Origin of the sequence: Burkholderia sp. Bp8998, assembly GCF_003854235.1 — a bacterium.
GTDB lineage: Bacteria > Pseudomonadota > Gammaproteobacteria > Burkholderiales > Burkholderiaceae > Burkholderia.
Genome location: NZ_QTQF01000020.1, coordinates 1 through 114725, shown reverse-complemented (window position 1 = coordinate 114725; position 114725 = coordinate 1). Strand labels below are relative to the sequence as shown.

Here is a 114725-nt window from a genome sequence, read left to right as displayed (position 1 = left end):
ATGTCGGGTGCATTCGCGGTGCTCTGCGCGCTGCTGATCGGCGCCGGCGCATTCACGATGACCGTCGGCGCCGCGAAGGGCGGCCCGATGAAGCATGCGATCGCCGGCCTGCTGCACCTCGCGTTCCACCCGCGTCAGGAGCGGTTCGCGGCCACCCGCGATGCGTTCACGGGTAACGGCACGGCCACGCCGCCGACCGCGCTGAAGCTGCCGGACATCGAGCACGAGGAGTATGGCGTCGCGAAGCCGGTCGAGTTCCGCTGGAACCAGCTGCTGAGCTTCGACGCGTGCGTGCAGTGCGGCAAGTGCGAAGCCGCGTGCCCCGCGTTCGCATCGGGCCAGCCGCTGAACCCGAAGAAACTGATCCAGGATCTCGTCGTCGGGATGGCGGGCGGCACCGATGCCGCCTATGCCGGCAGCCCGACGCCGGGCCTCGCGGTCGGCCAGCATCGCGGCGAGCCGAACGGCCCGATCGTGTCCGGCCTGATCGAGGAGCAGACGCTGTGGTCGTGCACCACCTGCCGCGCGTGCGTGCAGGAGTGCCCGATGCTGATCGAGCATGTCGACGCGATCGTCGACATGCGCCGCAACCGCACGCTGGTGCACGGCACGGTGCCGGGCAAGGGCCAGGAAGTGCTCGCGAACCTGCGCGAGACCGGCACGATGGGCGGCTACGACACGGCTGCGCGCTACGACTGGTCGGTCGACCTGAACGCCCCCGTCGCGCATCCGGCCAAGCCGGTCGACGTGCTGTTCGTCGCGGGTGAAGGCGCGTTCGACATGCGCTACCAGCGCACGCTGCGCGCGTTCGTGAAGGTGCTGAACAAGGCGGGCGTCGACTATGCGGTGCTCGGCGGAACCGAAACCGACACCGGCGACGTCGCACGCCGCCTCGGCGACGAAGCGACGTTCCAGCAGATGGCGAAGCGCCTGATCGGCACGCTCGGCTCGCTGTCGTACAAGCAGATCGTGACGGCCGACCCGCACGTGATGCACAGCCTGCGCAACGAATACCGCGCGCTCGGGCTGCGCGTGACGGTCAAGCACCACACGACCTACCTGGCGGAACTGGCCGACAGCGGCAAGATCGCGCCGAAGGCTGTCGAGGCGCTGCGCGAGAAGCGCACCACGTATCACGATCCGTGCTACCTCGGCCGCTACAACGGCGAGACGGAATCGCCCCGCAAGCTGCTGAAGACGATCGGTATCCAGGTCGTCGAGATGGAGCGCAACGGCATGCGCGGCCGCTGCTGCGGCGGTGGCGGCGGCGCGCCGCTGACCGATATCCCGGGCAAGCAGCGTATTCCCGACATTCGCATCGAAGACGCGCGCGCGATCGGCGCGGACGTGGTCGCGGTCGGTTGCCCGAACTGCACGGCGATGCTCGAAGGCGTCGTGGGCCCGCGCCCCGACGTGCTCGACGTGGCCGAACTCGTTGCCGCCTCGCTGGAGTGAATCGATGAACACGATCAAACGAATCGATCCGCGCCGGCCGTTCATCATCACGGCCGCGGGCCTGAAGCGCATCACGCTCGGCGAGGAAGGCAGCGCCGATGCAAGCGCCGCGCAGTGGTCCGCGCACGGTCATGGCGCCGCGGCCGCGAAGCCGCGCCGCGCGGTGCAGGACCCGAAGCACGTGATGCTGGTGGTGGCGCATACCGAGCGCGGCGCGCTCGATGACCATTCGCGCCAGGCGATTGCCGCCGCCGCGGTGCTGGCCGACGCGCAGACGGAAGTCGCGCTGCTGGCATTCGGCGAACTGAAGGATGACGCCGCCGAACTCGGCGTCGACAAGCTGATCGAGCTGGCCGACTTCGAGCGTCGCGCCTTCTCGCCCGAAAGCGAACTGCAAGCCTTGCAGGCATGCGCCGCGGCGCTCGCGCCGAAGCACGTGTTCGTGCCCGACAACGCGACCGGCGACGGCGATCTCGGCCGGCGTTACGCGGCGGCCGCCGGCGCGAGCGTCGCGACCCACGTGGTCGAGATCGACGCGAAGCATGTCGGCGCGTATGCGCAGGCCGGCCGCGCGTTCGCGACGCGCGGCTTGCCCGACGTGATCCTGCTCGCGCAGAACGCGGTCGAGGCAAAACTGCCGTTCGTCGGTGCGGGCGAGCGCCTGGCCGCCGACTTCATCCGCCCGGCCGGCGACGCGGCGCAGCCGTACCGCGATCTCGGCCTCGACGAAATCGATGCGGCGCAAGTCGCGCTGGAGGAAGCCGATTTCATCGTGTCGGCCGGCAACGGCGTGTCCGACATCGGCGCGTTCGAACGGCTGGCCGGCGCATTCGGCGCGGCGATCGGCGCGAGCCGCGTCGCGGTCGACAACGGTCACTTCACGCGCGACAAGCAGGTGGGCGCCACCGGCAAGACGGTCGAGGCCAGCGTGTACATCGCGTTCGGCATCTCGGGCGCGGTGCAGCACCTGCAGGGGATCAAGGACTGCCGCCACGTGATCGCGGTGAACCTCGACGGCAGCGCGCCGATCGCGAAGCGCGCGAACCTGACGGTGGTGGGTGACGCGCAGGCGACGATCGCCGCGCTGATCGAACAGGTGCAGGCCGCGCGCGCGTCGCGCGGACAATCGTCGACCGCGGTCGGCTCGCGTGAAACCGAAGGAGTCGCAGCATGAACGCCCCCCGCCAGTTGCAACGCATCGCGGTGCTCGTGTCCGTGGGCCGGCACCCGGTCAGCGGCACCGCGCGCTACAGCCGCAACGACGCGGCCGCGCTCGAGGTCGGCCGCCAGCTCGCGGAGCGGCATCGCGCGCAGCTCGACGTGATCCATGCGGGCGACCCCGCGAATGAAGCGCTTGCTGAATACCTCGCGCTCGGCGCACGGCAGGTCGAGGTGCTGGCCTGCCACGACGGCGACGATGCCGCACAGGCGCTCGCCGCGCGCATCGAAGGCTACGACCTCGTGCTGACCGGCACCCGCGCCGAAGGTGCGTACGACACCGGCATGCTGCCGTATCGCGTCGCCGCGGCGCTCGGCTATCCGCTCGTCGGCTCGGCCGTCGACGTGACGGTCGACGGCGGCCGCGCGGCGGTCCGGCAATTCTTGCCGAAAGGGTTGCGGCGGCGCGTCGACGCGGCGCTGCCGGCCGTCGTCGCGGTCCATCCGCTCGCCAACGTGGCGCCGCGCTACGCGTACGCGCGGCTGCGTGCCGGTGCGATCCGCCCGGCGCTCACGTCGACCGGCGCGGACGCCGATGCAGCCGCCTGGAAGATCGGCCCGATCGAGCGTAAACCCGTAAAGCTGGTCGCTGCCGAGAAGCGCTCCGGGCATGCCCGGATGCTGTCCGCGACGACGACCGAAAGCCGCGGCGGCAACGTCGTAAATGAAGGGAGTTCAGTCGAAAAAGCACAAGTGATCCTCGCGTATTTGCGCGAGCATCAGCTCATCGACTACTGATTTTGATGCCTGTCGGCAACCACACTGGGACGCAAGGAATCCGGAGCAAACGATGAAAGTATCGGCAGACATTCGCGCACTGATCGAGCGACGCAAGGAAGGTTACAGCCTCGAGGCGCCGTTCTACACGAGCGAGGACATCTTCGCCCTCGACATGGAGGCGATTTTCCGCCAGCACTGGATCCAGGTCGCGGTCGAACCGGACATTCCCGAGCCGGGCGACTACGTGACCGTGGAACTGGGCAGCGACTCGATCCTGATCGTGCGCGACGACGACATGGAAATTCGCGCGTTCCACAACGTGTGCCGCCACCGCGGCGCGCGCCTGTGCAACGAGGATAAAGGCTCGGTGGGCAACATCGTGTGCCCGTACCACAGCTGGACCTACAACCTGACCGGCCAGCTGATGTTCGCCGAGCACATGGGCGAGCAGTTCGACCGCTGCAAGCACAGCCTGAAGTCGGTGCACGTGCAGAACCTCGCGGGCCTGATCTTCGTCTGCCTCGCCGAGGAGCCGCCGGTCGATTTCGCGCAGCTGCGCGCCGAGATGGAGCCGTACCTGCTGCCGCACGATCTGCCGAACGCGAAGATCGCCGCGCAGGTCGACATCATCGAGGAAGGCAACTGGAAGCTCACGATGGAGAACAACCGCGAGTGCTATCACTGCGTCGCGAACCATCCTGAGCTGACGATCTCGCTGTACGAATACGGCTTCGGCTACCAGCGCTCCGACGCGAACGCCGAAGGCATGGATGCATTCGCGGAAACCTGCGTGCGCCGCGGCAAGGAGTGGGCCGAAATGGGCCTGCCGTCCGCCGAGATCGAGAAGCTGAGCGACGTGACGGGCTTCCGCACGCAGCGCCTGCCGCTCGACCGCCACGGCGAATCGCAGACGCTCGACGCGAAGGTCGCATCGAAGAAGCTGCTCGGCCAGTTCGAGCAGGCCGACCTCGGCGGCCTGTCGTTCTGGACGCAGCCGAACTCGTGGCACCACTTCATGAGCGATCACATCGTGACGTTCTCGGTGATTCCGCTGTCGGCCGGCAAGACGCTCGTGCGTACGAAGTGGCTCGTGCACAAGGACGCGAAGGAAGGCATCGACTACGACGTGAAGAACCTCACGGCCGTGTGGAACGCGACCAACGACCAGGATCGCGCGCTCGTCGAGTTCTCGCAGCGCGGCGCGACCAGCAGCGCGTACGAGCCGGGTCCGTACTCGCCGTACACGGAAGGTCTCGTCGAAAAGTTCTCGGCCTGGTACATCGGCCGGCTCGCCGAACAAATCGGCGCGTAAGTCGTCAGCAGATAGCAAGCGGAGTTAATGATGAAACAACCCCCACGCTCACTTTGTTCGCTGCCCCCCGAGGGGGCGGTCAACCTCCTTGGGGCGGCCCGGCGGAGGTTGGCATGATGCGAGATGCGGCCCATTTCGAGCCGGCGGACAGCCGGGTTACGCACCCGGCGTTCTGGAGCGCGCTGCCGGAGCGCTGGACGAGCGACGTCGAGGAAACGCTGGTGTGCTGCCACGTTCGGCAGGAAACCCACGACGTGAAGAGCTTCTTCTTCCGTTCGCCGCAAGGCCGTGCGTTCTCGTTCGAGCCCGGGCAGTTCATCACGCTCGAACTCGACATCGAAGGCGAGACGATCAACCGGTGCTACACGATCTCGTCGTCGCCGGCGCGGCCGCACACGATCTCGATCACGGTGAAGCGCGTGCCGGGCGGCAAGGTGTCGAACTGGCTGCACGACAACCTGCAGCCGGGCGCGTCGGTTCGCGTGCTCGGCCCGGCCGGCGAGTTCACGTGCGCGCGGCATCCGGCGCGCAAGTACCTGTTCCTGTCGGCCGGTTCGGGTGTCACGCCGCTGATGTCGATGAGCCGCGCGCACCATGATCTCGCCGAGGATCGCGACATCCTGTTCGTGCACAGCGCACGCACGCCGGACGACATCATCTTCGCGCGCGAGCTCGACCTGATCGCGTCGAACCATACGAACTTCCGCACGTCGTTCGTCGTCGAGCGCGTCGGTGCGCGCACCAACTGGCCGGGTGTCACGGGCTTCCTGACGCTGCCGCTGCTGAAGCTGATCGCACCGGACTTCATGGAACGCGAAATCTTCACGTGCGGCCCCGCGCCATACATGAAGGCCGTGCGCGACCTGCTCGACGAAGCCGGTTTCGACCGCAAGCAGTATCACGAGGAAAGCTTCTCGTTCGAAACGCTCGCGCAGACCGCGAGCGACGACGTGCTCGCCGAACTCGTGCCGGCGGCCAACGACGGTGGCGTCGAGACGAAGCAGTACACGGTCAGCTTCGCCAAGAGCAACCGCGAGATCACGTGCGGTTCCGAGCAGCACGTGCTCGACGCGGCGCGCCAGTCGGGCGTGCGGCTGCCGGCGTCGTGCACGCAGGGCATGTGCGGCACCTGCAAGGTGAAGCTCGTGTCGGGGCAGGTGGAGATGAAGCACAACGGCGGTATCCGCCAGCGCGAGATCGATCAGGGGATGGTGCTGCTGTGCTGCAGCAAGCCGCTGTCGGATCTCGTGATCGACAAGTAGTCGAAAGCAGTCGAAACCAGCCATCGGCTGTTCGGGCGCGTCGCGCCCGGACAAGCATCCGTCGGAAAACAACGATACCGCGGATTTGTGGTTGAAGAACCTAGAGAGGCAACGCGCACGGTGCGCATATCAAGGAGATCGACCATGAAGCTGTTCGGAAAACTGATTTGGACCGGCGCACTGTCGGCAATGGTGGCGCTGAGCGCGTCGGCGCTTGCGGATACGAAGCCGACGCTGAAGATCGGCTACGTCGAAGGCTGGGACGACAGCGTCGCGACGTCGAACGTCGCGGCCCGCGTGATCGAGAAGAAACTCGGCTACCAGGTCCAGCTCGTACCGGTGGCTGCCGGGATCATGTGGCAGGGCGTGGCGCGCGGCGACCTCGACGCGACGTTGTCCGCGTGGCTGCCCGTCACGCACGGCTCCTACTGGAGCGAATACAAGACGAAGGTCGTCGATCTCGGCGCGAACTTTCCCGACGCGAAGATCGGCCTGATCGTTCCCGACTACGTGAAGGCGAAGAGCATCGAGGATCTGAACGCCGAGAAAAGCAGCTTCGGCGGCCGGATCGTCGGCATCGACGCGGGCGCGGGCGTGATGCGCAAGACCGACGAAGCGATCAAGAACTACGGCCTCAGCTACACGCTGATGCCGAGTTCGGGCAGCGCGATGACGGCCGAGTTGTCGCGCTCCGTCGGCGCGAACAAGCCGGTGATCGTGACCGGCTGGGCGCCGCACTGGATGTTCGCGAAGTGGAAGCTGCGCTTCCTCGAGGATCCGAAGAAGGTGTTCGGCGGCGCGGAGCACGTCGACAGCGTCGTGAACCCGCAGCTCGAAACGAAGGCCAAGCCGGTCGTCGCGTTCCTGAAGAAATTCCAGTGGAAACCGGGCGAGATCGACAGCGTGATGCTCGCGATCCAGAACGGCTCGAAGCCGGAAGCGGCTGCGGATGCATGGATTGCCGCGCATGCGGACCGCGTGAATTCGTGGACTGAAGGCGTGCAGTAACACTGCGGCGATTCGCCGCGATAAATAGATGAAGAGACAGTCCGGGAAAGGTAGGTAGTGATGCGAAATAATCGCACTGCGACACGGCCTTCTCCCGGAATTATTTTTTTGATTCTGCAGAAAAGCCCGTAAGTTGTTACACTACGGCGCTTGTGCGGAGTCATCTGCTTTGCATCGGACCAGAATAAGCGCTAAAGCGCCAACTCTGCTCGAGAGGAGGAATTGGATGAGTCAGGCAGGACTGCGTGCGAACCGCACCAGTGATGTTGAGGCAACCATCTCACATGATTCGACGGGCCACACGCTGCATCGTGGCCTGACTTGGAAAGACGCATTCTGGGTAACGAGCGGCGTGCCGGCAGGCGTGCTGTTCACGATCGGCGGCGTATGCGCGACGATCGGCCAGCCCGCGTGGGCGATCTGGATCGCCGCGATCACGATGGGGCTGATTCAAAGCGCGACTTATGCGGAAATATCAGGGCTATTCCCCCATAAATCGGGCGGCGCGTCGGTGTATGGCGCGATCGGCTGGGTTCGTTACAGCAAGCTGATTGCCCCGGTTTCCGTGTGGTGCAACTGGCTCGCGTGGTCGCCGATGCTCGCGCTCGGCTGCGGCCTCGCGGCGAGCTATGCGCTCACGAGTCTCTTTCCCGCCGATGCGGCGGTGCTGCACTGGCAGCTCAAGATTGCGGATCTCGGTTTCATCAAGCCAGGTCTGTCCCTGCGAATCAACGCGACGTTCATCATCGCGACGATTCTGCTTCTCATCACGTTCAAGCTTCAGCACAGCGGCGCGTCGAAGGCTGCGCGTACGCAGCGCATTCTCGGCATCGCATCGCTCACGCCGCTGCTGATCGTCGGGATCGTGCCGTTCATCACCGGCGACGTGCCGATGTCGAACCTGTTGCCGCTGCTGCCGCTCGGTCACGACGCGCACGGCAACCTCACGACCGCGACGTTCGGCTCGTGGAACGGGCAGGGCGTGACGATGGCGCTCGGCGCGATGTTCATGGCCGGCTGGGCGTCGTACGGCTTCGAGACGGCCGTCTGCTACACGCGCGAATTCCGCGATCCGCGCCGCGACACCGCGAAGGCGATCTTCTGGTCGGGCGCGTTGTGCCTCGTCGTGATGACGCTCGTGCCGATGGCGTTCCAGGGCGCGCTCGGCACGCAGGCGATGCTCGATCCGGCGATCGGCGACGGCACCGGCGTCGCGGCCGCGATGGCGAAGATCGTCGGTGGCGGCGCGTGGGTCGCGAATGCGGTCGTCGTGATGCTGATGCTGTCGATCCTGCTGATCGTGATGACGTCGATGATGGGCTCGTCGCGCACGCTGTACCAGGCATCGGTCGACGGCTGGCTACCGAAGTATCTGTCGCACGTGAACGAGCACGGCTCGCCCACGCGCGCGATGTGGACCGATCTCGGCTTCAACCTCGTGTTGCTGATGATGTCGGACTACATGACGGTGCTGTCGATCTCGAACGTCTGCTACATGCTGTTCGTATTCCTGAACCTTCAGTCGGGCTGGATCCACCGGATGGATCGCGGCAACTGGGATCGGCCGTTCCGCTGCCCGACCTGGCTGCTCGTCGCCGGTTCGATCTGCGGCTACGCGAACCTCGTCTATGTCGGCGCGGGCGCGAACCTGCAGGGCGAAGGCACGCTGCGCAACGGGCTGATCGCGATGCTGCTGATCGTGCCGGTGTTTCTCTATCGTCACTACTGGCAGGATCGCGGCCGTTTCCCCGCGCAGATGCAGCGCGACATGGAACTCGAAGTGCCGAAGCGTGCGATGTGGCTGAACCTGATGCCGTATGCGGCGCTGGTCGGCGCGGCGCTCACTATCTGGCTGTCGTACTACTTCGCGTGGGTGAAGTAGGCGCCTGACCGCGGCACGCGCCGCGCGCGACGAATCCGGACACCGCACCCGGGGCCGTCGCGCGAAGCGTCGAACGCCATGCTCAAAAAAACCGACCGGCATCTGCCGGTCGGTTTTTTGTTGGCGGCTCGCCGAACGTATGCGCTTACGGAAACACCACCGTCCGGTCGCCGTTCAGGAACACGCGGCGCTCGATGAATGCCTTGACCGCGCGAGCGAGCGTGATGCACTCGACGTCGCGGCCGACCGCGAGCAGTTGCTCGGGACGCAGCGCGTGATCGACGCGCTCGACCACCTGCTCGATGATCGGACCTTCGTCGAGATCGTCGGTCACGAAGTGCGCGGTCGCGCCGATCAGCTTCACGCCGCGCGCATGCGCCTGGTGATACGGCTTCGCGCCCTTGAAGCCGGGCAGGAACGAATGATGGATGTTGATCGCGCGGTGCGCGAGCTTCGCGCTGGTTTCCTGCGACAGCACCTGCATGTAGCGCGCGAGGATCACGAGTTCGGCGCCGCTCGACTCGAAGAAGTCGAGCCACTGCGCTTCCTGCTGCGCCTTGGTGTTGGCCGTGATCGGGAAGTGGCGGAACGGCAGCCCATGCTGCACGGCGAGCGGCTCGAAGTCCGGATGATTCGACACGATGCCGACGATGTCCATCTTCAGCTCGCCCATCCGCCAGCGGAACAGCAGGTCCGCGAGGCAGTGCTCGAGCTTCGACACCATGATCAGCACCTTCGGGCGCGCGTTCACGTCGTGGATCGCCCATTGCGTGTCGCCATCACCGTCGCCGCCGAGCGCGGCGGCGATCGGCCCGAACTCCTGGCGCAGCGCGTCGATCTGCAGCGTCTCATCCGTCGGATGAAACACGCAGCGCACGAAGAAGTGATTGCTGAGATCGTCGTCGAACACGTTCAGCGCATCGACATAGCAGCGATGGCGTTCGAGAAAGCCGACGACGGCGGCGACCTGGCCGGCCGCGCTCGGGCACGACAGCGTCAGGACGAATTGATCGGGGCGTGAGTCGGCGGTCATGAGATTCCTCGGATGTCATGGGGCGCGAACCCGCACGGCGGCGCACCGGGGCGCCAGATTATGCGGGTAGCGTGAGGCTCAAGTAAATCAGGACGATTTTGGCGCGGATAGAACCAACCCGCCGTGTGGCTGGTATCGGCGCGCCAGCGCGGCCGGGCTGGGGCTGGGGGTCGGACGGCCGGTCCGAGGGCGTCGGGCGCGTAACCGGCCGGCATTCGGCGGGCCGTCAGGCCGCCGGCCAGCAGGCGTTCAGGCCGGTGCGCACGCGTCGAGCAGCCAGCGCCGGAACAGGTGGGTCGCGTCCGGCTCGGGCCGCTGCGGCGGCCGCACGAGGAAGTAGCCGCGCGACGTGACGACGGGTGCGTCGACGAGCTTCACGAGCTGCCCGGACGCGACCAGCTCGTCGACGAGCGGCGACCAGCCGAGCGCGACGCCCTCGCCGAGCAGCGCCGCATGGATCACCAGCGCATAGCTGTTGAAGGTCACGCCGCGCGCGTCGGCCGGCGCGTCGAGGCCGTGTGCGTCGAACCAGCCGGCCCACGACAGCCAGCGCTCGGGGCGCGTCGGCTGCACGTGCAGCAGCGGCAGCGTGTGCAGATGCTCGGGCCGCGTGACTTGCGGGTGCGCGGCGCGGAACGCGGGCGAGCACACGGGCGTGACGGATTCCGGAAAGAGCCGCGCAGCCGTGCACGACGGCCAGTGGCCGTCGCCGAACAGGATCGCGATGTCGGCGTGGTCGCGCTGCGCGTCGTAATCCTGTGACGTGACGACCCGCACGTCGACGTCCGGCATCACGCGCTTCAGCCCCGCGAGGCGCGGCATCAGCCAGTAGGTCGCGAAACCGAAATCCGTGACGATCGTGAGCGCGCCGTGCTCGCGGCGCGCGCGCAGTGTCGCGGTGGCGCCGCGCAGTGTGTCGAGGCTCACCCGCACGGCTTCGTACAGGCACTGGCCGTCGCGCGTCAGCGTGACGCCGCGCGGGCTGCGCTCGAACAGCGGCACGCCGAGCTCCGCCTCGAGCTGGAACACCTGCTGGCTCACGGCCGGCTGCGTCGAGCCGAGCTCGCGCGCGGCGGCGGTGAAGCTCTGGAGACGGGCGGCCGATTCGAACGCGCGCAGCGCCTGCATCGACGGTAACGGTTCGGGTTTCGACATAAGTCTCTCTAATGGGCCCATAAGAGCCGGACGCCTTCCCGCGCGAATTCGGGCGGGGGATAGTGCTTCGGACGGCACGGCACCGCGCCAGGCCTTCCGCGATTCTGCCAGTCGCGGCCGGTGCGCGCGGCACTTTCTGCAGGCCGCGTCCGTCATGCCGGCTGCGTCGCTGCACGAGCGCCGCGCCGTTCCGTTCGAACACCGATTTCCCCACGACCGCGATGACGAACCCGACTCCCAACATCCTGATCCTGATGGCCGACCAGCTGACGCCGTTCGCGTTGCCGGCCTACGGCAACCGCGTCGCCCGCACGCCGACGCTCGACCGCCTCGCCGCGCAAGGCGTGGTGTTCGATGCCGCGTATTGCGCGAGCCCGCTGTGCGCGCCGTCGCGTTTCTCGCTGCTGACCGGCAAGCTGCCGTCGGGTATCGGCGCCTACGATAACGCCGCCGAATTGCCGGCGCAAACGCTGACCTTCGCGCACTACCTGCGCGCGGGCGGCTACCGCACGATGCTGTCCGGCAAGATGCATTTCTGCGGCCCCGACCAGCTGCACGGCTTCGAGGAGCGGCTCACGACCGACATCTATCCGGCCGACTTCGGCTGGGTGCCCGACTGGGACGCCCCGACCGAGCGGCCGAGCTGGTATCACAACATGAGCTCGGTGCTCGAGGCCGGCCCGTGCGTGCGCACGAACCAGCTCGACTTCGACGACGAGGTCACGTTCGCGGCGAAGCAGAAGCTGTACGACGTCGCGCGCGAGCGGGCGGCCGGACACGATGCGCGGCCGTTCTGCATGGTCGTGTCGCTCACGCATCCGCACGATCCGTACGCGATCACGCGCGAGTACTGGGATCTGTACAGCGACGACGAGATCGACATGCCGGCCGTGCGGCTCGACGCGGAAGAGAGTGATCCACATTCGCAGCGGCTGCGCTTCGTCTGCGAAAACGACCGCACGCCGCCGACCGACGCGCAGATCCGCGCCGCACGCCGCGCGTACTACGGTGCGACGTCCTACGTCGACGCGCAGTTCGGCAGCGTGCTCGCCGCGCTCGAGCAATGCGGGTTCGCCGACGACACGATCGTGATCGTCACGTCCGACCACGGCGACATGCTCGGCGAGCGCGGGCTCTGGTACAAGATGACGTTCTTCGAAGGCGGCTGCCGCGTGCCGCTGATCGTGCACGCGCCGGGCCGCTTCGACGCCGCGCGCGTGCGCGGGCCCGTGTCGCACGTCGACCTGCTGCCGACGCTCGTCGAGCTGGCCGGCGCGGCGCCCGCCGGCGGCTGGCCGGACCCGGTCGACGGCGCGAGCCTCGTGCCGCATCTGCACGGCGCACCCGCGCACGACGTCGCGCTGGGCGAGTACCTCGCCGAAGGGGCGGTCGCGCCGGTCGTGATGATCCGCCGCGGCGACTGGAAGTACGTGCATTGCCCGGCCGACCCCGACCAGCTCTACAACCTCCCCGACGATCCGCGCGAGCGCACGAACCTGGCCGGCCTGCCCGAAGCCGCCGACGTGCTCGCCGCGTTCCGCGCGGAAGCCGCGCGGCGCTGGAACCTGCCGGCGCTCGACGCGCAGGTACGCGCGAGCCAGCGGCGCCGGCGGTTCCATTACGCGGCGACGACGCAGGGCCGCATCCAGGCGTGGGACTGGCAACCGTTCACCGACGCGAGCCAGCGCTACATGCGCAATCACATCGAACTCGATACGCTCGAAGCGATGGCGCGCTTTCCGCGCGTCGGGCGCTGAACGGTCCGCATCGCGGTCATTGACGAACGACGGAGGAAACGAACCATGAAACAACGGCAATCCGATGCAGCAATCCGGAGGCTCGGCACGGCACTCGCCGCAGCCGCATGCGTGGCGGCGATGCAGCCGGCGCACGCCGCCGATCCGCAGACATGCCGTGACGTGAAGATGGCGGCGCCCGGCTGGACCGACATCGACGCGACGAACGCGATGGCCGGTGTCGTGCTGAAGGCGCTCGGCTACCGGCAGGATGTCGCGAACCTGTCGGTGCCGATCACGTACCAGGGCTTGAAGAAAGGGCAGGTCGACGTGTTCCTCGGCAACTGGATGCCCGCGCAGGCGCCGCTCGTGAAGCCGTTCGTCGACGAGAAGTCGATCGACGTGCTGCACGCGAACCTGAGCGGCGCGAAGTTCACGCTGGCCGTGCCCGACTACGTCGCGGCGGCCGGCGTGCACACGTTCGCCGATCTGGCGCGCTACGCGGACCGCTTCGGCGACAAGATCTACGGGATCGAGCCCGGCGCGCCCGCGAACCAGAACATCAAGCGGATGCTGTCCGACCATGCGCTCGGCGCGGCGAACTGGTCGCTCGTCGAATCGAGCGAGACGGGGATGCTCACGCAGGTCGAGCGCGCGGTGCGCGACAAGCGCTGGATCGTCTTTCTCGCGTGGGAGCCGCACCTGATGAACACCAAGTTCCACCTGACCTACCTGTCGGGCGGCGATGCGTATTTCGGCCCGAACTATGGCGGCGCGACGGTCAACACGGTGACGCGTCCGGGTTTTGCCGGCCAGTGCGCGAACCTCGCGCGGCTGTTCAGGCAGATGACCTTCTCCGTCGACGTCGAGAACCGGATGATCGCCGACATGCTCGACAACAAGACGTCGCCCGCGCTCGCGGCGCAGCACGTGCTGAAGGCCGACCCGGCGCTCGTCCAGGGCTGGCTGGACGGCGTGACGACCGCATCCGGCACGCCGGCGCTGCCGGCCGTGCGCGCGGCGCTCGACGCCCGCTGACCTGCCTCCGGGCGGCCGGTTTTGGCCGCGCCGCCCGCCTCCGTGTTTTCCCGAACAGTCGCATCAAGACCATTTGGTGTCGCCTTCAGACGGGTGGCCGGAAATATGGGTTTGTATTTTTCGCCAATGGCTGCGTTATTGCGAAAAACGAAATACCGAAGCCAGTAGACGTACCGAATTCGAATCAGCCGGCGTATTGCGGCGCGCGCCAGGCAACGGTTCTTTCCATCGAACGGTTCAGGGAGGGTGGTCGACAATGAAGCAAAAGAAAGTTGCCGTAGCCGCCGCGCTCGCATGCGCGGCCTGTATTCCCGTCATCGGCCACGCGCAGAGCAGCGTGACGCTGTACGGGATCATCGACGCGGGCATCACGTACGTGAACAACACGGGCGGTTCGCATGTGGTCAAGTTCGACGACGGCGTCGCGTACGGCAACCGCTTCGGCCTGAAGGGCACTGAAGATCTCGGCGGCGGCCTGAAGGCGGTGTTCACGCTCGAGAGCGGTTTCCACCTCGGCAACGGGCAGCTCGGCTTCGGCGGGGCGGAGTTCGGCCGCCAGGCTTATGTCGGTTTGCAGAACGACTGGGGCACACTGTCGTTCGGTAACCAGCTGGACATCACCAACGAGCTGGTTTCGATCTACAACATCTCGGCATGGGGTAGCGGTTACGCGATCCACCAGGGCGACTTCGACCGCTTCAACGGCGACCGCCTGCCGAACTCGGTGAAGTTCCTGTCGAACGACCTGAACGGCTTCAAGTTCGGCGCGATGTATTCGTTCGGCAACGTCGCCGGCAACTTCCACCGCAACAGCGCATGGAGCGCGGGCGCGAGCTTCACGAAGGGCGACTTCTCGATCGGTGCGGCGTACACGCGCCTGAACAACCCGAACGGCATCTATGCGTTCGACCCGTACGCGATGATCGGCACGCATACGTTCCTCGGCCAGCAGACCGTCACCGTCGATCCGGCGACCGGCGCGCGCACCGACCTGTTCGCGAACACCGCGATGGACGTCGACAGCCAGGGCACGTTCGGCATCGGCACGAGCTACACGATCGGCAAGCTGTCGCTCGACGCGAACTTCTCGTACACGACGATCAAGGGCTTCGGCCAGTCGTCGCACATGCAGGTGTACGAAGGCGGCGGCATGTACCAGTTCACGCCGGCGCTGAGCCTCATCGCGGGTTACCAGCACACGCGCTTCGAAGGCCACCACTGGAACCAGGGCACGGCCGGCCTGCACTACCTGCTGTCGAAGCGCACCGACGTGTACATCTCCGGCGATTACCTGCGTGCTTCGCAGGGTGTCGATGCGGTGGTCGGCTACAGCTTCACGCCGTCGACCACGCAGACGCAGGCCGACGTGCGGATCGGGATGCGGCATTCTTTCTGAGCGGGGTGGGGTAGATCTTTCGACGTCTTCAGCGAGGTCTCTCTTTGGCGCGAACCGTGGTTCGCGCTTTTTTTTTTGTAGTGCCGCGCGTGACGGGCGCGCGAGCAAGGTGCCAGCGGTTGGCGATATCATCGCGATCTGGCGCGCCCCGCACTCCGCCGATCGGCCGCCCCCGACGCCTCCCCTCCGATGACCACCCCGTTACCCGAATCCAGTTTACCGTCGCCGTTACCCGCCAACCTGTTCCGCCACGCACCATTCCAGCGCTTCTGGGGCACGCGCGTGATGTCGTCGCTCGCGTTCCAGATCCTGTCGGTCGCGATCGGCTGGTACGTCTATGCGCTCACGCACAGCGCGTTCGCGCTCGGCCTCGTCGGGCTCGCCCAATTCGTGCCGATGTTCGCGCTGACGCTCGTCGTCGGGCAGGTGGCCGACCGCTACGACCGCCGGCGCATCGCGACGATCTGCCAGGGTGTCGAGGCGCTGGCCGCCGGCGTGTTTCTGTTCGGCGCGGCGCAAGGCGGGCTCACCGCACCGGGCGTGTATGCGCTCGCGGCGATCGTCGGCACCGCGCGCGCGTTCGAATCGCCGTCGGTGTCGTCGCTGCTGCCGGCCGTCGTGCCGCGCAGCGACCTGCCGCGCGCGACCGCGCTGTCGACGTCCGCGAACCAGGCCGCGCAGATTCTCGGGCCGGCGTTCGGCGGGCTGTTGTATGGCATCGGTGCGCCCGCTGCGTTCGGCACGAGCGTCGTCGCATTCGCGATCGCGGCGCTGCTGAGCGGCACGATTCCGCTGCGCAGCGCGCCGCCGGCACGCGAGCCGGTCACGCTGCGTTCGGTATTCTCGGGCATCGCGTTCATCCGGCGCGAGCCGGCGATCCTCGGCGCGTTGTCGCTCGACCTGTTCGCGGTGCTGTTCGGCGGCGCGACCGCGCTGCTGCCGATCTACGCACGCGACATCCTGCAGGTCGGGCCGTGGGGGCTCGGTGCATTGCGCGCGGCGCCGGCGGTCGGCGCGCTCGCGGGCACGCTGTGGCTCACGCGTTTTCCGTTGAAGGGGCGGCCCGGCCGCGCGATGTTCGGCGGCGTGATCGCGTTCGGGATCGCGACGATCGTGTTCGGGCTGTCGAGGAATTTTGCGTTGTCGCTGATCGCGCTGGCGGCGTTGGGTGCTTCGGACGTGGTGAGCGTCGTCGTGCGCCTGTCGCTCGTGCAGTTGCGCACGCCCGACGAGATGCTCGGGCGCGTGAGCGCGGTCAACTCGCTGTTCATCGGCACGTCGAACCAGCTCGGCGAATTCGAGTCGGGCGTGACGGCCGCATGGTGGGGCGCGCCGGCGGCGATCGTGGTCGGCGGCGCGGCGACGATCGCCGTTGCGCTCACGTGGATGCGGTTGTTCCCGACCTTGCGGAACATGAAATCGCTGGAGCGCGATCATTGAGTCGACGGTGAAACGGGGTGCTGACGTATTTCAAAATGCTTTCGTGTTTCAATCAAATGCCAAACGGAATTCGGCTCCCATAATCATCAGATCAATTCATTTGGCCGCTCGCATTTCCATCGAATCGAGACATTGGCTGTGAAACGAGGAGACGGGCGAGACCGGAAAAGCTAAAAAGGGGCGATCCTTCAATGCCTTGCCGTACAAGCCTTCGGGCAAGCATGTGTCGGACGAAGCTTCTGCATCAAATTACAGAATCCATTCTCATAAATACATTATTCTTTCTGTAATTTTTCGAAACATCTCGATTTTGTATGACAAATCGGTTATCAATTGAAACAATCAGAAATATCTGGAATGATATCGATTCTCATTTTCATGACCGCTGCGGCAACTGCGCTGCCGGTCACTCGTCAACCGTAGCCAGCTAGTGTCGTCGTCGGTCTGATCGTCGGCAGCCAGCAAGCCAACGCATCCGTGCCTCGTGCGCGCGCATCGCCGCGCGTTCCACGCGGGGCGGCTTCATTCCGACTGGATTTCCATGCCGAACAGGACCCCGTTCGCGAGCGCGCTCGCGCTGGCCTTTGCTTTGCCTATTGCTTCGCCCGCACTCGCCCAGAGCACGGGCGCCGAATCGTCGCCCGCCGCCACCGCGAAACCGGGCGCTGCGTCGCCGGCCGCCGGCGCGACCGCACGCGACACGCTGCCGACGATCAGCGTGTCGGGGCAGGCCGTGCAACAGGACTTCCAGGCCGGGCGCTCGACCGTCGGCGCGAAAACCCCCACCGCGCTGCGCGACATCCCGCAGTCGGTCACGGTGATCAACAAGGCGCTGATGGAATCGCAGGGGCTCACGTCGTTCCAGGACGCGCTGCGCAATGCGCCGGGCATCACGATCGGCGGTGCGGAAGGCGGGCAGATCGGCAACAACATCAACCTGCGCGGCTTCACCGCGCAGAACGACATCTATCTCGACGGCTTCCGCGACCGTAACCAGTACTACCGCGACACGTTCGATCTCGATTCGGTCGAGGTGCTGTACGGCCCGTCGTCGATGCTGTTCGGGCGCGGCTCGACGGGCGGCGTGATCAACCAGGTGTCGAAGAGGGCGAACCTGAAGCCGTCCGCAGAGGTGTCGACGACGATCGGTACCGACGACCACTACCGCACCAGTGTCGACCTGAACCGGCCGCTCGGCGCGACGTCCGCGTTCCGCGTCAACGCGTTCGGCCAGTCGCTCGGCTCGACGCGCGACGTGATGAAGAACAAGGACTACGGGATCGCGCCGGAGCTGCGCTTCGGCATCGGCACGCCGACCGAGGTGACGCTGTCCGCACTGATCCAGCACAACTACGACATGCCGGACTACGGCGTGCTCGCGGTCAACGGCCATCCGGCGCCGGTGTCGAAGAACACGTTCTATGGCCTCACCGACGACCGCACGATCCAGGACGTGCAGACGGTGTCCGCGCGCATCGATCATCGCGTCAACGATGCGCTGACGATCAGCAACCGCACGTCGTTCTCGCACTCGATGACGGATGCGCGCGAGACGGCCGCGAACGCGGTGCTGACCGGGCCGCTGGCGTCGAGCACCGCGCTGACGAACGGCAACTACACGTCGTTGCCGATGTCCGCGCTGTACGTGAAGCTCGCGAGCCACGATCGCGTGATCGAAAACCATTCGGTCGACAACGACACGATGGCGCATTTCAAGTTCGACACGGGCTTCGTGAAGCACGACCTGATCGCGGGCGCCGAGGTCGGCCACGACAGCTATACGAACCAGGCGTACACGCGCAGCGGCCTGCCGATCCTGTCGCTGATCGATCCGGCCTACCTGTCGTCGACCGCGGCCAACGCGACGCAGACGCCGGCCAACCACGCGGAATCGGGTGCGACGACGCTCGCCGCCTACATGAACGACACGGTGTCGATCGGCCGCGACTGGAAATTCGTCGGCGGGCTGCGCTGGGATCGCTTCCAGGCGCATCTCGCGAACACGGTGAGCGCGCCCCGCCATGCGTCGCAGACGAACTATTTCACGAGCGTGCGGGCCGGCCTGATCTACCAGCCGACCGAATCGCAGTCGTACTACTTCTCGTACGGCACGTCGTTCAACCCGTCGCTCGAGGCGCTGACGGTCACGAACAACACGCAGAACCTGTCGCCCGAACACACGAAGTCGTACGAGGTTGGCGGCAAGTGGGATCTGCTGAACGACAACCTGTCGGTCACGTCGGCGCTGTTCCAGCAGGAGAAGAGCAACGCGCGCACGCTGACGTCGACGGGTGAATACCTGCTCGAGGGCGACATTCGCGTGCGCGGCTTCCAGGCGAGCGTGACGGGCCACATCACGCCGAAGTGGCAGGTGTTCGGCAGCTATACGTACATGAACGGCGCGATCCTGAGCGCGCTCGACGGCACACAGGGCAAGACGCTCGCGAATACGCCGCGCAACACGTTCACGCTGTGGACCACGTATGTGTTCACGCCGCACTGGGAAATCGGCGGCGGTCCGACCTACATGTCGGGGCGCTACGCGGCGAATACGAACTACGTGCAGGTGGGCGGCTACACGCGCTGGGATGCGACGGCCGCGTATCACGCGAAGCAATGGGACCTGCGCGTGAACCTGCTGAACCTGACCAACAAGTTCTATTACGATGCGCTGATCCAGTCGGATGGCGGCCGCGCGGTGCCGGGCATCGGGCGCACGTTTCTCGCGACGCTCGACTACCGGTTCTGAGCGGCGTGCTCGCTGCCGCGTGATTCGATGAAAGAGGTGGAACGATGCTTGTACACATCCCGAACGTTCTGACGCCCGAACAGGTGCGCATGGTGCGTGACCGGCTCGACCTGGCGGGCGACGCGTGGGTCGACGGCCGCGCGACGGCCGGCTACACGGGCGCGCCGGTCAAGCGCAACCAGCAGATCGCCGAGCATTCGCCGATTGCGCGCGAGCTCGGCGACGTGATCCTGGCCGCGGTCGAGCGCAATCCGCTGTTCATCAGCGCGGCGCTGCCGAACCAGGTCTATCCGCCGCTGTTCAACCGCTACGAGGGCGGGATGACGTTCGGCAGTCACGTCGACGGCGCGGTGCGTGTGTTGCCGAACGGCGTGAAGCTGCGCACCGACGTGTCGGTCACGCTGTTCCTGTCCGCGCCCGACGAATACGACGGCGGTGAACTCGTGATCGAGGACGCGTATGGCGTACAGCAGGTCAAGCTGCCGGCCGGCGACATGGTCGTCTATCCGGCGACGAGCCTGCACCAGGTCACGCCGGTCACGCGGGGTGCACGTGTCGCGAGTTTCTTCTGGGTGCAGAGCCTCGTGCGCAGCGATGCGCAGCGCGCGCTGCTGTTCGACATGGACACGGCAATCCAGCGGCTCAACGCCAGCGGCGCGGATACGCAGGCGTGCCGCAGCCTGGTTGGCTGTTATCACAATCTGTTGAGAATCTGGAGCGAGATTTGAGCGTTGCCGATCCGATCGAAATCGACGCGGCATCCGCGTCCCGCATCGCACCGGGCGTACGCCCGGCCGGTTCAGGCGGCACGCGATCGCGCCGCGGTACGTTCATCAAGTGGCTGCGAAAAGTGCATGGCTGGGTCGGCCTGTGGGGCGCGGCGCTCGGCCTGCTGTTCGGCACGACGGGATTCGTGCTGAATCATCGTGCGCCGCTGCTGCGAATCCAGACCGGCGCGCCGCATGTCGAGACGTTGCGGCTCAATGTACCCGACCCGGAACCCGCGTCGCCGCGCGAGTTGGCGCAATGGTTGCGTGCGCAACCTGATCTGCATCTGCCGGAACGCATGGGCCGCGTGCAGAAGGAACCCGAGCATCCCGTCGCATGGGGCGACCGCGAGACCGTGCAGCCCGAGCACTGGCAGCTCGTGTTCGCGTCGCCGCATGAAAGCGTCGCGGTCGACTACTGGGTCGGCAGCGGCACGATGACGCTCAAGCGCACCGACAACGGCACGCTCGCATGGCTGACGAACCTGCACAAGGGCGTCGGGATGAGCATCGGCTGGGTGCTGCTCGTCGATACGCTCGCCGGCGCACTGATCCTGCTGTCGCTCACGGGCGTGCTGTTGTGGACGGAGTTGAACAAGCGCAAGACGATCGGCGCGGTGCTCGTGATTGGCTCGATCGTCGCGATCGTATGTGCGGCCGGCGCGTAACGGGTGGCGGTCAGGCGGCGGCGTCGCGTGTGACCTGAACGGCCGTGCCGTAGCAGATGACTTCCGTGATGCCCGACCCGATCTCGGTCGAGTCGTAGTGCATCGCGACGATCGCATTCGCGCCGAGCTTGCGCGCATCGGCGAGCATCTTGTCGAACGCCTGCTGGCGTGCCTTCTCGCACAGCGACGTATAGAGCGTGATGTTGCCGCCGAAGAGGGTTTGCAGCGCCGCGCCGAACGAGCCGACGATCGAGCGCGAACGCACGATGATGCCTTGTGCGACGCCGAGCGAGCGGACCGTCGTATGGCCGGCGAGGTCGAACGCGGTCGTGACACGCTCGGGCGTGAGATCGCTGATTGGGCGGGAGAATTCGGTCATGGCGGTGCACCGGGGTGCGGAAGTGATCGAACGACGATTCTATCCGGAACGGGAAACGCGCTCGAGCCGCATCGGATGCGCATGACGCGCGCGCCCGGTGCGGCTCGAGCCGGCCGAGGCCTGGTCAGTGCCTGACGGTCGCACCGCCGTTGCCGCCGAGATCGACCGCATAGGCGAGCGCCAGCTTGCCGAACTTCAGCGCGTGGTTTGGAATCGTCGATCTCGACGACATGCACGGTCTCGCGGCGCCCGGCGCCGTCGGCCGCCCTGCCGGCGTCGACTGTCGTGCCGCCCGGCGCGGCGCTCGGGCGGGTCAATGTCAGAGTAGGCATGTTCGATCCCGTGAGGGTAGCGATGTCGAGGAAGAGGGCGCGCCGCAGGTCGTGCGACGCCCCTTCGCCTGCTGCGGAATCAGGACTTCTGCGGCACGGTCACGCCGTAGGTGCAGCTCTTGTTGTACGCATCGCCGATCGCCGTGAGCTGCGCGTTGCTGTAGCCGAGCGCGGCGGCCGCCGTCAGCACCGCTTGCGCGGCGGCCTTCTGGTTCGTCGAGCCGTTGGTCATCGACAGCCCCTTCAGGAACGCCTTGTCCATCGCCTGCGCGCCGATCGCGTCGCGCGCGACGAGGTTGCACGACGCCCAGTACTGGCCGGCGGTGTGGATCTCCGCGCCGCGTGCCTGCGCGTACGTGCGCCCGACGTTCCAGTTCGTCACGCGGCCGCCCCAGTATTCGTTGTGGCCGTCCCAGTTGTAGACCCAGTGATACTGCGCGTCCGACGGGCTCCACTGGTTGAAGTCGCGGCTGTATGCGGCGGCGAGATAGTCGCCCGTGCCTTCCGACAGGCCTTCCTGTTGCGACAGGCCGCCGTTGGTGACCCAGTCGTGGATGCCGTGGCCGAGTTCGTGGATCACGACGTCCGCATCTTCCGCATCGTCGACGCCGCCCTGACCGAAGGTCAGCCGGCCGCTGCTCGACGAGTACGACGAGTTGTCGTCGCCCGATTCGCCGTGCGGGTCGTACTGCACGCCGCCCGTGTACTGGTACGGCAGCGCCTTGATGCCGAGTGTCTGGTTCACGTAACGGAGGAACGTGTCGATGTGGTAGTACACGTTTACCGCCTCGAAATACAGGTTGCCGCGCGTGAACTCGAACGTCGGCGTCGCCTGTGCCGGGCACGCGTTGTCGCGCGGCGCATCGAAATCGACGCACGACGCATACGGGCCCGACAGCACGTAGCGCGCGTTCGACTGCGCGAGCTCCTTCAGCGTCACGCGCACGCGCGCGGCCGTGAGTTGCGTGGAATCGGCGTCGTTGTTGTCCTTGTAGCCCGTGCTGCCGTAGCTGCTCTTCGTCGGCGACAGCGGATCCGGCCGGAACACGAAACCGGTGCCGTCGGTCGCATAGAACGCCTTGTCCTCGGCACGCAGCACTTCGCCGCTACCCGCGTCGATCAACAGTTCCCAGTCGCCCTTCGGGCCGTCCTGCGGGCGGCCGCGCACCTTCCAGGCGGTATGCGTGCCGGCCTTGTCGACGAACGCGACGAGCTGTGCGTCGAGGTTCGTGAAGCCGCCAACGCCGAGATACGAGCGGGCACGGTCGAGCGCCTGCTGCTGGTCGACGGCCTGCGACTTGCGCGTGGTGGCAACCACGCCGTTGATCGTATTGCTCGCGACGTACAGGATGCGGCCGTCGTTCGCGACCGTCACCGCGATGTCGCTGCCGTACACGGGCAGCCCGGCCGCCTGCTGCTGGAAGCGCACGACGGTGAAGTCGGCGTCGTTGCGCTCCGACGTCACCGCGAGGCTCGCGAGCGCGGCCGGGTCGAGCCCGAGTTGCGTCGCCTGCGACGCGACGAAATCGCGCGCGGTGGCCGCGGGTGTGGCGGCGGCCTTCTTCGCGCGATACGCGGGGTAGTACAGCGTGACGGCGACGCCGTCGGCGCGGAATTGTCCCGCGGCGGTATCGGCCTTGGCCGCGGCCGGTGCCACGCCGCGCGTCAGGCTTTCGCGCAGGCTCGACGCCTGCGGGTTCGCGACCTTGGTATCGGCCGCGCTGCCGCCGACGATGCCGAAACCTAGCGCGAGACCCAGGGCGAGCGGCAATGCTTTGCGTGATGTCTGCATACGTGATCCTCATCTCAACGGTTGGACACGCCCGCGCGCTTGTGGCGAGCAGGCACGACACGGCCCGCGCGCCGGCTCGATGGAACCGGTGCGGCGAAGCGGTGCTGGGAGACTCGACTGACTGAGGACGACTAAGCGTCAGGTCGAAACGAATCGGGAAGGAAAGGTGGCGGGGAAGCGAACGGCAGGCAGGTGCGGCGACGGCGAAGCGAGCATCGTCATGTCATACCCCTCGGATCGGCATTGATATCGATTTGGCAGCCTGCGTGGCGCGACGTGCGTCGGGCCGGGGCTCTCATCTCCTTAGGGCTGCCTATCTAATTGCGAGGTATGTTACAGAATATTTTCGGTTACTTTGCAATTTATTTTCGAAGGCCGCTTCGGTCCGTCGATCAATCAGCGGCATTGTTGAACGCATGGCGGGAAACACTGCCGGAGCGCGCAATGGCGCGCCGGATTGTACGCAAAAGCGGTGCCGCTCAGTGCGTCGCGCGGCGGTCGCTGCGCGGGCTCACGCCGAAACGCGAGCGATACGTGCGCGAGAAATGCGACGGCGATTCGAAGCCGCACGCGACGCACACTCCCGTGATGCTCATGTCGGTCTGCTGCAGCAGCTCGCGCGCACGATCGAGACGCAGGTTCAGGTAGAAGCGCGTCGGCGTGTCGTTCAACGTCGCGCTGAACAGACGTTCGAGCTGACGCCGCGTGATCGATACCTCCTGCGCGAGTGCGTCGGAGCCGAGCGGGGTCTCCATGTGCCGCTGCATCGTGCCGATCACCTGGATCAGCTTGCGGTTGTGCACGCCGTAGCGCGCGGCGATCTCGAGCCGCTGGCTGTCCGAACGCTGCCGGATGCGGCTGACGACGAACTGCTCGGAGATCGCCGCCGCGAGATCGGCGCCGTGCCGCCGGCCGATCAGGTCGAGCATCATGTCGATCGACGCGGTGCCGCCCGCGCAGGTGATGCGCCGGTCGTCGATCTCGAACAGTTCCTGCGTCGCGTTCAGGCCCGGGTAGCGTTCGCGGAACGCGGCGAGCGCCTCCCAGTGCAGCGTGAGCGTTTGCGATGCGTCGAACAGCCCGGCTTCCGCGAGCACGAAGCTGCCGGTGTCGATGCCGCCGAGCGTCGCGCCGTGCCGGTTCTGGCGGCGCAGCCAGTCGCCGAGCGCGCGGTCGTAGCACACGAGCGGATCGAAGCCGGCGACGACGAACACGGTCTCGACCTGCGCGACGTCCGCGCACGCGGCTTCGGCCGCGACCGGGATGCCGTTGCTTGCGGCGACCGGCGCGCCGTCCGCGCTGATTACGTGCCAGCGGTACAACTCGGTGCGAAAGCGGTTCGCGACGCGCAACGGTTCGACCGCCGACATGAAGCCGAGTGCGGAGAAACCGGGCAGCAACAGGAAGTGGAAATCCTCTGGCATCGGGGCGTGAGGTGGAATCGGGTAGTCGTCACGTACGGCGCGACGCGAAGCGGCGCGGCGAGCGGGCCGGCACGCGCACACCGCGTCCGGCTCGCTCGGCGCCGAACGTTCAACCACGGATTATGGCGGGTTTTGCCGGCGCTCAGCGCGTTTTTGCGCTGCGCACCGTCCGGCGCGCCGTCGCCGAAGGCAGTTCGCCGAACTGGGCCTTGTACGCGTTCGCGAAATGCCCGAGGTGGAGGAAGCCCCAGCGCGCGGCCGCCTCGCTGCGATACGAGCCGGGACCGATCTGGTCGTCACGCTGATCCGAGCCGCGCAGCGCCTCGGCATGCCGGTCTGCGTCGTCGAACATCTGATGAAACACGAGCACGGCGTCCCCGGCGGCTGGTATTCGGGGCGGCGCGCAGCGGCCTGCCGATCGGGATTACTGAATTGGCAGCGCGCCATTTCCGCGTTACGCTCGTTTTCGTTGGCCGACACCGGCGTCGAATGGATCGTGGGAGGCTCAAATGGCGATCGAATACTTTGCAGAGCGCAATCCGGTCACTCGAAACCTGCCCCGATCCTTGGCGACCCAAGCCGGCGATCTGGTGTTCGTATCCGGTCAGGTGGCGAGAAGCGAGGACGGTAGCCTCGTCGCAGGCGGGATCGAGGCGCAGACGCGTCAGACATTGAAGAACGTCGCCCACGTACTCTCGCTGGCGGGATGCACACTCGGCGACGTGGTGAAAACCACCGTCTGGCTCGAGGACGCGCGCGACTTCGCGGAATTCAATCGTGTCTATGCGGAGTTCTTCCCGGGGAACAAGCCGTCACGATCGACCTTGCAGGCGACGAACATGGTGGGTACCAGGATCGAGATCGAGGCGATTGCCTGCAGGCCTTGAGCGCGGGCAGGCGTAACGTGCGCCGGGCGGCGCGTGGTCGGCGTGTCCGAACTCGCCGAAACGGAAATGCAGCCGCGTGTCGAGCCACTCGCGGCTGACCACGCTGAACGACAGGAAGGCACGATGTTCGATCATGGTGTGCGTCCGGGCGCGCGCGGGCAGCGGGCGCCGAAACGATCGTCGAAGACCGCCTCCGCGCCCGGTGCGTCCGCGCTCCGTTCAGACCTGCTGCTGGCCGCCGTCGACGAACAGTTCGATGCCGTTCACGAAGCTCGCGTCGTCCGACGCGAGGAACAGTGCCGCCCCCGCGATCTCGTCCGGCTCTCCCAGGCGTCCCATCGGAATCTGCGCAGCCAGGTAGTCGGCGAGACCTTGTCGCTGCGCGGCGTCCTGGCCGGCGAGGTCGAGCAGGCCCGGCGTGCGGGTCGCGCCCGGGCTGATCGTATTCACGCGGATGCGGCGCTCCTTGAGATCGAGAATCCAGCTGCGTGCGAATGCACGCACCGCGGCCTTCGAAGCCGAATACACGCTGAATGCGGCGGTGCCGGCGCTGCCTGCCGTCGAACCGGTGAGTATCACGGATGCACCCTCGGCGAGCAGCGGCAACGCCTTTTGCACCGTGAACAACACGCCCTTCACGTTGCGATCGAACGTGTCATCGAAGTGTTCTTCCGTGATGCTGCCGAACGGCAGCATCGAACCGCCGCCCGCATTCGCGAACAGCACGTCGAGGTGCCCGTGTTCCTCGCTGATTTGGGCATACAGCGCGTCGAGTTGGTCGAGTTTCGTGGAGTCGACGCGCACGCCTGTCGCGCTGCCGCCGTTTTCGCGGATCGCCGCGACCGCGGCATCGAGTTCGGCCTGGCGCCGCCCGGTGACGTAGACGTGCGCGCCTTCAGCTGAGAAGCGGCGGGCGGTGGCGAGGCCGATGCCGCTGGTTGCGCCGGTAACCAGTGCGATCTTGTTGTCGAGTTTGCGTGCCATGGTATTTCTCCTTTCGTTCGATACATGGAAGACTGCGTTCGGTGCTGCGTGCTGCGATGTAAGGAGAATATCGACGCCCCTTTCGTTTCGAAATAGAATTGATTGCAAGATAACGTTGCATAAATGAAAAGATGAGGCGAAATGGCCAGGCTGCCTGATTTCGAAGGGCTCGCGATGTTTGCAAAGGTCGCGGAGGAGGGGTCGTTCGCGGCCGCGGCGCGCTCGATGGGGGTGTCCGTCGCGACAGTCTCGCGCGGCGTGGCCCGCCTGGAAGACCGCCTGGGAGGGCGGCTGTTCAACCGTACCTCGCGCCAGCTGGCGCTCACCGAGTTCGGCCGGACGATCTGCGAAAAGGCCGGCGAGGTGTATCGCCACGCCGAAGAGGCGGAGAGCACCGCGCGCGAGATGGCCGTGCAGCCGCGCGGGCTGGTGCGGCTGGCCGTGCCGATGTCGTTCGGGTTGCGTTGGGTCGCGCCGCTGCTGCCCGGCTTCTTTCGAGCGTATCCGGAAGTGTCGGTCGACCTGCATCTGTCGGATGCGACCGTCGACCTGATCGCCGACGGATTCGACGCCGCGTTACGTATCGCGGCGCTGCCGGATTCGTCGCTGGTGGCGCGACGGTTATGTGCGGTAACGCAATACGTGGTGGCGTCGCCGGCGTATCTGAAGCGCGAAGGGCGGCCCGCGCATCCCCGCGAGCTGATGGAGCGGCCGTGCCTGTCGTACGCGTATCGGGCGCATAGTGATGTGTGGTGCTTCTCGAACGCCGCGGGCGAGGAAGAGCCCGTCATGCCGACCGGTCCGCTGCGCGTGACGAATGCCGATGCGTTGCTGCCGACGCTGCTCGATGGGCAGGCAATCGCCGAACTGCCCGAGTTCATCGCCGGCGAATATCTGGCGGATGGCCGTCTCGAAGCGATCCTGACCGATTGGTCGCTGACGAAGGGCGGCCTCTATTTCGTCACGCCATCGGCGCGCGCGCGTCCGGCGAAGGTCGCCGCATTGTCCGACTACTTTGCCGAACACCTGGCCGATCCGTCTTGGCGATGGCCGCGGTGAACCGTTGACCAACCGAATCGACGAGTCGGAAGGGCGCACTCCTCGACCTTCGTACGGCGTCGGGTTGCCACGCGCGCGAGTTGCTCACCCGGTTGCCAACTGCGCTGAACGCGGCACGGACTTTGTTTGCCGTCTGCTCGGGCGCCTGCAGATGCCGAAAGTGGCCGAGTCCAGGGAGAATCGAAAGCGTCACAAGGCGGCCGCCGCCCGGCATCGCCCGGCAACCGCCCGGATTCGCGGTGCACCATGCAATCACCGAAATTCCCAACCGGTAGACAGCTTTCGTTAGAATCGGTCGTCATCCAGGCAAGATGCAGGCTTGCCTCGGCGCAGCGGTATCCACTCGCGAATACCGCTTGCGCCCATCCCATGCTTCATCCTTTACCGGAGGCGAACGTGCCAGGATTACTTCCCGATGTCGACCGCGACGGGCTCCTCGAATATTCGGTGGTGTACACCGACCGGTCGATCAATCACATGTCGCAGCGCTTCCAGGGCGTCATGCGCGATATTTCCGCGGCGCTGAAGAAGGTCTACAACGCGAAGGCGGCCGTCATCGTCCCGGGCAGCGGAACGTTCGGCATGGAAGCCGTGGCCCGGCAGTTCGCGACGAACAAGAAGTGTCTGGTCATCCGCAACGGCTGGTTCAGCTTCCGCTGGTCGCAGATTTTCGACATGGGCAGCATTCCGTCCGAATCGATCGTGTTGAAGGCGCGTCCGGTCGAATCAGGCAGGCAGGCGGCGTTTGCGCCGGCCCCGATCGAGGAAGTCGTCGCCGCGATCCAGGAACACAAGCCGGACCTGGTCTTCGCTCCGCACGTCGAGACCGCCTCCGGGATGCTGCTGCCCGATACCTATCTGCGCGCGGTGGCCGACGCCGTGCATGCGGCCGGCGGCATGTTCGTGCTGGATTGCATCGCATCCGGCACGATCTGGGTCGATATGGAAAAGAGCGGGGTCGACGTGCTGATCAGCGCGCCGCAAAAGGGCTGGAGCGCGTCGCCGGGTTGTGCGCTGGTGATGCTCGGCCCGCTGGCTCGCGAGCGCATCGATGCGACGACCAGCACCAGTTTTGCCTGCGATCTGCGCAAGTGGCTGCAAATCATGGAAGCCTACGAGAACGGCGGCTTCGCGTACCACGCGACGATGCCCACGGACAGCCTTGCGACGCTGCGCGACGTCATCAAGGAAACGGAAGCATACGGCTTCGACAAGGTGAGGGCGGAACAGCTCGAACTCGGCACGCGGATTCGTGCGTTGCTGGCCGAGAAGGGCTTCAGGAGCGTTGCCGCCGAAGGCTTCGAGGCGCCGGGCGTCGTGGTCAGCTACACCGACGATGACGATATCCGGTCCGGCAAGAAGTTCGCCGATGTCGGCGTGCAGATCGCGGCCGGCGTGCCGCTGCAATGCGACGAGCCGGCGGATTTCAAGACCTTCCGCATCGGCTTGTTCGGTCTCGACAAGCTGCATGACGTTGACGCGGCGGTCGCGCGATTTGCGAGCGCGCTGGAACGGGTTCTGTAGAGCGTTGTTTGGTCTTAGGGCGCACGTGATGGCGAGATCGAATCGATCGAGGCCGTTGATGGACTGAGCGACCTGAACGATCGGTAGAAGTCGGAGTCCGCCATACCGGAACGGCGGCTTCCGGCCCGACGCTGCCGTTCGGCATCTCGCGGATCCTGCCCCCTGGACGGGACAAAGGAGCACGCCGGCCGTTTACATGCTCGGCATTGGCGTGCGCTCTCGAAGGACCTGTTTCAGAGACGAATCCAATGCGCCGCGACGGCAACATTCACGGCGACACCGATCAGTGCGAGACTCGAAAGCAGGGCACTGATACGCGCCAGGCGTTGAGCATGCCGGTTCGCGTCATTGAACCTGTTCGCGCTCGCATTCGCCGCGCTCTCGGCCTTGGCGAGCTGCGCCTGCATCTCGTGCGCCTGTCCTTTGTAGCGCTCGAGTTCCGTGTCGAGGTGTGCCAACGTGTCCGCTTGAATGCGAATACGCGTCTCGTTCGCCTCGATTCCGGCGCCCATGATCTGCTGGCGCGCTGCCAGTCCGTCGATCGCGAGTTGCGTCGCCTGCTGCGTCTCCGTGTGCCGCACGTCAGTCGCTTCGAGACGCGACATGATTTCCGTGTTTTGCGTCTGTGCGTGGTTGATATGTCCTGCCAGCGCCGCACCGATTTCATCGACACGCGTGGCACCATGGGCCAGTGCAGTTTCGAGGCGGTCTGTCAGGGCCTCGACGTCCTGGCTCAATTGCGCGCTCTTTTCCGAGACTGACGCGTCGAGCGAGGCGACGGCACGCTTCACGAATTGTTCGAGCGCGTCCTGCTCCTCGCGCAGCCCCTCGACGGTCGCCTGCACCGAGCCAATCAGTTCGTCGCGCGTACTCTTCACCTCGGCCGCGATGGCGATGAGCTTTTTCGCACCTTCCTGGGTCAGGCCGCGCAGCTCGAAGTAGTCGTTGATCAGATTTTTCAGTTCGACGGCCTGCAGATGCAGCTTCTGCTGCTGCTGGTCGAGCTGCACCGTATGTGATTCGAGTCGCTCGGTCTGACGCTTGAGCTCGCGCTGCTGCGAGCCGATCTGATCCTGCTGGCGCGCGAGCCGCTGCGACTGCATCATGCTGATGACCATCAGCTGTGCGAGGCTTTTCGAGAACTCGGCCTGCAATTCCTGGGCATCGAGTTGCGCGTCCTTGAGCTTGTCGCTGTGCCACCAGCGCATCAGGACGTTGCGTTGCTCGTGCTCGTTGCGCGCGCGCTTCAGGTCGCCGAGCCGCTTGAAGTTGTTGCGAAACTTCGAGAGTACGTCGTTCATGTCGATCTGGTCGAGCAGATCGTGGGGCACTTCTATCTGGGCAATATCCTGGATGAGGTCGTTCATGGCTTCAAGGTTTGGTGCAATAGTCAGTGAGCAGGCGCTCGAGTTCGTCATCCATCTGCTTCATCTGTGCGAGACCGCCGACGAGCGTCGCGTGCGTGCTCGCGCGAAGCTCGACGGTTGCGGCCGCGGTTTCCACTGTGGCTTGCAAGTGGTGCTCGGCTTTGCGCAGGTCTGTTGCCATGGCGTCGTAGCAGGCAAGCATTTCCTCGTAACGCCGAGAGTGCTGATACTGCTGCTCGATGAAGGTGGCGAGTCGTTCGACCAGCACGGCGTCGTTTTCGAGGGCGTCGATCTGCGCTGCAAGGTGTTCGGTGCCGGTTTGTGAGAGCCAGTCGAACAGCCGGTCGATGACGTAGACGGTCAAGGCGGTCATTAGGCCGGTCAGGATGCCGGTGATGACTGGCGCCACGTATGCGGCCAGCGGCGCGAGAAATGGAATGGTCAGCAGGAAGCCCTTGATCGACTGCTCGAACATGAGCCCGACGCTGGTCGCGATCACGCCGGCAATGATCTTCGTGGCCTGGCGCGCGACCTCTATCCCGGAGAGTCCTTTCGGCGGAAAGCAAATAATTTTGATGGCCTGCCAGAGTCCCTTGATGCCTTCTCGGATGACCGTGACTATCTTGGCGGAAGTCGTGACGACGCTGTTGATGATGAAGGTGAGCAGGTTGCTGATCGCACCGTGGACGCCACCCTCGATGAGGGCTCCGAAGGCGTGCTCGAGTTTCGCGGTGACGCGATTGGTCGTTCGCATGAGCGCATCGGTCACACGGTCGACGAGATTCTCCGTGGTTGCCGGCGAGCGCATGATGGCTGCGACTTCCACGTAGCTGCTGTTGACGAACTCATGCAGCAGCACGCCCATCGCCTGACGCAGGGCGTTCTTGCCGGCCTCCGTGGCACAGGTCGAGGCAAGCTCGGCGCCCTGTTTTTTTGCCTGGGCCTTGAGCGTTTCGATCTTGCGATGGCGATCCGCAGCCTGCTGCGTCTTGTCGAGCCGTGCCATGTCGACGCCGAAGGATTCGGCGTTGGTCTGGCCGGGCGTTTTCTTGCGCTCGGACGTGGCCCAAGCGCGCTTGTCCTTGTCCTGCATGGACTGGTTGATGGCCTGCTCGGCGGGCACCAGATTCTCGGGCGCGTTCGCCATCTCGACGCGCTGCGCTTCGGTCATGAAGAGATTGGCGCCGCTGTCGATCTCGATGCTTTTTACCGAGTTCACATGATCGAGATGCATGCGTCCGTCGCGCGGCAATTCATTCCCCGTGTACGCGCTGACGATGGGGTCGTCCTGCTTGAACATCGCCTTGCGCTTGGCGGGAAGGTCCTTGTCGTAGGCCGTGCGGTCAATGGGGTTCGACTGCTTGTCCTGCCATTCCGAGTAGGCGGTGGCGTCGTCGTGCGTTGCCGTGACACCCTTTTCGAAATTGCGCAAGGTCGTGACGTTGCCGCCGGCCTTGTCGTCGAACATGGCCGGCGTGAGGCCGAACGGACCGATGATTTGTTGCAGGGTCTGCTGCCTGCAGCTCTCCAGCAGTTCGTCGAGGCGCCGCTCGCGCAATTCGCGAGGACTCGGTGCAGATGTCTCGGTCGAGAGTATTGCGCGGCTCGATGCGGCCGCAACGGGTTCTAACGTGGTCATGTTCGGAGCGCAATCCGGGGCGAATAGGAGAGGGTTTCGGCGCGCGGCGATTCAGGCGGTCCGTGGTCGCTGTCGTCAAGGTGCGGCATGAGGGATTTCATCGGCGATCCCCGGACGCCATCGCGGCCTCTTGTTCGCTGTTCCACCACGCCCAGTTTTCATATTTGAATGCGTGCCCGATTTGCGTTGTCGTGACCGATTCGACGCCGAGACTACGCGACTCCCCAGTTGAATAGCAAAGTACCTTCGCTATATCGGCATGCACGTCGATATTCTTTAGAAGAATGTGAAGCGACGACGAAATACAGGATCGCCGTCGTGTACGAGAGTACGGCGGCTAATGGCAGTGGACTTTCGAAAAAGTCTTTGATGGTAGAGATTGGCGCCGGATTTAAAGGCCAGAGTGCCTCGCGGTCCGGCAGCATACCGATCATCCGATGATCCTCGACGAGTGCATGGAAGACATTCGCGTGCTGATACGCGGCTGTCAGGATCGTGCGATGGATGTCGTCAATCTGAAGGTGAGCCGCGTCGGCGGGCTGACGAAGGCCAGGCAATGCCGCGATCTGGCCGTGACGTTGGGCATTTCACTCACCATCGAAGACTCGTGGGGCGGGGAGATCGCGATGGCCGCGCTTTGCCATCTCGCGCATGCGACGCCGTCGGGTTTTCACTTCCAGTCGTCGGCGTTCCATGAGTATCACGGTCTCACGATCGCGTCGGGCGGACCGGCACTGAAGGACGGTTATATGTCGGTATCGGATCAACCGGGGCTTGGCGTCAAGCCGAGGATGGAGGTGCTCGGCGAGCCTGTCGCGGTGGTCGGTCGGGCGGAGTGATCGGGGCTGCAGGGGCGCACGCGTTTATCCGGTGGAATCGCGTGCCGGTTTTCGGGTGACCCCGTGTGCCAGAACGCAGGCGGTGCGCACCTCAAGAACGCGGGTAGTGCGCACCTCGACCTGCTGGTAGCGGCGGCGGCGGCGAACGCGGCGCGCGGCCACGTCGCCACCATGCTACCGGCGCTCACTTACACGGCCGCGTTGCGATTCGCCTCGATCACCGTCAACGCCGTCATGTTCACGATCCGCCGCACGGTCGCGCTCGAAGTGAGAATATTCACCGGCCCATTCACGCCCAACAGGAACGGCCCCACCGCAACGTTGCTGCCGGCTTCGGTCTTGAGCAGGTTATACGCAATATTCCCCGCATCGACGTTCGGACACACGAGCAGGTTCGCCGCGCCCTTCAGCGGCGACATCGGCAGCAGCCGCGCCCGCAGCGCTTCATCGAGCGCACAGTCGCCGTGCATCTCGCCATCCGCCTCGATATCCGGCGCCTGCGCGCGAATGATCTCCAGCGCCCGGCGCATCTTCACGCCCGACGTCGCGCTCCCCGACCCGAAGTTCGACCGCGACAGCAGGGCAGCCTTCGGCGTCAGATTCAGCCACTCCATCTGCCGCGCGGCCGCGATCGTGAATTCCGCGATCTGCTCCGCATCGGGGTTGTCGTTGACGTGCGTGTCCACCAGCGCGACCGTCCGCTGATTGAGCAGCAGGATATTCATCGCCGCGTAGGTCGATGCATCGGGCTTCCTGCCGATCACTTCGTCCACGAACCGCAGGTGATTGTGATACTCGCCGACCGTTCCGCAGATCATCCCGTCCGCATCGCCGAGCCGCACCATCATCGCGCCGATCAGCGTCAGGCGGCGCCGCATTTCGACGCGCGCCATTTCCTTCGAGATGCCGTCGCGGCAGCGCAGTTCCCAATACGTCGTCCAGTACTGCGGGAAGCGCTCGTCGTATTCGGGATTGGTCACCTCGACGTCCTGGCCGAGACGCAGGCGCAGGCCGAACCGCTCGATCCGCGCCAGCAGCACCTCCGGACGGCCGACCAGGATCGGACGCGCGAGCTTCTCGTCGACGATGACCTGCACCGCACGGAGCACGCGCTCGTCTTCGCCTTCGGTGAACACGATGCGCGCCTTGCCGCCGTCACGCACGAGCTGGCGCGCGGTCGCGAACAGCGGCTTCATGAACGCGCCCGAGTGATAGACGAACTGCTGCAGCTGCTCGACATACGCATCGAGATCCGCGAGCGGGCGCGTCGCCACGCCGCCTTCGATCGCCGCCTTGGCCACGGCCGGTGCGATACGCACGATCAGGCGCGGATCGAACGGCTTCGGAATCAGGTATTGCGGGCCGAAGGACACCTCGTCCCCGCCATAGGCCGCCGCGACGATGTCGTTCTGCTCTTCCTGCGCGAGGCCGGCGATCGCGTGAACCGCGGCAATTTCCATTTCGCGGGTGATGGTCGTTGCGCCCACATCCAGCGCGCCGCGGAAAATGTACGGGAAGCACAGGACGTTGTTGACCTGGTTCGGGAAGTCCGAGCGGCCGGTCGCGATCACGACGTCGTCGCGCGTCGCATGCGCGAGTTCCGGGAAGATCTCCGGCGTCGGATTGGCGAGCGCGAGAATCAGCGGACGCGCGGCCATCGCCTTCAGCATTTCCGGCTTCAGAATGCCGCCGACCGACAGGCCGAGGAACACATCGGCGCCGCCGATCACTTCAGCGAGCGTGCGCGCATCGGTTTCCTGCGCGAATCGTTCCTTGGCCGGATCCATCAGCGTGGTGCGGCCGCGATAGACGACGCCTTCGATATCGGTCGCCCAGACGTTCTCGATCGGCAGCCCGAGGTCGACGAGCAAGTCGAGGCAGGCGAGCGCCGCGGCGCCGGCGCCCGACGTCACGACCTTCACTTCCTTGATCGACTTCCCGACCACCTTCAAGCCGTTGATGAACGCGGCGGCGACGGTGATGGCGGTGCCATGCTGGTCGTCGTGGAAGACGGGGATCTTCATGCGCTCGCGCAGCTTGCGCTCGACGGTGAAGCACTCCGGCGCCTTGATGTCCTCGAGGTTGATCCCGCCGAAGGTGGGTTCGAGGCCGGCGATGATGTCGACGAGCTTGTCCGGATCGGTCTCGTTGATCTCGATGTCGAACACGTCGATCCCGGCGAACTTCTTGAACAGCACGGCCTTGCCTTCCATGACCGGCTTCGACGCGAGCGCGCCGATGTTGCCCAGACCCAGCACGGCGGTGCCGTTGGTGATCACGCCCACCAGATTTCCGCGGCTCGTGAAGCGGTGCGCGTTCAGCGGCTCGGCGGCGATCGACTCGCACACGCTGGCGACGCCGGGCGTGTAGGCGAGCGCGAGATCGCGCTGCGTCACGAGGGGCTTGCTGGCGACGACGGAGATCTTCCCCGGGGTCGGAAACTCGTGATAGTCGTACGCGGCCTGCTGCTGGGTCTCTGTCTGTTTCATGTTCTTGGGTCCGGGCATGCGCGCCAGGCCAGTCCCGACGCGATCCATGGAGGTGATTCTAGGGATCGGCCATAAGGAGATGATTCTGTTTTAATATCGGTCCATCACTTTTTCATGATGGCGTGGCGGTCCGGCAATGACATTCGACGCGAACGACGTGGTCAGGCGCCTTGGCGCGCGCCTGAAGATGCGGCACCTGATGCTGTTGCTGCAGATCCAGCAGCACGGGTCGCTGACGCGCGTCGCGGAGCACATGGCCAGCAGCCAGCCCGCCGTGACGAACGCGCTGTCCGAACTGGAGAGCATGTTCGGCACGCCGCTGTTCGAGCGCACGTCGCGCGGGATGCGGCCGACCGCGCTCGGTTCGGTCGTGCTCGAGCGGGCCCGGGCGATGCTGAAGGATCTCGACCATCTCGCCCGCGAGATGGAGGCGGTCGCGGCCGGCCATGCGGCGCATCTGCATATCGGCGTGATTCCGTTTATTTCGGGCCAGATGCTGTCGGCGGCGCTCAAGCGCCTGCAGTCGCGGATGGAACGGCGCCTGACCGTGACGATCCACGAAGGCACCAGCGACCAGCTGCTGCTGCAGCTCAAGGACCACAGCGTCGACCTCGTGATCGGGCGGGCGTCGTCGGCGGTCGATCTGGGGCAGGTCTCCTTCGAAGTGCTGTACCAGCAGCAGCCCCGGATGATCGCGAGCCGGCGCCTCGCCGCGAAACTGGCGCGCACGAAGCTCGACTGGGAGAAGCTGCACGCGCTGGACTGGATTCTCGGCGCGCCGCATACGCCGATGCGGGAGCAGGTGACCGACCTGTTCCTGTCGGCGGGCATCGCGCCGCCCGTGCCGATCGTCGAAAGCTACTCGTCGAAGCTGATCGGCGAAATGATCGCGTCGAGCGACGACGCGGTGTCGATCGTGCCGGCCGATATCGCCGAAGAAATGGTGCGCATCGCCGGCGTCGCGATCGTGCCTTACTCGCTGGTCTGGACGCTGCCGCCGATCGCGCTGTTTACCCGCGCCGGCGAATCGCATGCGCCGACGCGGGATCTGCTGGTGCAGGCGCTGCGCGAGATCTGCAGGGAAACGTACGTCGACGTGCAGCGATAGCGCGTCGGGCGCCGGCCCGCACCCGCGGGGCCGGAAGTGGCACCACGCCCGCTCCAGTGTCGCCGCCGAAGCACGCCCCGTCGACATCCATCACGCCGCATCCGGGCAAACCCCTCTCCGCCAGAATTCGACCAAAACCCCCGCCGCACAAGCCACCGCCCACGCATAGTGGTTTCCACCCATAGTCGCAAATAGTCAAGAACAGGTCGCCGCCGGTCGTCTTGCGACCAATATGGCTCGTTACTTTTACACCCACGATGCAGGCCGGGACGCACTCCGCGAACCTGTCGGACATCGGTCCAACCGGGAGAAACCATGAAGTCGACAAAGATCGCCGCGTTCGTCGCGGCCGTGCTGGCGACCGGCGCATTCGCGACCGCGGCGCAGGCCGAAACGGATGCCGCGACCTGCCGCAACGTACGCTTCGCGGACATCGGCTGGACCGATATCACGTCCACCACGGCGCTCGCGTCGACGGTGTTCGAAGGGCTCGGCTACAAGCCCACGACGACGATCGCATCGGTGCCGATCTCGTTCGCCGGCCTGAAGAGCAAGCAGCTCGACATCTCGCTCGGCTACTGGTGGCCGGTGCAGCAGAAGCAACTCCAGCCGTTCCTCGACAGCAAGTCGATCAACGTGGTCGAACCGCCGAACCTGTCGGGCGCGAAGGCGACGCTCGCGGTGCCGAGCTACGAATACCAGGCCGGCCTGAAGACCTTCGAGGACATCGCGAAACACCGCGCGGAACTCGACGGCAAGATCTACGGGATCGAGCCGGGCAGCAGCGCGAACGCGACGATCCAGAAGATGATCGACACGAACCAGTACGGCCTTGGCGGCTTCAAGCTGGTCGAATCGAGCGAGGCGGGGATGCTCGTCACGGTCGAGCGCGCGATCCGCGAGAAGAAGTGGGTCGTGTTCCTCGGCTGGGAACCGCATCCGATGAACATCCAGATCAGCATGAACTACCTGTCCGGCGGCGATGCGTCGTTCGGCCCGAACTACGGCGAAGCGCGCGTGTACACGCTGACGGCGCCCGATTTCATCTCGCGCTGCCCGAACGCGGGCAAGCTCGTCGAGAACCTGCGCTTCACGACGCAGCTCGAGAACCAGCTGATGCAGTCGGTGATGAACAAGACAAAGCCGTCCGACGCCGCGAAGGCGTACCTGAAGAAGAATCCGCAGGTGCTCGATGCCTGGCTCGCCGGCGTCAAGACGTTCGACGGCAAGGACGGCCTGCCTGCCGTGAAGGCCTATCTCGGCCTGTAACGGCCCGTGCGCGCCGTATGCGTGCGGCGCGCGGCGACAAATCATCTGCAGTACGACAGAAATCGAGCGGCACGAACCAAAGCAAGCGAGGGTATTCAGCATGAACCACGAAGTCATCATCACCTGCGCGGTCACCGGCGCGGGCGATACGGTCGGCAAGCATCCGGCGATTCCGGTCACGCCGAAGGAAATCGCGGCCGCGGCGATCGAAGCCGCGAAGGCCGGCGCGACGGTCGCGCATTGCCATGTCCGCGATCCGCAGACGGGCCGCGGCAGCCGCGACCCGAACCTGTACCGCGAAGTGGTCGACCGGATCCGCTCGGCCGACGTCGACGTGATCATCAACCTGACGGCCGGCATGGGCGGCGATCTGGAGATCGGCCCGGGCGAGGACCCGATGCGCTTCGGCAAGGGCACCGATCTCGTCGGCGGCCTCACGCGCCTCGCGCACGTCGAGGAACTGCTGCCGGAAATCTGCACGCTCGACTGCGGCACGCTGAATTTCGGCGACGGCGACTACATCTACGTGTCGACGCCCGCGCAACTGCGCGCCGGCGCCAAGCGCATCCAGGAACTCGGCGTGAAGCCGGAGCTGGAAATCTTCGATACGGGCCATCTGTGGTTCGCGAAGCAGTTGCTGAAGGAAGGGCTGCTCGACGATCCGCCGCTGTTCCAGCTGTGTCTCGGCATTCCGTGGGGCGCGCCGGCCGACACCGGCACGATGAAGGCGATGGTCGACAACCTGCCGCCGGGCGCGCACTGGGCCGGCTTCGGGATCGGCCGCATGCAGATGCCGATGGTCGCGCAGGCGATGCTGCTCGGCGGTCACGTGCGCGTCGGCCTCGAAGACAACATCTGGCTCGATCGCGGCGTGCACGCGACCAACGGCACGCTCGTCGAGCGCGCGCGGGAAATCATCGAACGCCTCGGCGGACGCGTGCTGACGCCGGCCGAAGGGCGTCGCAAGCTCGGCCTGCCGGCGCGCGGCGAGCGTCTGCTCGAACGCCGCGCGGTGGCCGAGTTCGCGTGAGTGTTCAAGGCTGATTCCGATTCAATGCGGCGGCGCGCACGAGCGCGGCCGCCGTCCGATTCCCTAGATTTGAAGGATGCGTTGACATGGCAGTGAAGACCGACATCAAGACGTTCGCCGCGATCGGCACCGGCGTGATCGGCAGCGGGTGGATTTGCCGTGCGCTCGCGCACGGTCTCGACGTGGTCGTGTGGGACCCCGCGCCGGGCGCGGAAGAACGGCTGCGCGCGAACGTCGCGAATGCGTGGCCCGCGCTCGAACGCGTCGGCCTCGCGCCGGGCGCCGATCCCGCGCGGCTGCGCTTCGAATCGACGATCGAGGCCTGCGTCGCCGACGCGGACTTCATCCAGGAAAGCGCACCCGAGCGCGAGGCGCTGAAGCTCGAGCTGCACGAACAGATCAGCCGCGCGGCGAAGCCCGACGCGATCATCGCCTCGTCGACGTCGGGGCTGCTGCCGACCGACTTCTATGCACGTGCGACGCATCCGGAGCGCTGCGTGGTCGGCCATCCGTTCAATCCGGTCTACCTGCTGCCGCTCGTCGAGGTGCTCGGCGGCGCGCGCACGTCGCCGGAGGCAGTCGAGGCGGCGATGGAGATCTATCGCTCGCTCGGCATGCGGCCGCTGCACGTGCGCAAGGAAGTGCCGGGCTTCATCGCGGACCGGCTGCTCGAAGCGTTGTGGCGCGAGGCGCTGCATCTCGTCAACGAAGGCGTCGCGACGACCGGCGAGATCGACGATGCGATCCGCTTCGGCGCGGGCATCCGCTGGTCGTTCATGGGCACGTTCCTGACCTATACGCTGGCCGGCGGCGACGCGGGCATGCGACACTTCATGCAGCAGTTCGGCCCCGCGCTCGAACTGCCATGGACGAAGCTGGTCGCGCCGAAGCTGACCGACGCACTGATCGACAGCGTCGTCGAAGGCACGAGCGAGCAGCAGGGCACGCGCAGCATCAAGGAACTCGAACGCTATCGCGACGAGTGCATCACCGAGGTGCTGAAGGCGATCGCCGCGGTGAAGGCGCGGCACGGGATGCGTTTCGAGGACTGAATGAACATGACCGGCGATACCCCGCTGACGATTTACCGCGACGTCGTGCGGCCCGAGTGGGTCGACTACAACGGCCATCTGCGCGACGCGTTCTACCTGCTGATCTTCAGCTTCGCGACCGATGCGTTGCTGGACCGCATCGGTCTCGACGACGCGGCTCGTCGCGAGCGGGGCCGCTCGGTCTACACGCTCGAAGCGCACGTGAACTATCTGCAGGAGATCAAGGAAGGCACGCGCGTGCGCGTCGATGCGCGGGTGTTCGCGCACGACGCGAAGCGGCTGCACCTGTATCTCGAACTGTTCGCGGACGGGCACGACGGCGCGGTGTCGGCGAGCGAGCAGATGCTGCTGCACGTCGACACGCGCGGCGGCGCGAAATCGGCGCCGTTCGACGACGACGTCGCCGCGCGCGTGGCCGAGCTGCATGCATTGCAGCGCGATTGCGCGGCGCCTGCGTATGCGGGCCGCGTGATCGGGCTGCCGCCGCGCCGCTAGCGTCGACGTTAAACCTTGGACCGCGGAGCACACACGATGCTCGAACCGGAAATCGCGGCGTTCGTCGCAGCCGTCGACGCGTGGTATCCGGCCGACGCAGCGGTGCGCACGCCCGACGCGCAACGCCGCATCTACGATCGCTTCGCGGCCGCATGGACGCCCGCCGAACTGCCGGCCGGCATCGTGCGGCACGATGCGGTGTGGCACGCGCCGGACGGACACGCGATCGCGCTGCGGCGCTACGCGCCCGCGCAGGGTGAGCCGCGCGGCACCGTGCTGTTCTTTCATGGCGGCGGCTTCGTCGTCGGCTCGCTCGACAGTCACGCGCTGATCACCGCGCGACTGGCGGCCGACACGGGGCTGGCCGTGATCGCGGTCGACTACCGGCTCGCGCCCGAGCATCGCGCGCCGGCCGCGCTCGACGATTGCCTGGCCGTCACGCGTGCCGCGCGCGACGCAGCGCGCTGGCCGTTCGACTCATGCGCGCGACCGCTGACGCTCGCGGGCGACAGCGCGGGCGGCAACCTCGCGGCCGCCGTCGCGACCGCGCTGCGCGACGCGGGCGAAGACGGCATCGACGGGATCGCACTCGTTTATCCGATGCTCGGCTTCGAACCGCAATCGCCGGCGCGCGAAACGGAAGCGCACGCACCGATGCTGACGCTCGACGACGTTCATCACTATCGCGCGCTGTACTGGGGCGATGCGGATGAAACCGCGTTCGACGACGCGCCGCTGCTGCGCGCGTCGGTGCCGCTCGCGGCGTCGTGTTTCGATGGACTACCGCCCGTGCTCGCGATCGGCGCGGAACACGATCCGCTGCGCGACGATGCACGCGTCTATGTCGAGCGCATTCTTGCGGCAGGCGGCGCCGCGCGTTACTGGAGGGGAGAGGGACTGGTGCACGGTTGCTGGCGCGCGCTCGGAACGAGCCCGCAGGCAGCGCGGATGCACCGGATGATCGGCGGGTTTCTGCTCGCACCATACGCGTAGCGGGCGTTTCCGGGAGGCAACGATGCAGGCAGCGCAACACCGTATCGAGGACTGGCGGACCTTCTCCGCCGACGCGGCCATTGCGGCGGCGACGATCAGCGATGGAGCGGTGGACGTCGAGTGGAGCGACACGCGACGATCGCCGTTTCATTTCGACTGGTTGCGCGACAACTGCGCGTGTTCCGCATGCGTGCATGCGGTCACGCGCGAACAGGTGTTCGAGATCGCCGACGCGCGCGAGGATCTGTCGGCGCTTGTCGTGCATGTCGAAACCGATGGCGCGCTGCACGTCGAGTGGAACGACGGGCATCGCAGCACATGGTCGCCGGGATGGTTGCGCGCGCACGCCTACGACGATGCGTCGCGCGCGGAGCGCCAGGCCGCGCACGGGCGGCACGTGTGGACCGGCGACGACGCGACGGCGATCGGCGTGTTCGCGTGGCGTGACGTGATGGACGACGACGGCGCGTTGCTCGCATGGCTCGCCGCGCTGCAGCGCACCGGGCTGACGCTCGTCGAGGGCGTGCCGGCCGAACGCGGCCGGGTCGACCAGATCGCGCGTCGTATCGGCCTGATCCGCGAAAGCAATTTCGGCGTGCTGTTCGACGTCGAATCGAAGCCGCGGCCGGACAGCAATGCGTATACGTCGCTCAACCTGCCGCCGCACACCGACCTGCCGACGCGTGAATTGCAGCCGGGCGTGCAGTTCCTGCATTGCCTCGCGAACGATGCAACGGGCGGAGACAGTGTCTTCCTCGACGGCTTCGCGCTCGCGGATGCGCTGCGGCGCGAATATCCGGCCGATTTCGGGCACCTTGCGTCGACACCGTTCGAGTTCTGGAACAAGAGTGCGAACAGCGACTACCGCTGTTCAGCGCCGGTGATCGGGCTCGATGCGCGCGGCAACGTGACCGAGGTGCGCGTCGCGAACTTCCTGCGCGGGCCGCTCGATGCGCCGGCCGATGCGATGGCGGCTGTCTATCGTGCATACCGGCGTTTTCTCGCGCTGGCGCGCGAGCCGCGCTTTCGCGTGCAGCGCCGGCTGCGGGCCGGCGACATGTGGGCGTTCGACAACCGTCGTGTGATGCATGCGCGCACGGAGTTTGATCCATCGACGGGCCGCCGGCATCTGCAGGGGTGTTACGTCGATCGCGACGAGCTGTTGTCGCGCTGGCGTGTGCTGTCGCGTGCGGCGCCTGCGGCAGCCGCGGCGCGCTGATCGGCGCGCTCGGCTTCGTTACGCATACCTCGCCAGCGAAAAAGCGCCCGGACGCAACGCGCCCGGGCGAAGCCACCCGCTGCCGGGCGGCGGAGGTATGCGTTTCACAAAAAAGACGAGCCCGCATGGCGGGCTCGTCCGGATACCACTTCATCGCGCGATGCGCGGTGCGCCCGCCGGGGGCGCGTCGGCTTACTGGCCGAAGAAGACCGAGTCGCGAGCGTTCGACGACGCTGCGGCAACCGGGGCGCCCGAGTGGACGACCGGCGCCGGTTGCGCGCCGTAGCCGCTGGCGTCGGCACCATGAACACGCGCTTCCGCCGACTGGATGTCGTTCGGGTAGTACGGGCTCGACAGGCCCGGCTTGTAGCCGGCTTGTTCGAGCTGGACCAGTTCGTTGCGGACTTGTGCGCGGGTCACGGTGCTTTGTGCGAAAGCGCCGAACGAAGCGGACAGGGCGACAGCGGCAACAACTGCGGAAACGAGCGATTTCATGATGACCTCCGGTGTTTTATTGAGTTCGCTTTCGACACCATGTCTGCAGCGATTGACTAAATGTTAGTCACCGGGTGGTTCAGGGTAAACGCTGATTTTGACGATAGATTGTTTCCAGGGTGGTAACAGTGAGCCGTCGAATCAAGCTTTCATCGCGCTTTCATTTCTGTAAATGCAATAAGTATGAACAATATTGAGACGAGGAGCGTGCAATTCAGCGCACCTCGGCCGCTGTGTCGAACGGCTCGGCGGGCGGTCGACCGGCAGGCACGCTCGAACTCAGGAAACGCACGCCCGTCGCGGCTTCGGAGGCTTCCCACAGCAGCGCGGCCATGGCCACGTCGCGTGCCGCGCGCGGCACGCTCGCAGGTGCCGGCAGGCCGCGCGACTCGAACCAGCCGGACGGTCCGATGTACGAGCCGCCGGTGAGATCGGGCGACGTCGCCGCATGAATGGCAGGTAACGCCCCCTGGTCGGCCGGTTGTGCGAGATAACGGTTCGCCGCGCGCATCAGCGCGGCGCGCGTGGGCGAGCTGTCCATCGCGGGGCCCGCGAACTGCAGGTTGGTCGCCGCGTAGCCGGGATGCGCGGCGACGCTGATCCCCGCGAACGCCGCGCGCTGGAAGCGGCGCTGCAGTTCGATCGCGAACACGAGGTTCGCGAGCTTGCTGTCGCAGTAGGCAAGATAGCGGTTATAGCGGTGCTCGGCGCGCAGATCGTCGACGCGGATCCGGCCGCCGCGGTTGAAGCCGCTCGACATCGTCACGACGCGCGCCCGACGCGCGGCGCGCAGCGCCGGCAGCAGATGGCCGGTCAGCGCGAAATGGCCGAGGTGGTTGGTGCCGAACTGCATCTCGAAGCCGTCGCGCGTGTACCGCAGCGGCAGGAACATCACGCCGGCGTTGTTGCAGAGGATGTCGACACGGCCGTGGCGGTCGGAGACGTCGGCGGCGAAGTGCTGGATCGACGCGAGATCGGCGAGGTCGAGCGGATCGACTTCGACCCGAGCGGCGGGATGGAGCCGGCGAATCGCATCGGCGGCCTGCGCGGCGCGCGCGGCATCGCGGCAGCCCATCACGACGGTCGCGCCCTTGGCGGCCAGCGTTTCCGCGATCTGCCAGCCGAGGCCGCTGTTGGCGCCGGTCACGACCGCGACCTTGCCGCCTTGCGCCGGGACGTGGCGCGCACTCCATGCATGCATGTCTGCCTCCATCGGCGTGGCCGGTGCGCCACGACGCGTAATCGTTACATTGAGTGGTGTAACGATAGTCCGCGCAGGCGAGACAGACAAGCGGGGGAATTAGACCGGCGGTTCTAGGGCGGGCTTGCGCATCACGCAGCGAGCCCCTGCGCGCGATGGTCGGCGGGCCTTACCGGCTGCCGGCCAGCGCGAGCACTTCGGCGGCGGAGATCATCGCGGCCGCGTTCGCGGGTGCCGGGCGCTCGGCCGGGCGGAACACTTCGTCGCCGCGCTGGATGATCTGGCGCGACAGCGCGCAGGTGCCGGTGCGCTGCGCGAAGCGGCGGCGCCAGCGCTGTTCGCCGTAATGACAGCGGCCGGGTTCAACCCAGCGGACGACGAGCAGCGTATCGGAACGTTCGAGAATTTCGACGTGGACGTCGGCGGGATCGAGCGCAGGCAGGGATTTGGAGGCCTTCATTTTGCCGTTTCCTAAAGCTCGTGCGGTTCGGCCATGGCAGTGGATGTCACTACCCAAGGGCGAATCCGTAGCGGTTTCCATGAGTGGTGCGCTAAATGTAAGCGTCTGTGACCGGAAAAAACATCCTGTCTGGCTCAAATTACCTTTTGCCGATTTAGAAACAATCGACGCGCATTTTCTTGAGAAACCAGCGACAAAAGCGCCCCGGACGTGAGACGCCCGGGGCGGAAAATCGGCCCGCGCCACCGTGTCTGCTCGCTCAGTCACGTGGACACCGCGGGGGACGGAGGTGCCCGTCGGAGATCGGCGACGGGCGGGGTGCGGTGGTCCGGGAAGCGCGGTCCGGCAACACCATGATCGCGCGCGCCCCCGGTTGAGACCCTGACGGGAACATGACTTTTCTGTCAGTTTCGCCGCGCCGGCCCCTCGACCCAGGCTCCTGGGGATGGCGCAAACGCCCGCCGATATTGGCTTTGCACGACACGCCGCGGATCGGCGGAACCCGAAAAAAAACGGTAATCGAAGCCCGCGGCACCGCCTCCCGCCCGATTCGCACACTCGGGAAAATACTGAATCCCGCGATCGTGACAAATCCGGAATCTGTCCTATGATTGGTTGGACCTTTGGTCCTTTGTGCCAATCAGCCGGCTCGGCCGGCTTCTCCGGGAGGGGTGCTCATGAGATTGCAGGGCAAGCGCGCGCTGGTGACGGCGGCCGGGCAGGGTATCGGCCGGGCGACCGCGCTGCGGTTCGCAAGCGAGGGCGCCGACGTGCTGGCGACCGACATCAACGAAGCGGCGCTCGCGCAACTCGCGGCCGACGCCGAACGCGCGGGCGGGCGGCTGGCCACGCGGCGGCTCGACGTGACCGATGCCGGCGACGTTGCCGCACTCGCCGCGCAGGAGCGCGTGTTCGACGTGCTGTTCAACTGCGCGGGCTTCGTGCACCACGGCTCGATCCTCGACTGCGACGACGACGCGTGGGCGTTCTCGCTGAACCTCAACGTCACGTCGATGTACCGGCTGATCCGCGCGCTGCTGCCCGCGATGCTGACAGCAGGCGGCGCGTCGATCATCAACATGGCGTCGGCCGCGTCGAGCGTGAAGGGCGTGCCGAACCGCTTCGTCTACGGCACGACCAAGGCGGCCGTGATCGGCCTGACCAAGGCGGTGGCCGCCGATTTCGTCGAGCAGCGCATCCGCTGCAACGCGATCTGCCCGGGCACGATCGAGTCGCCGTCGCTGGAGCAGCGGATCGCCGAGCAGGCGCGCACGCGCCAGGTGTCGACCGACACCGTGCGCCAGGCGTTCGTCGCGCGCCAGCCGATGGGCCGCATCGGCACCGCGGACGAAGTGGCCGCGCTCGCGCTGTATCTCGCGTCCGACGAAGCGTCGTTCACCACCGGCGCGATTCACCTGATCGATGGCGGCTGGTCAAACTGACCGTGTCAAGCCGACCGCGTCTTCCCATTCACTTTCCGTTTCCGCTTGGACGACATGAAACTGCTGAGATTTGGCGACAAACACCATGAAAAACCGGGCCTGCTCGATGCGCAGGGCAAGATCCGCGACCTGTCGGGCGTGATCGACGACATCGCCGGCGACGCGCTGACGCCCGCGTCGCTCGCGCGGCTGGGCGACATCGACCCGTCGTCGCTGCCGCTCGTCGAAGGCACGCCGCGGCTCGGCGCATGCGTCGGCCGCGTCGGCAAGTTCATCTGCATCGGGCTCAACTATTCCGACCACGCGGCCGAATCGGGAATGGAAGTCCCGAAGGAGCCGGTCGTGTTCGGCAAATGGACGAGCGCGATCTCGGGGCCGAACGACGACGTCGAGATTCCGCGCGGCTCGGAGAAGACCGACTGGGAAGTCGAGCTCGGCGTCGTGATCGGCCAGGGCGGCCGCTATATCGACGAAGCCGATGCGCTGTCGCACGTCGCCGGCTACTGCGTGGTGAACGACGTGTCGGAGCGCGAATACCAGCTCGAACGCGGCGGCACGTGGGACAAGGGCAAGGGCAACGACACGTTCGGCCCGCTCGGCCCGTGGCTCGTGACGGCCGACGAAGTGCCCGATCCGCACGCGCTGCGGCTGTGGCTGGAGGTTGACGGCCACAGCTACCAGAACGGCACGACCGCGACGATGGTGTTCCGCGTGCCGCACCTGATCAGCTACCTGAGCCGCTTCATGAGCCTGCAGCCGGGTGACGTGATCTCGACCGGCACGCCGCCGGGCGTCGGCCTCGGCCAGAAGCCGCCCGTCTATCTGCGCGCCGGGCAGGTGATCACGCTCGGCATCGACGGGCTCGGCGAGCAGCGCCAGCGCACCGTGCAGGCCTGATTTCCTTTAACGGACGGTTCGCCATGCCTATCATTCGATCGATGCGCGTCCTCGACGTGCGCTTCCCGACCTCGCGCCAGCTCGACGGTTCCGACGCGATGAATCCGGACCCCGATTATTCGGCCGCATACGTCGTGCTCGAAACCGACCACGACGGGCTCGAAGGCCACGGGCTCACGTTCACCATCGGGCGCGGCAACGAAATCTGCTGCGCGGCGATCGACGCGATGCGTCACCTCGTCGTCGGCCTCGACCTCGACTGGATCCGCGAGGACATGGGCCGCTTCTGGCGGCACGTGACGTCGGACAGCCAGTTGCGCTGGATCGGCCCGGACAAGGGCGCGATCCACCTGGCGACGGGCGCCGTCGTCAACGCGGTGTGGGATCTGTGGGCGAAGGCAGTCGGCAAACCGCTGTGGCGGCTCGTTGCCGACATGAGCCCCGAGGAAATCGTGCGGGCGATCGATTTCCGCTACCTGACCGACTGCCTGACGCAGCACGAGGCGCTCGACCTGCTGCGCCGGCAGGTGCCCGGCAAGGCCGCGCGGATCGCGACGCTCGAGCGCGAAGGCTACCCGTGCTACACGACGTCGGCGGGCTGGCTCGGCTACAGCGACGACAAGTTGCGCCGGCTGTGCCGCGAGGCGGTGGATGCCGGGTTCGACTACGTGAAGCTGAAGGTCGGCGCGAACCTGGAGGACGACATCCGCCGCGTGACGATCGCGCGCGAGGTGATCGGCCCGGACCGCAAGCTGATGATCGACGCGAACCAGGTGTGGGAAGTCGACGAGGCGATCGACTGGGTGCGCGAGCTGGCGTTCGCGAAACCGTGGTTCATCGAGGAGCCGACGAGCCCCGACGACGTCGAAGGGCATCGCAAGATCCGCGACGCGATCGCGCCCGTGCAGGTCGCGACCGGCGAGATGTGCCAGAACCGCGTGCTGTTCAAGCAGTTCATCGCGCGCGGGGCGATCGACGTCGTGCAGATCGACGCATGCCGGCTCGGCGGTGTGAACGAGATTCTCGCGGTGATGCTGCTGGCCGCGAAGTACGGGCTGCCGGTGTGTCCGCATGCGGGCGGCGTCGGGCTGTGCGAATACGTGCAGCATCTGTCGATGATCGACTACGTGTGCATTTCAGGCACGAAGGAAGGGCGCGTGACCGAATACGTCGATCACCTGCACGAGCATTTCGTCGAGCCGTGCGTCGTGCGCGGCGCGGCGTACATGCCGCCGACCGCGCCCGGCTTCTCGATCGAGATGAAGCCGGAATCGCTCGAGCAGTATCTGTTCCGCGGCTGAAGCAAGCGCACCCCGCGCGCGGCCTGCGCGGCGATAACATGAACGACGGAGACGCGAAGTGGATTTGAATCTGCAAGACAAGGTCGTGATCGTGACCGGCGGCGCGTCGGGCATCGGCGCCGCGATCTCGATGCGGCTGGCCGGCGAAGGCGCGATTCCGGTGGTGTTCGCGCGCCACACGCCGGACGACGGCTTCTGGCGCGCGCTTGCGCAGAAGCAGCCGCGCGCCGCGTGCGTGTCCGTCGAACTGCAGGACGATGCGCAATGCCGCGACGCGGTCGCACAAACCGTCACGCGCTTCGGCCGCATCGACGGCCTCGTCAACAATGCGGGCATCAACGACAGCGTCGGGCTCGATGCCGGGCGCGACGCGTTCGTCGCATCGCTCGAGCGCAACCTGATCCACTACTACGTGATGGCGCATTACTGCGTGCCGCACCTGAAGGCGACGCGCGGCGCGATCGTCAACATCTCGTCGAAGACGGCCGTCACCGGGCAGGGCAACACGAGCGGCTATTGCGCATCGAAGGGCGCGCAACTCGCGCTCACGCGCGAATGGGCCGTCGCACTGCGCAACGACGGCGTGCGTGTGAACGCGGTGATTCCGGCCGAGGTGATGACGCCGCTCTACCAGAGCTGGATCGCGGGGTTTGACGACCCCGAGGCGAAGGTCGCCGAAATCGCCGGCAAGGTGCCGCTCGGCAAGCGCTTCACGACCGCCGACGAGATCGCCGACACGGCCGTGTTCCTGCTGTCGGAGCGCGCGTCACACACGACGGGCCAGTGGCTGTTCGTCGATGGCGGCTATACGCATCTCGATCGCGCGATCGGCTGAGGACGGCGATCCATGCAACCCGATCTGAACCCGACGGCCGCCGCCCCCGCCGCGCTGATTGCGCTGACCGGCGTCAGCAAGCGCTTTCCGGGCGTGCAGGCGCTCGACGATTGCCGCTTCGACCTGCGCGCCGGCGAAGTGCATGCGCTGATGGGCGAGAACGGCGCCGGCAAGTCGACGCTGATGAAGATTCTCGCCGGTGTGTACCAGAAGGACGAAGGCGAGATCCGGATGGACGGCCGCGCGGTGGAGATCGACGATCCGCGTGCCGCGCAGGCGCTCGGGATCGGCATCATCCATCAGGAACTGAACCTGATGAACCACCTGAGCGTCGCGCAGAACATCTTCATCGGGCGCGAGCCGCGCGGCCGCTTCGGCGTGTTCGTCGACGAGGACAAGTTGAACCGCGACGCGGCCGCGATCTTCGCGCGGATGCGGCTCGATCTCGATCCGCGCACGCCGGTCGGCCGGCTGACGGTCGCGAAGCAGCAGATGGTCGAGATCGCGAAAGCGCTGTCGTTCGATTCGCGCGTGCTGATCATGGACGAGCCCACCGCCGCGCTGAACAACGCGGAGATCGCCGAGCTGTTTCGCATCATCGGCGACCTGCGCGCGCACGGCGTCGGCATCGTCTACATCTCGCACAAGATGGACGAACTGCGCCAGATCGCCGATCGCGTGACGGTGATGCGCGACGGCAAGTATGTCGCGACCGTGCCGATGGCCGGCACGTCGATGGACACGATCATCGCGATGATGGTCGGCCGTCAGCTCGATGCGACGTTCCGCACGCCGCCCGATACGTCGGCCAACGAGGTCGCGCTCGAAGTGCGCGGGCTGTCGCGCGGCCGCGCGATCCGCGACGTCGGCTTCACGCTGCGGCGCGGCGAGATCCTCGGCTTCGCGGGGCTGATGGGCGCGGGCCGCACCGAGGTCGCGCGCGCGGTGTTCGGCGCGGACCCGGTCGACGCGGGCGAGATCCGCGTGCACGGCAAGACCGTGACGATCCGCACGCCGGCCGACGCGGTCCGGCACGGGATCGGTTATCTGTCGGAGGACCGCAAGCACTTCGGGCTCGCGGTCGGGATGGACGTGCAGAACAACATCGCGCTGTCGAGCATGCGGCGCTTCGTGCGCCGCGGCGTGTTCCTCGATGCGCGCGAGATGCGCGACACCGCGCAGTCGTACGTGCGGCAGCTCGCGATCCGCACGCCGTCGGTCGCGCAGCCGGCGCGGCTGTTGTCCGGCGGCAACCAGCAGAAGATCGTGATCGCGAAGTGGCTGCTGCGCGACTGCGACATCCTGTTCTTCGACGAGCCGACGCGCGGCATCGACGTCGGCGCGAAAAGCGAGATCTACAAGCTGCTCGACGCGCTCGCCGCCGACGGCAAGGCGATCGTGATGATCTCGTCGGAGTTGCCCGAGGTGCTGCGCATGAGCCACCGGATTCTCGTGATGTGCGAAGGGCGCGTGACCGGCGAATTGCGCGCGGCCGACGCCACGCAGGAAAAGATCATGCAGCTCGCGACGCAGCGCGAGTCGACCGTATTGTCCTGATTTCGACGCTTACCGATCATGTCCAACGATACGCATCCCGTTCCGCCCCTTGCTTCCAGCGACACGCAGGCCGCCGCATCGAGCCTGAAGTCGCGCTTCTTCAACCCGGCCGCGCGGCAGAAGCTGCTCGCGTTCGCGAGCCTCGTGCTGTTGATCGTGTTCTTCAGCTTCGCGTCGCCGAACTTCCTCGAAGTCGACAACCTCGTCGCGATCCTGCAGGCCACCGCCGTGAACGGCGTGCTGGCCGTCGCATGTACGTACGTGATCATCACGTCGGGTATCGACCTGTCGGTCGGCACGCTGATGACGTTCTGCGCGGTGATGGCGGGCGTCGTGCTGACGAACTGGGGGATGCCGCTGCCGCTCGGGATCCTGGCGGCGCTGTGCTTCGGCGCGCTGTCGGGCAGCGTGTCGGGCTTCGTGATCGCGAAGATGAAGGTGCCGCCGTTCATCGCGACGCTCGGCATGATGATGCTGCTCAAGGGGCTGTCGCTCGTGATCTCGGGCACGCGGCCGATCTACTTCAACGACACGCCGGGCTTCACGTCGATCGCGCAGGATTCGCTGATCGGCAGCCTGATTCCCGCGCTGCCGATCCCGAACGCGGTGCTGATCCTGTTCCTCGTCGCGATCGGCGCGTCGATCGTGCTGAACCGCACCCTCTTCGGCCGCTACACGTTCGCGCTCGGCAGCAACGAGGAAGCGCTGCGGCTGTCCGGCGTGAACGTCGATGCGTGGAAGATCGCCGTCTACACGTTCAGCGGCGCGGTGTGCGGGATCGCCGGGCTCCTGATCGCGTCGCGGCTGAATTCCGCGCAGCCTGCGCTCGGGCAGGGCTACGAGCTCGACGCGATCGCGGCCGTCGTGATCGGCGGCACGTCGCTGTCGGGCGGCGCGGGCAGCATCGTCGGCACCATCATCGGCGCGTTCATCATGAGCGTGCTGACCAACGGCCTGCGCATCATGTCGGTCGCGCAGGAATGGCAGACCGTCGTGACGGGCGTGATCATCATCCTCGCGGTCTACCTGGACATCCTGCGCCGGCGCCGCCGCTGACGTACGCACGAACGAACACGAACACAGGCGCTGCACCGCCGGCCGGGCCGGCATTTCAGTCGATACCAACCAAGGAGACGCGAAGTGATCAGGAGCAAGGTGTTGAACGCGATCGTCGGGCTGACGTTCGCCATCGGCGTGACGACCGGCGCGCAGGCGCAGGAAACCTACATCCCGCTGATCTCGAAGGGCTTCCAGCATCAGTTCTGGCAGGCCGTGAAGGCGGGCGCGATGCAGGCCGCGAAGGACTACAAGGTGAAGGTGACCTTCGAGGGCCCCGAAACCGAGGCGATGGTCGACAAGCAGATCGACATGCTGTCCGCCGCGATCGCGAAGAAGCCGGCCGCGCTCGGCTTCGCGGCGCTCGACAGCAAGGCCGCGCTGCCGCTCCTGAAGAAGGCGCAGGCCGAGAAGATTCCGGTCATCGCGTTCGACTCGGGCGTCGACAGCGACATCCCGGTCACGACCGCCGCGACCAACAACAAGGCCGCCGCCGCGCTCGCCGCCGACAAGCTCGCCGCGCTGATCGGCGACGAAGGCGAAGTGGCCGTGGTCGCGCACGACCAGACGAGCCGTACCGGCATCGATCGCCGCGACGGCTTTCTCGAGCGCATGAAGTCGGCGCACCCGAAGGTCAAGGTCGTGACCGTGCAGTACGGCGAGGGCGACCAGCTGAAGTCCACCGAAGTGACGAAGTCGATCCTGCAGGCCTATCCGAAGCTCAAGGGCCTGTTCGGCACCAACGAAGGCTCGGCGATCGGCGTGGTGAACGGTGTGCGCGAGATGAAGCGCAAGGTCGTCATCATCGGCTACGATTCGGGCAAGCAGCAGAAGGATGCGATCCGCAGCGGGCTGATGGCCGGCGCGATCACGCAGAACCCGGTCGGGATCGGCTACAAGACGGTTGAAGCGGCCGTGAAGGCAATCAAGGGCGAGAAGCTGCCGAAGGTCATCGATACCGGTTTCTACTGGTATGACAAGACCAATATCGACGACCCGAAGATCACGGCGGTGTTGTACGACTGAGCGCGACGTGATGGGATGCCGCGGGTGAGGGCGAACGACGAGGACACCATGGGCGCAGTGCGTATCGATTCCCATCAGCACTTCTGGCGTTACCGCGCGGCCGACTACCCGTGGATCGGCCCGGGGATGGGCGTGCTCGCCCGCGATTACCTGCCCGACGCGCTGTGGCCGCAGATGCATGCGCAGGCGCTCGGCGCGTCGATCGCGGTGCAGGCGCGCGCCGGGCGCGACGAGACGGCGTTCCTGCTCGATCTCGCCCGCGACGACCCGCGCATCGCGGCGGTGGTCGGCTGGGAGGATCTCGGTACGCCGGAACTCGCCGACCGGATCGCCGCATGGCGCAGCCCGAAGCTGCGCGGTTTTCGTCACCAGCTGCAGGACGAAGCCGACGTCGGCGCGTTCGTCGCGGATCCGGCGTTCAATCGCGGCGTCGCGTGGCTGCAGAAGAATGGCTATGTGTACGACGTGCTCGTGTTCGAACGTCAGTTGCCCGACGTGCGCGCGTTCTGCGCGCGGCACGATGCGCACTGGCTCGTGCTCGATCATGCCGGCAAGCCCGCGCTCGCCGAGTTCGACCGCGACGACACCGCGCTCGCAGGCTGGCGTGCCGGGTTGCGCGAGTTGGGCGCGCTGCCGCACGTCGTGTGCAAGCTGTCGGGGCTCGTGACCGAGACCGACTGGCGGCGCGGCCTGCGCGGGCAGGACATCCGGCACATCGAGCAATGCCTCGATGCCGCGCTCGACGCGTTCGGCCCGCAGCGGCTGATGTTCGGCTCGGACTGGCCCGTGTGCCTGCTCGCGGCGTCGTATGACGAAGTGGCGTCGCTGGTCGAGCGCTGGGCCGAGGCGCGATTGTCGGCGGCCGAACGCAACGCGTTGTGGGGCGGCACGGCCGCGCGTTGCTATGCGGTGCCCGGCGACCCGAAGCCCGGCATATAAAATAGGCGCGAATGGCCTGACGCGCCATTCGTCGGATCGTCCGCAACGCAATCGCTTACCTGTATCAACGTATGTCCATCCAGCCGATTCAGAACCGCCGCCTTTACCAGCAGATCGCCGACAAGCTCAGCGCGATGATCGAGTCCGGCGATTTCCCGCCGGGCAGCTATCTGCCGCCCGAGCGCGAACTGGCCGAGCAGTTCGGCGTGTCGCGCACGTCGGTGCGCGAGGCGTTGATCGCGCTCGAAGTCAGCGGGCTCGTCAGTGTGCGTGTCGGCGACGGCGTGAAGGTGCGCCACCCCGAGGCGGCTGCCGCACCGGAACCGCGGCCCGATACGAAGGTTGCGCCGTTCTCGATCGTCGAGATCGATCCCGAACTCGGCATCGCGCTCGATCTCGATACCGAAATCCCGCCGTTCGCGCTGCTGCAGGCGCGCCGGCTGATCGAGCCGGAAGCCGCGTCGCTCGCCGCGAAGCACGGTTCGGACGCGCAGATCGAAGGGATTCACGAGGCGTTCCTGCGCAACCAGGAGGACAACCGCAGCGGTTCGCTCACGCACCCGGGCGACCGGCTGTTCCATATCCGTATCGCGGAAGCGAGCGACAACCCGGCGTATGCGCTGATGATCAAGCAGTTGCTCGCGCACAAGTACGACCTGATGTTCCAGCGGCTGCAGTCGCTGTACATGCCGAACGACATGCCGCGCCGGTCGGAGCTCGAGCACCGCGCGATCCTCGACGCGATCCGCGCGCGCGACCCGGAAGCCGCGCGCCGCGCGATGGCCGAGCATCTCGACGAAGTGATCCGGATCTTCGGCCGCGCGCTCGACTGAGCGCGGGCATTCGGAATCAGAACCGGTCGGCGCGGTAGGGCGTCGGGTCGGTGAACGGCGTTTCGCCCGTCATCATCTCGGCCAGCAGGCGGCCGGAGACGGGGCCGAGCGTGAGCCCGTGATGGTTGTGCCCGAACGCGAACCACAGTCCGCGATGCGCGGGCGCGGGGCCGATCACCGGCCGCATGTCGGGCGTGCACGGCCGGAAGCCGAGCCACGGCTGCGGGTCGAGCCGTTCGCCGAAGCCGAACACCGGGCGCGCGACGCGTTCCGCGCGATCGAGCTGCACACCCGTTGGCGGCAGGCCGCGCCGCGCGATCTCGACGCCGGTGGTCAGCCGCAATCCGCGCCGCATCGGCGCGATCACGTAGCCGTATTCGCGATCGACGATCGGCGCCGACGGCGCGCCGCGTGCTGACGGTGCGTAGTGCATGTGATAGCCGCGCTTCTCGCGCAGCGGAATCTTGTAGCCGAACTTGCCGAACACCGTGTCGGACCACGGCCCGAGCGCGACGACCACGGCCGGCGCGGCGATCTTGCCTTGCTCCGTCGTGACTTGCCAGCCGGGCGACAGCGCGTCGAGGCTCGCGGCATCGCCCGTGAGCAGCGTGCCGCCGCCTTGCACGAAGAGTTGCGCGTAGGTTTTGACGAGCGCGGACGGATCGACGACGCTTTTCGGATCGAGCCAGTGCAGCGCGCCGCAGAAGCCGGGCGCGAGGCTCGGCTCCTGCGCGTGGAGTGCCGCGGCATCGAGCGGCGTGATGCCGAGCCCGTGACGGCGCGCGGTGAGTCCCGCATCGGCGACCGCGCGTTCGAACGCGGCCGGCGTGCGGAACGCTTCCATCCAGCCGCTCGCGCGGATCAACTCGGTGGCGCCCGCGCGCGCGATCAGCGCGTCGTGCTCGACGATGCAGCGCTCGATCAGCGGCAGCATGTCGCGCGAAGCTGCCGCGTGACGCAGCGGCGCCGATTCCCACCAGAACCGCGCGAGCCACGGCGCGAACGCGGGCAGCGACGTGCTGTGCCAGTAGAGATCGGTGGAGCGGTTCAGCGCGTAGCGCATCAGCGTGAACGGGCTGCGCGGGAACGGATACGGCTCGACCGACGAGCGCTCGATGAGCCCCGCGTTGCCGAAGCTCGTGCCTTCGCCGGGCGCACCGCGGTCGATGAGGGCGACCTTGCGGCCGCGATCCTGCAGGTGCAGCGCGGCGGAGACGCCGACGATGCCCGCGCCCAGAACGATTACGTCGAAGTCCATCGTGTAAGTGGCCGTTGGCGGGGCGCGTGGCCGCGATGCGGTGTGTGCGCCCGGGTTGGAGATCGTATGAACTGAAAGCATACCCGCAGCGGCGTGACGCACCAAGAGGGTGTGCGCTGCCGACGCAGTGTGGGTGGCCCGTGCGCGACGGTTTGCGGTCGCGCGACTTGCCGCGCGGGTGTTCGCGCGCATCGTCGCGCGTGGCATCGCGCATCGTTTCCGCGTACCGTATGACGTAACTTGGCGGGTGTATCCCACTGGTTTGGGATGCGAATTTTTACCTAAGATGGAAGCACTCGTGCGCGTGGTACGGTGCCTGCACGCGCATGGCAGGGAGGAGGCAGCGCCGGGAAAGATTGCAGCAGATGTTTCCATCATGGATGCGAGTGTTTGCGCGACGGCCGCGAATGATGCGGCCGCATCGACGCCAGCTGGCGCGACGGCAATCGCCGCGCGGACGGCGTCCGGCTGGTCGAGCCGAGTCGCCTCGTTGCGCCGCGCGTTCATCGCAATCGTTTGCGTTCTGAGCGTTGCGCCGGCCGTCCTCGCCGCGGCGCTTGCCGATACGGACAATGCGGTCGACACGCTGCGACTGGCCGCCACCACGATCCCCGCCAATCCTGCCGGTCCCGCCTTTTCGTCACATGACTCCGCCGTCCGCCAGGTCGTGCTCGGCATCGTCAGTTTCACGCGCTGGCCGACGACGCCCGTTCGCCTGCATCTGTGCGTGACGGGGCGGCCCGACTACGCGGGCGACCTGACCGACACGATGCAGGCCGGCTCGACCGTGCTCGACGTGCAGCGCGTCCGCTTCGACGATCCCGGGCTTGCCGTTGCCTGCGACGTCGTGTATCTCGGCATGCTGGGCACCGACGAGCGAACGCGGGTGAGAGTCGCGCTGGCCGGCCATCCGGTGCTGACCATCGCCGAACACGATCCGTCCTGCACCGCGGGCAGCATGTTCTGTCTCACGGTCGAGGGCGAAAGCGTCACGTTCGACATCAATCTCGACGCCGTCGCGCGCAGTGGCGTGCGTGTGCATCCGAACGTGCTCAACCTCGCGCGGCGGGCGTTGACGCCATGACACGTTCCGCGCCCCCCGTTTCATCTTCACGCGTGCCGCGCCCGACGCTGCAAACCGTGTTGCGCCGTGCGCATTTGCGCCTCGCGTTCGTCGCGGTTGCGATGGCCGCCGTGTCGTTGGTCGTCGTTGCCGTGATCGCGTTGCGCGCATACGCCGGCAACAACCTGAACCTGCTGGCCCGCTCGCTCGGTTATACGGTCGAGGCGGCGCTCGTGTTCGGCGACCGCGTCGCGGCGAACGAGGCGATCGCCACGATCGCCAACGACGAGGACGTCGCGAAGGTGGTGGTGACCGATGGCAAGGGCGAGTTGTTCGCGACCTGGGAGTTTCCGGCAGGCGACCGGATCGCGCGGCTCGAGCGCGTCGTCGCTGATTTCGCGTTGCCCGGGCCGGCGACCGTCCCCGTGATGCACGACGGCGCCGTCGTCGGCCACGTGATCGTGCGCGGCCGCGGGCACGAGTTCTTCGGCTTCCTGCTGGGCGGGATCGGCGGCATTCTCGGCTGTCTTGTCGTCAGCGTGTTCGGCGCGTATGTCAGCTCGAAGCGCCTGTTGCGCAATATCGTCGCGCCGCTGCGCGCGCTCGCCAGCGTCGCGCACGCCGTGCGGCGCGAGCGTGCGTTCGCGCGTCGCGTCGAACCCGTGGCGATCGCCGAACTGAACCAGCTCGGCGACGACTTCAATGCGCTGCTCGACGAATTCGAAGACTGGCAGAACACGCTGCGCGACGAGAACGCGTCGCTCGAACACAAGGCGACGCACGATGCGCTCACGGGTTTGCCCAATCGCGTGCAGTTCGAGTCGCGTCTGTCACTGGCACTCTGCGATGCCGTGGTGACGGGGCAGCGGGTCGCCGTCCTGTATCTCGACTGCGACCGCTTCAAGGAAATCAACGACTGCCTTGGTCACGACGCCGGCGACGCGGTATTGATCGGCGTCGCGGCGCGGTTGCGCGCGCAGGTGCGCGACACCGATCTCGTCGCTCGCCTGGGCGGCGATGAGTTCGCGGTGATGCTGACGGGCGTGCGCGAAACCGACAGCGTGTGCCGGATCGCCGACGAGATCTTGTCCGGCATGGCGCCGTCGATCGAGCTGCCCGACGGACGCATGGTGGCCACCATGTTGAGTGCCGGCGTCGCGCTGTATCCCGATCACGCGTCGGACGCGAGCGGCTTGCTGCGCGCGGCGGATGCCGCGATGTACCGCGCCAAGCGTGCGCGGCCGGGGTCGTGGCAGTTGGCGGAAGTCGTCGCCGGGCGGGTTTGAGGTCTATCGTTTCGCGCTGCGGGCGAGGCCGCGGCGGCGGGATAAGAAGCGCACGCCACGCGGGCGCATACGAAGGGGTCGATGATGAAAAACGCGTTGCCTGTGAGCATTGGGAGGATGTGCGTCGCGAGCGCGGTGTTGCTGTGCCTGCTGCTTGGCGGGTGCAAGACGCCGCCGCTTCATCGGGGGCTCACGCAGACGCAGGTCACGACGCTGAAGTCGGCCGGGTTCCATGAGACCGAGCAGGGGTTCGAGTTCGGGTCGACGGGGCCGATTTTGTTCGACTTCGATCGATACAACCTCAAGCCGGATGTGAGGCGGATTGTCGAGCGGATCGGGAGGACGTTGCGGTCGGCGGGGATCAATGGCGTGCGGGTTTACGGGTACTCGGACGAGGAGGGGGCGGCGGCCTACGATCTCGAGTTGTCGAGGCGGCGGGCGGAGGTGGTGGCGATCGAGCTCGTGGACGTTGGGTTGGATCGGAAGCAGATTGCGGTGGTCGGGAAGGGGAAGAGCGATCCTGTCGGGGACAACCGGACCGTAGCAGGGCGGGCGCAGAATCGGCGAGCGGCGATCGTGGTGTCGCCGAGGTGAGGGAGCGCATCGCACATTCGCGCGCACCGATTGCCAGTCATGACCTGCCGACCTGCAATCCGCCCGGTCTGCATGCTGAATGCACGGACATTGGAACGTCTCGATGCGTTCGGCTGTAACGGTTTGCCACCATTGCCACGCAGACGCCGGAGCGTCCGATCATGCGTGGCGGACCTTGATGTTCATGGCGTCCGGGACGGACAGGCGTCGTGAAACCGTCATGCGTGACCGGAAGCGTCCGGGTAAATTCGAAACGAGGTTTTCAATTGCCTGAATAGAATCGTTCCGCATTTTTTGAACGCTGCGTGGCCGATCGGCGAGCGCAGCGGCCACCGGAACGTGTATGGCCCTCGAACCCAACGATCTGCTCCCGCACTTCGAACGCGAGATCGCGCTGCTGCGCCGTTCGATGCAGACCTTCGCGCAGCGTTACCCCAAAATCGCGGCGCGCCTGTCGATCACCGGCGAGCGTTCGGAAGACCCGCATGTCGAGCGTCTGCTGCAGTCGTTCGCGTTGATGGCGGCGGCTCACGGCATCCGCCTCGAAGATGATGTGCCGGCGTTTACGCACGCCCTTCTCGAATCGCTGCACGGCGCGTTCCTGCGCCCGTTTCCCTCCTGCGCGATCGCGCAATTTCATGGCGACCGGACCGACAAGCTGACCGCACCTCGCGTCATCTGTCGCGGTGATCGATTGATCGCACCCGCCGGCCGGGAAGTATTTCGTACGTCGGATGACGTCACGATCGTGCCGCTGACCGTTGCGGCGGTGCGTTACGCGACGTCGGCGATCGCGCCGCGAGACGCGACGTTGCCCCCGGAAACGACCGGGTTGCTGACCGTCACGTTCGAGCTGACATCGACGGAAGCGACCTTCGCGATCGTGCCGGACACGTTGCGTCTGCACTTCTCCGGCGCGCGCGAGGTCGTCGCGGCACTCACGGACGCCGCGCGCCTGCTTGCCGTACGAAGTTTCGCCGAAGCCGGCGATTCCGGTCGCTGGAAGCGTCTTCCGGGCGAGGCATTGACGGCCGTCGGCCTCGAGCCGACCGATGCGCTGCTCGACATGCCGCCTGATGACGCCCTCGGGCCGTTTCACCTGCTGATGGAGTACTGCGCTGTTCCGGAGCGTTTCGACTTTGTCGACGTCGACATGCGACCGCTCAAGCGGGCCGCCGGCGATAGTCGTCGCGTCGCGCTGCATCTCGCGATCGCTGGTGTGCATCCCGACTCGCATCGCGCCCAGCGTCTGGCCGCCGCGACGGCCGACCATGTGCGCTTGTTCTGTACGCCGGTGATCAACCTGTTTCCGGACGATGCCGCGCCGATCGAGACGCACGCCGGTTGCGCGTATTACCCGGTGAAGGCGCTTGCACAAGCAGGTACGTCGCAGACGGACATCTGGTCGATCGACGCCGTTCGTCAGGTTTCCGACGCGGGACCATCGACCCTCGCGCCATTCCATTCGCTACGGCACGGCATGGACGGCCGTCCGGGGTTGTTCTGGACGGTATTGCGCGACGAGGCCAGGCGGGCACCGAAGCAGAAGCCTGTCGATTCCGACGCCAAACAGGCGGACAAGGCGCCGACGCCGGCCCCAGCCTCGGACGACACGCCAGAACCGCTCCACGGCGTCGAACTCCAATTGACGGATCGGGACGGCCGACCTGCCGATCCGGGCAAGCGCAAGCTGGCGATCCGGCTTTCGTGTACGCAGGGTGACCTGTCCGGGATGCAGGCGCGCGAGCTGGCGCTGGCGAAAGGCGACCCGGTGGGAACGATCATGCTGCTGAACCGGCCGACCCGGAGCCGGTCGCCGGCTTTCCGCTACGGGGAGCTGTGGGATCTGCTGTCGCTTCTCGTGCCACAGGCGATTCGACTGGATAACGGCGGTTTGACCCAACTTCGGCGGCTCTGCAAGCGCTGGGCGGAAGGTTCGGTCGACGCTGGCCGGCGCTTCGATGCGCTCGTGTCGTTGTCGACCGCGCGCGTCCGGTGCTGGCTGCCCGGCAAGCCGGCATCCGCGTTCGTGCAGGGGCTGGAAGTGCGGTTGGTCGTGGATGAGCAGCGTTTCGCCGGGTTCAGTCTGGGTGGGCTCGCGCACGTGATGGAGCGGTTTTTCGCGCCGTACGTGCCTGTCACGAGTTTCGTGCAGATTGTGCTGATGTCCGCGCATACCGGCGCGGTGCTTCGCCGCGGACAACCGTGCCCCGGCGTGCAGCCACTGGCCTAGCCTTGCGATTATGAGGGGCGGAACGGAAACGTTTGCGGACGTCTTTCATGCGGTCGGCTTTTGTCCTACATTATCGTGGCTTCGGGCCTGTCAGCCGGCCCATGGAACCTGAGAACATAAGCAAGGAACAAGAATGAGTTTCGCTCCGAACGGGGGTATTCCCAACGGTTTGGGCGGCAGTGCGCTCGGCTCCCTGAGCGCGCTCGGCGGCCTTGCCGCGCCGATCGCGTCGAGCGTGGCCGGAAGCCTCGGGCCGCTCGCCGGCCTGGCCGGGCACGTCGACACCGTCCTGCGCGCGATGCAGCTCGCGCAAACCGGTTTCTCGCTGATGGACAAGACGCCCGGCGCGATTGCCGAGGCGATCAACGGCGCCGCCAACCCCGCGCGCCTGACCCAGCTCAATCGTTACGTGACGCTCGATACGCCGCTTGGGCCCGACGTGCTGCTGGTCAGCGCGGCCGTCGTCGACGAGTACGTGAACCGGTTGCCGGAAATCCACCTCGACCTGCTGTCGCACCGCCACGACCTGCGCCCGGACGACCTGATCGGCCAGCAGGTCAAGATCCGGTTCGATCAGCAGGCGCGCTTGTCGACGCTCGAGCGCGTCGTCGCATCCGGCACTGGCGACAACGACCGTTACTTCGACGGCTACGTCGCATCGTTCGACCGCGCCGGCAATCCCGGGAACGTCACGCAGTATCACCTGACGGCCGTTCCGTGGTTCTGGTTCCTGACCCGCTCGACCGACTGCCGGATCTTCCAGAACAAGACCGCGCAGGACATCCTCACTGAGATTTTCCAGGAGCACGGGTTTTCCGATTTCGTGTTCGATATCCGGACCAGCCAGAAGCCGCTCGAGTACGTCGTGATGTACCAGGAGTCCTACTACAACTTCTGCGCGCGGCTGATGGAGCAGGAGGGGCTGGTCTGGACGCACCGCTACGAGAAGGACAAGCACTTTCTCGTGATCGGCGACACGAACCTGCTGTTTCGTCCGATAGCCGGCCTGGCGACCGTGCCGTTCGCCGCGACCGAGGCGAGTGAGGACAGCGGTATCGATCAGTTGCACGAAGGCCGGCGCTTTGGCGTCGGCAAGGTCACGTTTCGCGACTTCAATCACCAGAATCCGTCGTCGCCGCTGATGCTGGTCGAGGCCGAGCCGCAGAATCTCAAGCATGCGCGGCTCGACGCAACCGAGCGGTTCGAGCACCAGTCGCTGTATGACCATGGTGACGACGGCAACCGCTATGCGCGTTTCGCGATGGAGGCCGAAGAGGCGCAGGCTCATCGCTATACCGGCGGCGGCTACGCATGGCGCATGACGACGGCCGGCGCGGTGACCGTGGCCAATCACCCGGTGCTCGAAAACAACCAGGAATACGTGATCCTGCACGTGCGTCACGAGGCCGTGAACGACTACACGCAGCACAGCGCAAAGCTGCCGTACCGCAACAGCTTCGCGTTGTTGCCGAAGAAGATTCCGTACCGTGCGCCGCGTGCGACGCCGAAACCGGTGATCCACGGCACGCAGTCGGCAATCGTCGTCGGTCCGAAGGGCGAGGAGATCTATACGAACGGGAGCGCCGTGAAGGTGAACTTTCCGTGGGATCGGCGCGGCAAGAAGGATGGGTCCGACTCGATGTGGGTGCGCGTGTCGCAACCGTGGGCGGGTGATGGCTGGGGTGCGGCCGCGATTCCGCGGATCAAGCAGGAAGTGCTCGTGGCGTTCAATCAGGGTGATCCGGACAACCCGGTGATCGTCGGCCGCGTGTTCAACGGCGAGCAAGGCAACCCGTATCACGGCGCGGCCGGGCAGACGATGGGGATCAAGAGCCAGACGCATAAGGGGCAGGGGTCGAACGAGATCCGCATGACCGACACGAACGGCATGCAGGAATTCTTCATGCATGCGCAGAAGGACATGAACACCGTCGTCGAGAACAACGAGACGCACAAGGTGCTGGGGCCGATGCGTACCGTCCTCGTGGCGACCGGCAGCGAAGAGAAGCAGATTCCGCAGGGCAACCTGACCGAGACGATCGCCGAGAAGCGCGCCACGACCGCGACCACCGTCGAGGTGACGACGCCGGCCAAGGACGGCGGCGGCGGGACGCAAGCCTACGTGGCCGAGCGCGGCATCCTGCTGAAGGTGCAGGACAGCTCGATCTCGCTCGCGCCGGAAGGCATCCGCCTGGAGCACAAGGGCTCCGTGATCCTGATGACCGACGACGGCGTGATGGTCAACGGCAAGCGCATCGATCTCAACAAATAATTCGAACGACACCAGCCATGCACTACGCAATCCACGAAGGCACCTTCGAACTGCCGGACGCCGCGCTCGACCGCACCGTCAACATCCTGATGATGAACGTCGGCCCCGGTGGCCTCAATCTCGTGATCGCCCGCGGGCGGTTCCGCGACGGGGAGAATCTCGACGCGTTCGTCGCGCGCGAATGGGAAGTGGCGTCGCGCGATGCCAGGATGCTGACCGAGAAGGCACGCCGGCCAGTGACGGTCGCCGGGCGTGCGGGCATCCAGATCGATTCGACGCACGAGCGCGACGGCCGGCTCTGGCATCAGATGCAGACCATGTTCCCGTCGGACGATGCCGGCCGCGTGCTGGTGATGACGCTGACCAGCGCGGCACCGCTGACCGAGGAACAGCAGGCGATCGCCGATCGGATGCTCGCCAGTTTCCAGCCGCGCGGCACCGGACCGACCCGGCTCGGGGCGGGTGACGCGTCGTGAGCGCGGAACACTTCGCGGCCGCGCGCTTCGAAGACCCGATCCAGCATACGTCGTTCTGGGGTGAGCTTGCCGGCACGGTCGGGTCGGTGATCGGCGGTGCCGTCGTCGGCGCATTGGTGGCGGAGGCGATGGAGGGGCTGGTGTTCGTCGGCCTCGCCGCACTCGAAATCGGCACGGCCGGGTTGGCGACGCCGCTCGTGATCGCGATCGGTGTCGGCGTGGCGGTCGGCTCGGGCGCGCTGATGGAAGCGAGCGGCATGAACGAAGCCATCGACGACGGGGCGAAGGCGCTGGCCGACGCGATCGCGCCGCCCGAGATCAAAGGCAAGATCGCGAGCGGCTCGGGGGACGTTTACGTCAACGACAAGCCGGCCGCGCGGGCGGCGCAGCCGGGGGATCTCGATACCGTCGCGTGCACGGATCATCCCGGGCCGCAGATGATTGCCGACGGGTCGGGCAGCGTTTACATCAACGATCAGCCGGCGGCGCGGGTTGGCGACAAGACGACTTGCGACGGGACGATCGCCGAAGGTTCCGACAACGTTTTCATCGGTGGCGGTACGCAGCGGGTGCGGGATGTGAAGTCGGCCACGCGGCTCGGGTGGCTGGGGGCTGCGCTTGGTATTGCGTTGGCGGTATGCGGTCGCGGCAAGATGAGCTGGGGGCAGTTTCTGAAGAGCAAGGTGCCGTGTCTTGCGATTAATTTTGCGGCCGGTGCGTTTGGGACCTGGCTCGGCAGTCTGGCGAGGCCTTCAGCCGGCCACCCGGTCAACGTCATTACCGGCGGCAAGATTCTCGACGGCACAGACGACACCGACTTCGCATTGCCCGGGCCACTGCCGATCGTGTGGCGGCGTTTCTACAGTAGCCACGATGATCGCGCGGACAGTCTGTTCGGGGCGGGATGGAGCGTGCCGATCAGCGTTGAGCTTCGGCTCGCGCGTGAGCGTGGCGAGGTCACGTCGATCACGTATTGGGATGAGCAGGGGCGCGATATCGTGTTTCCGGCCGTGCCACCGGGTGAAAGTCATTTCAGCGTGCCGGAAGGTATTTACCTGATCTGCACCGAAGGCGGCCACTACGTGGTTGAAACGGTCGATGGGGTGTATCGCGATTTCGGCCGCGCGCGTAGCGATGCGGACAGCGAGACGCTCAAGCTGTGGCGGCTCGAAGATCGCAACGGTAACTGGATCGAGGTTGAGCAGGAAGCGGCCGATGGGGCCGTGCGGCCCGCGCGGCTGCATGACAGCGCCGGACGCATGCTGACGCTGGTCTATGAAAGATTGCATTCCCGACGCGTTGCCGCGATCGAGTTGAGCCGCGGCGTCGACGGCGAACGGCCCGACACGCTAGTGCGTTACGCATACAACGATGCGGGCGAACTGGTGGCCGTCACCGATCGCGGCGGCCACACCGCGCGTCGCTTCGCATACGAGCGCGGACTGATGGTCCAGCATACGTTGCGCGGTGGCTTGAAGTGCTTTTATGCGTGGCAGGGAGTCGGTCGCGATGCGCGTGTCGTGCGCCACTGGACCGACGACGGCGAAGCGTACATGTTCGATGCGGACCTCGCGCAGCGTACGGTGACGATCACCGACCAGATCGGTCGCGTTACGCAGTGGACCTGGAACGAGGACCAGCAGCCGACGAGTCACACGGATGCCGAAGGCCATGTGTGGCGACTCGAGTGGAATGCGATGCGGCAGTTGGTCAGCACGACCGACCCGGCCGGCAACACGACCCGTTTCGAATACGACGAGCGCGGGCGGCAGACGCAGCGTATCGATGCGCTTGGTCAGGTCGAGCGCACCGAGTGGAACGGGCACTACGATCTGCCCGTTGCTGAAACCGATCCGGCCAATGCGCGCTGGATCTACCGATACGACGATCGCGGCAACCTGACGATGACGCGCGATCCGGCGGGCTTCGCGACGGAGTATTACCGCGATGAGCGCGGGCTCGTGCATACGATTCGCGATGCGCGTGGCGGGTACAAGTTCCTCGAATGGAATCGTCGGGCCCAGTTGACTTCGTATACCGATTGTTCCGGCAAGGTCACGCGGTTCGCGTATGACGCACGCGGTGCGCTTGCGCGGGTGACGGATGCCGCCGGCCACGCCACCGTGTACGAAACGGATGCGATGGGGCGGGTCACGGGGATCGGGACGGCCGATGGTGCGCGTCAGACGTTTCGGTACGATGCGGCGGGGCGTCTCGTTGAAGTTGTTGATGCGAATCAGCGCAGCACGCGTTACGAACTCGATGCGCGTGGATTGTTGTTGTCGCGTACGGATGCGGCTGATCGTGTCGTGCGGTTCGGCTACGACGATGCGTTCAGGCTCGAGAGTTTGACCAACGAAAATCGTGAGACGTATCGCTTTCAATATGACCGTCGCGATCTGGTTTTCACGCAGATTGGCCTCGATGGCCACAAGCGTACATACGAGTACGACGTGTGCGGTCAAGGCACGATCGTACGCGATGGGCAGATCGAGACGCGATACGAACGCGACGCGATCGGGCAACTGACCGCGAAACAAGCCTCGCATGAGCGTTGCGAATACCTGTATGACAAGGCAGGCCGCATCACATCGGCCGAGTTGTACGCGCTTGCCGCGCGTGGGCCATCGCTGAAGAATCGGGTCAGCTTGAAATACGACGCGCGTGGTGAGGTCGTCGAGGAGTACACGCCGACTGGCTGGCTCGCACATACCTACGACGAGCTTGGGAATCGCGTCAGCACGACGATTTCCGGCGAGCGCACGATCGATTGGCTGCATTACGGTTCGGGGCACGTGCACCAGATTCGTTTCGATGGTGCCGCAGTCGCGGACATCGAACGGGATGATCTGCATCGCGAGGTGCTACGGACGCAGGGCAAGCTGACGAGCCATTTCGGGTATGACGCGGTGGGTCGTCGTGCGCGGCACGCTGCGCAGCGAGGCAAGGCGGGCGGCGAGTTGCTTGCGAAGCAGTGGCAATACGATGCAGCAGGCGACGTGATCCAGAAGCGTGATCAGCGTTATGGCACGACGAGCTATCGGTATGACCCGACGGGGCGCATCGAACAGGCGGCGGGGCCGGGATTGCCGTCGGAAGTGTTTCGCTGGGATGCGGCGGCCAACCTGGTGTCGAGCGATCACCCGGGCGGATTCGTTGAGCACAACCGGCTCAAGATGTTCGAGGACAAGCGTTTTGAGTACGACTCGCATGGGCGGCTCGTTCGCAAGCTGAGTGGGCACGGGCCTGCTAAAGAGCTGGTTCTTGAGTACGACGATTGGAACCAGTTGAAGTCGGTCGTGACGAAGGACCGGCTCGGCATCGGGACGGCGCATTTCGAATACGACGCGTTTGGGCGGCGGATTCGGAAGCTCAATGGGAGTTATGCGAGCACGGATTTCCTGTGGGACGGCATGCGGTTGGTGCAGGAGACGTATCACGACCGTCAGGGTGAGGAAGCGCTGACGTACTTGTACGAGTCCAATAGTTATGTGCCGCTTGCTCGTATTGATCAAGGCAAGCCGGCGGCTAACGATGCGGATGCACGAGACGCGGTCTACTACTTTCACAACGACGTTTCAGGGCTCCCTGAGGAACTGACTGACGCCGATGGTGAGCTGGTCTGGCAGGCTCGCTACAAGGTGTGGGGAAACTCAGTGCAGGAGGAATGGATCGCGCGGGCGCCGCAGAGATCGACAGCCTCCTGGGGTGAAGTGTCGGTGGCCGCGCCGACGTTGATACACGCACCACGACCACAGAACCTGCGCTTCCAGGGGCAGTATCTGGACCGTGAGACCGGGTTGCACTACAACACTTTCCGGTTCTACGATCCGGACATCGGGCGATTCATCAATCCCGATCCGATCGGATTACTGGGGGGAGCGAACCTCTATCAATTTGCACCTAACTCGATCACGTGGATCGACCCTTGGGGGCTAAGTCCCATTATGGTCGATCCAAGATTGATAAATTTCAGTCAATCGTGGGTTAGTCCAAACGACTACGCTGCAGTCATGAATCAAAAGGGATGGTTCGGCGATCCTTTAAATGTAATGATTCGCGATGGTAAAATGGTAAGCTTTGATAATCGACGCCTTGATGCTGCGTTGGAAAATAAGGTTGATAAGGTTCCAGTAAATATTGTTGATGGAGAGAGCCCATATCCGAAATCGACAACAGGAAAGTCGTGGAATGATGCTTTCGATGAGCGATTAGGAAGAAATGGACTCGGGAAGTATGGGACTTCAGAACGGCCTGTCATTGGTAAGGCGGATGGCCAAGCGCGAGTTGCTAGAAATAGGAGAGATAAAGTTGGTTGCTGATATTCTTCACGATATTTTGCTTGGGGAGCGGTTCTTTTACGCCGATTGTGTTGTCATTGGAAAATCTGATGTGGTTGGATACAGAATAAAAGATGGTCAGCCAGAAATGGATAGATCAATTCATGTGTCAGAGGATGATTTGACTGACGTATTTCAGAATTTCGCTGTGACTATTGCGGGTTCGATCTACGTTGGTGGTGAGGCATCTGCTCATGGGTCGTGTGGTTTCTTTTATAAAAAAACTAATGATGTTCTTGATTGGGCGTTGATGTCTTTGGATTCTGAGCCTTTTGTATCTCTAGAGAAGATTCACGATGGAGTTGCGTTCGTGTCAAGTTCGGGGCGGAAGTGGGTGGTGCGCGGAGATAATATAGAGGATGTGGAAATCACGTAATTTGGCCGCGAAGATGGAGGACGAGACGACAACGCATTTCGAGTACGACGCGTTCGGCCGGTGGATTCGGAAGCTCAATGGCAGTTGCGCGCGCACGGATTTCCTGTGGGACGGTATGCGGTGGTACAGGAGGCGTATCACGATCGTCAGGGTGGGGAAGCGCTGACGTATTTGTACGAGTCCAATAGTTGCGTGCCGCTTGATCAGATTGATCAAGGGAAGGCGGCGGCTGACGATGCGGATGTAGGGGATGCGGTTTACTACTTCCACAACGACGTTTCGGGGCTGCCGGAGGAACTGACTGACGCCGATGGCGAGCTGGTTTGGCAGGCACGCTACAAGGTGTGGGGCAACGCGGTGCAGGAGGAGTGGATCGCGCGTGCACCTCAGCGCGACGCCGTCTTGGGACGAAGTGTCCGCGGCCGCACCAGCGCAGACTCGTGCGCCGCGGTCACAGAACCTGCGGTTCCAGGGCAGTATCTGTATCGCGAGACGGGGCTGCACTACAACACTTTCCGGTTCTACGATCCGGATCTCGGGCGGTTCATCAACCCGGATCCGATCGGATTGATGGGGGGAGTGAACCTCTATCAGTACGCACCGAATTCGGTCACGTGGATTGATCCTCTAGGGTTATCTTGCGATCTAACCGAGCACAGAAAGGATCATATTTTGAATCGCCATAGATATGGTGCCGGAAAGCCCGGGAAGACGGAGGTTCCATCTCATTGGAGTGATAGTGATATTTTTGCAGCATGCGTCGGATGTTGCTACGGACCCGCATTCAGTAGCAGGTGTTGGAAAATGGAATTCTCCCTATGTTGTCGGTGTCCGAGACGGAATTGAGATCAGGGTTGATTTTTATCCGCCGACGCATCCAACTTATGCCGGAAAAAATATCGACGGCATATTCGATCAATGTTGCGCCTAATCCTCCGTAATGTGGGTAAGTGTGTGAATGAAAATGAAATAGATTATGGATTTGTTAAGGATCAACTGTTGCTGTTGCTTGAGGCATACGGAGGAAAATTAGGCCAGGAAACAGTGGATGCAGTTCGGCACTTCATTGACCATGATGAATATGAGATGGCCTATGAGGGATTGTTTATTGATCTGATGGATATAGGATTTGATCCAAATGAGATTAATGTTGATATTTATCGGGAAATTGGTGGGGATTTGAATTTGAATGAGGAGAGCGTGTTTGATGAGGGATTTTGGGAGAAATTCGAAGGTTACTTAAATAAATGGAAGGTGAGGTGAAAGACTGAATTCGCTGCTATACCGAACGCGGAAGCGCTAACGAAGGAAGGGAGCCGTTGTCGAGGAGTACGCGCCGACTGGCTGGCTCGCACACACCTACGACGAGCTTGGCAATCGCGTCAGCAAGACGATTTCCGGTTCGACGATCCGGACATCGGGAGCTTGAGTGGGTTAAGAATCCGCGCTACGGCAAGGAAGAGCTTAGGGTAAAGGGAGATATCCTACTTTCAAATCCAGAGATCATGCGGCGGAGATGATTATGTTGGAAGGTAACGAAAAAATTGAATTATCAGGGTTTGAAGCCCTTTCGATTCTTTGTGAGCTTGAATATTTGTTGATTTCTTTGAGAAATATCGGGGCATATTATCACGAGCCTAGCAGGGTCTTCGGGAATGGAGATTTGGAGTGCTGCGTAGAAACAACGCGGTTTATTGATGAGAATAAAGTAACCAAAAAGCTCGCCAAATTGAGAGAAATAATATCGGCGAAATTTGACTCCTCATTGGGTGATGATGATATGAATGATATTGAGAGGGCAGTGGAGAGTATTAAGGTTTGGGAAAGGCCTGGGGACTAGTGTCAATGTAATATTTGAATGGAAGGTTTTGTATTTGTCCGGATTGGGTGATTCGTGATGCTGGATAAGCCTGGAATTTATGTGGTCGATTCGATCGGGGCGAAACGCATTGCGGAAGAATGCAGTCGCGGCGGTTGATTAGTTATTTTCGTGCCCGAAGGAGCCGCATCTAAGAATCAGTTTTACGATGCGATTTGCAGCAATTGTCCGCTAGATCCGTCATTGCATAGTAATCGAAGCTGGGACGCTTTGGCTGACTCGCTTTGGTCGGGTTTAGATGAGGCGCAGGGAGAGAAAATCGCAGTCTTCTGGCGAGATTCGGGACGCATGAAGGCAGCAGTGCCGGACGCTTTTTCTATCGCAATAGATATATTCACTGATCTGAGCGTTTCATCGGTGGATCCGAGTGCAACGGTATCCAGAGTGAAGGTGCTCATGGTTTTTCAAATAGAAAATTAATTATTAACACGAGGCGTGCTCGAGGGTTGTTGTAATGGCTAGTGGCGGGCGGTGTTTGAGTGTGATTATTTTGGATGATATAGATTTTTTTGATCTTATCAAAAAAATTGAGGCGGCATTCGTTGCGTGTCTCGTTGTAGAAGATAGGAAGGGTCGATATTTCGCGGAGTGGCATGGACATGAGTTTTCCATAAAAGTTATTGATAGAATTGATCGGCTTGGAAAATTTTTATGTGACGAAAATCATGTTATCGATATCTGTGTCGAGTCGGGTAGCAAATTATGTGCTGAATTTGAGGATGAGGTTAGGTTGATTTTAAAAAATGGTGAAATTAGTTGGCGGCGTGCGGTGTGGTCGAGAGCTAATCGATTCGAGGGTTTGCGTGAAATATATCCAGATTTAGATTGATTTTAAGCAACGGCTGGCGACGCAGACCAACAGTGCGATGCTGTATGCGTCGTCCGCGCGGCAGTCGCTGTCGGCCACAACCTATCGTTCAGTGAGCGGAAAAACCTGCCGTTGGAACGGCTGCAATACATCAGAAACCTGACGGACGAACTACGTGCACAATTCGGCCTTTGCTGACATTGGGGCTGGCTGGGGACGACGTCAGCTATGTGGCGGCTTGCCGACGGTGGCGGCATTGTGCAGCCGAACGGCAGCTTCCTGCATCAGCGAACTCACACTCCCGACCCACAACCGCCCTTCGACCCAATGCGAGGGATATGACGGGTTTCAAACTGAAACGGCCATTTCGCGCGGCACGTCGGCCGGCAAGTTGTCGACCATTGCTGCATTCGGGATCGGCTTCGTGCATCGCGTAGAATACTCGCCTACCGAGGTTACGCGACAAAATCACAATGACAATAGAACCGGCTTTGGCGACTTCCACACGCACCGTCTACGGGATTGCGTGGTTTGAAGAAGCGATTACATGCGCGCGTGACGTGTTAGGACATAGGGAAGTCGTTTCCGTTGGCGGGGTACAAGGAACGGTTGAGTTTCCCAGCCTGGCCGATTGGTCGCCCACTGAGAGCGATCCCCTGAACGTGCCTCTAGTCTCCCCCGAGATAGCGAAAGATTGGAAGCGCGGTGGCGAACCGATCTGGTGGGGGCGGCCAACGAGTTATCCGGCTGGGAACGCCAGCGTTAACTGTGTGCTGCTCGAATTCGTGATTCAGGAATCGGAACTGCAGTCCGCCGGAATCCAAATCCGTGATGCGTTCATGCTGTGGCGCTCAACGTTCGATGAATTTCTGGAGTTGATCACCAAGCAAAGACGGACCCGCGCTATCGAAGCCACGGGAGAGGTTTCCGGACTGCATTTGTTCTATCGGGACGCAGAAGATAAACATGTCTGGGCTTATGACGACAATATCCACGTCACCATCACAAGCTCGCGCGAAGACACGCGTCTGAAGCTGACGCAACTGAAACAGATATGTAGCCTGTGTTCGTCCCAGGTGCGACCATCGCTGGAATATTCGCTCCAGCTAGATGCGTATAGGGCGCTGCGAAGGGCGGATTATCGTAAGGTGGTTATCGATTCAGCAACCGCAGCAGAAGTGGTACTCACGAAAGCCATCGTTAAGCGATGCAACGAGACTGGCAAAGACTCCGGAAAGCTTCTGAAACAACGTCATTTCCAGACACTCGGTGGACGACTTGAGCTGGCGCGTACACTTGCAGTCCCGCTGCCGAACATTGATTTTCGCCAACTGGTGGTGAAACCCCGGAACGACGCGATACACCAAGGAAAAGTTGCGACCACAAGCGCAGCAACACAGGCTGTCAACGCGGTTGATAATTTGCTGGCCTTACTGAACCCCCTCGCTCTCCTAGATCAAGCGATTCATATCCACGTCGATTGACGAACGTCGCCTTTGGTCGAATTGTGTACGTACCCCCTCCGTCAGGTTCCGAAGTATTGCGGCCGCGCCAACGACAGATTTCTCCGCTCGCCGAGCGGCAGATTGTGGCCGGGATCTGCCGATGCGCCGTCGCGTCAGATAGCGGTCATTCAACACGATACCGGAGAGTCAGTGGCTGCTTTCGAAAGGCAATCATAACGCGCGTTGTCGACCAGCAGCTGCCGGTCATCAATCCCGGAATACCGTCATTTAAATGACCGCTCCACGTCCGAAAGCCGTCGTCGACTAATGGCCTCCTGTGTTGCCCATGCTAACGGCGAGAGTAAGCGCCGTCGTGGTGTCAAGTGGGAGGCGGAATCGCTTCAAATTCGCCGTTGGCAAACCAGCCACTGTCTTTGATTCGCGCTAAAGCAGCAGCCGGGTCGGAAGACCAGAGTACAAGCGCCAACGACTCTTGGGCACGACTGCAGGTAAGCGATGAGAAAATACGGCAGATCACTGGCTGGCGGTTCGGCGACGGATGGGTGTCGAAGCGGCTCTGAAGCGACTACGAGGCGCGGCGGACGCGACACGCAGGAAGGCTGGCTGGATTGCAGAAGCGAGTTCGAATTATTTCATAAAAATAACAACAAGCTTTCGTGCACGGCAAAAGCGTCAGCATATGGAAGGATTTTCCACCCCAACCCAACGCCCCGCAACGGTGCAGGTCAGTGCAATCATCAGTCGATTGATTTAAATAGATCGAACCCTATAAAACGAGAAGATCGCACGCCGCCCACCCGAAAATCGCTGAACGCCTTATCCCACAAGCCTCAAAACCACCAACCCACCCAAAATCGCAACCCAATTGCACCCACCGCAAACGTTGCCACCCCTGCCAAGTTGCTCCCCCATCGCCACCTAGGAACCGGCAAGTTTCTCCGTGTTTTCCCTCATAACGCCGGCATTTTTGACAGACGATTTAAAAACCCCCATATAATTTCGACTGCCTTGCCAACGGCTGTCGGACCATCCCTCCGACCAAGCAGTTGGCAAGCGGGGCAGGCGAAACGCTTGCGCAATGCAAGACGCATCACGATGTCTTTCCGAACCAGACGTCCCCCTTGGGGGACTGCAAGAGCCGGGCCCCGCTACGCAACATCTATCCGCAGGTCCGTCTTCATGTGTCTCGGGCGTGTCCCATGTCCTCGCCCCGGGTGCTGTTCGATTGCGCAAGTCATGCCGCCTTTGCCCGTATGACTAAACAACATCGAGGAGCTCCCAGATGACGCTGTCCCGTCTTACGTCCATTTCCGTCGCCGCCGTGCTGTTCGCCGCCGGCGCCGCCGCCGCGCAAGCGGACACCGTGAAGATCGCCATCGCTGGCCCGATGAGCGGCTCGGTCGCCCAATACGGCGACATGGTGAAGGCCGGCGCGCTGACCGCGATCGAACAGATCAACGCGGCAGGCGGTGCGGGCGGCAACAAGTTTGAAGTCGTGATGATGGACGACGCGTGCGAACCGAAGCAGGCCGTCGCCGTCGCCAACAAGATCGTCAGCCAGAAGATCAAGTACGTGATCGGCCACGTGTGCTCGGGTTCGACGATCCCGGCATCCGACATCTACGAAAACGAAGGCATCGTGATGGTCACGCCGTCGGCCACCGCGCCGCAGCTGACCGAAGGCAAGAAGCGCCACTTCGTGTTCCGCACGATCGGCCGTGACGACCAGCAAGGCCCGGCCGCCGCGCACTACATCATCAACAACGTGAAGCCGAAGAAGGTCGCGATCCTGCACGACAAGCAGTCGTACGGCCAGGGCATCGCGTCGTCGGTGAAGAAGGACCTCGAAGCCGCGAAGATCCCGGTCGTCCTGTTCGAAGGCATCAACGCCGGCGATTCGGACTACTCGGCGATCATCACGAAGCTGAAGTCGCAAGGCGTCGACTTCGTCTACTTCGGCGGCTACCACCCGGAAATGGGCCTGCTGATGCGCCAGGCGCGCGAGCAGGGCGTGAAGGCCACGTTCATGGGCCCTGAAGGCGTGGGCAACAAGGACGTGACGGCGATCGCCGGCCCGGCTTCGGAAGGCATGCTGGTCACGCTGCCGGCCGACTTCTCGGCCGACCCGGCCAACGCAGCGCTCGTGAAGGCATTCGCCGACAAGAAGCGCGACCCGAACGGCCCGTTCCAGATGCCGTCGTACGCAGCGGTGAAGATCATCGCCGACGCGATCGCGGGCGCGAAGACGACGGACCCGACGAAGGTCGCCGCGTACATGCACAAGACGACGTTCGACACGCCGATCGGCAAGGTCGCGTATGACGCACAGGGCGACCTGAAGGCGTTCAAGTTCGTCGTCTACACGTGGCACAAGGACGCGACGAAGACCGCCGCCCGGTAATAACGAAGTACCCGCCCGCGCACCCGCCCTGTCCGAGACCCGGACGGGGCGCGTGCGCATTTGGCCGTGCATTCCCCGTGCGCGGCCAAAGAGGGCGGCCCGAGACGACACCGTGCGTTGCGCGCGGCCGAACGCCGTGATCCGGCGACGGCCTGCGACCCAGCGCCAACGGGAGCTTCCCGCACATGACTGACTTCTTTCCGCAATTCGCCCAGCAGCTGGTCAACGGCCTGACGCTGGGTGCGATCTATGCGTTGATCGCCATCGGCTATTCGATGGTCTACGGCATCATCGGCATGATCAACTTCGCCCACGGCGAGATCTACATGATCGGCGCCTACGTGGGCCTCGTGACCCTCACTGCAATCGGCATCTCCGCCGGCTATCCGCTGCCGCTCGTGCTCGGCGCCGCACTGATCGTGTCGGTGATCGTCACCGGCCTGTACGGCTTCGCGGTCGAGCGCGTCGCGTATCGCCCGCTGCGCGGCGGCCCGCGCCTCGTGCCGCTGATCTCCGCGATCGGCATGTCGATCTTCCTGCAGAACTACGTGCAGATCGGCCAGGGCGCGCGCGACGTGTCCGTGCCGGTGCTGATCTCCGGCGCATTCGAGATCCATCTCGGCGGCGACTTCGACGTGACGATTCCGTATGCGCGTCTCTTGATCGTCTGCGTGACGATCGTGCTGATGATCGCGCTCACGCTGTTCATCTCGCATTCGCGGATGGGCCGCGCGTGCCGCGCGTGCGCGGAGGACATGAAGATGGCGAACCTGCTCGGCATCGACACGAACCGCGTGATCTCGTTCACGTTCGTGCTCGGCGCGATGCTGGCGGCCGTCGGCGGCGTGCTGATCGGGCTGACGATCGGCAAGCTGAATCCGTATATCGGCTTCGTCGCGGGCATCAAGGCGTTCACCGCCGCGGTGCTGGGCGGGATCGGCAGCATCCCGGGCGCGATGCTCGGCGGCGTGCTGCTGGGCCTCGCCGAAACCTTCGCCGCAGGCTACATGCCGGCCGAGTACAAGGACGTGGTCGCGTTCGGCCTGCTCGTGCTGATCCTGCTCTTCCGCCCGACCGGCCTGCTCGGCAAGTCGGACATCGAAAAGGTCTGAGGGAGACGCAGATGAGTCAAGTCATTTCCGTTCGCCGCCCGGCCGCCGACGCGTCGGTCGGCCAGGCGCTGAAGAATGCCGCGGCCGCCGCGCTGCTGACGGCGATCCTCACGATTCCGGTGCTCGGCCTGCAGCTGAAACTCGACGGCTATCAGGTGGTGCTCACGCCGCACTGGCGCCCGGTGTGGATCGCGGTCGCGGCGGTGTTCCTGTTCCAGCTGTTCAAGCCGTGGCTCGTGCGCGCGAAATCGGCGGTGAAGCTGCCGGCGATGCCCGCGATGGGCGCGCAGCAGCAGCGCGCGATCATCTGGGTGCTGCTCGCGGTCGGGCTGGTGTGGCCGTTCTTCGGCTCGCGTGGTGCCGTGGACGTCGCGACGCTCGCGCTGATCTACGTGATCCTCGGCCTCGGGCTGAACATCGTGGTCGGTTTCGCGGGGCTGCTGGATCTCGGCTATGTCGGGTTCTACGCGGTCGGCGGCTATACGTACGCGATGCTGAACCAGTATTTCGGGCTGTCGTTCTGGGAGTGCCTGCCGATCGCGGCGATCGCGGCGGCGACGTTCGGCTTCCTGCTCGGCTTCCCGGTGCTGCGCCTGCGCGGTGACTATCTCGCGATCGTCACGCTCGGCTTCGGTGAAATCATCCGCCTGCTGGCGAACAACCTGACGAGCCTCACCGGCGGCCCGGACGGCATCTCGAGCATTCCGAAGCCGACGGTGTTCGGCTTCGAGATGGCGCGCTCGGCGAGCGTCGAGGGCGCGAAGACCTTCCATGAACTGATCGGGCTGGAATACAGCGGCGAGCACATGGTGATCTTCCTGTACCTGATCGCGCTGGTGCTGGTCGGCTTCACGCTGTTCGTGACGAGCCGCCTGATCCGCATGCCGATGGGCCGAGCGTGGGAAGCGCTGCGCGACGACGAGATCGCGTGCCGCTCGCTCGGCCTGAACCCGACGCGCATCAAGCTGTCGGCGTTCACGCTCGGCGCGGCGTTCGCGGGCATCGGCGGCGCGTTCTTCGCGGCGCGTCAGGGCCTCGTGAATCCTGAATCGTTCACCTTCATCGAATCGGCGCTGATCCTCGCGATCGTCGTGCTCGGCGGGATGGGCTCGCAGCTCGGCGTGATTCTCGCGGCGATCCTGCTGACCGTGCTGCCGGAAGTCGCGCGCGGGTTCGCCGAATACCGGATGCTGATCTTCGGTCTGGTGATGGTGTTGATGATGATGTGGCGTCCGCAGGGCCTGCTGCCCGCGAGCCGTCCCCACGTGGAGCTGCCGCAATGAGCGCGAATGCAGAACTGTTGAAGGTCGCCGGGCTGCAGATGCGCTTCGGCGGGTTGCTCGCGGTGGACGGCATCGATTTCGACGTGCGCCGCAACGAGGTGTTCGCGATCATCGGGCCGAACGGCGCGGGCAAGACCACGGTGTTCAACTGCGTCGGCGGCTTCTACAAGCCGAGCGGCGGCGAGGTCGTGCTCGACGGCCACGCGATTGGCGGGCTGCCGAGCCACAAGATCGCGGTGAAGGGCCTGGTGCGCACGTTCCAGAACATCCGCCTGTTCAAGTCGCTCACCGTCGTCGAGAACCTGCTCGTCGCGCAGCATCGCAAGGTGAAGGCGGGGCTGCTGCCTGGCCTGTTCTCGACGCCCGCGTATCGCCGCGCCGAGCAGGAAGCGCTCGAACGCGCGGCCGTGTGGCTCGACCGGATGGGGCTGACGTCGGTCGCGAACCGGCCGGCGGGCACGCTGTCGTACGGGCACCAGCGGCGTCTGGAGATCGCGCGCTGCATGATCACCGAGCCGCGTCTCCTGATGCTCGACGAGCCGGCGGCCGGTCTCAACCCGCAGGAAAAGATCGAGCTGCAGCACCTGATCGACAAGCTGCGCCACGAGTTCGGCGTATCGGTGCTGCTGATCGAACACGACATGAGCCTCGTGATGGGCGTGTCGGACCGCATCCTCGTGATGGAGCACGGCCGGCCGATCGTGATCGGCACGCCGGAAGCGGTCCGCAACGACCCGCGCGTGATCAAGGCGTATCTGGGGGAAGAGTGATGCTGAAGCTGGAACAGGTCCATACGCACTACGGCGCGGTCGAGGCGCTCGCGGGCGTGTCGATCGAGGTGAACAAGGGCGAGATCGTCACGCTGATCGGCAGCAACGGCGCCGGCAAGACGACGCTCATGATGACCGTGTGCGGCACGCCGCGCGCGTCGTCGGGCCGCGTGCTGTTCGAGGGCAACGACATCACCGCGATGTCGACGCACCAGATCATGCGGCAGGGGATGGCGATCTCGCCGGAAGGGCGGCGCGTGTTCCCGAGCCTGACGGTGCTCGAGAACCTGAAGATGGGCGGCTTCTTCGCGAGCCGTCACGAGATCGACGACGGCATCGAGCACGTGTTCAAGCTGTTTCCGCGCCTGAAGGAACGCGCGGCGCAGCGGGCCGGCACGATGTCGGGCGGCGAGCAGCAGATGCTGGCGATCGGCCGCGCGTTGATGAGCAAGCCGCGCCTGCTGTTGCTCGACGAGCCGACGCTCGGTCTCGCGCCGCTCGTGATCGCGCAGATCTTCGACATCATCCGGACGATCCGCGACGAAGGCGTCACGGTGTTTCTCGTCGAGCAGAACGCGAACAAGGCGCTGGGTGTGGCCGATCGCGGCTACGTGCTCGAAACGGGGCGCGTGGTGCTCGCCGATACGGGCGCGAACCTGCTCGCGAACGACCGGATCAAGCAGGCGTACCTCGGCGGTTGATGAAGGAGGCCGCCGGCCTGCAACGGGCCGGCGGTGCTTGCCGCCTTGGTTGTCGCTTCACATGCAAGGCCGGTCACGGCCTTGTCTTCCTCTCCCTGGCTGATCCTGAACGTGCTTTTCAGCACGTCGCGCAAATGCAGCGCGGCGCGATTGCTGTCGTCCGTCAGCCGGTGCGCCGCTACTGGCCGCCGCCATACAACTCGTTGAGACGCTGGAGTTCTCCAGACTTCTGCATACGCAGGAGTTCCTCCTTGACTTGCGCGCGCGTGATGCCGGTTCGCGCCCCCGCCTGCGAACCCGCGCTGGGCATGCTGCCCATCGATGTCGCGCTGATCGCCGAGTCGGACGGCTTGCTCGACGCCGTCGCGGCGCCGTCGTCCTGAGCCCTGGCAAGCCCCGATGCGCCCACTACACAGATCACGGCCAGTGCGGCCTTGTACATGCTCTTCATCGTGGCACCTCACATGAAAAAGCGATGCAACAACAACGCGACCGACGCGGATTCCGCATCGTCCGCGTAGGCCGACACTTCGCCTGCGTGCGGCTGCTTCAGCCGCAATCGCATTGCGTCGGACAAATTCCGGAAGCCGAACGCAGCAATGGGTTCGTCACGCACATGCAGCCGGAATGGCGGAATGATAGAACCCGCTTGCCGGATTGACGCCCTCTTGAAAGGGGGTAATTGTCGTCGTTGTCATGTGGAGTGTCTAAGCTGGACGGATATCGCGGAACGTGAGAATGAATCTGGCGCACGCCCGAGGAGCGCATTCATGTCTGACAAGCACGTCGCGCTGACCAGTCATATTCGTCGACTCTGTTCGCTTGCCGTCGAGCCGCAGCTCGTCATTCCTCATGTGATTGAGGCGGCACGGCGCGTCGTCGGTGCCGACTGGGGCATGTTCTTCTATGCCGATGCGCACTACGCAGTGTCGGACGTGTGCAGCGAAAATGACACGGTCTACACGTTATTGCCGACGTATTTCGCGAATATCCACAACACCTCCCGGCAGGAGGTGCTGGGCGTCACGTTTTCCGATGCCATGCGCCGCGGGCGCGGTTTCGACAACAGCGCGCACTACGACGGTGCGCTGTTGTCGAGCGAGATGTATGCGGACCTGTGGCGGCCGGTGTCGATGCGCCACTGCCTCGAGCTGACCGCGACAGACGGCACGCGCGGTTGGGGCAGCCTGCTGCTGTCGCGTGCTCCCGGTTGTCGCCCGTTCTCGGAACAGAATCATCGCGACATCGAACCCGTGGCGCGGCATCTCGCTCACGCACTGTCGCGGCCCGTGCAGCCGACGCTGCACGAATCGGAATGCAGCCTGTCGGCGATCGTGGTGGTCGACGACGATGGGCGGCTCCTGCTGTACAACGCAGACAGCATCCGGATGCTGTCGCTCGCAACCGGCGAGCCGCTCGCGTTCTACCGTCACGAACGCTTGCCGGACTGGCTCACGCCGCTTCGGTCGAACATCAACCGGATCTGGCGCGGCTATCCGGCGCCGCCCCCGACGTTCGAGCGTCGCAACAATGCGGGCCGCTTCCGGTTCATGGCCTATCGGTGTAACGACACGGCCGCGTTGCAACGCGATTTCGCGATCGTGATCTATATCGAACACTTTCCGCCGCTCAAGCTGATGATCGAACGGCTCGGCTTCGCGTTCGGCCTGACCGAACGGCAGCGCGAACTCTGCGAGCAACTCGTGCTGGGCCGCTCGCACAGCGAGATTGCGCGTGGCTTCGCGCTGCGCGACAGCACGGTCGTCGATCATGTTCGCAAGATCTATCGCAAGCTCAACGTACACAATCACGACGAGTTGCGCAGCGTGTTCCGGATCGGGCGGCACGACTAGGTCATGGGGCGCGCGGCGTAGCGCTTGTCGTTCTGTTACAGCGCGCGCGTGATCGCCTGCTCCAGCAGCGACAGCCCGAGATCGATCTCCGCTTCGCTGACCGTCAGCGGCGGCGCGATCCGGAACACGCCGCCCATGCCGGGCAACTGCACGATATTCATGCTGAGCCCGAGGTTCATGCACTCGCGCGTGATCTTCGCGCCGAGCCCGTCTGCCGGTTCCTTCGTCCGCCGATCCTTGACGATCTCGACGCCGAGCAGCAACCCGCGCCCGCGCACGTCGCCGATGCAGTCGAATCGCTCCATCAGGTCGAGCAGCCCGCGCCGGAGCCGGTCGCCCATCACGTTCGCGCGCTGGACGAGGCCGTCGCGCTGCACGACGTCGAGCACGCGCAGGCCGACCGCGGCCGGCAGCGGGTCCGACACGTGCGTCGTATAGAACAGGTAGCCGAGTTCGTGCGCGCGTTCCTCGATCTGTGCTGAGGTGACGACGGCCGCGAGCGGCAGCCCCGCGCCGAGCGTTTTCGACAGCGTGAGGATATCGGGCGTCACGCCGTCGCGCTGGCACGCGAACATCGTGCCGGTGCGCCCGACGCCGGTTTGTGCTTCGTCGAGGATCAGCAGCATCCCGCGTTCCTCGCACTTGCGCTTGAGCGCCGCCATGTAGCCTTCCGGCAGTTCGATGATGCCGCCCGAACTGAGGATCGGCTCCGCGATGAACGCGGCGAGGTTGCCGCTCGACTGGCGATCGATCAGGTCGAATGCGTAGTCGAGTTCGGCGAGGTAGTCGTAGGTACCGTTGCGCTCGAAGCGCGGCCGGTACGTGAACGGCGCCGGAATCGCGAACGAGCCGGCGGCGGCCGGGCCGACGCCCTTGCGGCCGGCACTGTAGGTGGCGGACGCCGCCGCGCCCGTCATCCCGTGCCACGACTGCGCGAAGCCGACGATCTCGTACTTGCCGGTGACGAGCTTCGCCATCCGGATCGCCGCTTCGTTCGATTCCGCGCCGGTGCTCAGCAGCAATGCGCGATCGAGCCCCGGCGGCGTGATGTCGGCGAGGCGCGTCGCGAGATCGACGACCGGACGCGACAACATTCCGCTGAACAGGTGATCGAGCTTGCCCGCGTATTCGGTGATGACGGAGACGATCTCCGGGTGACTGTGCCCGAGCACCGCGCTCATCTGGCCCGACGTGAAATCGAGGATCGCGCGGCCGTCGGCATCGTAGACGAAGCTGCCTTGCGCGCGCTCGATGATCATCGGCTCGAACGTCCCGCCGTAGCGGATCAGGTGCTGGCTGGCGTTGTGCCAGAAAGTGGCGTCGTCGTTCAGCGACATCGGGGTTCTCCGGACAAGGGCCAAGGATCGCTTGCAGTCTAGGCGCCGGTCTGGTTTTATGGAAACGAATAGTGCTTATGCAAGGTAGAAAAGGAGCTAATACCTTGGGCCGCTCGCTGGAAATCGATCTGCTGCGCTCGTTCGTCGTCATTGCCGAGGTGCGCTCGCTCAGCCGCGCGGCGGCGCGGGTCGGCCGCACGCAGTCCGCGCTCAGCCAGCAGATGCGACGGCTCGAGGAGAGCGTCGACCAGCCGCTGTTCCAGCGCACCGGCCGCGGCGTGGTGCTGACGCACCCCGGTGAGCGGCTGCTCGTGCATGCGCAGCGCATCCTGCGGCAGCATGACGAGGCGATGGCCGACCTGTGCGGCACGGGGTTGTCGGGCACGATCCGGTTCGGCTGCCCGGACGATTACGCGGCCGTGTTCCTGCCGTCGCTGCTGCGGCAGTTCTCGAGCCAGCATCCGCAGGCGATCGTCGAGGTCGTGTGCGGGCCGACACCGCGCTTGCTTGAACACCTCGACAAGCGGGCGGTCGATCTCGCGATGATTTCATTGCCGGACGATGAGGCGACGGACGATTTCATCCGTCGCGAGCAACTCGTCTGGATCGGTTATCCGGGCCTCGATGTCGCACGGTTCGACCCGTTGCCGCTCGCACTTTCCGATCCGGATACGCTCGATCACATTGCGGCCTGCGAGGCGTTGCAGCGTGCGGGCCGCGATTATCGCGTCGCGTATGCGAGCAGCAGCCTCGCGGGGCTGACCGCGCTGGTGCGTTCCGGGCAGGCGTTCGCGGTGATGACGCAGACGGCGGTGCCGGCCGATCTGGCGATTCTCGCCGGCGATCGCGGGCTGCCGCCGCTGCCGGCGGTGGGCATCACGCTGCGGTTCGACCGGAAGCGGCCTTCGCATCTGACGACGGCGTTCGCGGCGCATATTCGGCTCACGTTGCCGCTGTTGTGACGCACGGAGTTTGGCCGGCAGGATTCGTTTCGACAATTCGATAAGTACACCTTGTCATGTTGAAGACCTGATTCCAGAACCTGTCCGCCGCAGTGGCGCGCGATGCGTGTGTCGGCTTGGCGGATCGTACGCGGGTCCACTCGCCGGCACGATGCAGGCTCGCGACCCGTCCTACGACGTCGCGGGTCTTCTGTCGGATTTACACGCGTCGGCGGCGAAATAGACTTCCAATCGAGTGAAATGAACGACGGGCTGGTACACGAGGCCGGCCGACCCACATCGCTCGCGCAATGGCCTTGGCGTGTCGTTCGACGGTAGCACACTGCCGGCACCGTCGACATCGAGCTGCTCTCGCGGGAGTGGCGTGCCTGTCTCGGCAGAAGGGCGGGCGACGACCTGAAGCGAGGCGTCACCCGGTTGTTTTCGCACGAATTCGTTCTGCCCCGATGTTCGACACCGGTTGCGCCGGCTCGCCGGCCGATCGTCGACGTCATGCGACCGGATGCTGCCGCATTGCGTGCTGCATCGGGCGGATGCCTCACGAGGAGGTCATTATGACCAGGTCATTTCGTATCGTCAGTGCCGGGATCGCCGCACTGGCATGCTACGTTGCCAGCGTCCCGGTTCCGGTTCACGCGGCGACGCTTACCAACTACACCGCGCCGCGGCATTTCTCGCGCGCGCGACAGGCGGCGCCCGCCACGCTGCCGGCCGTCACGGTCAAGCCGGCAAGCGACGGCAGTGACCAGACCGACGCGTTGCAGGCCGCGCTCAACGCTTTGCAGGTCGGACAAACGCTGATACTCTCGCCGGGACGCTATACCGTCAGTCGCTCGTTGTCGGTGGCGACGTCAGGTGTCGTGGTATCGGGCTACGGTGCGACGCTGGTCGCAACCAATCCGTCCGACCAGACGATCGTGATGAGCGGCGCCGATTCGACGCTGGTGGGCGTCACGCTGGTCGGCACGGGCACGACGCGGCTCACGATACCGGCTTCGACCAAGGTCGAAGTGACGGGCACGGGCGTTCAGGTGCTCGGTGTGACGGTCCAGGGCGGCGCCGGCGCCGGGATCTTCGTGTTCGGCGCCAGCAACGTCGCGATCGTGGGCAATACCGTGCGTGCGACGCTAGCCGACGGCATCCACACGACCTACGGTTCGACCAACGTGCTCGTGCAGGGCAATACGGTGACGGGTACCGGTGACGATCTGATCGCCGTCGTCAGCTATCTGGGCGACGGCCGCATCAGCAACAACGTGTTGATCGACCACAATTCCGTATCGGGGAACTACTAGGGGCGCGGCATTGCCGTCGTCGGCGGGCAGGCAGTGGACGATCTCGAACAATACCGTCGACGGCGTGCAGAAGGCGGCGGGCATTCTCGTCGCACAGGAGGATAGCTGGCGTACCTACGGCGTGTCGAACGTCGTCATCGACAGCAACGTCGTGACCAACATCCAGAACGCGAACGTGAACAACGGGCTGCAGGCGACGCAGCAGGGCGCCCTTGAACTGGATACATGGTCGGGCACGGTGTCGTACGTTGTCGTGACCGCAATCGCGTATCGGGATCCGGCTACGCGGGGTTCCGGGCAGTCGGCCACGTATGCGAGTTCAAGGTCGCCGACAACGCGTTCGCGTCGATCGCCGGCACACCGGTGTCGTTGCTGTCGAGCGGCTGTACGGCCAGCCAGATCGTCGTCGTCGGCAATACCGTGGACGGCGTCGCGCTGGTCCAGCCGGTCGGTGCATCGCCGTCGGGAACGATTCAGGCGACCGGCGCGGTGACGGCCACGATGCCCCACGTGCGGATCGGCCTGATGCAGTCGCCGGGCGTCGCGACGCTGGCGACCGGCGTGGCGCGATGAAGCCGCGCGGCCGGACGAGTTGCGGAATCCTGGAGTGTTAGGAATGCGATCTGACCAGGGGGAGAAATATGCGATAAAAAGAACCGAACATGCCCATACGGCGCGGACTGTCTGTTTCGTTCGACTGTCTTCTGAAAATCGGGCAATCGACGCTGGAGCAGACGATTCGCGCCGTGAAACAGGACATGTTCGTTCGCATGGATTTGCGAGACGTCTCCATCAGTTTGATTCGTTGTCGATCGAGGTGAGATATGGGAACCACAATTGAAGAAGCGTCGATTCGCGTACCGAACATGTCCTGTCGGCCCCGAGCCGACGATCAGGAGTCGCCATGAACGGGGGCGAATATACGACGAGTCTTGCAGACGACGCGAAGCACATCCTCGACGCCGCGGCGCTGATCCGGCTCGGCGCCCGCCCGCAGATGGTCGAAATCGAACTGGCGCTACCGCACGAGCGCCTGGCTCGTCTTTATCGCGAGGTACGTGGCGCCGCGCCTCCGAAGGGGCTGCTGCCGTTCTCCAGCGACTGGTACATGACATGGATGGCCAACATCCACGCATCGCTGTTCCACAACATTTATCGCTTCTTGCGGAGCAGCGCGGGATGTTCGCGCATCGACGCGCTCGTGAAGGCCTACGCGATGTACGGGAAGCGATGCGACGCGGCGGGCTGCGATCCTGTGCTCGGCCTGACACGAGCATGGATGCTGATTCGCTTTTTCGATGGCGGCGTGTTGTCGACGACACGCTGTGCGCGGTGCAACGCCGCGTTCGTGATTCATCGTCACGACATGCGGCCCAATCGCGTCTGCGTCGCATGCCGGCCGCCGGCGCGGGCCGGCAAGCGCAACGGACGCGCGAAACCGGAGCCGCCTGCCGCCGGCGCCTCGGCGGACGCGAGCGCACGTATTCCCGTGGAGCCTGCCTCGGCCGCCGGGCGCGCATAGCGCCGCCGGATGCTCACAGCAGGCCGGCTTTCCGGGCGGCGGCCGCCGCCTGCGTGCGATTCAGCACGTTCAGTGCCTTGAAGATTGCCGTGATGTGCGCTTTGACGGTCTTCTCCGACAGATCGAGCCGGTCCGCGATGACCTTGTTGGGCACGCCTTCGGCGACGTACCGCAGCACCTCGATCTGGCGCTGCGTGAGCGGCCCGTTGACGCCCTCCCGTGCAGGATGGCTGAGGCCATCCGGGGCGGCTGACGGCTGTTCGTCGAGCACGAGCGGCGGCACGTAGCGCTCGCCGTTCAGCACCATCCTGATCGCCGACAGCACCGTGCGCGGGTCCGCCGATTTCGGCACGTAGCCGAGCGCGCCGCGCGCGAAGGCGGCCCGCACGTCGCCCGCGTCCTCGGACGTGGACAGGACGATGATCTGCAGTTCCGGACGCTTGCCGGCGATCGCGGATATCGCGTCGAGGCCATTCAGTCCGGGTAGTTTCAGGTCGAGCACGATCGCGTCGAAGTCGGCGCATTGATCGAGCATTCGCATGGCGTCGTCGGCATTGCCGGCCTGGGCGACGGTTACGCCTTCATCGTCCTGGCGAAGCAAGGCTGCTACACCGTCCCGGAGGATCGGGTGATCGTCGACGATGAGAATCTTCATGACAACCAGCCAGGCTGAATCAAGGAAACCCGCTCGCTGAAAGCGGCTCGGCCTTGAGCGGAAAGGTCTTAAGACTTTCGTCTTGGTCGCATCGAGTCTTTTGATTCTATAGTCAAAAGTCGTGATGCGTAGGTCTTATTTCAATCGCGCCAGGCATTGGCCTAACGTCGCGTTTACATTCTCGGGAAATTTGCCAAGACTGAATCTTGCCGGTGCCTAATACGAGTCGGTTGCCACCGTGCAGGGGAACGCGCATCGACGCGACCGAAGGATCTGCATGGCATCGAATGGATCGGGTTCGCGACGCAATCTGGGGTGGAATATGGATATTGTCAACGCCGATGATGCAGTATGGGAATTGAACATGTCATACCTGTGGCTTGCGCAGCACGTGCTACAGGAAGATCGCGCGACGGGCATGTTTCGTCTTGGCGTGACGAGCGACATGGCGAACGCGCTGGCATCGCTGTCGATGAAGCACATGATCGACCTCGCGTCGTCGGGGCAGATGATCTGCGTGCCGCGTCGGAGCGCGCACGGGATGATGCAGGCCCTGGCGCGGTCGACGCCATCCGTCGACATCGCGCGCCTGCATGTCGCGATGACGCTGGCGAGCGGCATATCGGACGATGAGGATTCCATATGAGTGGCAACGCCGGGCGGTCGGGGCTGGCCGACGATGTGACGCGGGTGCCGGACGCGGTTGTACCGATCTGGCCGGACGCCCAGGATCCGTGCGGATGCGTGGGGGGCCACAAGTCGATCGCGTGATGCGGTGAAGCGGACCGAATTTGCGCGCGTGTGTTCCCGCTAGTCATCGGCGGCCTCGGTCCTCGACCGCGCGCCGGCCATGATGAGATTGCCGATTGCCGCGCGGAGTTTGCCATTCGGGATCGGTTTGTGCAGCAGCAGGCAATGGCTGGCATGCGCCTCGGCGAGCCGGTCGGCGGCCGTGTCGCCGCTGATCAACATGGCAGGAATCTCCTGGTTGTATTCGGTGCGGAGTCGTTCGATGACCTTCAGGCCGTTCTCGGTCCCGCGCAGGCGAAAGTCGCAGACGAGCAGGTCCGGGCGCCGCGGGCATGCCGATAACCGTTCGATCGCATCGTCGCCGGAGTCCGCGACAATCGTGTCGTAACCCCACATGCCGAGCAGTTTCGACATGCCTTCGCGGATCGCAAGCTCGTCGTCCACGACAACGACGAGCCCGGAGGTTTGCGTGATGTCGACGACTGCCTCCTCGGTTGCATCGCGTTGCGCCGGAGCCAGGTCGCTGCGATCCACGCATACTTCGAAGCATGATCCGCGCCCGGGTTCCGAACGCACTGTCAGACCGCATTCGAGCAGATCGACCAGGCGACGCACAATCGCGAGACCGAGCCCGAGGCCTTTTTCGCGGTCGCGTTCGGGATTGTCGACCTGGTAGTACTCCTGAAACACGAGATGGATCTGGTCGTGCGGGATGCCCCGTCCGGTGTCCCATACCTGGATGGCGATATGCGCACCGCGGCGCCTGCAGCCGACCACGATCCGTCCGCTATCCGTATAGCGAACCGCGTTGGACACCAGATTGCGCGCGATCCGTTCAAGCAGCACCGGATCGGTATCGACGATCGCGCGGCATGGTATGCGTGTCAGTCGTATGTTTTTCGCCGACGCGTCGAGCATGTGATCGTTGCATACGTGCTCGAGCACCACGTCGACCTGGAATGGCCGTCGATGTACCTCCACCACACCGGCGTCGAGCCGGGACACGTCGAGCAGGGCCCCGAACAGCGTGTTGAGCGCATCCGTCGACTGCTCGATCTGGACGAGGATCCGTGCCTCTTCCGCCCGGGTCTGCGCACCGCGGAGGGCGCCGACCAGCAGGCTCAGCGCGTGAGACGGCTGACGGAGGTCATGGCTGGCCGCGGCGAGAAAGCGTGATTTGGCCAGATTTGCCTCTTCCGCGATCTGCTTCTGGCGCAGCAGATCGTCCGCGAGACGCCTGGCGGTCTTGTTGCGTGCACGCAGATCGCTCGCGAGCTGCTCGGCCCGGAAGCGCAGGCGGATGTTCTGCGTCGCGGTCCGGTTGGCGAGCAGTCCGAGATAGGCGATGACGCAGATGAACAGGAACATCATCGGAGCGGTGGCCTGCTGGGCGCGGTTGTCCGAGAGTGCGGCGACGACGACATACGGGACGGTGGCCGGCAACAGGAACGCCAGGAATGCGGGAAGGTAGGTGCCGAATACGGGGACCGCACCGGCGACGACGCCGAGCGTGGCGGTTACCGCCAGACTCTCGACCTCGAACCCTCCTCCGTTCGCCAGCTTGATCGACGACCAGCCCCAACCGATACCGGCCGCGGCGCTGCACACGATGAATCCCCCCGCCCAGCGGGACCGGGGCGTGACGTTCGTCGTCGAGCGGCGATAGCGCCAGGCGAGAAACGAATGGACGGCGGAGCAGGCGAGGATGTACGAGACCCAGGCGGGGCCGATGAATGGATCGAGGTGCCCGAGGCGGTCCAGCGAAATCGCGAGCGTGGCGGCCAGCAGCGTTCCACCGGACACGCTCAATGTCACGATGCCGTACACGATTTTCAGTTGTTCGGCGGCGATCGGCCGCTGCGGGTGCATCGTCATCCAACGGGCTCCGTGGCGTGCGCATGGCAATGCAGCGGGCGGCCTGATTCACTTTTCACGAGCCGTCGCATCGACGATTCGTTATTTGAGTATGGGTAAAAATCGTCAGGTGGAAATGTCAAGCTTTGTCATGTCGGATTGGTCTTGGTAATGTGGGATGCTAACGTTTTCACAAACGAATGACCTTTCGGAGCATCGAAAAGGCGACGGGTCGGCATGCGAGAAATCATCTGTGGAATCGAAAATCGAGGATCCCGCCCGTCACCAATGCGAACTCCGGCGGTCGCATGGCAGCGACGATCATCAGGCAGGCATCGCTGGTTGGTCGTCGTAGTGCGAAATGAATGGAGAGCGTCGGCATGATGCGAAAACGCAGGCGCCGTACGAAGGAGATGCTGCTGCCTCTGCCGGCTGTCGAAGCGCGGCACTTGTCACTCAAGCATCACGTGGCGCTGGCTTCGTTGCGTGCCGGTCGTGCTGATGTCGATGCGATCGCGACCGTGATGAATGTGGTTTATCTGGCCTTCTTCCTGCGAGACGCCAACGATCGGGATGTGTCTCCCTATCGGGCGGCGGAAGCTGCGCTGAATGCCATCGTCGAACGGGTGAGAAGGGCACAGGCCGGCGAGCCGAACGACGACGAGCGGGCGGCGCTCGAGCGCATCGTGGTGCAACACGATATGCAAATGGCTACGTTGCCGAAGTACCGCCTGATCGACGCATGGTCGCGGCTGACGCGTATCGTGCAGGATGTCGGACCCTCGCCGATTCCTGCGCCGGAGTAATTGTTTGTCGAGCGCGTCACGCATCCCGGTAACGCGTGCTGGACGCTTGCGGAGCGATGCGCGGTGGAAACGAAAAACCCGCGAAGCGTTGCGCTGTCGCGGGTAGTCGAACGTGCCCGAAACACGGTCAAACCGTGTCTGGTGCCGACGGCGAGACTCGAACTCGCACAGCTTTCGCCACTACCCCCTCAAGATAGCGTGTCTACCAATTTCACCACGTCGGCACTTCGGTACTGCAAGGGGCGCCATTCTAGCGTCAGATTGCGCGTTTGTGAAGGGGAGATGACACGATCGTGGGGCAGGCGCAGACGATCCCGGTAAAATTCGTCGAAATCGATCCGACGATCCTCGCAACCGCAACCCGTTTTCTCCCCCGTGACGACGACCCTCGAACAACTGCAGGCCGGCCAGCTGTCGGGCGCCCGGCAACTGAAGCTCGCGTGCGGGCTGACCGAATTTCCGCGCGAGATCCTCGATCTGGCGGATACGCTCGAAGTGCTCGACCTGTCCGGCAATGCGCTGTCGGCGCTGCCGGACGACCTGTCGCGGCTGCATCGCCTGCGCATCCTGTTCGCGTCCGGCAATCGCTTCACCGAATTTCCCGAAGTGCTCGGCACGTGCGTGCAGCTCGACATGATCGGCTTCAAGGCGAACCGGATCCGCACGGTGCCGCGTCGTTCGCTGCCACGCGGGCTGCGCTGGCTGATCCTGACCGACAATGAAATCGACGCACTGCCCGCCGAGATCGGCGACTGTGCGCGCTTGCAGAAGCTGATGCTCGCGGGCAACCGGCTGCGTGCGTTGCCAGCCGAAATGGCCGCCTGCCGTTCGCTGGAACTGGTGCGCCTGTCGGCGAACCGGCTCGATGCGCTGCCGGACTGGCTATTGCGTCTGCCGCGCCTCGCATGGCTCGCGTCCGCGGGCAATCCGTTCGGCGCCGAGCCGGAGGCCGCCGCGTCGGCCGAGCCGGGCGTCGCGGACATCGACTGGACGTCGCTCTCGTGCGATCAGAAGCTCGGCGAAGGCGCATCCGGTGTCATTTACCGCGCGCAGTGGCGAGCGGACGGCCAGGCGCCGCGCGCGGTCGCGGTGAAGCTGTTCAAGGGGGCGGTGACGAGCGACGGCCTGCCCGATTGCGAAATGGCCGCCTGCCTGCACGCCGGGCGTCACCCGAACATGATTCCGGTGATCGGCAAGGTGCGCGGTCATCCGGACGGCACCCACGGCCTCGTGATGGAACTGGTCGATCCGGCGCTGACGAACCTTGCAGGGCCGCCGAGCTTCGCGTCCTGCACGCGCGATGTGTATGCGGCCGATGCGCGATTCGCGCCGGCAGCGGCAGTGCGGATCGCGCACGGCATCGCGTCGGTCGCGGCGCATCTGCATGCGCGCGGCATCATGCACGGCGACCTGTACGCGCACAATATCCTGCACGACGGCGAGGGCGGCGCGATGCTCGGCGATTTCGGCGCGGCGTCGGTCTATCACGTGAACGATCGCGTGCGTGCGGCGCGGCTCGAACGGCTGGAAGTCAGGGCGTTCGGTTACCTGCTCGGCGAGTTGCTCGAGCGATGCGAGCCGCGGGCGTGGGAAGGTTCGCACGCACTCGAAGCCTTGGCGGCCGCCTGTCTGAACGAGGAGGTCGACGCGCGGCCGTCGTTCGACCAGATTGCGGCTGCACTGGCTTCATCGAAGGACTGACAGCTTCGTCCGCGTTGCGGTGTCGGTAGTCGCCATGCTGATGCTTACGCCTGCCGCGCAGTCAGCAGCTTGATCCCGAGCCCGACGAACAGCAGCCCGCTGGCGCGCTTGGCCGCGCGTACCCACGGGCTGACGCCGAAGCCGCGATGGAGCCGTCGCACGCCGAACGAATAGACGCTGTGCACGACGACGACGGTGCAGGCGATCGTCGCGTACATCATGACGAACTGCATCGCGAGCGGGCGATCGTGCGCGATGAACTGCGGCATGAACGCCGACAGGAAGATCATTGTCTTCGGATTGCTGCCCGACACGAACAGCGCTTCACGGAACAGCTTCCCGCGGTCGGGCAGGGCGATCTGCGCTGCGCCGGTCGACGCGGCCGCCTTCCGGTCGCCGCGCAGTTGCCGGACACCCAGGAACATCAGGTACGCGGCGCCGACGACCTTCATCGCGACGAACAGCGGCGGCATCGCGGCGAGCACCGCGCCGACGCCGAGCGCGACGAGCATCACGACCACGGCCTGCGCGACGAGGTTGCCCGCGATCGTCGCGGCAGTGCCGTGTGTGCCGTAGCGCACGGTGTTGCGAATCACGAGCAACACGTTGGGCCCGGGCGACAGCGTCGTCGCGAGATAGGCTGCGGCAAACAGCATCCAGGTCTGAATGGACATGCGGTGCTCCGAAAGGCGGTTCCGGCAGTCGGGATGAAGCGATGGTGTCACGCCAAAATTGGCGCCAGCAATCGCCGGAACCGTCGCGCCTTGTCAGTTCGCGTCGCGCACGCAGGAGGCGGCGATCGACGGCGGCGAATCGATCGCGGAAGGCCGCGTCATCCACGCGATCCACGCCGCCCATAACCCGCAGACGATCAACACGGCGACATTCAGCGGCGTCCGGTAGCGGATGATCAGGTCGGCCAGCGGCAGGTGTTCCTTGTTCATGTGCGTCTCCTTCGGTCGGTGCGGTTGCGGCGTTACTGGCCGCTGTAGGAAGGCGCCTTCGCGTCGCAGCTCGCGGACACCGTCGTGCCGTCGGCGAAATGCAGCCGGAACGGCACCTTCGCGCCGGGTGCGACGGGCTTGCGCGGCGCCTCCAGCATCACGTGATAGCCCTTCGGCCTGAACGTCACCGTGCCGTGCGCGGGCACGTCGACCGCTTCGACGTGAACCATCTTCGCGGTACTGCCGGCCGTCTGCGTTTCGTGCATCATCGCCATCCCGAACGCGGGCGTATCGATGCCCGTAAGCGTGACGGGCTTGTCGCCGTCGTTCTTCAGCGTGAAATAGCCGGACGACGGCACCGTCGCCGGCATCGTGCGGATCCAGCATGCATCGGCCTGTACGGCCGTCGCGGCGAACGTGGCGGGCGCCTGCAGCGCGAGCACGGCAAACAGCAGACTGGTCGGAATCGAGCGTTTCATTGATGGTGTTCCTGATCGGGTAGAAAAGATTGCCGCGCGGGCATCGTATGGATCACTTCAGCGTGAACGTGTAGCGGCCCTGCGTGCGATGGCCGTCGCTCGCCACCGCAATCCACGTAACCGTGTACGCGCCGGCCGCAAGGTCGGCCAATGCGACATGCATCCGCTTCCGGTTGCCGGCGTCGACCGTGGATTTCCCGTCGGCGACCGACTGGCCATGACTGTCGGTGACGGCGATCGAACTGAATGCGGGTTCGAGCGTTTCGCTGAAGTCGATCGTGACCGCGTGCGGCGCGCTCGACAGCGTGGCGTCGGCGGCGGGTTCCAGGGTTTTCGGATGTGCGTGCGCGTGAGCGGCCTGTGCGACGACGAAGCCGAGTGCGACGAGTGCGCCGCGGAGGAAAGCAGTGGTTTTCATGACGGGATGATCCGGTTGGAAATGACAAGGAGAACGATGCACTCGACTTGCGGCCGCGCGTTCGCGCACGTGCAATCGCCGGAAGCGGGCGAGCACACGCACGGCACGATGCCGCGAGCAATACGGTCGAACATGATCGTCCTTCGAAACGTGACACGGCATGCACGCGCAGGCGCGTGCGGACGGCGCGATGCGCTGCGGCATCACGCGCGGTGACGACGAATCAGGACGCGAACGGCGGGGCGCGCGGTTGCGCGGCCGTGAGCGGCAGCGCGCGGCGCAGGCTTTCGAAGCGGGTTGCTTCGCGATGCTGGAGCGGGTGAATGTTGGCCGCGAACGTCAGTTCCGGCGCGGGCAGGGCCGGTGTATGGGCGAGCAGGTTGCAATAGCCGCAAGCCTGCAGATGGGCCTGCAGGCTTTTCGACGACGTATCGCCGGCGTGGTCGCCGCCGGCCGGCCCGGCCGTGCAGTAGCCGGCAAGCAGCGCGTCGACGCGGTCTTGCGTCGTCAGCGCCTGCGAGATCGTCGGCGCGAGCGCCGTCATCAGGATGGCGAGCATCCCGATCAGACTGACGATCTTCCGGAAACGACGACTCAGCATGCGATGCGCGGGGCGGCGTAGGGGCAACGATGGAGCGGATTATGCCACGCACCCGCGGCGAGGCCATGCGGGCACGCGGATACCGCGAATGACGCGCGGCGCGGGCGGGGCGGCGCGGCTACGCGTGCTTCGCCAGATATTTCGTAATCAGCGTCATCTGCGCGGCCCAGCCCTGATCGTTCATCTCGCGCGCTTTCGTACGGCGTGCTTCGATCAGCTGGTCGAAACCCGTTTCGGTGACCGTCAGCAGCGTGCCGCCGTTCGCTTCGGCGAGCGCGAACGTGACGAGCGTCATCGGCTCGGACGTGTAATCGACGTTCGGGTCGATCGCGAACGGGTGCCAGCGAAAGGAGAACAGTTGCTTCGGCTCGACGCGATCGACGACGATTTCGAACACAGTGCCCGCATACGGCTGCTGTGCCTTGGCGACGTCGTCGTCGACCTGCGTCGGCGTGATGCGGCCGAACAGCGGCTGATCGGCCACGAACGGCCCGTCGAACGTCACGCCGAACCAGGTGCCGAATTCGCCGGCATTGCTGACGGCTTCCCAGACGCGCGCCGGCGGCGCGGCGAGCAAGGCTTGTTTCTCGATGCGATCGGTTGGTTGGGTCATCCTGATCTCCACGCAGGCATCATCGTTGCGGGACGGCGCGCGGCCGCGCGCCGCGTTCAGTCGATCATGACCGCGTCGGGCACGTCGAGCACGACATCCGAGGTCGCGACGGCCACGCACGGGAGCGTATAACCGTCGGCCTTTTCCTCGCGGCTCAGACCCGGCCATTCGATCGTATAGCGTACGCTGCCGCTGACGATCCTGCACAGGCAGCTCCGGCATGTGCCGTTGCGGCACGAGCGCGGCAGCCTGACATGCGCGAACGCGGCGGCCTCGAGCAGCGTCAGCGAATCGGGGGCGTTGAACGTCGCGCCGAGCGGCTCGATGCGCACGAGCTGCGGGTGGTCGGGATCGGTCATGGATCGAAGCGGGCGGTGGCGCGGCGGCAAGACAAGGCAAGCGCCAAGCATACCCGAAGGCGATGCGGCCGGCGCGCGTCGGGCAGCCGGCCAGGCGCGTCAGTGCCGCCGCAGGTAGCGATACACGGTATTGCGCGCGAGCCCGAGCTCGCGCGCGGCGGCCGACACGTTGCCGCCGTGCCGCGCGAGCACGGCGTCGATCACCGCGGCCTGGTGGCTCTGCAGCGTCGTCGCTTCGCGCGTGTCGGCCGGTGCGGCTTGGGCCGCGGGTGCGTCGTCGCAGTCGAGCCAGAAATCGTCGGGCAGGTGCGCGAGCGTGATCTCGGCTTCGTCTTCGGCGAGCATGCCGGCCGTGCGCAGCACGTTGGTCATTTGCCGCAGGTTGCCGGGCCAGCGGTGCCGCATGAACGCGTCGAGCACGTCGGCCGCGAGGCGGCCCGGCATCGGCTCGCTGCGCGCCAGCCGCGCGAGGATCCGCTCGACCAGCGCGGGCAGGTCGGTGCGTGCGGCGAGCGGCGGAAGCGTGACCGCGAGTCCGTTGATCCGGTAGAACAGGTCTTCGCGGAACGTGCCTTCGGCGATCATCGCGCGCAGGTCGCGGTGGGTCGCGCAGACCACGCGCACGTCGACCGGCACCGCGCGTGCGCCGCCGAGCGGCATCACCGCGCGCTCCTGCAGCACGCGCATCAGCCTGACCTGCTGCGCGAGCGGCATGTCGCCGATTTCGTCGAGAAACAGCGTGCCGCCGTCGGCCTGCACGATCTTGCCGGGGCTGCCGCGCTTGCGCGCGCCGGTGAATGCACCGTCCTCGTAGCCGAACAGTTCGGCCTCGATCAGCGAATCCGGCAGCGCCGCGCAGTTGACCGCGACGAACGGGCCGTCCGCGCGCGGCGATGCCTGGTGCAGCGCACGCGCGAGCCATTCCTTGCCGGTGCCGGTCTGGCCGAGGATCAGCAACGGCAGGTCGCGTCCGCGGATCTTCGCGACGCGTTCGAGCACGGCGGCCATCCGCGCATCGCCGGTGTCGAGCGTCGCGAACGTGATCGCGTCGGGGTCCGGCGCCCGCGTGCGCGCGGCGGGGGCGGGTGGCGTGACGGCGACGGTTGTCTTGTGCGCTTCCGCGAATTCGCAGCGTGCGAGCACGCGCACGCCGGTCGACAGCGTGAGGCGGAACGGTGCGCCGGATGCGCGTGCCGCCTGCTGGGCGAGCTGGCCGAAGCGCATGCCGAACAGCGCATCGCAGCCTTGATGCTGCAGTGCATCGAACGTCGCGCCGAGCTGGAATTGCGCGCTCCGGTTCGCGGCGATCAGCCCGCCGTCGGGGCCGAACGCGACGAGCCCGGCGAACAGCGAGTCGACGCAATCCTCGTGGGCGTGGAAGCGCAGCCGCAGCGCTTCCGCGCACTGGTTCGCGAACAGATGGTTCTCGATCAGTTGCGCGGACATCCGCACGAGCGCGAGCGTATGGGGGCTGAAGCCGCGCGGGTCGCCGCTCACGTCGAGCGTGCCGAGCGTGCGGCCGAACGGGTCGATGATCGGTGCGCACGAGCAGGTGAGGATATGGTTCGCGCGCAGGAAGTGTTCGGACCCGTGCACGGCGACCGCCTGGCCTGATGCGAGCGCGGTGCCGATCGCGTTGGTGCCGCGTGCGCCTTCGGCCCACGACACGCCGGTGCACAGCGCGACGCGGTTCGCCTTCTCGATGAAGTCCGCGTCGCCGATGCTGTGCAGGATCACGCCGTCGGCATCGGTGAGCAGCACGAGGCTTTGCGTGTCGGCGATCTGCGCGTGGAGGTTTTCCATCACGGGGCGCGCGTGCGCGAACAGCGCGTGGTTCGTGTCGAGCAGTTCGCGCAGCGCGAGTCGCGACAGCGGCGAGAAATCGGGGCGCTCGTTGGCGCGCAGGCCGACCGCGGTCGAACGGGCATGCGCCTGCGCGAGCAGGTCGATGCGGCCCGCGGTGGCGGGCAGCACGAAAGATTGAGGCATGTCTTGTCTCCTGTCGGCCGGAGTTAGCGCTTTAGCGCTTACTCCGGCCCCATGCTTCGCGGTCGGCCGGAGTTAGCGCTTTAGCGCTTACTCCGGCCCCATGCTTCGCGGTCGGCCGGAGTTAGCGCTTCAGCACTTACTCTGGTCGATGCTTCGCGGTCGGCCGGAGTTAGCGCTTCAGCACTTACTCTGGTCGATGCTTCGCGGTCGGCCCGAGTTGGCGCTTCAGCACTTACTCTGGTCGATGCTTCGCGGTCGCCCCAAGCCAGCACTTCAGCGCATTCCGAGGCACCACGCTTCGCAGTCGAACCACCTTGACGCTTTGCACCGCACCATCCGCCGCCCGGGCCGCCGCCGTCGATATCGCCTCATCATACAAGCGCCGCGCGCGTTGTGCGACTGCGTACAAAAACCCCTTGCTTTTAAGCACCCGCCTGCAATGATTGAAGTGGAACGCGCACGCGTCGCGTTCTGCATTGCAACATGCATGCGACGTGACATGCATCCGTTCGGGAGACGCATCATGGTTCGGACGGAACTGAGAGTCGTGCTGGCGGCCATCGCCACCTTCATCATGCTGGGCGGCATCGCCGTGGCGATCCACGGTCTGCTGTTCGATCTCAGCGACGCGGTGCAATACGGAGCGGCCGCGATTGCGGTGGGCGCCACGACCGCCGCGATCGCGCTGAACATCTGGCCCACCGATCCTCACTGATGCCGTTCGGCAAACGGTGCCGGATGTCGTACTGGTCAGAGGAAATGCGCGTCGGAACGACGCACATCGCAAATTTTGCCTCCTGCGCGAAACCGTCTAAAGTGGAATGCAACCGGCATGCATTGTCTGCGCCATATCCCCGTGGATCGTGCCTCTGCCGGCGAGCCCGCGTACATTTTCGTCCGGCCGGTGGCGGACGACGGACGCGGTCATTTGCTTTCTACCGGACGACAGGCGGCTCCCATGCAGATCCATTTCACGAATGAGAAGCCCGAATATTCGGGGCGCGACCTGATGCTTGGATTCACGGCGCTGGTCAATGGCGAGCGCGTCCAATGTCAGATCACCGCCGAGGCGCTGGAGGATCATTTCGGTGCGGCATCGCCGCGCTTCGAGGACATGGTTGGTGCGTACGATCAGCACCGCGAGCGTATCGAGGCAGCCGCACGGCGGTTGCTGTCCGAGACGCGCGCGCAATGCGTGACGCTGCGCAGCGGCTACGTGCGCTTCTACGAAGCGAACTGGCGCTGAGCCGGACGACCGGGCAGCGACGGAGCGGGCGCCGGATACCGGCGCCCGTGTCATATCGGCGCGTGCCCGCCGGTGCCCTGCTTGCGCGGGATGATGCGCGCCGCGATTCGCGCATCGTGTGGCGCGAGCGCATACCTGCGTTCCGTTTCGCCTAATCCGCCCCGATGAGCGCGTACGCGCCGTCGGTCGAGCCGTTCGTGCGCGCGATGCGTGCGAAGCCGGTGTCGGCGAGATGCATGCCCGCAATCGGCAGGTGCTCCGAAGCGGCTTCGGCGAGTGTTGCCGCGCGCGTCGCCGATGCCTGCGACGGATCGTGATCGAACGCGATCGACACGTCGGGGCGAGCGACCTGAATCGGCGCGAAATGCACGAGGTCGCCCCAGATCAGCAGGCGCTCGCCCCGCGATTCGACACGATAGCCGGTATGGCCGGGTGTGTGCCCCGGCAGCGGCACCGCGACGATGCCGGGCAGCACGTTGCCCGCTCCGATGGTACGTAGCTGCGCTCGATAGGCGTCGAACGTGCGCCGCGCGATCCGGAAATTGACGCGTGCCCGCTCGCTTGCTCGTTCGTACGCGTCGTCGTCCAGCCAGAACGCACGTTCCCGTTCGTGAATGAGCACCTCGGCGTGCGGGAAGGCCGGCCGCCCGCCGGTGTCGAGCAGGCCGCCGATGTGGTCGGGATGCGCGTGCGTCAGCAGGATCGTGTCGATGTCGCGTGCATCGATACCGGCTTGCGACAGCGATGGACCCAACAGGCCGCCCCAGTTCCGGATGCCGCCGGCACCTGTGTCGACGAGCACGGTGCGGCCGTTCCCGCATATCACGTAACAGTTGATGTTGACGTCGGACGGCGCGTGTATGCCGGCCCGGTGCATGATGCCGGTCGCGTCGTCGACGTCGATGTTCGACAGCAGGTCGAGGCCGGCCGTCAGCGTGCCGTCGCTGATCGCGGTCACCGAGAAATCGCCGACCTGACGGCGCGGGAACGAATGGCGGGGAACGGGTGCGCTCATGGGTCAATGTCGGGCGTGAAGGTGGGGGGTGTCGTAGCCGAAGCAGCGGATGCGTGCGACGAATCCGGTGTGGCGGAGAATCTCGCGATCCAGTTCGGCCATGAATCGATCCATCAATTCAGTGGTGCGAAATGATGTGATGCGAAAGCGGATCTCCGCGCTGACCGGATGTCCGCAGCCATGCCGGATCGGGACGTACGCGACGTGGATCGTGCCGGGTGCGGCGCGCAACACATCGCTGCAGAGCGCCTCACAGGCCGACGACAGCGCGTCGAGCGCCGCGTTGGACGGCATGCTCGCCCCGGGGATGAGAATCGTGACGCTGGGCATGGCCGGGCGCCCGTCAGCGTGCGGTCGCCGACGCCGGCGTGCCGACGAGCCGGTCGCCCATCGGCGCATAGCACCGGATCGTGGCGCCGGACGCGATCCGTGCCTGATCGCGATCCAGGACGGCCAGCCAGCGAGTGGCCGGCTGGCGGTCCAGCGCGACCGCCTGCATGGCCATGGCTGCGATACCTGCTCGCGCGAACGGGGCGTCGTCGTCGCAAACGGCCAGCCATTGATGACCGGAGACGGCCGGCGCGGGCGCCGCGCTGTCGTACACGTTGCGGCGCCACGCCACGATGTGCGGCTGCCACCGCGCGAAATTGCCGCCGCCCTTGTCGCGATACTCGGCCGACGTCAGCACGTCCGGGCCGTCGATCGTATGCAGCGCGAGGTAGGCGGGGCCGTCGCCGTCGAAGGCGCGAAAGCGTTGCGACGTGCGGAAGCCGGAGACGGAAATCAGCGCCGGCAGTTTGACCCGGCTGTAGAAGTCGTTCCACTCGGCTTCGACGGCGGGCTCGGCAATGCTGCATTCAACGGCATAGATCATGACATCTCCACGGGGGCGAGCGGGCCTTCCGGATCGATCGGTTCGCTCGACTGGTTGAGTTTTTGTCATGATAATGAGCCGATGAACGGGCGAAAAACGATGATTCGTCATCGTTCAGTGACATTTGATCAAGTCATGACCGACGGTGGTCGGACCGGGAGCAATCGTGACGCGACGCAGGATTCCGAGCAATTCGGCATTGATGGCATTCGAGGCCGCGGCGCGGCATGGGAGCTTCGCGCGTGCCGCCGACGAACTGGCGTTGACGGAAGGCGCGATCAGCCGGCAGATCGGCCGGCTTGAGACGTTCCTTGGCGTGTCGCTGTTCGAGCGGGTCGGCAACCGCGTGCGGGTGGCGCCGAACGGCGTGCGCTACGCGGCGCAGGTTCGCGAAGTGCTGGACCGGCTCGAACGCGACAGCCAGTACATGATGGGTCAGCCCGGCGACGGCGGCAGCATCGATATCGCCGTGACGCCGACGTTCGCGACGCGCTGGCTGATTCCGCGGCTCAAGGGATTCCAGGCGCGGCATCCGAACATCACGGTGCATTTCGCCGATCGCGCCGAGCCGTTCGTGCTGGCCGGCAGCGGATTCGATGCGGCGATTCACTTCGAGCATCCGGCCTGGGCGGGCATGCATGCGTACCGGTTGTGCGAGGAGGTGCTGGTGCCGGTCTGCCATCCGTCGCTGCTTGCGGGCGGGCACCCGGACGCGTTGCTGGGCACGCTGCCGCGCCTGCACAAGCGCCAGACGCCCGATGCGTGGTCGGCGTACGTGCAGGAGACGGGGTTGCCGGTGAGCAATCCGGCCGCTGGCGCGCGCTACGATCTCTACTCGATGCTGATCGCGGCGGTCCACGCGGGGCTCGGCGTCGCGCTGGTGCCGCGGCTTTACGTCGAGGCCGAGGTCGCGCAAGGATTGCTCGCCGCGCCCTGGCCGGACGGTCGAGGCGTGGTCAAGCGCTTCTGTCTCGTGTTGCCCGAAGCGCTGGAACTGGGCGAGGGGCCGTTGCAGGCCTTTGCGCGCTGGGTGCTGCGGCAGGCGGACGCGTGATCTGGGCACGCGCCAATCACCCGCGCCGACCCAAACAAAAAAACGCCACCCGAAGGTGACGTTTTCTCATCTTGCCGCGCACCGATGCGTGCGCGTCACTCGCTGCCGAGATAGAAGAAGCGGAACAGGAACACGGCCGCGATGATCCACACGATCGGCTTGACCGTGCGGGCCTGGCCCGTCAGCAGTTTCAGGCCGCCGTACGCGATGAAGCCGAACGCGACGCCGTTCGCGATCGAGTACGTGAACGGCATCAGCAGCGCGGTCAGCGCGGCCGGCACGGCTTCGGTCGCGTCGTCCCACGGCACGTCGACCATCTCGCGCAGCATCAGGCACGATACATACAGCAGGGCCGGTGCCGTTGCGTAGCCCGGCACGACGCCGGCGAGCGGCGCGATGAACAGGCACGCGAGGAACAGCACGGCGACGGTGATCGCCGTCACGCCCGTGCGGCCGCCGGCCTGCACGCCCGATGCGCTTTCGATATACGCGGTGGTCGACGACGTGCCGAGCACCGAGCCCGCGACGATCGCGGTGCTGTCGGCGAGCAGCGCCTTGTTCAGGCGGTTCATCTTGCCTTCGACGAGCAGGCCCGCGCGGTTCGCGACGCCCATCAGCGTGCCGGTGGCATCGAACAGCTCGACGAGGAAGAACACGAGGATCACGTTGATGATGCCGGTCGACAGCGCGGCGCCGATGTCGAGCTTGAACAGCGTCGCGTCGATCGACGGCGGCGCGGAGAATACACCGTGGAACTGGTTGTCGCCGAAGAAGAACGACAGGATCGTGACGCCGATGATGCCGATCAGGATCGCGCCGCGCACGCGCAGGTAGTCGAGCGTGACGATCGTGAAGAAACCGATGATCGCGAGGATCGTGTCGTGCTTGTGCAGGTCGCCGAGCGTGACGAGCGTGGCCGGGCTGCCGACGATCACGCCCGAGGTCTTCAGCGAGATGATGCCGAGGAACAGGCCGATGCCGGCGGTGATCGAGATGCGCAGCGATTTCGGAATGCCGTTGACGATCGCCTCGCGCACGCGGAACAGCGTGACGAGCAGGAACAGGCAGCCCGAGATGAACACCGCGCCGAGCGCGGCCTGCCACGTGAAGCCCATCCCCTTGACGACGGTGTACGCGAAATACGCGTTCAGGCCCATGCCGGGTGCGCAGGCGATCGGATAGTTCGCGTACAGCCCCATGATGATCGAGGCCAGCGCCGCGACGAGGCAGGTCGCGACGAACACGGATTCCTTCGGCATGCCGGCGTCACCGAGGATCGCGGGGTTGACGAAGATGATGTAGGCCATCGTCAGGAACGTGGTGACGCCCGCGAGTATTTCGGTGCGGAAGTCGGTGCCGGCTTCAGCGAAGCCGAAATACCGCTTGATGGATTCCATGAAGGCGTTTCTCCGGTCGGGTTGTCGTGTTGCTTGTTGTTTGTGCCGAATTGTTGTAAGGCAGCGCAAGGCCGGCCTACTGTAACCAGCCACTATTGCCGCGCTATCGGCGGATTGTAATAGCGCGGATAGCTCGGACGATATAGTTGCGGGGCACGATCGGCCGCGTTCGCGCGAACGGTCGGACAGGCCGGCCGCGCGAGGAAGGCGCGCATTTTACCGGTTCGGACGACGCGGGCAGGTGAAACGATGGAAACGATTCGATGGCGGGCGGGGCGTGTCGGCCGATGCGGGCGCAACGGCATGATCGACAGGCGGGGCGAGGCCGCCACGCGATGACGTGCGCCTGCAATGGCGCACCCGCATGCTGGACGAACGCACGGCGGGTGCAACGCGTGCGCGAACGCACGCGCACGACCGGCGCGGGTGCGCGGCGGCGTGCAGCGGCCATTCGTCAGTCGAGGCGGTTGCAGATATCGGGCTATCCTGCGCCGAAGCCGTTCCGTCCGCAACTGTCATTTCGAGATGCGGGCCCGACTGTGGTTTCTGTGTAAAAGATTGCAAGTCGTCATCGCGTTAACCGGCAAGTCTTTCTAGGATAGATACACCGCGCGCACACGCCGGCCGGTTGTTGCCGACGCGGGGGAGTCGCAGTCCGTGCAGGCCAGGCGGTGAAGTGCGGTGACGGTCGTTGCGCATTCGGGCAGGCGCGACCGATTGCGATTGCCCGATGCGGGTTCGTCCGTCATCACGGAGGTCAGCATGTTGAACTGGATCAGCCGTTGGGCAATGCGGCACGCCCCCACGCCGGAAAAAACCGCTGCGTCGATGCTCGTGACGGCGCGCATGGAACTGTTCGCAGCCGAACAGCGCGTCATCGATGCGAAATTACAGGCGGATTACTGGCGCGCACGGGTGTCATTTCTCGAGGAGGTGCAAAAGCAAGGCATCGACCCGTGGGTGACCTCGCAGGCGGCGCAACGCCCCGACCTTGATTCCACTCCCCGCAGCACGGGCCCGCGTCTCGCCGCCAGCACCTGATGCACGCGATGCATGCAAGGGTTGCGCACGGCGCGCGATCGCACGCGGCACGCATGCGCGTGCCGCGTCATTCGATGCGCACCTGCGACGCATTGCGCCGCGGGTGCGTCCGTTTTCGGATGCGTTGATTCCGCGCGTCCCGGTGTCCCGTTGCGCGCGTGACCGCGCATCGTCAATCCCGTCTTCGCCATCGTCCGACGAGCAAACGTTGCATTCGCGCGAGCGTGCGTCTCAGCCGTTCGCCGCGCCGCACGTACGCCGTCGTGATCGACGCTTCGGCCGGCCGGTCGTCATCGGTGCCGAGCCAGATGCGATCGCCGCGCGCGATGCGCAGCACGTCGCCGGGTTGTACCCAGTAGTCGTCGACGCTCGGCGGCCGCGTGATCCACAGCGGCGCGCCATGCGCGCGAACTTCCGCATCGCCGGGCGCACGCCAGGTCAGTGTCGTGCGCGGCGCAACCGCGAAACGGATCACCACGGTCGGTAACGCGATCGCGCCGGCGCGGCGCGAATCGGGACGGTCGAACAACGGGCTTGCCTGGTCCATCGTCTTCTCCATTCGTTGAGCCGGACGGATGACGCGCACCAGAACAAAAAGGCCTCATCCGTTTCCGGTGAGGCCTTGTGTGACATGCGGTACTGCTCGGATGCTAACGCACAAGCGCCTCCCGTGATCCATTCTTTCGAATGTTCACCGGGCAATGATTCGCGATGGCGATGAGCTTGAACGTAGGCATGCGAACGAGTTTGTCGATGTCGTACGGCGTTGTCAACGACTATTTTCGAGACAGACGGCGATTAGGCGTCGCGCTGCGCGAGGCCGTTCACGAGCAATTCGGACAGCAGGCCCGTCATCCCGTTCGGATGGGTGGCGGCGCGCGCCTTCAGCTGTTCGACGAGTTCGGCGTTGAGCTTGCACGCGAACGGCACGAGGCCCTGTTCCTGGTCGAGCTTGCGCTGCGCGCGGCGATCGAGCTTCGCCGTGTCCTCGGCACCCTTGCCGAAGCGCGCGGAGCTGGACTGCTTCATCGCGTGCGTCAGCTTGAGCGCCTTGTTCTTTTCTAGATCGGTTTTCTTCATGGCCATCGCGGCACCTCCGGGAAATGAAGCCGCGATTGTACGCATTTCGGCGGGCGCCCCCGCCGAAACCGTCGCGAATCCGTTTGCGCACCCGTTTGCGAACCCCGTCACGCGCCCTTCGTCGTGCCCCAGTTGCCGCCATGCGCGGCCGCCTGCGCGGCCGGCGAGCGCGCCAGATACGCGAGTGCCTGCTCGGTCGAGCCTTCGTGGTGCGGCGTGTAGCCCGGCCTGAAATAGCGCAGCGCCGCGCCGATCACTTTCCAGAACGACGGCAGGTGGCCGCGCCGCGAACCCTTCCACCACGACAGAACGAAACCCGGATAGCGGCCGGCGGCCGGATCTCGCCGGTACATGAACTTCGCGCCGCTCGTGATGAAGTAGAGCAGCAGCACGATCACGAACACCATGTGCATGCAGCGCTCGGGGTAACTGCCGCCCATGTGGTTGTAGATGTCGAACGCAACGGTCCGGTGCTCGACTTCCTCCGCGCCGTGCCAGCGCAGCAGGTCGACCATCGTCGGGTCGGCAAGGCCTTCGTCGAGCCCGTGCGCGTTGAGCACCCAGTTGCCGAGATAGCCGAAGAAATGTTCGAGCGACGCGATCACCGCGAGCTGCTGCCGCAGCCAGAAGCGCGTGTGGCCGATCTTCAGCCCGAACGGCGCTTCGCCCAGCACGCGCGTGAACAGCCAGTTCAGCTTCTGCGTGAACGGCTTCGTGTCGATCCCGTGCCGGTCGTAGTAATGCTTGAGCACGCCGCCGTGCGAGCGCGAATGCACCGCTTCCTGACGCAGGAAGCCTTCGGCTTCGTCGCGCAGGCGCGCGTCGGTGATGTGCGGCAGCGCCTTGTTGTAGACGCGGCAGAACCACAGCTCGCCTTCCGGGAACAGCAGGTTCAGCGTGTTGATGATGTGCGTGCTGCCCGGGTCGTTCGGCACCCAGGTGATCGGCGTGTCGCTGAAGTCGAACTTCACGTGCCGGGCCTTGATCTTGTGATAGTCGGCGGTAGCGGTCATCTGTGTCTCCGTTCCTGTGCGACGGTCTGCGCCGTCAATGCGAGGCCATGCTGATGCGGGCGAGCATCCGGCCGAGCCACGGCATGAAGCGGCCGACGAAGCGCAGCGCATGCGCCTCGGTGCCCACCGCCACGACCGGCCGGTTGCGCAGCACGCCGTCGACCATCGCCTGTGCGACGGTTTCCGGCTTCAGGCCACGCATCTGGTACAGCTTCGTCGCGCGTTTGCGCAGCCGTGCCTCGTCCTGTGCGTTGGCGCCCGCGTATTGCGTCGACGCCATGATTCCGGTCTCCGCGAAACCGGGGCACACGGCCGTCACGCCGATGCCTTTCTCCGCGAGTTCCGCGCGCATGCATTCGCTGAGCATCAGCACGGCGGCCTTCGTCGTCGCGTAAGCGGGCAGGTCGCGCGACGGCCCGAACGCGGCGGCCGACGCGGTGTTGACGATGTGCCCGCCGGTGCCGCGCGCGGCCATTTGCTGCGCGAACAGCCGCGAGCCGTGGATCACGCCCCACAGGTTCACGTGCAGGATGCGCTCCCAGTGCCGCGCGCTCGTGTCGAGCATGCCGCCGGCCATGCCGATGCCCGCGTTGTTGATCACGATGTCCGCGCCGCCGAGTTCGCCGCCGACCCACGCCGCGAGCGCTTCCATCTCGTCGGCGGAGCCGACGTCCACGCGTTTCGCATGCGCTCGCGCGCCGGTCAGGCCGAGCAGCAGCGCGGTGCGCTCGGCGCTCGCGAGATCGATGTCGCACGCGACGACGGTTGCGCCTTCGCGGGCAAATGCGAGGGCCGCGCAGCGGCCGATGCCGCTGCCCGCGCCGGTCACGACCGCGACCTTGCCGCTGAAGCGGCCGCTGGTTGCGCGGCGGCGAGCGTTCGCGAGCGCGGGCGGCTCGTCGCCCGATTCGACCGCGTCGATCAGCTGCCCGGCGAGGCCGGCGAAGCGCGCGGGATCGGCGAGCGGCAGCCAGTGGCCGGCCGCGACTTCACGCCGGTAGTACTGCGGCACCCAGCGCGACAGGTTTTCGGACAGCGCCGGGCTCACGTACTTGTCGCCGAGCGGCACGATCGTCTGCACCGGTGCGTGCGCGTAGCGCTCGCGCGGCGTGAACAGGCAGCGGATGAAGTTCGCGCGATAGAGGCGCACGCCGTGCGCGCCGTCGTCGGCCTGAGTCGCGCGCGGGGCGGCCGGGGTCTTCTCGATCCGGCGCAGCAGGCCCGGCCACGCGTGGCCGAGCCACAGCCGCCAGCCGAGTTCGGGGATGAACGGCAGGTGGAACAGGACCACGTACCACGAGCGCACGAGCTGGCCGCCGAGCCTGGCCAACGACGCGGGCGTCGGGTGCAGCACGCGTTCGCGCAGCCAGAAGCCGACGTGGTCGAGGCATGGCCCCGAGCACGACGTGTACGACGCGATGCGGCCGGCGAGTCGCGGATCGGTGACGAACTCCCAGCCCTGGATCGAGCGCCCAGTCGTGCGCGATCAGATGGACCGCGCGGCCGGGGCAGAGCGCGTCGATCACCGCGATGAAGTCGTCGGTCAGCTTCGCGAGGCGGTAGCCGGCCGTGCGCCTCGGCACGCCGGACAGGCCCGCGCCGCGCACGTCGTAGGCGATCACGTAGTGCTTGCGCGCGAGCAGCGGCGCGACCTGCTGCCAGACGCTGCTGTCGTCGGGGTAGCCGTGCACGAGCACGACCGGCGAGCGGGCCGGGTCGCCCCAGGTCCTGACCGCGAGCGTCAGGTCGCCGGAGGCGACGGCCGTCTCGCCGTGAACGGATTCGAACAGGGCCAGCGGCGCTTCGTCGGAAAGAGGCTGCATCGTGAGTCCGTCGTTCAGGGATTCGGGGAGTCGGGGAGTCGGGAGGAAGGCGCGACGCGTGCGTGTCAGGCGGCGGCCGGCACGTTCGCGGCGGCCGGCGCGCGTTCGGCCTGGCGGCGCTGCCAGCGGCGCACGTGCGGCAGGTCGTCGTCGAGCCAGTACGCGTCGTCGTCGGTGATCACCAGCAGTTCCTCGAATTTCGCGCCGACGCCGGCGAAGCCGAGATGCGGCTCGACGGCCCACAGGCCCGGCACGGGCGCATGCTCGGAGCGGCGGTCGATCGACCACAGCGGCGACCAGCCCTGCTGTTTCGCCGCGCGGCCCTGGTCGAGCAGCAGGTTGCGCGTCGCGTTCAGCCCGAAGCGCGCGACGAAGCGCGGCTTCGACAGCTTGTGGATCCGCGCGACGCGATGCGCGAGCACCTTGAACGGATAGGCCTTGTGGCGCGGCTCGACGCCCTGGCGGCGGCACAGCGCGTCGACCGCCTGCGCGACCTCGGCCATCGGGCGGCGCGCCTTCACGAGCCGCACGATCAAGTCGCGATGGTCCATCAGGTCGTCCCGCAGCTGTTCGAGGATCGGGTTGTGGCCCAGGCAGTGCGCGTAGCCGACGTCCGCGACGATCCCGTTCAGCACGGGCGCGACGTCGAGGATCACGGGCATGTCGGTCTCGAGCTGGCGGTTGCTCGGGAAGAATGCGAGGTTGAAGCCACCCAGGTGCTTGAGGCCGGAGAAGCCGTCGAACGCGGTGCGGTCGCCGAACCACGCGAACGGCTTGTGCAGCCAGTCGTGCACGCCGTTGTCTCCCAGCCATTCGGTCAGGAGGCGCGCGGCCTCCTTCTCGGTGATGCCGGGGTAGAGCATCGCGCCGACGGTCTCGACGCAGCGGTATGCAAGCTGCTGGACCGCGCGGAACTGCGGCAGCTCGTCGAGGTGGACTTCCGGCAGCGGGTGGTCGGCCATGATGCGTCTCCAAATGTCGGCCAGCATTGGCGCTTCAGCGCTTGACGACCGGTGTTAATGCTTCAGCACTTACTCCGGTCCCACGCAAAGCGCGCGCTGGTCCTATGTAAAGCGGGGCGCTGACCCGGAATGCATCCGCCAGGGTTCCCTTCGCGAATTATTCGACCAGCATTTAATGTGCCATTGAGTAATGTAATGATGATAGCCGGTTCGACGTGGCGCGCCAGCCCCCGGGGGTGAGGATTTCTCCTAATGACGGGCCGAAATGGAGGGAAGACTCTAGGTTTCAGGAGGTTGGGGCGGATGGCCGCCTTGCGACGGCCCGGCAGGTCGCTCCGGATCAACTTCCCGTCGCGCCGCGATGTGACGCTGTCAAATTGACGAAATAATTTCGTCACATCATTCGCCCCCAGTTCGGAGCCGTCCCGATGAGCCGCCGATGTGCGGCGCGTCATGCGGGGTAGCGCCTGAAGCCGATTCGATATTTCCACGGAGAGAGACCATGCAACGCCGCCAGTTCATGAATACCCTTGCCGCGGCGACCGCTGCGACGTCGCTGATGCTCAAGGCCGGCACGGCCGGCGCGAAGAGCGCAACCGCGCCGGATGCGCTGGACCCGGGCCGCTGGTCGCCGTTCAACGCCGCGCGCCTGCAGGCGGTGCTTGACCAGCATGGTGTCGCGAGCGCGCGCTACGACGAAAAGCGCCGCCCGTATGCGGTGTTCGACTGGGACAACACGTGCATCATGAACGACTGCGAAGAGGCGTTGCTGATGTACCAGATCGATCATCTGCAGTACAAGCTGACGCCGGACGAGTTCGTCGAGGTAATGTGGAAGGACGTGCCGAAGGGCGCGTTCATGAAGGACTACACGACGGTGGACGGCAAGCCGGTGACGATGGAAGATCTCGCGGCCGATGTCGAATCCGACTATCGCTGGCTCTACGCGAACTACAAGGGATTCGGCGGCGACAAGAGCCTCGACGAGATTCGCGAGGCCGATCAGTTCAAGGATTTCCGCGCGAAGCTGTACTTCATGTACGACGCGATCTGCGACACGCATCCGCTCGAGATCGGCTACAAGTGGATCATCTACTTCTACAGGAACATGACGACCGCCGAACTGCAGGCGATGGCGGAAGCGTCGAACAACCACGGCATCGGCGACGCGCTGCGCAAGGTCCGCTACGAAAGCCCGAAGACGCTGCCAGGCAAGGCCGGCGTGGTGGCCGACACGCATTTCCACGGCATTCGCATTCATGAGGAAATCCGCGCGGTGATGCACACGCTGCGCGCGAACGGCATCGACGTGTACGTGAGCACGGCGTCGCTCGACGATGTCGTGCGCGTGTTCGCCGGCAATCCGAACTATGGCTACGGCGTGCCGCCCGGGAACGTGATTGGCCTGCGCCTCGACATGCGGGACGGCAAGTACACGAGCACGTATCCGGCCGGCTGGCATTTCAACTGGGGGCCGGGCAAGACGGTGGGCATCCGCAACGTCCTCGAGTCGAAGAAGGGCTACGGCCCGCTGCTGGTGTTCGGCGACAGCGACGGCGACGCGTGGATGCTGCGCGACTTCAAGGACACCGCGGCTGGCGTGATCGTCAACCGGATGAAGAAGGGCGAGATCGGCGCGGACAGCAAGCTTGCGGCCGAGCAGATCGGCAAGCCGGACGCGCGCTTCCTGCTGCAGGGGCGCGACGAGCACACGGGCCTGATGATCCCGGACGAGAAGTCGATCAAGTACGGCAAGACCGAGCGCAAGCTGCTGGCTTGAGGTGCGCCGGGCTCCGGGCCGTTGCGGCCCGGCGTCCATCGGGATCGATGGCCGCGCACGGTCCGGAAAACGGGTGTTTCAACGCTCGCGTGGCATGCCCAACCGCTCCAGCAACGCCCCCAGCAGATCGATCGGCAGCGGAAACACGATCGTCGAATTCTTGTCCGCCGCGATCGTCGTCAGCGTCTGCAGGTAGCGCAGCTGCATCGCCTGCGGCTGCTGCGCGAGCCGCTGCGCGGCCTGCAGCAGCTTCTCCGACGCCTGCAGCTCGCCTTCCGCGTGAATCACCTTCGCGCGTCGCTCGCGCTCGGCCTCTGCCTGCCGCGCGATCGCGCGGATCATCGTTTCGTTCAGGTCGACGTGCTTGATCTCGACCGTCGACACCTTGATCCCCCACGCGTCGGTTTGCGCGTCGAGCGTCTTCTGGATGTCGGCGTTCAACTGTTCGCGCTCGGCGAGCAGTGCGTCGAGCTCGTGCTTGCCCAGCACCGAGCGCAGCGTCGTTTGCGAGAGCTGGCTCGTCGCGTCGAAGAAGCGTGCGACCTGGATCACGGCCTTCTCCGGATCGACGACGCGGAAATACACGACGGCATTCACCTTCACCGACACGTTGTCGCGCGTGATCACGTCCTGCGGCGGCACGTCGAACACGACGGTGCGCAGGTCGATCCGCACGACCTGCTGGACGATCGGGATGATCAGCACGAGCCCCGGCCCCTTCACTTTCCAGAACCGGCCGAGCATGAACACCACGCCGCGCTCGTACTCGCGGAAGATGCGGATCGACGATGCGACGAGCACCACGACGAAGACGATCAGGACGCTGCTGAAGCCGAACGTGTAACCCATCATGTTGGTTCTCCCTGGTGTTGTTGTTCCTGCGTCGGCACGTCGTAGAGCGGCGCGACGGTGAGCAGCAGTCCGTGGCGACCGGTGACGCGCACGCGGCAGCCCGCGGCGAGCGGCTCGCTGCTCGCCACGCGCCAGCGCTCGCCATGGACGAGCGCCCAGCCGGCGGCCGACGGCGCGGGGCTGGCGGCGCCGTGCGGCTGATCCGGATGCAGGCCGTCGTCGATCACTTCGCCGATGCTGCCGACCATCGCCTCGGCGCCCGTCACCACCGGCCGCCGCCGCGCGCGCAGCGCGACGCTCGACACGACGGCGACGAGCAGCCCGCCGCCGATCGCGAGGCCCCCGATCACCGGCCACGGAATGCCGTAGCCGGGCACATCCGTGTCGATCAGCATCAGCGCGCCGATCGTGAACGAGACGATCCCGCCGAAACCGAGCACGCCGAAGGTCGGCAGGAACGCTTCGGCGACGAGGCAGCCGAGGCCGAGCAGCACGAGCCCGAGGCCCGCATAGCTGATCGGCAGCAACTGCATCGCGAACAGCCCGATCAGCAGGCAGATGGTGCCGGCGACGCCCGGCAGCACGAAGCCGGGGTTCGCGAATTCGAAGAACAGGCCGTAGATGCCGATCGTCAGCAGGATCAGCGCGACGTTCGGATCGGCGATGATCGACAGGAAGCGGCTGCGCCAGTCGGGCGCGAGCACGACGAGCGGCGCATGCGCGGTCGCGAGGTGCAGCGTGCCGGCGGTCGTCGTTACAGCGCGGCCGTCGAGCTGGCGCGCGAGGTCGGCCGGATCCTGCGCGACCAGGTCGACGACATGCTGCGCGCGCGCCTCGTTCGCCGACAGGCTCAGGGCCTCGCGCACCGCGCGCTCGGCCCATTCGGCATTGCGTCCGCGCAACTGCGCGAGGCCGCGGATGTAGGCGGCGGCGTCCTGGGTCGCCTTGCGGATCTCGGTGGACTGCGTGTCGTTCGGCAGCTCGGCCGGCGTCGCGGATGCGCCGGATGCGCCGGCCGCACCCGATGTCCCGGCCGGCGACGGCTTCGTTGCACCCGGTGTCCCCGGTGTCCCCGGTGTCCCCGGCGTACCGGGCGCGCCGCCGCCGATGCCGAACTGCACCGGCGATGCCGCGCCGAGATTGGTGCCGGGTGCCATCGCGGCAATGTGGCTCGCGTAGACGATATAGGTGCCCGCGCTCGCGGCCCGTGCGCCGCTCGGTGCGACGAACGCGGCGACCGGCACCGGCGAGCCGAGGATCGCCTTGATGATCTGCCGCATTGACGTGTCGAGCCCGCCGGGCGTATCGAGTTGCAGGATCGCGAGCGGTGCATGCTCGTGTGCCGCGCGGTCGAGCGAGCGGACGATGAAGTCGGCGCTGGCCGGCCCGATCGCGCCGTTGATCGGGATCACGATGACGGGCGGGGCGGCGACGGGTGTGGCGGCAGGGGGCGACGCGGCAACCGCCGCGCACACGACGAGCAGCGCCGCGAACAGCGCGGCGCGCGCGACCCGCGCGGACAGCGGGTGACGGGGGCGGCCGCCGGGCGATGCAGGTGCCGGCGGCGGCTCATGACGGTGAATGCGCATCGGGGCGTCCGGGCGGCGTGCGGCCGCACGCCGTTCGGCTCGCGGAAAGGGCGTTGGCCCGATGTTTGAAGATTAGGCGGTTTCGGCGGAAAGCGCGAAGGCGGGGCCGCCGGCCGCCTGCTCAGCCGGCGCCGCCGCCTCGTGCGAGCGCTTCTTCCCGGTATTCGGCCGGGCTGCGTCCGCTCCATTTGCGAAACGCGCGGTAGAACGCGCTCGGTTCCGCGAAACCGGTGGCGGCCGCAACGTCGGCGATGGTCCGCGCCGGATCGGCCAGCGCCTCGAACGCGAGGTCGCGCCGCAGCGTGTCCTTGATCGACTGGTATGCATGGCCTTCCTGGTGCAGCTTGCGGCGCAGCGTCGCCTCGGCCACGTGCAGCCGCGCGGCCATCCCGCCCGCACCGGGCCACGACGCGGGCGGCATCCCGCGCAGCACCGTGCGCACACGCTGTGCCAGCGCGTTCGGGTTGCGGTACTTGACGATGAAGCTGGCCGGTGCGTTGCGCAGGAATGCCTTCAGCGTCTTCGCGTTCTGCACGACCGGCAGCGTCGCGAATTCGGGATCGAAATCGACATACGAATCGGGCTGGTTGAACCGCATGTCGTCGCACAGCATCGACGGGTATTCGTGGTCGGCCGGCGGCGTGTCGCAGCGGAAGCTCGCGTGCAGCAGCGGGATGCGTCGCCCGATCAACCAGCAGGTGAGCCCGTACACGATGATGAAATAGGTCGCGTACGTGAACATCGCGGGCGCCGCGGCGCCGTTGCGGTGCACGAAACGCAGCCGCACCCGCTGCGGATTGGCGTCGAGCTCCGCGTGCAGGTCGTCGAGCACGCAGTGCATGAAATTCACCGCGCGCGCCATCGCGTGCAGCCCGTCCTGCGCGGACAGCGCGGCCTGGCTCATCGCAATGAAGCTGCCGCTGCGCATCGGGTGGCGATCCTGCCCGAAAAACTCGTCGTCGAGCGCGCGCGCAATGGCGTTCCACAACGCGCCGTATTGCTGCGCGGACACCCGTGCACGCGGCTGCGCGAGCAGCGCGGGCGCGATGCCGGCCTGCGCGAGCAGCGGCTCGGCCGCGACGCCGCGCCGGGTGGCGAGCGCGACACTGTAGGCGACGAGGCTGATCGCGACGGTTCCCTTGTCTTCCTGCTTCATCGAAGCCGCCGGTATGGCAAAAACGATCAGTGTAAATGAGCGGCGCGAGCATCGAACAGTCGCGCGCGCTTGCCTACACTTGTTGCATCGAAACGGAAGGTCGGTCGCGGCACGCGACCGCGGGAGACAGCAGCGCCATGGATGAGCTTTACACCGAAGACCAGCGGATGATCCGCGACGCCGCGCGCGCTTTTGCCACCGAGGTGCTGGCACCGAACGCCGCGCAGTGGGACCACGACGCACACCTGCCCGACGCCGTCGTCGCGCAGCTCGGCGAACTCGGCCTGCTCGGGATGATCGTGCCGCAGGAGCTGGGCGGTGCCTATACGGATTACGTCGCCTACGCGCTGGCGATGGAGGAGATCGCGGCCGGCGACGCCGCGTGCGCGACGCTGATGAGCGTGCACAACTCGGTCGGCTGCGGGCCGATCCTCGGCTTCGGCACGCCCGCGCAGAAGGATCGCTGGCTGGCCGAGATGGCGGCGGGCCGCATCATCGGCGCGTTCTGCCTGACCGAGCCGCAGGCCGGCTCAGAGGCGAACAACCTGCGCACGCGGGCGGAGCTGCGCGACGGCAAGTGGGTGCTGAACGGCGCGAAGCAGTTCGTGACCAACGGCCAGCGCGC

At 65.4% G+C, this 114725-nt stretch carries 100 protein-coding genes, 1 tRNA gene and 4 pseudogenes (1 of these 105 running past the window's edge); 66 read left to right on the top strand and 39 right to left on the bottom strand.

The genetic code is table 11. The annotated features are described in order from the left end of the window. From DIE06_RS20710 to DIE06_RS20680, 7 genes are all read left to right on the top strand, one after another. A protein-coding gene (locus DIE06_RS20710) for a (Fe-S)-binding protein (RefSeq protein WP_124662945.1) crosses the window boundary here: on the top strand, positions 1 to 1455 show its 3' portion. Its footprint begins 471 nt before the window's first position; the window shows 1455 of its 1926 coding nt (coding positions 472-1926); its start codon lies off the left edge, out of view; the stop codon is at positions 1453 to 1455. Between the two features lie 4 nt (positions 1456 to 1459). Then, positions 1460 to 2629 carry an electron transfer flavoprotein subunit alpha/FixB family protein gene (locus DIE06_RS20705; protein WP_124662944.1) on the top strand — a complete coding sequence of 390 codons (1170 nt, stop codon included), beginning with the start codon at positions 1460 to 1462 and terminating at the stop codon, positions 2627 to 2629. Continuing rightward, positions 2626 to 3411 (top strand): electron transfer flavoprotein subunit beta/FixA family protein, encoded by a 786-nt coding sequence (locus DIE06_RS20700; protein WP_124662943.1) that lies wholly within the window; start codon positions 2626 to 2628, stop codon positions 3409 to 3411. Before DIE06_RS20705 ends, DIE06_RS20700 begins: the two co-directional genes overlap by 4 nt. Before the next feature lie 52 nt (positions 3412 to 3463). Continuing rightward, complete coding sequence (locus DIE06_RS20695; protein WP_124662942.1) at positions 3464 to 4705, top strand: aromatic ring-hydroxylating dioxygenase subunit alpha; 1242 nt, start codon at positions 3464 to 3466, stop codon at positions 4703 to 4705. 113 nt (positions 4706 to 4818) lie between these two features. After that, the gene (locus tag DIE06_RS20690; RefSeq protein WP_124662941.1) at positions 4819 to 5967 is read left to right on the top strand and encodes a hybrid-cluster NAD(P)-dependent oxidoreductase; all 1149 of its coding nucleotides are present in this window, start codon (positions 4819 to 4821) and stop codon (positions 5965 to 5967) included. A gap of 144 nt (positions 5968 to 6111) precedes the next feature. Continuing rightward, positions 6112 to 6975, top strand: a complete 864-nt coding sequence (locus DIE06_RS20685) for a glycine betaine ABC transporter substrate-binding protein (RefSeq protein WP_124662940.1) — start codon at positions 6112 to 6114, stop codon at positions 6973 to 6975. 226 nt (positions 6976 to 7201) lie between these two features. After that, positions 7202 to 8857 carry an APC family permease gene (locus DIE06_RS20680; RefSeq protein ID WP_124662939.1) on the top strand — a complete coding sequence of 552 codons (1656 nt, stop codon included), beginning with the start codon at positions 7202 to 7204 and terminating at the stop codon, positions 8855 to 8857. Between the two features lie 145 nt (positions 8858 to 9002). Here DIE06_RS20680 and DIE06_RS20675 read toward each other — a convergent pair whose 3' ends face one another. Beyond that, on the bottom strand, positions 9003 to 9890 hold the full coding sequence (locus tag DIE06_RS20675) for a formyltetrahydrofolate deformylase (RefSeq protein ID WP_124662938.1): 888 nt from the start codon (positions 9888 to 9890) through the stop codon (positions 9003 to 9005). A 249-nt stretch (positions 9891 to 10139) separates the two neighbouring features. Then, positions 10140 to 11066: a choline sulfate utilization transcriptional regulator gene (locus tag DIE06_RS20670; protein ID WP_124662937.1), complete on the bottom strand. Its 927-nt coding sequence runs from the start codon at positions 11064 to 11066 to the stop codon at positions 10140 to 10142. A 200-nt stretch (positions 11067 to 11266) separates the two neighbouring features. Between DIE06_RS20670 and betC the strand changes: the two genes are divergently transcribed. The 7 genes from betC (at position 11267) to DIE06_RS20630 (ending at position 20839) form a co-directional block, all read left to right on the top strand. Continuing rightward, positions 11267 to 12802 (top strand): choline-sulfatase, encoded by a 1536-nt coding sequence (gene betC / locus DIE06_RS20660; RefSeq protein ID WP_124662936.1) that lies wholly within the window; start codon positions 11267 to 11269, stop codon positions 12800 to 12802. A gap of 45 nt (positions 12803 to 12847) precedes the next feature. Continuing rightward, complete coding sequence (gene choX, locus DIE06_RS20655) at positions 12848 to 13819, top strand: choline ABC transporter substrate-binding protein (protein WP_124662935.1); 972 nt, start codon at positions 12848 to 12850, stop codon at positions 13817 to 13819. A 256-nt stretch (positions 13820 to 14075) separates the two neighbouring features. Beyond that, the gene (locus DIE06_RS20650; RefSeq protein WP_124662934.1) at positions 14076 to 15215 is read left to right on the top strand and encodes a porin; all 1140 of its coding nucleotides are present in this window, start codon (positions 14076 to 14078) and stop codon (positions 15213 to 15215) included. A 189-nt stretch (positions 15216 to 15404) separates the two neighbouring features. Further along, positions 15405 to 16655: an MFS transporter gene (locus DIE06_RS20645; RefSeq protein ID WP_124662933.1), complete on the top strand. Its 1251-nt coding sequence runs from the start codon at positions 15405 to 15407 to the stop codon at positions 16653 to 16655. Positions 16656 to 17196: 541 nt separating this feature from the next. Further along, the gene (locus DIE06_RS20640; RefSeq protein WP_124662932.1) at positions 17197 to 19404 is read left to right on the top strand and encodes a TonB-dependent siderophore receptor; all 2208 of its coding nucleotides are present in this window, start codon (positions 17197 to 17199) and stop codon (positions 19402 to 19404) included. Positions 19405 to 19448: 44 nt separating this feature from the next. Beyond that, complete coding sequence (locus DIE06_RS20635; protein WP_124662931.1) at positions 19449 to 20132, top strand: Fe2+-dependent dioxygenase; 684 nt, start codon at positions 19449 to 19451, stop codon at positions 20130 to 20132. Beyond that, positions 20129 to 20839: a PepSY-associated TM helix domain-containing protein gene (locus DIE06_RS20630; RefSeq protein WP_124662930.1), complete on the top strand. Its 711-nt coding sequence runs from the start codon at positions 20129 to 20131 to the stop codon at positions 20837 to 20839. Before DIE06_RS20635 ends, DIE06_RS20630 begins: the two co-directional genes overlap by 4 nt. A gap of 10 nt (positions 20840 to 20849) precedes the next feature. Here DIE06_RS20630 and DIE06_RS20625 read toward each other — a convergent pair whose 3' ends face one another. The 4 genes and pseudogenes from DIE06_RS20625 to DIE06_RS39450 all read right to left on the bottom strand — a co-directional run. Then, on the bottom strand, positions 20850 to 21218 hold the full coding sequence (locus tag DIE06_RS20625; protein ID WP_124662929.1) for a YbjQ family protein: 369 nt from the start codon (positions 21216 to 21218) through the stop codon (positions 20850 to 20852). 411 nt (positions 21219 to 21629) lie between these two features. Next, positions 21630 to 23342, bottom strand: a complete 1713-nt coding sequence (locus DIE06_RS20615) for a M36 family metallopeptidase (protein WP_124662928.1) — start codon at positions 23340 to 23342, stop codon at positions 21630 to 21632. Between the two features lie 479 nt (positions 23343 to 23821). Beyond that, the gene (locus tag DIE06_RS20610) at positions 23822 to 24766 is read right to left on the bottom strand and encodes a GlxA family transcriptional regulator (protein ID WP_124662927.1); all 945 of its coding nucleotides are present in this window, start codon (positions 24764 to 24766) and stop codon (positions 23822 to 23824) included. 142 nt (positions 24767 to 24908) lie between these two features. After that, positions 24909 to 25034: pseudogene (locus DIE06_RS39450) on the bottom strand (AraC family transcriptional regulator); the annotation flags it as partial. Between the two features lie 241 nt (positions 25035 to 25275). Between DIE06_RS39450 and DIE06_RS20600 the strand changes: the two are divergent. After that, entirely contained in the window at positions 25276 to 25653 is a 378-nt protein-coding gene (locus DIE06_RS20600; RefSeq protein WP_124662925.1) for a RidA family protein, read from the top strand. A 219-nt stretch (positions 25654 to 25872) separates the two neighbouring features. Here DIE06_RS20600 and DIE06_RS20595 read toward each other — a convergent pair whose 3' ends face one another. Then, entirely contained in the window at positions 25873 to 26637 is a 765-nt protein-coding gene (locus DIE06_RS20595; RefSeq protein WP_124662924.1) for an SDR family NAD(P)-dependent oxidoreductase, read from the bottom strand. Positions 26638 to 26778: 141 nt separating this feature from the next. Between DIE06_RS20595 and DIE06_RS20590 the strand changes: the two genes are divergently transcribed. Beyond that, positions 26779 to 27696 (top strand): LysR family transcriptional regulator, encoded by a 918-nt coding sequence (locus tag DIE06_RS20590; protein ID WP_124662923.1) that lies wholly within the window; start codon positions 26779 to 26781, stop codon positions 27694 to 27696. 396 nt (positions 27697 to 28092) lie between these two features. Beyond that, positions 28093 to 29220, top strand: coding sequence for an aminotransferase class V-fold PLP-dependent enzyme (locus DIE06_RS20585; RefSeq protein WP_124662974.1), 1128 nt, complete (start codon positions 28093 to 28095; stop codon positions 29218 to 29220). Between the two features lie 233 nt (positions 29221 to 29453). On the opposite strand, the gene DIE06_RS20580 is transcribed toward DIE06_RS20585, so the two are convergent. Further along, positions 29454 to 30587: a hypothetical protein gene (locus tag DIE06_RS20580; RefSeq protein WP_124662922.1), complete on the bottom strand. Its 1134-nt coding sequence runs from the start codon at positions 30585 to 30587 to the stop codon at positions 29454 to 29456. 4 nt (positions 30588 to 30591) lie between these two features. Beyond that, positions 30592 to 32226 carry a hypothetical protein gene (locus DIE06_RS20575; protein ID WP_124662921.1) on the bottom strand — a complete coding sequence of 545 codons (1635 nt, stop codon included), beginning with the start codon at positions 32224 to 32226 and terminating at the stop codon, positions 30592 to 30594. Between the two features lie 422 nt (positions 32227 to 32648). On the opposite strand from DIE06_RS20575, the pseudogene DIE06_RS20570 reads away from it, so the two are divergent. Next, positions 32649 to 33065 (top strand): annotated as a pseudogene (locus tag DIE06_RS20570) (enolase C-terminal domain-like protein); the annotation flags it as partial. A gap of 188 nt (positions 33066 to 33253) precedes the next feature. On the opposite strand, the gene DIE06_RS20565 reads toward DIE06_RS20570, so the two are convergent. Next, a complete protein-coding gene (locus tag DIE06_RS20565) occupies positions 33254 to 35554 on the bottom strand; it encodes an NADP-dependent malic enzyme (RefSeq protein WP_124662919.1) in 2301 nt (766 codons plus the stop codon). A 136-nt stretch (positions 35555 to 35690) separates the two neighbouring features. On the opposite strand from DIE06_RS20565, the gene DIE06_RS20560 reads away from it, so the two are divergent. The 7 genes from DIE06_RS20560 to DIE06_RS20525 all read left to right on the top strand — a co-directional run bounded on the left by DIE06_RS20560 (position 35691) and on the right by DIE06_RS20525 (position 42720). Beyond that, positions 35691 to 36662 (top strand): LysR substrate-binding domain-containing protein, encoded by a 972-nt coding sequence (locus tag DIE06_RS20560; RefSeq protein ID WP_124662918.1) that lies wholly within the window; start codon positions 35691 to 35693, stop codon positions 36660 to 36662. A gap of 315 nt (positions 36663 to 36977) precedes the next feature. After that, a complete protein-coding gene (locus tag DIE06_RS20550) occupies positions 36978 to 37931 on the top strand; it encodes a choline ABC transporter substrate-binding protein (protein ID WP_124662916.1) in 954 nt (317 codons plus the stop codon). A 100-nt stretch (positions 37932 to 38031) separates the two neighbouring features. Further along, positions 38032 to 38961, top strand: coding sequence for a 3-keto-5-aminohexanoate cleavage protein (locus DIE06_RS20545; protein ID WP_124613770.1), 930 nt, complete (start codon positions 38032 to 38034; stop codon positions 38959 to 38961). Positions 38962 to 39047: 86 nt separating this feature from the next. Further along, on the top strand, positions 39048 to 40013 hold the full coding sequence (locus DIE06_RS20540; protein ID WP_124662915.1) for an L-carnitine dehydrogenase: 966 nt from the start codon (positions 39048 to 39050) through the stop codon (positions 40011 to 40013). Between the two features lie 6 nt (positions 40014 to 40019). After that, entirely contained in the window at positions 40020 to 40508 is a 489-nt protein-coding gene (locus DIE06_RS20535; RefSeq protein WP_105785475.1) for a thioesterase family protein, read from the top strand. A gap of 36 nt (positions 40509 to 40544) precedes the next feature. After that, complete coding sequence (locus DIE06_RS20530) at positions 40545 to 41501, top strand: alpha/beta hydrolase (RefSeq protein ID WP_124662914.1); 957 nt, start codon at positions 40545 to 40547, stop codon at positions 41499 to 41501. A 22-nt stretch (positions 41502 to 41523) separates the two neighbouring features. Continuing rightward, positions 41524 to 42720 carry a TauD/TfdA family dioxygenase gene (locus DIE06_RS20525; protein WP_124662913.1) on the top strand — a complete coding sequence of 399 codons (1197 nt, stop codon included), beginning with the start codon at positions 41524 to 41526 and terminating at the stop codon, positions 42718 to 42720. A 192-nt stretch (positions 42721 to 42912) separates the two neighbouring features. Here DIE06_RS20525 and DIE06_RS20520 read toward each other — a convergent pair whose 3' ends face one another. The 3 genes from DIE06_RS20520 to DIE06_RS20510 form a co-directional block, all read right to left on the bottom strand. Next, positions 42913 to 43215: a DUF4148 domain-containing protein gene (locus tag DIE06_RS20520; protein ID WP_124662912.1), complete on the bottom strand. Its 303-nt coding sequence runs from the start codon at positions 43213 to 43215 to the stop codon at positions 42913 to 42915. Positions 43216 to 43429: 214 nt separating this feature from the next. Beyond that, complete coding sequence (locus tag DIE06_RS20515) at positions 43430 to 44416, bottom strand: oxidoreductase (RefSeq protein ID WP_124662911.1); 987 nt, start codon at positions 44414 to 44416, stop codon at positions 43430 to 43432. 169 nt (positions 44417 to 44585) lie between these two features. Next, positions 44586 to 44876: a DUF3331 domain-containing protein gene (locus tag DIE06_RS20510; RefSeq protein WP_124662910.1), complete on the bottom strand. Its 291-nt coding sequence runs from the start codon at positions 44874 to 44876 to the stop codon at positions 44586 to 44588. A gap of 677 nt (positions 44877 to 45553) precedes the next feature. Here DIE06_RS20510 and DIE06_RS20505 point away from each other — a divergent pair. The 9 genes from DIE06_RS20505 to DIE06_RS20465 all read left to right on the top strand — a co-directional run bounded on the left by DIE06_RS20505 (position 45554) and on the right by DIE06_RS20465 (position 54762). Then, positions 45554 to 46318: an SDR family oxidoreductase gene (locus tag DIE06_RS20505; protein WP_124662909.1), complete on the top strand. Its 765-nt coding sequence runs from the start codon at positions 45554 to 45556 to the stop codon at positions 46316 to 46318. A gap of 54 nt (positions 46319 to 46372) precedes the next feature. Further along, on the top strand, positions 46373 to 47215 hold the full coding sequence (locus tag DIE06_RS20500; protein WP_124662908.1) for an ureidoglycolate lyase: 843 nt from the start codon (positions 46373 to 46375) through the stop codon (positions 47213 to 47215). A 23-nt stretch (positions 47216 to 47238) separates the two neighbouring features. Next, positions 47239 to 48516 (top strand): L-fuconate dehydratase, encoded by a 1278-nt coding sequence (locus tag DIE06_RS20495; protein ID WP_124662907.1) that lies wholly within the window; start codon positions 47239 to 47241, stop codon positions 48514 to 48516. A 58-nt stretch (positions 48517 to 48574) separates the two neighbouring features. Beyond that, positions 48575 to 49351: an SDR family oxidoreductase gene (locus tag DIE06_RS20490; RefSeq protein WP_124662906.1), complete on the top strand. Its 777-nt coding sequence runs from the start codon at positions 48575 to 48577 to the stop codon at positions 49349 to 49351. Between the two features lie 12 nt (positions 49352 to 49363). Beyond that, the gene (locus tag DIE06_RS20485; RefSeq protein WP_124662905.1) at positions 49364 to 50908 is read left to right on the top strand and encodes a sugar ABC transporter ATP-binding protein; all 1545 of its coding nucleotides are present in this window, start codon (positions 49364 to 49366) and stop codon (positions 50906 to 50908) included. A gap of 18 nt (positions 50909 to 50926) precedes the next feature. Then, complete coding sequence (locus tag DIE06_RS20480) at positions 50927 to 51964, top strand: ABC transporter permease (protein WP_124662904.1); 1038 nt, start codon at positions 50927 to 50929, stop codon at positions 51962 to 51964. An 84-nt stretch (positions 51965 to 52048) separates the two neighbouring features. After that, entirely contained in the window at positions 52049 to 52990 is a 942-nt protein-coding gene (locus DIE06_RS20475; protein WP_124662903.1) for an ABC transporter substrate-binding protein, read from the top strand. Positions 52991 to 53038: 48 nt separating this feature from the next. Then, positions 53039 to 53929 (top strand): amidohydrolase, encoded by an 891-nt coding sequence (locus DIE06_RS20470; RefSeq protein ID WP_124662902.1) that lies wholly within the window; start codon positions 53039 to 53041, stop codon positions 53927 to 53929. A gap of 71 nt (positions 53930 to 54000) precedes the next feature. Then, positions 54001 to 54762, top strand: coding sequence for a FadR/GntR family transcriptional regulator (locus tag DIE06_RS20465; RefSeq protein WP_124662901.1), 762 nt, complete (start codon positions 54001 to 54003; stop codon positions 54760 to 54762). Between the two features lie 16 nt (positions 54763 to 54778). Here the strand turns inward: DIE06_RS20465 and DIE06_RS20460 are convergent, their stop codons facing one another. After that, a complete protein-coding gene (locus DIE06_RS20460) occupies positions 54779 to 56020 on the bottom strand; it encodes an FAD-binding oxidoreductase (RefSeq protein ID WP_124662900.1) in 1242 nt (413 codons plus the stop codon). Positions 56021 to 56396: 376 nt separating this feature from the next. Here DIE06_RS20460 and DIE06_RS20455 point away from each other — a divergent pair, with 376 nt between their 5' ends. The 19 genes from DIE06_RS20455 (at position 56397) to DIE06_RS20360 (ending at position 79080) form a co-directional block, all read left to right on the top strand. Then, entirely contained in the window at positions 56397 to 57104 is a 708-nt protein-coding gene (locus DIE06_RS20455; RefSeq protein ID WP_124662973.1) for a YfiR family protein, read from the top strand. Continuing rightward, positions 57101 to 58369 (top strand): diguanylate cyclase domain-containing protein, encoded by a 1269-nt coding sequence (locus DIE06_RS20450; RefSeq protein WP_124662899.1) that lies wholly within the window; start codon positions 57101 to 57103, stop codon positions 58367 to 58369. The genes DIE06_RS20455 and DIE06_RS20450 overlap by 4 nt, the downstream gene beginning before the upstream one ends. Before the next feature lie 84 nt (positions 58370 to 58453). Continuing rightward, complete coding sequence (locus tag DIE06_RS20445) at positions 58454 to 58963, top strand: OmpA family protein (protein WP_124662972.1); 510 nt, start codon at positions 58454 to 58456, stop codon at positions 58961 to 58963. Between the two features lie 343 nt (positions 58964 to 59306). Next, positions 59307 to 61196 carry a type VI secretion system baseplate subunit TssF gene (tssF, locus tag DIE06_RS20440; protein WP_124662898.1) on the top strand — a complete coding sequence of 630 codons (1890 nt, stop codon included), beginning with the start codon at positions 59307 to 59309 and terminating at the stop codon, positions 61194 to 61196. Positions 61197 to 61329: 133 nt separating this feature from the next. Then, positions 61330 to 63468 carry a type VI secretion system Vgr family protein gene (locus DIE06_RS20435; protein WP_124662897.1) on the top strand — a complete coding sequence of 713 codons (2139 nt, stop codon included), beginning with the start codon at positions 61330 to 61332 and terminating at the stop codon, positions 63466 to 63468. A gap of 17 nt (positions 63469 to 63485) precedes the next feature. Beyond that, positions 63486 to 63944: a DcrB-related protein gene (locus DIE06_RS20430; RefSeq protein ID WP_124662896.1), complete on the top strand. Its 459-nt coding sequence runs from the start codon at positions 63486 to 63488 to the stop codon at positions 63942 to 63944. Beyond that, entirely contained in the window at positions 63941 to 68266 is a 4326-nt protein-coding gene (locus DIE06_RS20425) for an RHS repeat-associated core domain-containing protein (protein WP_260433666.1), read from the top strand. The genes DIE06_RS20430 and DIE06_RS20425 overlap by 4 nt, the downstream gene beginning before the upstream one ends. After that, entirely contained in the window at positions 68217 to 68660 is a 444-nt protein-coding gene (locus tag DIE06_RS20420; protein WP_124662895.1) for a hypothetical protein, read from the top strand. The genes DIE06_RS20425 and DIE06_RS20420 overlap by 50 nt, the downstream gene beginning before the upstream one ends. Before the next feature lie 60 nt (positions 68661 to 68720). Further along, complete coding sequence (locus DIE06_RS20415) at positions 68721 to 69506, top strand: RHS repeat domain-containing protein (RefSeq protein ID WP_124662894.1); 786 nt, start codon at positions 68721 to 68723, stop codon at positions 69504 to 69506. A 108-nt stretch (positions 69507 to 69614) separates the two neighbouring features. Next, positions 69615 to 69923: a hypothetical protein gene (locus DIE06_RS20410; RefSeq protein ID WP_124662893.1), complete on the top strand. Its 309-nt coding sequence runs from the start codon at positions 69615 to 69617 to the stop codon at positions 69921 to 69923. Positions 69924 to 70182: 259 nt separating this feature from the next. Continuing rightward, positions 70183 to 70500 (top strand): hypothetical protein, encoded by a 318-nt coding sequence (locus tag DIE06_RS20405; protein WP_124662892.1) that lies wholly within the window; start codon positions 70183 to 70185, stop codon positions 70498 to 70500. 150 nt (positions 70501 to 70650) lie between these two features. After that, positions 70651 to 70959, top strand: a complete 309-nt coding sequence (locus tag DIE06_RS39560; protein WP_185733433.1) for a barstar family protein — start codon at positions 70651 to 70653, stop codon at positions 70957 to 70959. A gap of 55 nt (positions 70960 to 71014) precedes the next feature. Beyond that, positions 71015 to 71368: a hypothetical protein gene (locus DIE06_RS20395; protein ID WP_124662891.1), complete on the top strand. Its 354-nt coding sequence runs from the start codon at positions 71015 to 71017 to the stop codon at positions 71366 to 71368. A 452-nt stretch (positions 71369 to 71820) separates the two neighbouring features. Beyond that, positions 71821 to 72831, top strand: a complete 1011-nt coding sequence (locus tag DIE06_RS20390; RefSeq protein WP_124662890.1) for a hypothetical protein — start codon at positions 71821 to 71823, stop codon at positions 72829 to 72831. A gap of 1264 nt (positions 72832 to 74095) precedes the next feature. Continuing rightward, entirely contained in the window at positions 74096 to 75214 is a 1119-nt protein-coding gene (locus DIE06_RS20380; RefSeq protein WP_124662889.1) for a branched-chain amino acid ABC transporter substrate-binding protein, read from the top strand. A gap of 185 nt (positions 75215 to 75399) precedes the next feature. Further along, positions 75400 to 76326 (top strand): high-affinity branched-chain amino acid ABC transporter permease LivH, encoded by a 927-nt coding sequence (livH, locus tag DIE06_RS20375; RefSeq protein ID WP_124662888.1) that lies wholly within the window; start codon positions 75400 to 75402, stop codon positions 76324 to 76326. A gap of 11 nt (positions 76327 to 76337) precedes the next feature. Then, positions 76338 to 77609, top strand: coding sequence for a high-affinity branched-chain amino acid ABC transporter permease LivM (locus DIE06_RS20370; RefSeq protein WP_044846847.1), 1272 nt, complete (start codon positions 76338 to 76340; stop codon positions 77607 to 77609). Then, on the top strand, positions 77606 to 78379 hold the full coding sequence (gene livG / locus DIE06_RS20365) for a high-affinity branched-chain amino acid ABC transporter ATP-binding protein LivG (protein WP_124662887.1): 774 nt from the start codon (positions 77606 to 77608) through the stop codon (positions 78377 to 78379). Before DIE06_RS20370 ends, livG begins: the two co-directional genes overlap by 4 nt. Continuing rightward, positions 78379 to 79080, top strand: coding sequence for an ABC transporter ATP-binding protein (locus DIE06_RS20360; RefSeq protein WP_006484776.1), 702 nt, complete (start codon positions 78379 to 78381; stop codon positions 79078 to 79080). The genes livG and DIE06_RS20360 overlap by 1 nt, the downstream gene beginning before the upstream one ends. 178 nt (positions 79081 to 79258) lie before the next feature. Here the strand turns inward: DIE06_RS20360 and DIE06_RS20355 are convergent, their stop codons facing one another. Beyond that, positions 79259 to 79531, bottom strand: a complete 273-nt coding sequence (locus DIE06_RS20355; protein ID WP_124662886.1) for a DUF4148 domain-containing protein — start codon at positions 79529 to 79531, stop codon at positions 79259 to 79261. Between the two features lie 184 nt (positions 79532 to 79715). Here DIE06_RS20355 and DIE06_RS20350 point away from each other — a divergent pair, with 184 nt between their 5' ends. Further along, the gene (locus DIE06_RS20350) at positions 79716 to 80933 is read left to right on the top strand and encodes a helix-turn-helix transcriptional regulator (RefSeq protein ID WP_260433664.1); all 1218 of its coding nucleotides are present in this window, start codon (positions 79716 to 79718) and stop codon (positions 80931 to 80933) included. Positions 80934 to 80968: 35 nt separating this feature from the next. On the opposite strand, the gene DIE06_RS20345 is transcribed toward DIE06_RS20350, so the two are convergent. After that, positions 80969 to 82270, bottom strand: coding sequence for an aspartate aminotransferase family protein (locus DIE06_RS20345; protein ID WP_124662885.1), 1302 nt, complete (start codon positions 82268 to 82270; stop codon positions 80969 to 80971). A gap of 77 nt (positions 82271 to 82347) precedes the next feature. On the opposite strand from DIE06_RS20345, the gene DIE06_RS20340 reads away from it, so the two are divergent. The 3 genes and pseudogenes from DIE06_RS20340 to flhC all read left to right on the top strand — a co-directional run bounded on the left by DIE06_RS20340 (position 82348) and on the right by flhC (position 86049). After that, the gene (locus tag DIE06_RS20340) at positions 82348 to 83232 is read left to right on the top strand and encodes a LysR family transcriptional regulator (protein ID WP_185733432.1); all 885 of its coding nucleotides are present in this window, start codon (positions 82348 to 82350) and stop codon (positions 83230 to 83232) included. A gap of 554 nt (positions 83233 to 83786) precedes the next feature. Next, positions 83787 to 85100 (top strand): annotated as a pseudogene (locus tag DIE06_RS20335) (nitrous oxide reductase family maturation protein NosD). Positions 85101 to 85431: 331 nt separating this feature from the next. Further along, a complete protein-coding gene (gene flhC / locus DIE06_RS20330) occupies positions 85432 to 86049 on the top strand; it encodes a flagellar transcriptional regulator FlhC (RefSeq protein ID WP_124662883.1) in 618 nt (205 codons plus the stop codon). Between the two features lie 13 nt (positions 86050 to 86062). On the opposite strand, the gene DIE06_RS20325 is transcribed toward flhC, so the two are convergent. After that, positions 86063 to 86704 (bottom strand): response regulator transcription factor, encoded by a 642-nt coding sequence (locus DIE06_RS20325; RefSeq protein WP_124662882.1) that lies wholly within the window; start codon positions 86702 to 86704, stop codon positions 86063 to 86065. Positions 86705 to 86981: 277 nt separating this feature from the next. Here DIE06_RS20325 and DIE06_RS20320 point away from each other — a divergent pair, with 277 nt between their 5' ends. After that, positions 86982 to 87350 (top strand): flagellar transcriptional regulator FlhD, encoded by a 369-nt coding sequence (locus DIE06_RS20320; protein WP_124662881.1) that lies wholly within the window; start codon positions 86982 to 86984, stop codon positions 87348 to 87350. Between the two features lie 164 nt (positions 87351 to 87514). Here the strand turns inward: DIE06_RS20320 and DIE06_RS20315 are convergent, their stop codons facing one another. Then, entirely contained in the window at positions 87515 to 89329 is a 1815-nt protein-coding gene (locus tag DIE06_RS20315; RefSeq protein ID WP_124662880.1) for an ATP-binding protein, read from the bottom strand. Positions 89330 to 89688: 359 nt separating this feature from the next. Here DIE06_RS20315 and DIE06_RS20310 point away from each other — a divergent pair, with 359 nt between their 5' ends. Then, positions 89689 to 90114 (top strand): hypothetical protein, encoded by a 426-nt coding sequence (locus DIE06_RS20310; RefSeq protein WP_260433662.1) that lies wholly within the window; start codon positions 89689 to 89691, stop codon positions 90112 to 90114. Positions 90115 to 90253: 139 nt separating this feature from the next. Here the strand turns inward: DIE06_RS20310 and DIE06_RS20305 are convergent. Then, positions 90254 to 90338: transfer RNA gene (locus tag DIE06_RS20305), tRNA-Leu, on the bottom strand. Between the two features lie 151 nt (positions 90339 to 90489). Here DIE06_RS20305 and DIE06_RS20300 point away from each other — a divergent pair. Continuing rightward, positions 90490 to 91815, top strand: a complete 1326-nt coding sequence (locus tag DIE06_RS20300; protein ID WP_124662879.1) for a leucine-rich repeat-containing protein kinase family protein — start codon at positions 90490 to 90492, stop codon at positions 91813 to 91815. A gap of 44 nt (positions 91816 to 91859) precedes the next feature. On the opposite strand, the gene DIE06_RS20295 is transcribed toward DIE06_RS20300, so the two are convergent. The 8 genes from DIE06_RS20295 to DIE06_RS20260 form a co-directional block, all read right to left on the bottom strand. Further along, positions 91860 to 92489 (bottom strand): LysE family translocator, encoded by a 630-nt coding sequence (locus tag DIE06_RS20295; protein WP_124662878.1) that lies wholly within the window; start codon positions 92487 to 92489, stop codon positions 91860 to 91862. A 93-nt stretch (positions 92490 to 92582) separates the two neighbouring features. Beyond that, positions 92583 to 92759, bottom strand: coding sequence for a hypothetical protein (locus DIE06_RS38345; RefSeq protein ID WP_185733430.1), 177 nt, complete (start codon positions 92757 to 92759; stop codon positions 92583 to 92585). 32 nt (positions 92760 to 92791) lie between these two features. After that, positions 92792 to 93238, bottom strand: a complete 447-nt coding sequence (locus DIE06_RS20290; protein ID WP_124662877.1) for a copper chaperone PCu(A)C — start codon at positions 93236 to 93238, stop codon at positions 92792 to 92794. Positions 93239 to 93290: 52 nt separating this feature from the next. Further along, entirely contained in the window at positions 93291 to 93656 is a 366-nt protein-coding gene (gene copC, locus DIE06_RS20285; RefSeq protein ID WP_124662876.1) for a copper homeostasis periplasmic binding protein CopC, read from the bottom strand. 223 nt (positions 93657 to 93879) lie between these two features. Then, positions 93880 to 94257, bottom strand: coding sequence for a DUF2946 domain-containing protein (locus DIE06_RS20275; RefSeq protein WP_124662875.1), 378 nt, complete (start codon positions 94255 to 94257; stop codon positions 93880 to 93882). Positions 94258 to 94375: 118 nt separating this feature from the next. Next, entirely contained in the window at positions 94376 to 94870 is a 495-nt protein-coding gene (locus DIE06_RS20270) for an SRPBCC family protein (RefSeq protein ID WP_124662874.1), read from the bottom strand. A 56-nt stretch (positions 94871 to 94926) separates the two neighbouring features. Beyond that, entirely contained in the window at positions 94927 to 95229 is a 303-nt protein-coding gene (locus tag DIE06_RS20265) for a 2Fe-2S iron-sulfur cluster-binding protein (protein WP_124662873.1), read from the bottom strand. A 99-nt stretch (positions 95230 to 95328) separates the two neighbouring features. Beyond that, on the bottom strand, positions 95329 to 97218 hold the full coding sequence (locus tag DIE06_RS20260) for a sigma-54-dependent Fis family transcriptional regulator (protein WP_124662872.1): 1890 nt from the start codon (positions 97216 to 97218) through the stop codon (positions 95329 to 95331). A 523-nt stretch (positions 97219 to 97741) separates the two neighbouring features. Between DIE06_RS20260 and DIE06_RS20255 the strand changes: the two genes are divergently transcribed. Both DIE06_RS20255 and DIE06_RS20250 read left to right on the top strand, forming a co-directional pair. Beyond that, the gene (locus tag DIE06_RS20255) at positions 97742 to 97933 is read left to right on the top strand and encodes a DUF2964 family protein (RefSeq protein ID WP_059527249.1); all 192 of its coding nucleotides are present in this window, start codon (positions 97742 to 97744) and stop codon (positions 97931 to 97933) included. A gap of 243 nt (positions 97934 to 98176) precedes the next feature. After that, the gene (locus tag DIE06_RS20250; protein WP_014898618.1) at positions 98177 to 98464 is read left to right on the top strand and encodes a DUF1488 domain-containing protein; all 288 of its coding nucleotides are present in this window, start codon (positions 98177 to 98179) and stop codon (positions 98462 to 98464) included. A gap of 151 nt (positions 98465 to 98615) precedes the next feature. On the opposite strand, the gene DIE06_RS20245 is transcribed toward DIE06_RS20250, so the two are convergent. The 3 genes from DIE06_RS20245 to DIE06_RS20235 are packed head-to-tail and all read right to left on the bottom strand — an operon-like array spanning position 98616 to position 100353. Further along, a complete protein-coding gene (locus DIE06_RS20245) occupies positions 98616 to 99479 on the bottom strand; it encodes an MBL fold metallo-hydrolase (protein WP_124662871.1) in 864 nt (287 codons plus the stop codon). 3 nt (positions 99480 to 99482) lie between these two features. Then, the gene (locus DIE06_RS20240; RefSeq protein WP_124662870.1) at positions 99483 to 99809 is read right to left on the bottom strand and encodes a hypothetical protein; all 327 of its coding nucleotides are present in this window, start codon (positions 99807 to 99809) and stop codon (positions 99483 to 99485) included. 13 nt (positions 99810 to 99822) lie between these two features. Beyond that, entirely contained in the window at positions 99823 to 100353 is a 531-nt protein-coding gene (locus DIE06_RS20235) for a sugar ABC transporter (protein WP_124662968.1), read from the bottom strand. 202 nt (positions 100354 to 100555) lie between these two features. Between DIE06_RS20235 and DIE06_RS20230 the strand changes: the two genes are divergently transcribed. Continuing rightward, positions 100556 to 101407 (top strand): LysR substrate-binding domain-containing protein, encoded by an 852-nt coding sequence (locus tag DIE06_RS20230; protein ID WP_124662967.1) that lies wholly within the window; start codon positions 100556 to 100558, stop codon positions 101405 to 101407. Positions 101408 to 101502: 95 nt separating this feature from the next. On the opposite strand, the gene DIE06_RS20225 is transcribed toward DIE06_RS20230, so the two are convergent. Further along, positions 101503 to 102804, bottom strand: coding sequence for an NCS2 family permease (locus tag DIE06_RS20225; protein WP_124662869.1), 1302 nt, complete (start codon positions 102802 to 102804; stop codon positions 101503 to 101505). 762 nt (positions 102805 to 103566) lie between these two features. On the opposite strand from DIE06_RS20225, the gene DIE06_RS20215 reads away from it, so the two are divergent. Further along, a complete protein-coding gene (locus DIE06_RS20215) occupies positions 103567 to 103845 on the top strand; it encodes a hypothetical protein (RefSeq protein WP_096501652.1) in 279 nt (92 codons plus the stop codon). A gap of 172 nt (positions 103846 to 104017) precedes the next feature. Here the strand turns inward: DIE06_RS20215 and DIE06_RS20210 are convergent, their stop codons facing one another. From DIE06_RS20210 to DIE06_RS20190, 5 genes and pseudogenes are all read right to left on the bottom strand, one after another. Next, on the bottom strand, positions 104018 to 104392 hold the full coding sequence (locus DIE06_RS20210; RefSeq protein WP_124662868.1) for a DUF2917 domain-containing protein: 375 nt from the start codon (positions 104390 to 104392) through the stop codon (positions 104018 to 104020). Between the two features lie 251 nt (positions 104393 to 104643). Further along, complete coding sequence (locus DIE06_RS20205) at positions 104644 to 104931, bottom strand: hypothetical protein (protein ID WP_124662867.1); 288 nt, start codon at positions 104929 to 104931, stop codon at positions 104644 to 104646. Positions 104932 to 105032: 101 nt separating this feature from the next. Next, complete coding sequence (locus DIE06_RS20200; RefSeq protein WP_124662866.1) at positions 105033 to 105938, bottom strand: metal-dependent hydrolase; 906 nt, start codon at positions 105936 to 105938, stop codon at positions 105033 to 105035. A 34-nt stretch (positions 105939 to 105972) separates the two neighbouring features. Next, positions 105973 to 107761 (bottom strand): annotated as a pseudogene (locus tag DIE06_RS20195) (SDR family oxidoreductase). A 65-nt stretch (positions 107762 to 107826) separates the two neighbouring features. After that, positions 107827 to 108723: a M24 family metallopeptidase gene (locus DIE06_RS20190; RefSeq protein WP_124662865.1), complete on the bottom strand. Its 897-nt coding sequence runs from the start codon at positions 108721 to 108723 to the stop codon at positions 107827 to 107829. A gap of 502 nt (positions 108724 to 109225) precedes the next feature. Between DIE06_RS20190 and DIE06_RS20185 the strand changes: the two genes are divergently transcribed. Then, positions 109226 to 110503, top strand: coding sequence for a haloacid dehalogenase-like hydrolase (locus DIE06_RS20185; protein ID WP_124662864.1), 1278 nt, complete (start codon positions 109226 to 109228; stop codon positions 110501 to 110503). A gap of 78 nt (positions 110504 to 110581) precedes the next feature. Here DIE06_RS20185 and DIE06_RS20180 read toward each other — a convergent pair whose 3' ends face one another. From DIE06_RS20180 to DIE06_RS20170, 3 genes are all read right to left on the bottom strand, one after another. Next, positions 110582 to 111355: a slipin family protein gene (locus DIE06_RS20180; protein ID WP_124662863.1), complete on the bottom strand. Its 774-nt coding sequence runs from the start codon at positions 111353 to 111355 to the stop codon at positions 110582 to 110584. After that, positions 111352 to 112944, bottom strand: coding sequence for a nodulation protein NfeD (locus tag DIE06_RS20175; protein WP_124662862.1), 1593 nt, complete (start codon positions 112942 to 112944; stop codon positions 111352 to 111354). The genes DIE06_RS20180 and DIE06_RS20175 overlap by 4 nt, the downstream gene beginning before the upstream one ends. A 121-nt stretch (positions 112945 to 113065) precedes the next feature. Next, complete coding sequence (locus DIE06_RS20170) at positions 113066 to 114100, bottom strand: AraC family transcriptional regulator (protein WP_124662861.1); 1035 nt, start codon at positions 114098 to 114100, stop codon at positions 113066 to 113068. Positions 114101 to 114237: 137 nt separating this feature from the next. On the opposite strand from DIE06_RS20170, the gene DIE06_RS20165 reads away from it, so the two are divergent. After that, positions 114238 to 114725: acyl-CoA dehydrogenase family protein (locus DIE06_RS20165; protein WP_185733429.1), on the top strand; the 488-nt coding region annotated here is incomplete at its 3' end.

What these genes read in the sequence shown, in the direction of transcription:
- DIE06_RS20705 (WP_124662944.1), top strand. Translation starts at nt 1,460, where the DNA reads ATGAACACGATCAAACGAATCGATCCGCGCCGGCCGTTCATCATCACG.
- DIE06_RS20700 (WP_124662943.1), top strand. Translation starts at nt 2,626, where the DNA reads ATGAACGCCCCCCGCCAGTTGCAACGCATCGCGGTGCTCGTGTCCGTG.
- DIE06_RS20695 (WP_124662942.1), top strand. Translation starts at nt 3,464, where the DNA reads ATGAAAGTATCGGCAGACATTCGCGCACTGATCGAGCGACGCAAGGAA.
- DIE06_RS20690 (WP_124662941.1), top strand. Translation starts at nt 4,819, where the DNA reads ATGATGCGAGATGCGGCCCATTTCGAGCCGGCGGACAGCCGGGTTACG.
- DIE06_RS20685 (WP_124662940.1), top strand. Translation starts at nt 6,112, where the DNA reads ATGAAGCTGTTCGGAAAACTGATTTGGACCGGCGCACTGTCGGCAATG.
- DIE06_RS20680 (WP_124662939.1), top strand. Translation starts at nt 7,202, where the DNA reads ATGAGTCAGGCAGGACTGCGTGCGAACCGCACCAGTGATGTTGAGGCA.
- DIE06_RS20675 (WP_124662938.1), bottom strand. Translation starts at nt 9,890, where the DNA reads ATGACCGCCGACTCACGCCCCGATCAATTCGTCCTGACGCTGTCGTGC.
- DIE06_RS20670 (WP_124662937.1), bottom strand. Translation starts at nt 11,066, where the DNA reads ATGGGCCCATTAGAGAGACTTATGTCGAAACCCGAACCGTTACCGTCG.
- betC (WP_124662936.1), top strand. Translation starts at nt 11,267, where the DNA reads ATGACGAACCCGACTCCCAACATCCTGATCCTGATGGCCGACCAGCTG.
- choX (WP_124662935.1), top strand. Translation starts at nt 12,848, where the DNA reads ATGAAACAACGGCAATCCGATGCAGCAATCCGGAGGCTCGGCACGGCA.
- DIE06_RS20650 (WP_124662934.1), top strand. Translation starts at nt 14,076, where the DNA reads ATGAAGCAAAAGAAAGTTGCCGTAGCCGCCGCGCTCGCATGCGCGGCC.
- DIE06_RS20645 (WP_124662933.1), top strand. Translation starts at nt 15,405, where the DNA reads ATGACCACCCCGTTACCCGAATCCAGTTTACCGTCGCCGTTACCCGCC.
- DIE06_RS20640 (WP_124662932.1), top strand. Translation starts at nt 17,197, where the DNA reads ATGCCGAACAGGACCCCGTTCGCGAGCGCGCTCGCGCTGGCCTTTGCT.
- DIE06_RS20635 (WP_124662931.1), top strand. Translation starts at nt 19,449, where the DNA reads ATGCTTGTACACATCCCGAACGTTCTGACGCCCGAACAGGTGCGCATG.
- DIE06_RS20625 (WP_124662929.1), bottom strand. Translation starts at nt 21,218, where the DNA reads ATGACCGAATTCTCCCGCCCAATCAGCGATCTCACGCCCGAGCGTGTC.
- DIE06_RS20615 (WP_124662928.1), bottom strand. Translation starts at nt 23,342, where the DNA reads ATGCAGACATCACGCAAAGCATTGCCGCTCGCCCTGGGTCTCGCGCTA.
- DIE06_RS20610 (WP_124662927.1), bottom strand. Translation starts at nt 24,766, where the DNA reads ATGCCAGAGGATTTCCACTTCCTGTTGCTGCCCGGTTTCTCCGCACTC.
- DIE06_RS20600 (WP_124662925.1), top strand. Translation starts at nt 25,276, where the DNA reads ATGGCGATCGAATACTTTGCAGAGCGCAATCCGGTCACTCGAAACCTG.
- DIE06_RS20595 (WP_124662924.1), bottom strand. Translation starts at nt 26,637, where the DNA reads ATGGCACGCAAACTCGACAACAAGATCGCACTGGTTACCGGCGCAACC.
- DIE06_RS20590 (WP_124662923.1), top strand. Translation starts at nt 26,779, where the DNA reads ATGGCCAGGCTGCCTGATTTCGAAGGGCTCGCGATGTTTGCAAAGGTC.
- DIE06_RS20580 (WP_124662922.1), bottom strand. Translation starts at nt 30,587, where the DNA reads ATGAACGACCTCATCCAGGATATTGCCCAGATAGAAGTGCCCCACGAT.
- DIE06_RS20575 (WP_124662921.1), bottom strand. Translation starts at nt 32,226, where the DNA reads ATGACCACGTTAGAACCCGTTGCGGCCGCATCGAGCCGCGCAATACTC.
- DIE06_RS20565 (WP_124662919.1), bottom strand. Translation starts at nt 35,554, where the DNA reads ATGAAACAGACAGAGACCCAGCAGCAGGCCGCGTACGACTATCACGAG.
- DIE06_RS20560 (WP_124662918.1), top strand. Translation starts at nt 35,691, where the DNA reads ATGACATTCGACGCGAACGACGTGGTCAGGCGCCTTGGCGCGCGCCTG.
- DIE06_RS20550 (WP_124662916.1), top strand. Translation starts at nt 36,978, where the DNA reads ATGAAGTCGACAAAGATCGCCGCGTTCGTCGCGGCCGTGCTGGCGACC.
- DIE06_RS20545 (WP_124613770.1), top strand. Translation starts at nt 38,032, where the DNA reads ATGAACCACGAAGTCATCATCACCTGCGCGGTCACCGGCGCGGGCGAT.
- DIE06_RS20540 (WP_124662915.1), top strand. Translation starts at nt 39,048, where the DNA reads ATGGCAGTGAAGACCGACATCAAGACGTTCGCCGCGATCGGCACCGGC.
- DIE06_RS20535 (WP_105785475.1), top strand. Translation starts at nt 40,020, where the DNA reads ATGACCGGCGATACCCCGCTGACGATTTACCGCGACGTCGTGCGGCCC.
- DIE06_RS20530 (WP_124662914.1), top strand. Translation starts at nt 40,545, where the DNA reads ATGCTCGAACCGGAAATCGCGGCGTTCGTCGCAGCCGTCGACGCGTGG.
- DIE06_RS20525 (WP_124662913.1), top strand. Translation starts at nt 41,524, where the DNA reads ATGCAGGCAGCGCAACACCGTATCGAGGACTGGCGGACCTTCTCCGCC.
- DIE06_RS20520 (WP_124662912.1), bottom strand. Translation starts at nt 43,215, where the DNA reads ATGAAATCGCTCGTTTCCGCAGTTGTTGCCGCTGTCGCCCTGTCCGCT.
- DIE06_RS20515 (WP_124662911.1), bottom strand. Translation starts at nt 44,416, where the DNA reads ATGCATGCATGGAGTGCGCGCCACGTCCCGGCGCAAGGCGGCAAGGTC.
- DIE06_RS20510 (WP_124662910.1), bottom strand. Translation starts at nt 44,876, where the DNA reads ATGAAGGCCTCCAAATCCCTGCCTGCGCTCGATCCCGCCGACGTCCAC.
- DIE06_RS20505 (WP_124662909.1), top strand. Translation starts at nt 45,554, where the DNA reads ATGAGATTGCAGGGCAAGCGCGCGCTGGTGACGGCGGCCGGGCAGGGT.
- DIE06_RS20500 (WP_124662908.1), top strand. Translation starts at nt 46,373, where the DNA reads ATGAAACTGCTGAGATTTGGCGACAAACACCATGAAAAACCGGGCCTG.
- DIE06_RS20495 (WP_124662907.1), top strand. Translation starts at nt 47,239, where the DNA reads ATGCCTATCATTCGATCGATGCGCGTCCTCGACGTGCGCTTCCCGACC.
- DIE06_RS20485 (WP_124662905.1), top strand. Translation starts at nt 49,364, where the DNA reads ATGCAACCCGATCTGAACCCGACGGCCGCCGCCCCCGCCGCGCTGATT.
- DIE06_RS20480 (WP_124662904.1), top strand. Translation starts at nt 50,927, where the DNA reads ATGTCCAACGATACGCATCCCGTTCCGCCCCTTGCTTCCAGCGACACG.
- DIE06_RS20470 (WP_124662902.1), top strand. Translation starts at nt 53,039, where the DNA reads ATGGGCGCAGTGCGTATCGATTCCCATCAGCACTTCTGGCGTTACCGC.
- DIE06_RS20465 (WP_124662901.1), top strand. Translation starts at nt 54,001, where the DNA reads ATGTCCATCCAGCCGATTCAGAACCGCCGCCTTTACCAGCAGATCGCC.
- DIE06_RS20460 (WP_124662900.1), bottom strand. Translation starts at nt 56,020, where the DNA reads ATGGACTTCGACGTAATCGTTCTGGGCGCGGGCATCGTCGGCGTCTCC.
- DIE06_RS20455 (WP_124662973.1), top strand. Translation starts at nt 56,397, where the DNA reads ATGGATGCGAGTGTTTGCGCGACGGCCGCGAATGATGCGGCCGCATCG.
- DIE06_RS20450 (WP_124662899.1), top strand. Translation starts at nt 57,101, where the DNA reads ATGACACGTTCCGCGCCCCCCGTTTCATCTTCACGCGTGCCGCGCCCG.
- DIE06_RS20445 (WP_124662972.1), top strand. Translation starts at nt 58,454, where the DNA reads ATGAAAAACGCGTTGCCTGTGAGCATTGGGAGGATGTGCGTCGCGAGC.
- tssF (WP_124662898.1), top strand. Translation starts at nt 59,307, where the DNA reads ATGGCCCTCGAACCCAACGATCTGCTCCCGCACTTCGAACGCGAGATC.
- DIE06_RS20435 (WP_124662897.1), top strand. Translation starts at nt 61,330, where the DNA reads ATGAGTTTCGCTCCGAACGGGGGTATTCCCAACGGTTTGGGCGGCAGT.
- DIE06_RS20430 (WP_124662896.1), top strand. Translation starts at nt 63,486, where the DNA reads ATGCACTACGCAATCCACGAAGGCACCTTCGAACTGCCGGACGCCGCG.
- DIE06_RS20420 (WP_124662895.1), top strand. Translation starts at nt 68,217, where the DNA reads ATGGCCAAGCGCGAGTTGCTAGAAATAGGAGAGATAAAGTTGGTTGCT.
- DIE06_RS20405 (WP_124662892.1), top strand. Translation starts at nt 70,183, where the DNA reads ATGTTGGAAGGTAACGAAAAAATTGAATTATCAGGGTTTGAAGCCCTT.
- DIE06_RS20390 (WP_124662890.1), top strand. Translation starts at nt 71,821, where the DNA reads ATGACAATAGAACCGGCTTTGGCGACTTCCACACGCACCGTCTACGGG.
- DIE06_RS20380 (WP_124662889.1), top strand. Translation starts at nt 74,096, where the DNA reads ATGACGCTGTCCCGTCTTACGTCCATTTCCGTCGCCGCCGTGCTGTTC.
- livH (WP_124662888.1), top strand. Translation starts at nt 75,400, where the DNA reads ATGACTGACTTCTTTCCGCAATTCGCCCAGCAGCTGGTCAACGGCCTG.
- DIE06_RS20370 (WP_044846847.1), top strand. Translation starts at nt 76,338, where the DNA reads ATGAGTCAAGTCATTTCCGTTCGCCGCCCGGCCGCCGACGCGTCGGTC.
- livG (WP_124662887.1), top strand. Translation starts at nt 77,606, where the DNA reads ATGAGCGCGAATGCAGAACTGTTGAAGGTCGCCGGGCTGCAGATGCGC.
- DIE06_RS20360 (WP_006484776.1), top strand. Translation starts at nt 78,379, where the DNA reads ATGCTGAAGCTGGAACAGGTCCATACGCACTACGGCGCGGTCGAGGCG.
- DIE06_RS20355 (WP_124662886.1), bottom strand. Translation starts at nt 79,531, where the DNA reads ATGAAGAGCATGTACAAGGCCGCACTGGCCGTGATCTGTGTAGTGGGC.
- DIE06_RS20350 (WP_260433664.1), top strand. Translation starts at nt 79,716, where the DNA reads ATGATAGAACCCGCTTGCCGGATTGACGCCCTCTTGAAAGGGGGTAAT.
- DIE06_RS20345 (WP_124662885.1), bottom strand. Translation starts at nt 82,270, where the DNA reads ATGTCGCTGAACGACGACGCCACTTTCTGGCACAACGCCAGCCAGCAC.
- DIE06_RS20340 (WP_185733432.1), top strand. Translation starts at nt 82,348, where the DNA reads ATGCAAGGTAGAAAAGGAGCTAATACCTTGGGCCGCTCGCTGGAAATC.
- flhC (WP_124662883.1), top strand. Translation starts at nt 85,432, where the DNA reads ATGAACGGGGGCGAATATACGACGAGTCTTGCAGACGACGCGAAGCAC.
- DIE06_RS20325 (WP_124662882.1), bottom strand. Translation starts at nt 86,704, where the DNA reads ATGAAGATTCTCATCGTCGACGATCACCCGATCCTCCGGGACGGTGTA.
- DIE06_RS20320 (WP_124662881.1), top strand. Translation starts at nt 86,982, where the DNA reads ATGGCATCGAATGGATCGGGTTCGCGACGCAATCTGGGGTGGAATATG.
- DIE06_RS20315 (WP_124662880.1), bottom strand. Translation starts at nt 89,329, where the DNA reads ATGACGATGCACCCGCAGCGGCCGATCGCCGCCGAACAACTGAAAATC.
- DIE06_RS20310 (WP_260433662.1), top strand. Translation starts at nt 89,689, where the DNA reads ATGATGCGAAAACGCAGGCGCCGTACGAAGGAGATGCTGCTGCCTCTG.
- DIE06_RS20295 (WP_124662878.1), bottom strand. Translation starts at nt 92,489, where the DNA reads ATGTCCATTCAGACCTGGATGCTGTTTGCCGCAGCCTATCTCGCGACG.
- DIE06_RS38345 (WP_185733430.1), bottom strand. Translation starts at nt 92,759, where the DNA reads ATGAACAAGGAACACCTGCCGCTGGCCGACCTGATCATCCGCTACCGG.
- DIE06_RS20290 (WP_124662877.1), bottom strand. Translation starts at nt 93,238, where the DNA reads ATGAAACGCTCGATTCCGACCAGTCTGCTGTTTGCCGTGCTCGCGCTG.
- copC (WP_124662876.1), bottom strand. Translation starts at nt 93,656, where the DNA reads ATGAAAACCACTGCTTTCCTCCGCGGCGCACTCGTCGCACTCGGCTTC.
- DIE06_RS20275 (WP_124662875.1), bottom strand. Translation starts at nt 94,257, where the DNA reads ATGCTGAGTCGTCGTTTCCGGAAGATCGTCAGTCTGATCGGGATGCTC.
- DIE06_RS20270 (WP_124662874.1), bottom strand. Translation starts at nt 94,870, where the DNA reads ATGACCCAACCAACCGATCGCATCGAGAAACAAGCCTTGCTCGCCGCG.
- DIE06_RS20265 (WP_124662873.1), bottom strand. Translation starts at nt 95,229, where the DNA reads ATGACCGATCCCGACCACCCGCAGCTCGTGCGCATCGAGCCGCTCGGC.
- DIE06_RS20260 (WP_124662872.1), bottom strand. Translation starts at nt 97,218, where the DNA reads ATGCCTCAATCTTTCGTGCTGCCCGCCACCGCGGGCCGCATCGACCTG.
- DIE06_RS20255 (WP_059527249.1), top strand. Translation starts at nt 97,742, where the DNA reads ATGGTTCGGACGGAACTGAGAGTCGTGCTGGCGGCCATCGCCACCTTC.
- DIE06_RS20250 (WP_014898618.1), top strand. Translation starts at nt 98,177, where the DNA reads ATGCAGATCCATTTCACGAATGAGAAGCCCGAATATTCGGGGCGCGAC.
- DIE06_RS20245 (WP_124662871.1), bottom strand. Translation starts at nt 99,479, where the DNA reads ATGAGCGCACCCGTTCCCCGCCATTCGTTCCCGCGCCGTCAGGTCGGC.
- DIE06_RS20240 (WP_124662870.1), bottom strand. Translation starts at nt 99,809, where the DNA reads ATGCCCAGCGTCACGATTCTCATCCCCGGGGCGAGCATGCCGTCCAAC.
- DIE06_RS20235 (WP_124662968.1), bottom strand. Translation starts at nt 100,353, where the DNA reads ATGATCTATGCCGTTGAATGCAGCATTGCCGAGCCCGCCGTCGAAGCC.
- DIE06_RS20230 (WP_124662967.1), top strand. Translation starts at nt 100,556, where the DNA reads ATGGCATTCGAGGCCGCGGCGCGGCATGGGAGCTTCGCGCGTGCCGCC.
- DIE06_RS20225 (WP_124662869.1), bottom strand. Translation starts at nt 102,804, where the DNA reads ATGGAATCCATCAAGCGGTATTTCGGCTTCGCTGAAGCCGGCACCGAC.
- DIE06_RS20215 (WP_096501652.1), top strand. Translation starts at nt 103,567, where the DNA reads ATGTTGAACTGGATCAGCCGTTGGGCAATGCGGCACGCCCCCACGCCG.
- DIE06_RS20210 (WP_124662868.1), bottom strand. Translation starts at nt 104,392, where the DNA reads ATGGACCAGGCAAGCCCGTTGTTCGACCGTCCCGATTCGCGCCGCGCC.
- DIE06_RS20205 (WP_124662867.1), bottom strand. Translation starts at nt 104,931, where the DNA reads ATGGCCATGAAGAAAACCGATCTAGAAAAGAACAAGGCGCTCAAGCTG.
- DIE06_RS20200 (WP_124662866.1), bottom strand. Translation starts at nt 105,938, where the DNA reads ATGACCGCTACCGCCGACTATCACAAGATCAAGGCCCGGCACGTGAAG.
- DIE06_RS20190 (WP_124662865.1), bottom strand. Translation starts at nt 108,723, where the DNA reads ATGGCCGACCACCCGCTGCCGGAAGTCCACCTCGACGAGCTGCCGCAG.
- DIE06_RS20185 (WP_124662864.1), top strand. Translation starts at nt 109,226, where the DNA reads ATGCAACGCCGCCAGTTCATGAATACCCTTGCCGCGGCGACCGCTGCG.
- DIE06_RS20180 (WP_124662863.1), bottom strand. Translation starts at nt 111,355, where the DNA reads ATGATGGGTTACACGTTCGGCTTCAGCAGCGTCCTGATCGTCTTCGTC.
- DIE06_RS20175 (WP_124662862.1), bottom strand. Translation starts at nt 112,944, where the DNA reads ATGCGCATTCACCGTCATGAGCCGCCGCCGGCACCTGCATCGCCCGGC.
- DIE06_RS20170 (WP_124662861.1), bottom strand. Translation starts at nt 114,100, where the DNA reads ATGAAGCAGGAAGACAAGGGAACCGTCGCGATCAGCCTCGTCGCCTAC.